This is a genomic window from Nostoc sp. C96 (assembly GCF_059384975.1).
In genome coordinates this window covers 6106543-6221885 of the sequence record NZ_CM182020.1, presented here as the reverse complement: position 1 = coordinate 6221885, position 115343 = coordinate 6106543, and the positions used below count along the sequence as shown (strand labels likewise).

The 115343-nt window shown below is 40.5% G+C and carries 97 protein-coding genes and 1 pseudogene (1 of these 98 running past the window's edge); 33 read left to right on the top strand and 65 right to left on the bottom strand.

What is annotated here, in order from left to right; translation table 11 throughout:
* Positions 1-139 precede the first annotated feature (139 nt).
* From AC504W_RS26490 to AC504W_RS26470, 5 genes are all read left to right on the top strand, one after another.
* A complete protein-coding gene (locus AC504W_RS26490) occupies positions 140-652 on the top strand; it encodes an outer membrane beta-barrel protein (RefSeq protein WP_103125203.1) in 513 nt (170 codons plus the stop codon).
* A gap of 621 nt (positions 653-1273) precedes the next feature.
* Positions 1274-2074, top strand: a complete 801-nt coding sequence (locus AC504W_RS26485) for an SDR family oxidoreductase (protein ID WP_494875193.1) — start codon at positions 1274-1276, stop codon at positions 2072-2074.
* 105 nt (positions 2075-2179) lie between these two features.
* Complete coding sequence (locus tag AC504W_RS26480; protein ID WP_494875192.1) at positions 2180-3094, top strand: TauD/TfdA dioxygenase family protein; 915 nt, start codon at positions 2180-2182, stop codon at positions 3092-3094.
* 262 nt (positions 3095-3356) lie between these two features.
* Positions 3357-3548: a thioredoxin domain-containing protein gene (locus tag AC504W_RS26475; RefSeq protein WP_494875191.1), complete on the top strand. Its 192-nt coding sequence runs from the start codon at positions 3357-3359 to the stop codon at positions 3546-3548.
* Positions 3512-3958 (top strand): glutathione S-transferase family protein, encoded by a 447-nt coding sequence (locus AC504W_RS26470; RefSeq protein ID WP_494875190.1) that lies wholly within the window; start codon positions 3512-3514, stop codon positions 3956-3958. Before AC504W_RS26475 ends, AC504W_RS26470 begins: the two co-directional genes overlap by 37 nt.
* Positions 3959-4152: 194 nt before the next feature.
* Here AC504W_RS26470 and AC504W_RS26465 read toward each other — a convergent pair whose 3' ends face one another.
* Positions 4153-4392 carry a GFA family protein gene (locus AC504W_RS26465; protein WP_494875188.1) on the bottom strand — a complete coding sequence of 80 codons (240 nt, stop codon included), beginning with the start codon at positions 4390-4392 and terminating at the stop codon, positions 4153-4155.
* A 448-nt stretch (positions 4393-4840) separates the two neighbouring features.
* Between AC504W_RS26465 and AC504W_RS26460 the strand changes: the two genes are divergently transcribed.
* From AC504W_RS26460 to AC504W_RS26450, 3 genes are all read left to right on the top strand, one after another.
* Positions 4841-5782 carry a DMT family transporter gene (locus AC504W_RS26460; protein WP_494875187.1) on the top strand — a complete coding sequence of 314 codons (942 nt, stop codon included), beginning with the start codon at positions 4841-4843 and terminating at the stop codon, positions 5780-5782.
* A 47-nt stretch (positions 5783-5829) separates the two neighbouring features.
* Positions 5830-6486 (top strand): HAD family hydrolase, encoded by a 657-nt coding sequence (locus AC504W_RS26455; protein WP_494875186.1) that lies wholly within the window; start codon positions 5830-5832, stop codon positions 6484-6486.
* Positions 6487-6726: 240 nt separating this feature from the next.
* Positions 6727-10254 carry a CHAT domain-containing protein gene (locus AC504W_RS26450; protein ID WP_494875185.1) on the top strand — a complete coding sequence of 1176 codons (3528 nt, stop codon included), beginning with the start codon at positions 6727-6729 and terminating at the stop codon, positions 10252-10254.
* A 16-nt stretch (positions 10255-10270) separates the two neighbouring features.
* On the opposite strand, the gene AC504W_RS26445 is transcribed toward AC504W_RS26450, so the two are convergent.
* The 3 genes from AC504W_RS26445 to AC504W_RS26435 all read right to left on the bottom strand — a co-directional run bounded on the left by AC504W_RS26445 (position 10271) and on the right by AC504W_RS26435 (position 13236).
* A complete protein-coding gene (locus AC504W_RS26445) occupies positions 10271-11032 on the bottom strand; it encodes a MinD/ParA family ATP-binding protein (RefSeq protein ID WP_494875184.1) in 762 nt (253 codons plus the stop codon).
* A gap of 195 nt (positions 11033-11227) precedes the next feature.
* Positions 11228-11524, bottom strand: coding sequence for an ArsR family transcriptional regulator (locus tag AC504W_RS26440; protein WP_494875183.1), 297 nt, complete (start codon positions 11522-11524; stop codon positions 11228-11230).
* A gap of 5 nt (positions 11525-11529) precedes the next feature.
* Positions 11530-13236 (bottom strand): CHASE2 domain-containing protein, encoded by a 1707-nt coding sequence (locus tag AC504W_RS26435; RefSeq protein WP_494875182.1) that lies wholly within the window; start codon positions 13234-13236, stop codon positions 11530-11532.
* Positions 13237-13611: 375 nt separating this feature from the next.
* On the opposite strand from AC504W_RS26435, the gene AC504W_RS26430 reads away from it, so the two are divergent.
* Both AC504W_RS26430 and AC504W_RS26425 read left to right on the top strand, forming a co-directional pair.
* Positions 13612-14430, top strand: a complete 819-nt coding sequence (locus tag AC504W_RS26430) for a DUF928 domain-containing protein (protein WP_494875181.1) — start codon at positions 13612-13614, stop codon at positions 14428-14430.
* 337 nt (positions 14431-14767) lie between these two features.
* Entirely contained in the window at positions 14768-17134 is a 2367-nt protein-coding gene (locus AC504W_RS26425) for a PhoX family protein (RefSeq protein ID WP_494875180.1), read from the top strand.
* A 95-nt stretch (positions 17135-17229) separates the two neighbouring features.
* Here the strand turns inward: AC504W_RS26425 and AC504W_RS26420 are convergent, their stop codons facing one another.
* Entirely contained in the window at positions 17230-17787 is a 558-nt protein-coding gene (locus AC504W_RS26420; protein WP_494875179.1) for a PEP-CTERM sorting domain-containing protein, read from the bottom strand.
* 138 nt (positions 17788-17925) lie between these two features.
* Positions 17926-19890, bottom strand: coding sequence for a sensor histidine kinase (locus AC504W_RS26415; RefSeq protein WP_494875178.1), 1965 nt, complete (start codon positions 19888-19890; stop codon positions 17926-17928).
* A 295-nt stretch (positions 19891-20185) separates the two neighbouring features.
* Between AC504W_RS26415 and AC504W_RS26410 the strand changes: the two are divergent.
* Positions 20186-20877: pseudogene (locus AC504W_RS26410) on the top strand (RibD family protein).
* A 76-nt stretch (positions 20878-20953) separates the two neighbouring features.
* A complete protein-coding gene (locus AC504W_RS26405) occupies positions 20954-22135 on the top strand; it encodes a GNAT family N-acetyltransferase (protein ID WP_494875176.1) in 1182 nt (393 codons plus the stop codon).
* A gap of 54 nt (positions 22136-22189) precedes the next feature.
* Here AC504W_RS26405 and AC504W_RS26400 read toward each other — a convergent pair whose 3' ends face one another.
* Both AC504W_RS26400 and queA read right to left on the bottom strand, forming a co-directional pair.
* Entirely contained in the window at positions 22190-23326 is a 1137-nt protein-coding gene (locus tag AC504W_RS26400) for a tetratricopeptide repeat protein (protein WP_494875175.1), read from the bottom strand.
* A gap of 109 nt (positions 23327-23435) precedes the next feature.
* Complete coding sequence (queA, locus tag AC504W_RS26395; RefSeq protein ID WP_494875174.1) at positions 23436-24602, bottom strand: tRNA preQ1(34) S-adenosylmethionine ribosyltransferase-isomerase QueA; 1167 nt, start codon at positions 24600-24602, stop codon at positions 23436-23438.
* A 221-nt stretch (positions 24603-24823) separates the two neighbouring features.
* Between queA and AC504W_RS26390 the strand changes: the two genes are divergently transcribed.
* The gene (locus AC504W_RS26390; RefSeq protein ID WP_096581419.1) at positions 24824-25213 is read left to right on the top strand and encodes a hypothetical protein; all 390 of its coding nucleotides are present in this window, start codon (positions 24824-24826) and stop codon (positions 25211-25213) included.
* Between the two features lie 96 nt (positions 25214-25309).
* On the opposite strand, the gene AC504W_RS26385 is transcribed toward AC504W_RS26390, so the two are convergent.
* Positions 25310-25792, bottom strand: a complete 483-nt coding sequence (locus AC504W_RS26385) for a YraN family protein (RefSeq protein WP_494875173.1) — start codon at positions 25790-25792, stop codon at positions 25310-25312.
* A gap of 14 nt (positions 25793-25806) precedes the next feature.
* Between AC504W_RS26385 and AC504W_RS26380 the strand changes: the two genes are divergently transcribed.
* The 3 genes from AC504W_RS26380 (at position 25807) to AC504W_RS26370 (ending at position 27876) form a co-directional block, all read left to right on the top strand.
* Positions 25807-26316 (top strand): pentapeptide repeat-containing protein, encoded by a 510-nt coding sequence (locus AC504W_RS26380; protein ID WP_494875172.1) that lies wholly within the window; start codon positions 25807-25809, stop codon positions 26314-26316.
* A 199-nt stretch (positions 26317-26515) separates the two neighbouring features.
* On the top strand, positions 26516-27493 hold the full coding sequence (locus AC504W_RS26375; protein ID WP_494875171.1) for a PstS family phosphate ABC transporter substrate-binding protein: 978 nt from the start codon (positions 26516-26518) through the stop codon (positions 27491-27493).
* Positions 27494-27510: 17 nt separating this feature from the next.
* Positions 27511-27876, top strand: coding sequence for a Lin0512 family protein (locus AC504W_RS26370; protein ID WP_494875170.1), 366 nt, complete (start codon positions 27511-27513; stop codon positions 27874-27876).
* On the opposite strand, the gene AC504W_RS26365 is transcribed toward AC504W_RS26370, so the two are convergent.
* Complete coding sequence (locus AC504W_RS26365; protein ID WP_494878777.1) at positions 27873-28142, bottom strand: hypothetical protein; 270 nt, start codon at positions 28140-28142, stop codon at positions 27873-27875. The two genes, AC504W_RS26370 and AC504W_RS26365, sit on opposite strands and share 4 nt — an antisense overlap.
* A gap of 345 nt (positions 28143-28487) precedes the next feature.
* On the opposite strand from AC504W_RS26365, the gene AC504W_RS26360 reads away from it, so the two are divergent.
* Complete coding sequence (locus tag AC504W_RS26360; RefSeq protein ID WP_494875169.1) at positions 28488-29294, top strand: prohibitin family protein; 807 nt, start codon at positions 28488-28490, stop codon at positions 29292-29294.
* A 57-nt stretch (positions 29295-29351) separates the two neighbouring features.
* Here the strand turns inward: AC504W_RS26360 and AC504W_RS26355 are convergent, their stop codons facing one another.
* On the bottom strand, positions 29352-29813 hold the full coding sequence (locus tag AC504W_RS26355) for a DUF7980 family protein (protein WP_494875168.1): 462 nt from the start codon (positions 29811-29813) through the stop codon (positions 29352-29354).
* Positions 29814-30116: 303 nt separating this feature from the next.
* On the opposite strand from AC504W_RS26355, the gene AC504W_RS26350 reads away from it, so the two are divergent.
* Positions 30117-30386 carry a hypothetical protein gene (locus AC504W_RS26350; protein WP_494875167.1) on the top strand — a complete coding sequence of 90 codons (270 nt, stop codon included), beginning with the start codon at positions 30117-30119 and terminating at the stop codon, positions 30384-30386.
* Positions 30387-30537: 151 nt separating this feature from the next.
* On the opposite strand, the gene AC504W_RS26345 is transcribed toward AC504W_RS26350, so the two are convergent.
* The 4 genes from AC504W_RS26345 to AC504W_RS26330 form a co-directional block, all read right to left on the bottom strand.
* Positions 30538-31077 (bottom strand): DUF1634 domain-containing protein, encoded by a 540-nt coding sequence (locus AC504W_RS26345; protein ID WP_494875166.1) that lies wholly within the window; start codon positions 31075-31077, stop codon positions 30538-30540.
* Position 31078: 1 nt separating this feature from the next.
* Complete coding sequence (locus AC504W_RS26340; protein WP_062296536.1) at positions 31079-31915, bottom strand: sulfite exporter TauE/SafE family protein; 837 nt, start codon at positions 31913-31915, stop codon at positions 31079-31081.
* 73 nt (positions 31916-31988) lie between these two features.
* Positions 31989-32624 carry a cadmium resistance transporter gene (locus tag AC504W_RS26335; RefSeq protein WP_494875165.1) on the bottom strand — a complete coding sequence of 212 codons (636 nt, stop codon included), beginning with the start codon at positions 32622-32624 and terminating at the stop codon, positions 31989-31991.
* 48 nt (positions 32625-32672) lie between these two features.
* Positions 32673-34130 (bottom strand): APC family permease, encoded by a 1458-nt coding sequence (locus AC504W_RS26330; protein WP_494875164.1) that lies wholly within the window; start codon positions 34128-34130, stop codon positions 32673-32675.
* A gap of 619 nt (positions 34131-34749) precedes the next feature.
* On the opposite strand from AC504W_RS26330, the gene AC504W_RS26325 reads away from it, so the two are divergent.
* Positions 34750-35403 (top strand): hypothetical protein, encoded by a 654-nt coding sequence (locus AC504W_RS26325; protein WP_494875163.1) that lies wholly within the window; start codon positions 34750-34752, stop codon positions 35401-35403.
* A gap of 199 nt (positions 35404-35602) precedes the next feature.
* On the opposite strand, the gene AC504W_RS26320 is transcribed toward AC504W_RS26325, so the two are convergent.
* The gene (locus AC504W_RS26320) at positions 35603-36355 is read right to left on the bottom strand and encodes a phosphatase PAP2 family protein (RefSeq protein ID WP_494875162.1); all 753 of its coding nucleotides are present in this window, start codon (positions 36353-36355) and stop codon (positions 35603-35605) included.
* A gap of 192 nt (positions 36356-36547) precedes the next feature.
* A complete protein-coding gene (hisD, locus tag AC504W_RS26315) occupies positions 36548-37837 on the bottom strand; it encodes a histidinol dehydrogenase (protein ID WP_494875161.1) in 1290 nt (429 codons plus the stop codon).
* Between the two features lie 130 nt (positions 37838-37967).
* On the opposite strand from hisD, the gene AC504W_RS26310 reads away from it, so the two are divergent.
* Positions 37968-38246 carry a hypothetical protein gene (locus AC504W_RS26310; RefSeq protein WP_494878775.1) on the top strand — a complete coding sequence of 93 codons (279 nt, stop codon included), beginning with the start codon at positions 37968-37970 and terminating at the stop codon, positions 38244-38246.
* Between the two features lie 32 nt (positions 38247-38278).
* Here AC504W_RS26310 and AC504W_RS26305 read toward each other — a convergent pair whose 3' ends face one another.
* From AC504W_RS26305 to AC504W_RS26280, 6 genes are all read right to left on the bottom strand, one after another.
* Positions 38279-40177, bottom strand: a complete 1899-nt coding sequence (locus tag AC504W_RS26305; protein WP_494875160.1) for a DUF3370 family protein — start codon at positions 40175-40177, stop codon at positions 38279-38281.
* Positions 40178-40336: 159 nt separating this feature from the next.
* The gene (locus AC504W_RS26300; RefSeq protein WP_494875159.1) at positions 40337-40654 is read right to left on the bottom strand and encodes a hypothetical protein; all 318 of its coding nucleotides are present in this window, start codon (positions 40652-40654) and stop codon (positions 40337-40339) included.
* 167 nt (positions 40655-40821) lie between these two features.
* Positions 40822-41067 carry a hypothetical protein gene (locus tag AC504W_RS26295; protein ID WP_494875158.1) on the bottom strand — a complete coding sequence of 82 codons (246 nt, stop codon included), beginning with the start codon at positions 41065-41067 and terminating at the stop codon, positions 40822-40824.
* Positions 41068-41138: 71 nt separating this feature from the next.
* Positions 41139-41609 (bottom strand): response regulator, encoded by a 471-nt coding sequence (locus tag AC504W_RS26290; protein WP_494875157.1) that lies wholly within the window; start codon positions 41607-41609, stop codon positions 41139-41141.
* Positions 41602-42114: a response regulator gene (locus AC504W_RS26285; protein WP_494875156.1), complete on the bottom strand. Its 513-nt coding sequence runs from the start codon at positions 42112-42114 to the stop codon at positions 41602-41604. The genes AC504W_RS26290 and AC504W_RS26285 overlap by 8 nt, the downstream gene beginning before the upstream one ends.
* Before the next feature lie 372 nt (positions 42115-42486).
* Positions 42487-44799 carry an NACHT domain-containing protein gene (locus AC504W_RS26280; RefSeq protein WP_494875155.1) on the bottom strand — a complete coding sequence of 771 codons (2313 nt, stop codon included), beginning with the start codon at positions 44797-44799 and terminating at the stop codon, positions 42487-42489.
* 316 nt (positions 44800-45115) lie between these two features.
* On the opposite strand from AC504W_RS26280, the gene AC504W_RS26275 reads away from it, so the two are divergent.
* A complete protein-coding gene (locus AC504W_RS26275) occupies positions 45116-45547 on the top strand; it encodes a DUF3775 domain-containing protein (protein ID WP_494875154.1) in 432 nt (143 codons plus the stop codon).
* Positions 45548-45567: 20 nt separating this feature from the next.
* On the opposite strand, the gene AC504W_RS26270 is transcribed toward AC504W_RS26275, so the two are convergent.
* Entirely contained in the window at positions 45568-46392 is an 825-nt protein-coding gene (locus tag AC504W_RS26270) for a M90 family metallopeptidase (RefSeq protein ID WP_494878773.1), read from the bottom strand.
* A gap of 100 nt (positions 46393-46492) precedes the next feature.
* On the opposite strand from AC504W_RS26270, the gene AC504W_RS26265 reads away from it, so the two are divergent.
* From AC504W_RS26265 to AC504W_RS26255, 3 genes are all read left to right on the top strand, one after another.
* Complete coding sequence (locus AC504W_RS26265) at positions 46493-47152, top strand: Uma2 family endonuclease (protein WP_494875153.1); 660 nt, start codon at positions 46493-46495, stop codon at positions 47150-47152.
* Positions 47153-47278: 126 nt separating this feature from the next.
* A complete protein-coding gene (ilvA, locus tag AC504W_RS26260; protein WP_494875152.1) occupies positions 47279-48790 on the top strand; it encodes a threonine ammonia-lyase, biosynthetic in 1512 nt (503 codons plus the stop codon).
* Between the two features lie 131 nt (positions 48791-48921).
* Positions 48922-49293: a hypothetical protein gene (locus tag AC504W_RS26255; RefSeq protein WP_494875151.1), complete on the top strand. Its 372-nt coding sequence runs from the start codon at positions 48922-48924 to the stop codon at positions 49291-49293.
* Between the two features lie 88 nt (positions 49294-49381).
* Here the strand turns inward: AC504W_RS26255 and egtD are convergent, their stop codons facing one another.
* The 27 genes from egtD to AC504W_RS26120 form a co-directional block, all read right to left on the bottom strand.
* Positions 49382-50419: an L-histidine N(alpha)-methyltransferase gene (gene egtD, locus AC504W_RS26250; protein WP_494875150.1), complete on the bottom strand. Its 1038-nt coding sequence runs from the start codon at positions 50417-50419 to the stop codon at positions 49382-49384.
* A 162-nt stretch (positions 50420-50581) separates the two neighbouring features.
* Positions 50582-51862, bottom strand: a complete 1281-nt coding sequence (gene egtB / locus AC504W_RS26245) for an ergothioneine biosynthesis protein EgtB (RefSeq protein ID WP_494875149.1) — start codon at positions 51860-51862, stop codon at positions 50582-50584.
* Positions 51834-52625, bottom strand: a complete 792-nt coding sequence (gene egtC, locus AC504W_RS26240) for an ergothioneine biosynthesis protein EgtC (RefSeq protein ID WP_096581364.1) — start codon at positions 52623-52625, stop codon at positions 51834-51836. Before egtC ends, egtB begins: the two co-directional genes overlap by 29 nt.
* A gap of 261 nt (positions 52626-52886) precedes the next feature.
* On the bottom strand, positions 52887-54008 hold the full coding sequence (locus AC504W_RS26235; protein ID WP_494875148.1) for a glycosyltransferase family 4 protein: 1122 nt from the start codon (positions 54006-54008) through the stop codon (positions 52887-52889).
* Positions 54005-55459 carry an O-antigen ligase domain-containing protein gene (locus AC504W_RS26230; RefSeq protein WP_494875147.1) on the bottom strand — a complete coding sequence of 485 codons (1455 nt, stop codon included), beginning with the start codon at positions 55457-55459 and terminating at the stop codon, positions 54005-54007. The genes AC504W_RS26235 and AC504W_RS26230 overlap by 4 nt, the downstream gene beginning before the upstream one ends.
* A 138-nt stretch (positions 55460-55597) precedes the next feature.
* Entirely contained in the window at positions 55598-56614 is a 1017-nt protein-coding gene (locus AC504W_RS26225; protein ID WP_494875146.1) for a glycosyltransferase family 2 protein, read from the bottom strand.
* Positions 56532-57734: a glycosyltransferase family 4 protein gene (locus AC504W_RS26220; RefSeq protein WP_494879478.1), complete on the bottom strand. Its 1203-nt coding sequence runs from the start codon at positions 57732-57734 to the stop codon at positions 56532-56534. The genes AC504W_RS26225 and AC504W_RS26220 overlap by 83 nt, the downstream gene beginning before the upstream one ends.
* Positions 57735-58727, bottom strand: a complete 993-nt coding sequence (locus AC504W_RS26215; protein ID WP_494875144.1) for a glycosyltransferase family 2 protein — start codon at positions 58725-58727, stop codon at positions 57735-57737.
* Positions 58718-59869, bottom strand: a complete 1152-nt coding sequence (locus AC504W_RS26210) for a glycosyltransferase family 4 protein (RefSeq protein ID WP_494875143.1) — start codon at positions 59867-59869, stop codon at positions 58718-58720. The genes AC504W_RS26215 and AC504W_RS26210 overlap by 10 nt, the downstream gene beginning before the upstream one ends.
* A gap of 1 nt (position 59870) precedes the next feature.
* Positions 59871-60728 (bottom strand): hypothetical protein, encoded by an 858-nt coding sequence (locus AC504W_RS26205; RefSeq protein WP_494875142.1) that lies wholly within the window; start codon positions 60726-60728, stop codon positions 59871-59873.
* 106 nt (positions 60729-60834) lie between these two features.
* A complete protein-coding gene (hepA, locus tag AC504W_RS26200; RefSeq protein WP_494875141.1) occupies positions 60835-62685 on the bottom strand; it encodes a heterocyst formation ABC transporter subunit HepA in 1851 nt (616 codons plus the stop codon).
* A gap of 158 nt (positions 62686-62843) precedes the next feature.
* On the bottom strand, positions 62844-63587 hold the full coding sequence (gene hepC, locus AC504W_RS26195) for a heterocyst development glycosyltransferase HepC (protein WP_494875140.1): 744 nt from the start codon (positions 63585-63587) through the stop codon (positions 62844-62846).
* Positions 63588-64247: 660 nt separating this feature from the next.
* The gene (locus AC504W_RS26190) at positions 64248-66476 is read right to left on the bottom strand and encodes a GumC family protein (protein WP_494875139.1); all 2229 of its coding nucleotides are present in this window, start codon (positions 66474-66476) and stop codon (positions 64248-64250) included.
* 57 nt (positions 66477-66533) lie between these two features.
* Positions 66534-67622 carry a glycosyltransferase gene (locus tag AC504W_RS26185; protein WP_494875138.1) on the bottom strand — a complete coding sequence of 363 codons (1089 nt, stop codon included), beginning with the start codon at positions 67620-67622 and terminating at the stop codon, positions 66534-66536.
* A 404-nt stretch (positions 67623-68026) separates the two neighbouring features.
* Complete coding sequence (locus AC504W_RS26180) at positions 68027-69340, bottom strand: NAD(P)H-dependent oxidoreductase (protein WP_494875137.1); 1314 nt, start codon at positions 69338-69340, stop codon at positions 68027-68029.
* Positions 69341-69407: 67 nt separating this feature from the next.
* The gene (rfbC, locus tag AC504W_RS26175) at positions 69408-69977 is read right to left on the bottom strand and encodes a dTDP-4-dehydrorhamnose 3,5-epimerase (RefSeq protein WP_494875136.1); all 570 of its coding nucleotides are present in this window, start codon (positions 69975-69977) and stop codon (positions 69408-69410) included.
* A 180-nt stretch (positions 69978-70157) separates the two neighbouring features.
* Entirely contained in the window at positions 70158-71018 is an 861-nt protein-coding gene (locus tag AC504W_RS26170) for a phytanoyl-CoA dioxygenase family protein (RefSeq protein WP_494875135.1), read from the bottom strand.
* Positions 71019-71095: 77 nt separating this feature from the next.
* Positions 71096-71929: a phytanoyl-CoA dioxygenase family protein gene (locus tag AC504W_RS26165; protein WP_494875134.1), complete on the bottom strand. Its 834-nt coding sequence runs from the start codon at positions 71927-71929 to the stop codon at positions 71096-71098.
* A 133-nt stretch (positions 71930-72062) separates the two neighbouring features.
* On the bottom strand, positions 72063-72221 hold the full coding sequence (locus AC504W_RS26160; protein ID WP_494875133.1) for a hypothetical protein: 159 nt from the start codon (positions 72219-72221) through the stop codon (positions 72063-72065).
* Between the two features lie 7 nt (positions 72222-72228).
* Positions 72229-73272: a glycosyltransferase family 2 protein gene (locus AC504W_RS26155; RefSeq protein ID WP_494875132.1), complete on the bottom strand. Its 1044-nt coding sequence runs from the start codon at positions 73270-73272 to the stop codon at positions 72229-72231.
* 28 nt (positions 73273-73300) lie between these two features.
* Positions 73301-74254, bottom strand: coding sequence for a glycosyltransferase family 2 protein (locus AC504W_RS26150; RefSeq protein WP_494875131.1), 954 nt, complete (start codon positions 74252-74254; stop codon positions 73301-73303).
* A gap of 97 nt (positions 74255-74351) precedes the next feature.
* Positions 74352-75380 carry an SDR family oxidoreductase gene (locus tag AC504W_RS26145; protein WP_494875130.1) on the bottom strand — a complete coding sequence of 343 codons (1029 nt, stop codon included), beginning with the start codon at positions 75378-75380 and terminating at the stop codon, positions 74352-74354.
* A gap of 158 nt (positions 75381-75538) precedes the next feature.
* Positions 75539-76753 (bottom strand): L-2-hydroxyglutarate oxidase, encoded by a 1215-nt coding sequence (lhgO, locus tag AC504W_RS26140; RefSeq protein WP_494878771.1) that lies wholly within the window; start codon positions 76751-76753, stop codon positions 75539-75541.
* A gap of 123 nt (positions 76754-76876) precedes the next feature.
* Complete coding sequence (gene rfbF / locus AC504W_RS26135) at positions 76877-77650, bottom strand: glucose-1-phosphate cytidylyltransferase (RefSeq protein ID WP_494875129.1); 774 nt, start codon at positions 77648-77650, stop codon at positions 76877-76879.
* Positions 77651-78095: 445 nt separating this feature from the next.
* On the bottom strand, positions 78096-80276 hold the full coding sequence (locus AC504W_RS26130; protein WP_494875128.1) for a tetratricopeptide repeat protein: 2181 nt from the start codon (positions 80274-80276) through the stop codon (positions 78096-78098).
* A 57-nt stretch (positions 80277-80333) separates the two neighbouring features.
* A complete protein-coding gene (locus AC504W_RS26125) occupies positions 80334-81116 on the bottom strand; it encodes a PP2C family serine/threonine-protein phosphatase (RefSeq protein ID WP_096581322.1) in 783 nt (260 codons plus the stop codon).
* Between the two features lie 74 nt (positions 81117-81190).
* Positions 81191-81865 carry a vWA domain-containing protein gene (locus AC504W_RS26120; RefSeq protein ID WP_096581320.1) on the bottom strand — a complete coding sequence of 225 codons (675 nt, stop codon included), beginning with the start codon at positions 81863-81865 and terminating at the stop codon, positions 81191-81193.
* Positions 81866-82774: 909 nt separating this feature from the next.
* On the opposite strand from AC504W_RS26120, the gene AC504W_RS26115 reads away from it, so the two are divergent.
* The 3 genes from AC504W_RS26115 to AC504W_RS26105 all read left to right on the top strand — a co-directional run bounded on the left by AC504W_RS26115 (position 82775) and on the right by AC504W_RS26105 (position 86508).
* The gene (locus AC504W_RS26115; protein WP_494875127.1) at positions 82775-84166 is read left to right on the top strand and encodes a response regulator; all 1392 of its coding nucleotides are present in this window, start codon (positions 82775-82777) and stop codon (positions 84164-84166) included.
* Between the two features lie 161 nt (positions 84167-84327).
* Complete coding sequence (locus AC504W_RS26110; protein WP_494875126.1) at positions 84328-85308, top strand: aldo/keto reductase; 981 nt, start codon at positions 84328-84330, stop codon at positions 85306-85308.
* A 168-nt stretch (positions 85309-85476) separates the two neighbouring features.
* On the top strand, positions 85477-86508 hold the full coding sequence (locus AC504W_RS26105; RefSeq protein ID WP_494875125.1) for an aldo/keto reductase: 1032 nt from the start codon (positions 85477-85479) through the stop codon (positions 86506-86508).
* A 68-nt stretch (positions 86509-86576) separates the two neighbouring features.
* Here AC504W_RS26105 and AC504W_RS26100 read toward each other — a convergent pair whose 3' ends face one another.
* From AC504W_RS26100 to AC504W_RS26090, 3 genes are all read right to left on the bottom strand, one after another.
* A complete protein-coding gene (locus AC504W_RS26100; protein WP_494875124.1) occupies positions 86577-88463 on the bottom strand; it encodes a DUF3352 domain-containing protein in 1887 nt (628 codons plus the stop codon).
* Between the two features lie 253 nt (positions 88464-88716).
* Complete coding sequence (gene thiO / locus AC504W_RS26095; RefSeq protein WP_494875123.1) at positions 88717-90672, bottom strand: glycine oxidase ThiO; 1956 nt, start codon at positions 90670-90672, stop codon at positions 88717-88719.
* 173 nt (positions 90673-90845) lie between these two features.
* Complete coding sequence (locus AC504W_RS26090) at positions 90846-91298, bottom strand: hypothetical protein (protein ID WP_494875122.1); 453 nt, start codon at positions 91296-91298, stop codon at positions 90846-90848.
* A 454-nt stretch (positions 91299-91752) separates the two neighbouring features.
* Between AC504W_RS26090 and cimA the strand changes: the two genes are divergently transcribed.
* From cimA to AC504W_RS26075, 3 genes are all read left to right on the top strand, one after another.
* On the top strand, positions 91753-93387 hold the full coding sequence (cimA, locus tag AC504W_RS26085) for a citramalate synthase (protein ID WP_494875121.1): 1635 nt from the start codon (positions 91753-91755) through the stop codon (positions 93385-93387).
* A gap of 84 nt (positions 93388-93471) precedes the next feature.
* A complete protein-coding gene (locus AC504W_RS26080) occupies positions 93472-94089 on the top strand; it encodes a Uma2 family endonuclease (RefSeq protein WP_494875120.1) in 618 nt (205 codons plus the stop codon).
* A gap of 435 nt (positions 94090-94524) precedes the next feature.
* A complete protein-coding gene (locus AC504W_RS26075; protein ID WP_494875119.1) occupies positions 94525-97212 on the top strand; it encodes a CHAT domain-containing tetratricopeptide repeat protein in 2688 nt (895 codons plus the stop codon).
* Positions 97213-97326: 114 nt separating this feature from the next.
* Here AC504W_RS26075 and AC504W_RS26070 read toward each other — a convergent pair whose 3' ends face one another.
* Positions 97327-97560, bottom strand: coding sequence for a hypothetical protein (locus AC504W_RS26070; RefSeq protein WP_015112190.1), 234 nt, complete (start codon positions 97558-97560; stop codon positions 97327-97329).
* Between the two features lie 161 nt (positions 97561-97721).
* Here AC504W_RS26070 and AC504W_RS26065 point away from each other — a divergent pair, with 161 nt between their 5' ends.
* Both AC504W_RS26065 and AC504W_RS26060 read left to right on the top strand, forming a co-directional pair.
* Positions 97722-99809, top strand: coding sequence for an NAD(P)/FAD-dependent oxidoreductase (locus tag AC504W_RS26065; protein ID WP_494875118.1), 2088 nt, complete (start codon positions 97722-97724; stop codon positions 99807-99809).
* A gap of 33 nt (positions 99810-99842) precedes the next feature.
* Positions 99843-100253, top strand: a complete 411-nt coding sequence (locus AC504W_RS26060; RefSeq protein WP_494875117.1) for a hypothetical protein — start codon at positions 99843-99845, stop codon at positions 100251-100253.
* A 117-nt stretch (positions 100254-100370) separates the two neighbouring features.
* Here the strand turns inward: AC504W_RS26060 and AC504W_RS26055 are convergent, their stop codons facing one another.
* From AC504W_RS26055 to AC504W_RS26040, 4 genes are all read right to left on the bottom strand, one after another.
* Positions 100371-101945 (bottom strand): hypothetical protein, encoded by a 1575-nt coding sequence (locus AC504W_RS26055; protein WP_494875116.1) that lies wholly within the window; start codon positions 101943-101945, stop codon positions 100371-100373.
* A gap of 403 nt (positions 101946-102348) precedes the next feature.
* Positions 102349-103842, bottom strand: a complete 1494-nt coding sequence (locus AC504W_RS26050) for a TolB-like translocation protein (protein WP_494875115.1) — start codon at positions 103840-103842, stop codon at positions 102349-102351.
* 66 nt (positions 103843-103908) lie between these two features.
* On the bottom strand, positions 103909-104670 hold the full coding sequence (locus AC504W_RS26045; protein ID WP_494875114.1) for a TIGR03943 family putative permease subunit: 762 nt from the start codon (positions 104668-104670) through the stop codon (positions 103909-103911).
* Between the two features lie 119 nt (positions 104671-104789).
* The gene (locus AC504W_RS26040) at positions 104790-105845 is read right to left on the bottom strand and encodes a permease (RefSeq protein WP_494875113.1); all 1056 of its coding nucleotides are present in this window, start codon (positions 105843-105845) and stop codon (positions 104790-104792) included.
* An 834-nt stretch (positions 105846-106679) separates the two neighbouring features.
* On the opposite strand from AC504W_RS26040, the gene AC504W_RS26035 reads away from it, so the two are divergent.
* A complete protein-coding gene (locus AC504W_RS26035) occupies positions 106680-108038 on the top strand; it encodes a sensor histidine kinase (protein ID WP_494875112.1) in 1359 nt (452 codons plus the stop codon).
* Between the two features lie 47 nt (positions 108039-108085).
* Here AC504W_RS26035 and AC504W_RS26030 read toward each other — a convergent pair whose 3' ends face one another.
* From AC504W_RS26030 to thiC, 6 genes are all read right to left on the bottom strand, one after another.
* Positions 108086-109444, bottom strand: a complete 1359-nt coding sequence (locus AC504W_RS26030; RefSeq protein WP_494875111.1) for a DUF2808 domain-containing protein — start codon at positions 109442-109444, stop codon at positions 108086-108088.
* A 254-nt stretch (positions 109445-109698) separates the two neighbouring features.
* The gene (locus AC504W_RS26025) at positions 109699-111192 is read right to left on the bottom strand and encodes a glycosyl hydrolase family 57 (protein ID WP_494875110.1); all 1494 of its coding nucleotides are present in this window, start codon (positions 111190-111192) and stop codon (positions 109699-109701) included.
* 78 nt (positions 111193-111270) lie between these two features.
* Entirely contained in the window at positions 111271-112146 is an 876-nt protein-coding gene (locus AC504W_RS26020; RefSeq protein WP_494875109.1) for an SDR family NAD(P)-dependent oxidoreductase, read from the bottom strand.
* Positions 112147-112934: 788 nt separating this feature from the next.
* Entirely contained in the window at positions 112935-113468 is a 534-nt protein-coding gene (locus tag AC504W_RS26015; RefSeq protein WP_494878770.1) for a ComEA family DNA-binding protein, read from the bottom strand.
* Between the two features lie 14 nt (positions 113469-113482).
* The gene (locus AC504W_RS26010; protein ID WP_494875108.1) at positions 113483-113857 is read right to left on the bottom strand and encodes an NINE protein; all 375 of its coding nucleotides are present in this window, start codon (positions 113855-113857) and stop codon (positions 113483-113485) included.
* Between the two features lie 399 nt (positions 113858-114256).
* Positions 114257-115343, bottom strand: partial view of a phosphomethylpyrimidine synthase gene (gene thiC, locus AC504W_RS26005; RefSeq protein WP_494875107.1) — the 3' portion only. The gene runs 287 nt beyond the window's last position; the window shows 1087 of its 1374 coding nt (coding positions 288-1374); its start codon lies off the right edge, out of view; it ends in the stop codon at positions 114257-114259.

The window sequence follows — 115343 nt, the reverse complement described above, 5'->3', positions numbered from 1 at the left end:
TGTTTCTCTAGTTCACCCAATTGGGTGAAGGACTTTTCACCCACTCGGCTACCTGAGTGCAGGAGGGTGAAACTGGTTAAAAAAGCGACTCTAGTAGTAGAGAGCATTGATTGCACTCAACTCTAGTGGAGAGAAACTTATGAAACTCAGAACTTTAACTACTTCTGCTCTTGTAGTTGCTTCTATTGTCTTCTCAGCTGGAATTGCTGCTGCTCAAACCACTGGTACTAACGGTAGCTATATCGGCGCAGGGATTGCAGCAGGTGCTACTAGTGGCGGACAAAGAAACGATGATGCTCAATTTGGTGGTAACGTACAAGGACGTTACGCCGTACCTAATGCGCCTGTATCACTGCGGGGAGCCGTTTTGTTTGGTGGTGATACAACGTCTCTAATGCCTATAGTGACTTACGATGCGCCCATTGCCAAAAACACTAACGTTTACTTGGGTGGTGGTTATTCGTTTTTGACTAATGAAGGTCACAACACCCCTTTAGGTAATCGCAATGCACCTGTAGTTACTTTGGGCGTAGAATCTGAAGTTAGCAAAAACATCATCGCCTATGGTGATGCTAAATGGGGCATTGATGCTTACAAAAACAGTGATGCTGATGCCGTTAGCTTCCAAGCAGGATTAGGCTATCGTTTTTAGATGTGGCTTTCTTTGGTTACTTTCCGTAGAACATAATCTCTAGATTCTGTTATCAAGCAGTTTCTCAACCAATCTAATTAAATGCCAAAACCAGGAATAGCGCGATCGCGTTATTTCTGGTTTTGTTTAAGTTTATGGTGTATTTTGCTTACCATTAATTAAAGGGATAGATGACATTCGCTTGTGGCGAAGCACCCATCCCTAGATAGCTGCCCAGATGACTAACCTGGAACCCTATAATTTGGTATCTTATCAACCTAGTATCAACTGCGAGATATTGATTGTCACTGGGATAGATACTGATATAGCAGATTTTTATGAAAACATTGTAAGCAATCCTGAATCTATCTTGAAAAGTTTGCTTAAGTCGGGTAAGCAATACCCACAATGCTGTTTCTGCAACATACTGGCTCAACTTTCCACAGAATCCCAAATTGTCTTAGGTCTTGCTTATTAGGTTGATATTATGATAATTTGCTCTATTACTACGGTGATTCTATCAAATTACCGTAGTTAGCAATTCAAGCCATCTTCAAAATCGACAATATCAGCGCTTAATTAGCGATTGTATGAGTTGTTGAAAATTTAGTGTTTCCCCATTTGATTGGAGCGTAAATTTTTATGAGCTTAGAGCTACACCTATCAGGGAAAACAGCGATAGTCACAGGTGGTAGTGCGGGGATTGGATTAGCCATTGCCAAAGCTCTCTATAGTGAAGGTGTGAATGTAGCGATCGCAGCACGTAACCCAGAAAGACTAGAGAATGCCGTCAGCACCATTCAATCTCTACCCACCCCTGGAGCGAAAGTAATTGCCATCAGGGCTGACCTCACTCAAGCAGAAAGTATAGATACAGTAGTCTCTACAACTTTGGCTCAGTTTGGTCAAATTGATATTTTGATTAATAACGCTGGTTCAGCCCGTGCTGGCTCATTCCTCGATTTGAGCGATGATGTATTCCTCGATGCTTGGAATTTAAAGTTATTAGGCTACATTCGCTTAGTTAAAGCCGTTGTCCCTCATCAAAAAAGTCGCCGTGATGGTCGCATTGTCAACATCATTGGCGGTGCAGGTAGAACACCCCGTCCAGGTTTCCTTCCCGGTGGAACAACTAACGCCGCTTTGCTCAACTTCACTCGTGGAATCTCGAAAGAATTAGCCCAACACAACATTCGGATTAATGCGATTTCTCCGGGTGCGACAGCAACCGAACGCGCAGAACGATTAGCAGAGCAAAATGCTCAAGCACAGGGAATTAGTGTAGAAAAAGCCAAAGCTGAAAGTTTGCAAACAATTCCTCTCGGCAGAATTGTACCGCCAGATGAAATTGCCGCGTTGACATTATTTTTAGTATCTGACCTAGCTGCTTCGATAACAGGCGCAGAAATTTTGGTTGATGGCGGCTCTACCCCTGGCGTTTAGCACGAATTTTCTATGAGATTCCGCCAACATTGGAATTTCCAGACAGACTAATGTCTGAGCAAAAGTTTTAACTTATTTACGAATTTCTTTGGAGTATAAAATCACATGAGTTCTCAATATTTTGATATCAAACCAGTTGCTGGACGCATCGGTGCAGAAATTCTCGGTGTTGACTTGAGTGCAAATCTCAGCGACGAGTTAATTAGCGATATTCGCCACACCCTCGTTCAACACAAAGTGATTTTCTTTCGTGGTCAAACACTTGATGCAAATGCACAGGTAGCTTTCGCTCGGCGGTTCGGTGACATTACCACAGCCCATCCCACAGTACCCTCTCTAGAAGGACACCCAGAAGTTCTTGACCTGGATTACAGCCGCACTTCCAACCGCGCCAATACCTGGCATACTGATGTTACTTTTGTTGATCGTCCGCCACTCGGTTCTATTCTGCGGGCGCTGGTGATTCCCTCAACTGGTGGTGATACAATTTGGGCAAACTCTGTGACTGCATATCAAGACTTACCAACTCCACTACGTGACCTCGCAGACCAACTTTGGGCTGTACATAGCAACGCCTATGACTATGCAGCGGCTGTAGTTGATTTACCAGCAGATGTTCTAGCGCATCGGGCTGTTTTTACTTCAACCGTATACGAAACTCTGCATCCAGTTGTACGTGTGCATCCCGAATCTGGGGAACGTGGATTATTTATTGGTGGTTTCGTGCGCCGTCTGCGTGGTTTATCACAGAATGAGTCTGACGAAATTATCAAATTATTGCAAGCATACGTCACTCGTCCCGAAAATACAGTACGTTGGCGTTGGCAAGTTGGTGATGTTGCCTTCTGGGACAACCGCGCTACACAACATTTTGCAGTGGCTGACTATGACAACCAACCCCGTCACGTTCAGCGAGTCACTATTGTTGGTGATACTCCAGTGGGTATTGACGGTAAGCAAAGTGAAGCCATTAAGGGAGATGCTTCGGTATACAATCGACGTGAACCAGTGGCAGTTTAAATTGTGCAGAATCTAGTTACTGCTAGATAATTTCATGTAGCTGGGCTATTAGTTGTTATAACTGTAGCCCAGCTTCAGCTTATGTAAACACATATCTTGCACCTAGCCCCGACGACTAAAGTCGCGGCTACAAAAACCAAGTCCGCCTACGCGGACTAACGTAAAATCAATGTTTCTGAACCCGTGTAGGCGGGTTTTGTCTATGTAGCCGCGACTTTAGTCGTTAGGTGCAAGATGTGAATAAAGGAAGTTGCATTAACTCATGAAACTCTTTTATACAGAAATATCTCAGTATGCCCGCATTGTGCGGGTGGCAATAATTGAACTAAATTTAACTGAACAAGTACAACTGCAACTAGTTACAGTACAGTACGCGATCGCCACAGTGAATGACTCAATTACAATCCGGCGAATAAAGTGCCAACATTGGTTACTAATGACGCATTTATTTTGAGTGAAACTCGCATCATTACTGCTTATCTTAATCACTTAAACCCTGACATCAAAATTGTTGCTGACTATTCTGATGGATTTTCACAGCACCTTGAAGGTATAACAACTGCATTTATCGATGGTATAAGTAACTGGATCAGAGAACGGAAATTTCGGACAGAAACTGAGCAATCACCCAAAATTATCGAATTAGAGCGATCGCGTACTTTCCGCATCTTAGAATACTTTGAGAAAGTTTCCGATCAACTCGACCAAACACCCAAGCTGGCTCACATTACCCTCGCATCTGCACTGGGGTTAGAAATTCGCCTATCGGAATGGCAATGGCGACAAAGTTATCCCAAACTTGCTCAGTGGTATGATGAATTCTCTCAACGTCCATCTATGCAAATGACGAAACCAAAATCTTAAAGATAATTTTCCAGAGATTAAATATGACGATTCCGGCTAAAACCAGGCAAATTAGCAGCAATGTAAGCCCAAGGTACGGCTGAATCAGTCCAGATTTGATGTACTGGTTTGACGAACATCGGATTGTCAAGACTTCCTGCTTTTATCCAGATAAACTGCGGCTTTGCTGGCGCTTTGGTAAACAGTGGCGAACCTCACTCTGGGCAAAATTCCCGAATGACCTTACCACCGCTATCTCCCATTTTTGTATAACTTTTCACTTTACCTGATATGATACGGAGCGAGGTAGATTGCCCACGTACCCCAACATTAAAAGCGCTACCTGTCGTCTTCCTACAATCTTGGCAATGGCAGTAATTTGCTGATTCTAGCTCTCCGTTGTACTCATATCGCACATAGCCGCAGAGACACCCTCCAATCACCCGTTCAGCCATGCTTTTTCTTTATTAACTGGGAAATAAATTATTTAATTACTCTAGGACTTACGCACTGTACAAAATAACTATCTTGTGCATTAACGTAAATACGTTGTTTCAGGCTCTTATCAATCACCTTTAATTGAGTGCGATCGCTAAAATCTCATTGAAAAATCTAGCTATTAGCCTTGAAAACTCCACCCGTTATTTTGGCTTTTCTGTCAATGCGTAAGTCCTATACTCTAATTATCAGTTTAGCATATAGTTTATACTCTAAGGACTTGAAATTTACCTATAGCCATGTAATACTGCTAAAGTCTCGGTCAATTGGTTAATGAATAGCTTTTAAAATAACAATTATTGTCATTATTAAAGGCGAATTATATTTGCATACATAAAACTATAAGCCAGAAAAAATAGTGGCTTTAACAATACAATCTGGTTGTCCATTCGGAACCTTTTTAGCGTGTTAGGCATCCTGACGGTTCTTTTATCCTCCTTTGTTTTGGCGTTTCATAACGTAACTGTGCGAGTTTTGTTTTCCGAACATCTCGTACTGGGTTTATTTTTACTCGGTGGATACGTTAAACCGGATTTACAGAATTCATTCTTGCTGATGTTCATGCGGATGCTGCTGGTGGTTCCACTCATGGCTTCTTTAGCATTCAAGTTATATCCATCGGCGCTGAAAGAATTGCAAGATGTGTTCAAGCATCATCGCACAGATGTAATCACACAAGCCTTGGGCTGTGGGGTGTTGATGTTTGTGTATATTGCCTTACTCTACATTGCCATCGGCTTGATTCCTACAGGAATTGCTATCACCCTATTCTTTTCTTATCCAGTGTTTACGGCGTTGCTGGCTTGGAAATTTTTTGGCGATCGCCCCACCTTTTTTCGTTGGCTAGTGATGGGTATTATTTTAGTAGGTAGTGTTCTAACTATTCCGCCATCTTCTACTAGCTATAGCAGTTCTGCTATTACTTTAGGGATTATTGCTAGTGTTGGTGCCGGAATTGTTTACGCTTTTTATTGTGTAATTGCCCAAAAATGTTTAGAAAAATTCCATCCAGTTCCCTTCACTTGGATTAGTTTTGCCACTACTTTGGTGCTTTCTGGTGTTAGCTTACTGTTCTGGCCAATTCCCAGTACTCAACTTGATTGGACACCAATGTGGATTGGTAGCATTTTTTCAGGTTTAGTCAGCTTTGCTGGACACACTTTAAATAATTTGGGAATTCGGATGATTAGTGCGACAAAGGCTTCTATTATCGGTGCAAGTAGTCCAGCATTGACGGCGTTAGTCGCCTGGGGAACAATTAGCGAAACTTTAAGCGTGATTCAAAGTGTGGGAATTGGTGTGGTGACATTAGGAATTGCATTGCTAAGTGTAGAGAGACGTAGTTAGTCAGAAAATCTGAATTTCTTAAGTAAGTATGATAACTGGTATAAGCTATGCCTGCTAACGCTATCCTGTTTGATTTAGATGGGACACTGACAGACCCTAAGCCGGGAATTACTCGCTGTATTCAGTATGCTCTGTCTGAACTCGGCCACACACCACCAGAGGCTGATGAATTGAATTGGTGTATTGGCCCGCCAATTAAAGACAGTTTTTCTCAGCTACTGAAGACTTCAGATGAGACGATGCTGGCAAAAGCAATTTCACTATACCGTAGTCGTTTTTCTACGATTGGCTTATTTGAAAATACTCTTTATCCGCAAGTTTTAGACACTCTTCAAGCTATTCGTTGTGCTGGTTATCAAACCTTTGTGGCAACTTCCAAGCCTTATATTTACACGACACGGATTATTGAACATTTTGGCTTATCACCGCTGTTTGATGGTGTTTATGGTAGTGAACTTGATGGAGTGCGGAGTGTCAAAGCTGATTTAATTCACTATATTTTACTGACAGAAAAGCTTTTACCTGAGACTGTGGTGATGGTAGGCGATCGCAAACACGACATAATCGGAGCCAAACACCATCATATTACTACAATTGGTGTGACCTATGGTTATGGAACTGAGCAAGAGTTACAAACCCACGGTGCAGATTTTATAGCTCATTCTCCAGATGAGATTGCCAAATTTCTGATACATTCATCCTAAATAAGTTGGGGAATTTCTCGTTTAAATAATTTGGGTTTTTATGGATTCAGAAGTAATTGAACAATTTTATATATAAAAATTCATTTTTTCTTAACTTTTTGAAGTTAACCAATTGGCAATATGCAAAATTTAATATTTATAAAGCTTTTAAACGCACACTAACTCATGTATACTTTAAACTATCAAAAAAGAAGTTTACATAGAGTTTTAATTCATAATAAGTATGTTAAAAGTTTTTTTTTGCATATTAAATTTAATAAAATCCCAAGCAAATTACCAATAATTTTTCAACAACATCAGCAAAAATATTTATCTCAAGTCAAAACATTAACAGCTATCAACATCATTTTAGGTTTATATTTAATACCTGCAAAAGTCCAAGCCCAAAACATCACCCCCGCCAATGATGGTACACGCACAACTGTTAACACTCAAGGTAACAATATTAATATTAGTGGTGGTAGTTTAAGTAGCGATAAGGCCAACCTTTTTCATAGTTTTAGCAAATTTGGACTAGATGCTAACCAAACAGCTAACTTTTTATCGCAACCATCCATTCAAAATATCTTAGGTAGAGTCACAGGTGGCGAAGCATCAATAATTAACGGCATCATTCGCGTTAGTGGCGGGAATTCTAACTTATACTTAATCAACCCCGCAGGCATTATCTTTGGTGCTAATTCTAGTTTAAATGTACCTGCATCATTCACCGCTACCACAGCCACACGCCTCGGTTTTGGTAGTAATAACTGGTTAAATGCGGTTGGGACAAACGACTACAGCCAACTTATCGGTACACCCAATAGTTTCGCTTTTGATAGCAGTGTCGCTAGTGCTATTTTCAATCAAGGTAATTTGGCAGTGCCATCAGGGAATAATTTAAGTTTATTTGGCGGCACAGTCATCAGTACAGGAACTTTGTCAGCGCCTGGTGGTAACGTCACAATTGCGGCTGTACCTGGCAGTAGTTTACTCAAATTGAGTATGGCGGGGAATCCTTTAAGTTTAGAAATTCAACCGCTGAATGCAACTAATAATAATTTGCCAGGGAATTCTTTACCAGCATTGTTGACTGGCGGTGGTGTTGGGAATGCTTCTGGTTTGCAGATTGAAAATGGTAAGGTAAAGTTAACTGGTTCTGGTTTGACTGTTAGCAATGGTGATGTTGTTATTACAAATAGCATTGTCGATCAAAAGACTGTAACTATTCAGGCAGCAGGTAATATCACAACTCAAAATATCATCACTGCTGATAGATTTACTGGTTTGGCAGGCGCAGTTAATTTAACAGCAGGCGGTAATATTACAACTAATAATATTGATACTTCAGCTTTCAGTCGTTTTGAAACTGCTACGGCAGGCGCAGTTAATTTAACAGCAGGCAGTAATATTACAACTAATAATATTGATACTTCAGCAGCTTTGATTTTAGGGACTGCTAATGCAGGTGCAGTCAATTTAATAGCTGATGGCAATATTGCTGTTGGCAGTATTAATACAAGTGCTAGGAGTATTGATGTTGAGCAAATTGAGTTTATCAATGCAAATTCTCCAAATCAAGCTGGTATTTTATTGAACAATACACCCCCATTCGCTCAAGGTGGTAATGTTAATCTTTTAGCCAATGGAACAGTTAGGGTATTAGGAGAAATTCTTGATAATGGTCAGCCTACAGGAAATTCAATTTTGACCAGCGCATTTACTCAACCTGGGGCTGTTACGATTCAGCATGATGGAGGTGTAAATAACGTTCCATTTGTTGTGGGTGATGCTAACTTGAATGGTACAGCAGCAGCTATTAATGTTAGCAAAATAAGTATTGTTGGTAATGAGACTGCTAGTGAAAAAATTATCCTAGACAGTGACAATTCTCAAATTTCTCCCACATCCCCAATTCACATTTTTCCTGTCATTCCACTAGGCGGACGAGCAGAAGGTACTCCTAGCTTAATTTCTATTAATTCTGTTAACACACCACCTACTTTAACAGACAATTATAGTGTAATTAATACACGCCAAAATCGACCTGTTACATTTACTTTTGGTTCATTAAATCTCAATACTAATGATATTAATAATGATGTCAGTCAAATAATTTTTAATGGGATATTGTCTGGTTCTGTAACTTTCCAAGATGGGACACCAGTTACGCCTGGAAATATTCTAAATCCAAATACCGTTTTAGTTTATACTCCCCAACGAGGTTCTGTAGGCCGAGTACCTGCTTTTACGATTAAAGCAAGTGATGGTGTTTCGGAATCTGCACCGCAATCAATCAATATTAATATAACGCGACAACCAATAATTATTCCTCCACCTAATCCTGAAACAGATAATCCCCAACCTAATCCCGAAACAAATAATCCTCCTCCTTTAGAGCCAAATAATCCTTTCAATCCCGCAACGAATAATCTGCTGAATGTAGACCTAACTAATGTGGTTGATTCTGAGACAGAAGAAAAGAAAACTGCTAGTATACCAATTTTAGAGAAAAATCAATCTTCTTTAGATGCAGGAATAGATAAGGATATATTTAAAATAGATGCAAGATTTACTAACCAGTTTGCGAGATATTTAGGTACAGGTACACCGCCAATTAAAGGTATTAAAGAAGCTAGTGAGATTTTAGTAAATATTGAAAATTCTACAGGAGTGAAACCTGCTTTAATTTATGTTTCTTTTATACCGAAAACACTCAAACGAGATGTTTTGCCAGAACAAAAACTCACACCTCAAGACGATGATGTTTTAGAGTTATTAGTAGTTACAGGTAAGGGTGAGCCGATTCGGAAAGTAGTTAATGTGACGCGATCGCAAGTCTTAGCTATGAGTAAACAGTTTACCAACAATGTCACTCAAGCAACTTTGTTAAACAGCTATATTACTCCTGCTACAAAATTATACAACTGGTTAATTGCACCCCTGAAATATAACCTGCAAGCAAGGCAAATTAATAATCTAGTTTTTATTGTAGATGCAGGTTTGCGAACCATGCCCATAGCCGCACTTTATGATGGTAAACAGTATCTAATTGAAAACTATAGTGTTGGTTTAATGCCAAGTCTGAGCCTGACAGATACTCAATATATTGATATTAAAAAATCTGAAGTTTTAGGGATGGGTGCATCGCAATTTATGAATCAAGACCCATTACCATCTGTACCTTCAGAATTGACTACTATCACTCAAAAGCTTTGGCCTGGTAGAGTTTTCTTAAATGAAGCCTTCACTTTAACAAATCTCAAAGCCCAACGACAGCAAAAAGCCTTCGGGATTGTTCATCTTGCTACTCATGGAGAATTTAACTCAGGTGCGCCGAATAACTCTTATATTCAATTGTGGGACACTCAACTGAGAATGGATCAAATCCGTCAACTCGGCTGGAATAACCCACCTGTAGAATTAGTGGTGCTGAGTGCTTGTCGTACAGCCTTGGGTAACGAAGATGCAGAATTAGGTTTTGCTGGCTTTGCGGTGCAAGCTGGGACAAAGTCTGCATTGGCGAGTTTATGGTATGTTTCCGATGAAGGTACTCTCGGATTGATGACTCAATTTTATGAAAAGTTGAAACAAGCGCCTATCAAAGCCGAAGCTTTGCGACGAGCGCAAGTCGCCATGCTCAAAGGCCAAGTGCGGATAGAAATGGGTAGGCTGAGAACTGCGCGTGGTGATGTAGCATTACCACCAGTCCTACTAGAACTTGGTGATAGAAAGTTAACTCATCCCTATTTTTGGGCAGCTTTTACCATGATTGGTAATCCTTGGTAATAGAGTTGAAAAATGTCTATTGGATAATCATTTTGGCTACCTTAGTCATAACTTGACTTAAGGGATGTTCTGGATGACGTAAACAAAATAAATCGCTACTAGCTAGTTGAATCAATTCTTCGGAAAGTGGTAAAACACCAGCGACAGGTGCGTTATATGTTTTTTCTACCTGTTGCTTGAGTGCATCAAAATCTAGGGCTGGGAGTGCTTTATTAATTAACAACAACATTTTTGGGACTTCTAGTTTGCGGGCTACTTCTACTGTGACGGCTGTGCCTTGAAAATCTTGGCGATCGGGGCGGAGAATCAGCACTAAAATATCAGAAATAGCAATTGAAAGTAAGGTTTCTTCGTTAAGTCCTGGATGGGTATCAATGAATAAATAATCTAATTTCAAAGCAACTAGTAGTTTTTGAAAGCCTTCATTGAGTAAATTAAAATCAAATCCTTCTCGCAGAACTTTGGTAATATCTCTAGCTTTAATACTCGAAGGGATGAGATAAATACGTCCCTTAGCTCCTACTGTTTGACTTAAAGTTGAGCTAACATCGTAGGCAGATTCTTCAATATTACAGCGTCCCCAAAGATAATCATTGAGGGAATATTTGATTTTCTGATCATCAAAACCAAACAAAACATGAATACCTGGAGATTGGATATCTGTATCAACAATCCCAACCCGATAACCATAACGTGCAACTATTCCTGCTAGGTTAGCGGTGGAATTTGATTTACCTGTACCGCCGCGAAATGAGTGGATAGATACAATTTTTGACATGATAAAAGTGATTTTCTTTTAGCGAATCGCCCAAACCCAGAGAGCGCAGAGTAATACTGTTTCACTTTAAGTTTGATACAAATAGACCGCAGGGAGCAGGGGGCAAGGGGAAAGAATGGAAAACCGATAAATTTGTATCATTTTTTTCGTGAAATGCTATGACATAGCAAAATACTGAGGATAAATCTATATAGTTTAGAGTTTATCCCATATATTCTGACTCAGCTTACTTTTCTTTTGGGTAGCAAAGCGGGGTTGATAACAAACTAATTGACTATCTTCTGATTCTTGAATGAATCCTTGGTTAATTAATATTTGTAGCTGTTGTTGTGCTAGTTCTTCTGTAATATTCAGATGACTTGCTACTTCTGATAGACTAACTTTTTGCTGGCGAGTTATCCAATTAACAAGTTGTCGTTGTTCGTCAGGTAAATCTATGATATCTAACTTACTATTTTGGAGTAATGATTCGGCAGGTTCTTGGTAATTCATGATGATTATTTATTTTCCTTCAATTTTTTACTACGACGTTGTAAATCTGCTAAGTATTCTAATTCGTCTGGTTCTTCAATTGTTGTTGGGGTTGTGGTTATTTCTAAGTTATTGTTTGAGGTTTGAGGAAGTAAAGTTTCCTGGGAGTTAAGTTTGTTGCGCCTATCGCGTACTTGTTGTAAGTAATCTATGTCTGTAGTTTCGATATTTGAGGGTTTATTAATGATTGTGTCAGGTAAAAGATTATGATTATCGAAATCATTCACAACAGGTGTAGTTGTAAGAGATAATTTGTCTTCATTCTCCCGAACCCGCAAATCTTTAGCCTTGTGCTGTAATTCTAAAAAGTAATCACTTTCGGTAATTGCCGCGACTTCTTGATTTTTTTTGTCTTCGTCAATATCAATATTAATTTTGAGGAAGCCTTTAACTGTTTTCACAATTGTAGCGGCATATCTATCTATTAAAACAACAGCAACAGCGCTACCTAAAAGGCTTAAAACTGGTGGTACTAAAGGTATCCAACCAGCATGGATAAATATGATATAGTTGGTTCCTAATAATATAGCGATCGCTACCCCTCCACCCAAGATCAACAGCCAAGGTTTACGAATGCGCCAAGCTAAAAATCCGCCGACTAGTGACCAAGCAAATACCCATAAGCCTTCTTGTAATTCATTCCAATACCAAAATAAAGGTCGTTTATTCAAAACTGCACTTAATATCTGACTAGCATTTTGGGCGTGAACTACTACTCCTGGCATTTTTTGACTATCCGCTGACCCTGCACTATAGGGTGTATAAAAAGTATCTTTGACAATTTGGGCAGTGTAGCCAATCATGACAATTTTGTCTTTAATCAACGCTGGGTCAACTTTATTTGCTAGAACATCACTGAGGGACACTTGTTTGACAGCATTTTTGCCAGAACGATAGTTAAGTAGTATTTGGTAGTCTGATGTATCGATGTTGTGGTATCCACCCGATTTTGGCGTTAAGCGTTTGAGAACGGTAGAACCAAACTTTAATTCCCCAGATTTTGTCAGTTCTGGTTCAATTCCTTGGGCGGCTAAATAACGCACCACCATTTGAAAGCTCAGAGATGGTAATTGGTTTTCGGGGTCGGCGATATTGCAGATATGTTCGCTAGGTTTTGGCAGTTTGGAGGCTTTAGGAATGGAAATAATCATCCCTTGACGGACTGTACCACCAGCATCTACGGGAAAATCTGCGACTCCAACTCTATCTTCGGGAATCCCTGGTGCGGCGGCGATACCGGGAGAATCGGCTTTACTCACGACGCAGACTGCGGCAATATTCTCGTTTGCTGATAATGTTTGCATTAAGTCTGTCCGACCTGCGGCTGTACCTTGTTTCACGTCCCGCAAAATATCAATCCCAATTACACGCGGTTCGTGTTCTTCGAGTTTTGTTAGTAACTGCGCCATTGTGCCGTCTTCAATGGGATATTCTTTGCGGGTTTGGATATCTGTATCATCCACACCAACGATTAAAAAACGATTGTCTACTCCTTCATCTGGACGCGATCGCATTAACCAATCAAATGCAGCTAACTCCATTCCCTGCAAACTACCCAGTTCTCGCAATCCTAAAATTAATCCGGCGATCGCTACACTGGTGACAACTACTGTCCCGCCAATGGTTAAAACCGTTTGACGGAAATTGCGATGTTGGGAATCTTGACCGAGCATTGGTGTTACCTCTTGATTGATTAGCTAAAGTGTAAATGTTAAAGAATAGCCCATTGCCTCAAAAAATTTTGGCTGTAATGAATTTCTTTTTTGTCAAAAAAATTTAGTTAATGTGCGTCCAAATTACCTGTTTTTCTTTAGTCTGTCATTGGCTATTTAATATTTCTAAATAAAATTGATTGATAAAAATCGATAGACTCACAGATGCCCGACTTCTTAAAGAAGTCAGGAATATGATTATTTAGAAGTGCTATAGTGATTTCACTGAGGCTATATTAATCCTAAATTCACTAAATTTAAGCAGAGAGATTCACAAAATGAAACTTTAAATACTATGAAATAGTCATTAATATAAACATACATATTGTTAAAAATATGCTCAAAAAAAACTTACTATTAATTACACTAGGTTTAACTCTCATTCCAGATTTACTTCTCAGTGGAATCCCCAGCATCGCAGCACCCACGAATAATGTTGCTCAATTCAGTCTTCCGCGTTCCACACCCAGATTATTTCCCCGTCGCCGTTCCCTATTAAAATTTAAAGTGCCAGGAATTCGTGGTTCTCGTAATCTGGAAGCAGGTGCAGCGCGGGGAAAATGCAGTCCACAAGATATTAGTGGAGTATTACCCCCCAAACCACCCAAGAGTGCAGCTAATCAAATTCCTGTAGAATTAACAGTTAGCGATCGCCCGACATTTTTTGTGAATGTTCCCCAAACCTCAGCCCAGCAAGCCGAATTTTTACTTAGGGATGAAGCCGGAGAAGAATTACTCGACAAAACTTTACCCGTAACAGCCAGCACTGGCATCATGAGCTATGGCTTACCAGGGGATTTTACGGGGTTAGAAGTGGGGAAGAAGTATCAATGGCGCTTTTCTCTATTGTGTGATTCCACCAATGGCGATCGCAGTGGCGATCCCATTGCTAGTGGCTGGATCGAACGAGTAGAACTAACACCAAATGTAGCGAATAAATTACAAACAGCAACACCTAAACAACGTGTACTCATCTATGCAGAAAATGGTTATTGGCATGATACTCTAAAAACTTTGGCTGATTTACGTGCAGCCCATCCCAATGATTTAACTGTAGTCCGAGATTGGGATGATATTTTGCGATCGGTAGGATTAGACACAATGTCTAAGCAGCCTTTAATTCCTCTCAATCCCACTACAGCTTCTAATCAATAATCAATATTTTCGGTTTTCTCACTGCGGTGAAAATCCCCGGCTTCTTGAATAAGTCGGGGATTTTTTTATGAGCAATATGAGAAATTATGCCTATAAAGACAGAGATAATTTTTCGTTAACCATAAGATAACCCAATAATAATTATTGTTAATTAAGTTAATCAAAATCTAGGGTATAGTGTGGAACTTTAAAAATAAAAATTAGGATTAACCTGCACTTTAACCTGGGGTTACTAAAGTTTGAAATTGGCAAAACTCACATAGTTTGAGTTATTTATTCAGCTTGAAAAAGAGTTGGTTACTAGTAAATTTCTCCTAATACAACAGAGGATAATTTGATGTCTACATTCAGTCGAAGACAACTTCTCATATTTTTTGGTGGTAGTGCAGGGGCTGCTGTATTGGGAGACAAACTTTTAACAGGTTTGTCTAGTGTCGCAGAGGCAACAACAACTCCACTAAATTTTACGCCAGTACGTTTACCTCATCCTTTACCGATTTATCAAACTCAAAGGAGTTTTTTACCAACAGGAATTGGACAAGGGCAGAATATTGCTCCATCTACAACTCCTAATTTGCCTAGCTATAACGTTATTGATGATGTTGTAGTACCACCAGAATATGAACGTTACGTGATTGTCAGTTGGGGCGATCGCGTGTTTCCCAACCCTGATGAATACTTTGGTTACAACTGCGATTACACTGGTTTCATTCCTCTCGGTAGAACCAATGATGAAGGCTTTTTGTGGGTTAATCATGAATATGTTGGTTTTCCCCTTTCTGATTTAGCACCAGAAGCACCTGTTGATGTTCAAGGGCTACCAACAACATTTCCACCAGTCATTGGTCGGTCTTTACCAGCAGCCAGAGGTGTGGAACTAGATGGAGAATTTCTATACAACGTAGGCGGCTCTATTATCCGCATTTCTCGCCGCAACTCTGCTAGACGTTATACCGTAGTTAGAGATCCGAGAAATCGCCGGATTCATGGTCTGTCTGGTTTGGGAATTAATCGCCAAAGAACCGATAGATATCAAAGCGTTACTAGTTGGGGAACTCTCAGCTATCAGCAAGGCGACCAAAATTATTTATATGGGACTGGCCCTGCTGCTACTCAAGTATTTGAAAGTGTAAATGCTGATGGACTGGGTAACAAAATTATTGGTACTGGGTTTAACTGTTCTGGTGGTACAAGTCCTTGGGGAACAATATTAACTGCGGAAGAAAACTTTCAAGGTGGTTCTGCCTTTTTTGTGGGAGTGACAGAAGCAGTCCTACCCAATGGTAGCCAAACAGGTTACACCCCTGAGACAATTGGCGAAAGGTTTGGTTTAGTTGGCGAAAAATATGGCTGGATGGTAGAAATTGATCCAGTGAATCCTGGTTTCCGTCCTCGGAAACATACTGCTTTGGGTCGTTTCCGCCATGAAAACATTACCATGCGTGCTGAAGCTGGTAGAAAATTAGTTGCTTACATGGGTGACGATAGACGCGGTGGACACACATGGAAGTTTGTCAGTGATGGGGTTGTTACTTCGCCAAACAGTAAAGCTAATAGTAATTTGTGGGAACAAGGTACTTTATATGTAGCTCGTTACAATCCAGATGGTACGGGTCAATGGATACCATTACGTTTAAACACCCCCACAAATCCCATCTCCCCTTCAATCATTTCGTCTGTTGAATTTGCAGCGCGTGGTTTAGCACAAAACAATGGTCGTTTACCACTACCCAGACGTAACGGGATAGCAGGACAAACTATCGATGGTGGCGGATTTAATTGCGATCGCACTAACGAAGCTACAGCTTTACCCCAATATCAAGGTAGAACACTAGCAGATTTCTATCCCACTCAAGGTGCAGTTCTCTGTGATGCTTTCTTAGCAGCAAACTTAGCTGGGGGAACTCCTACAGCCCGTCCAGAAGATTTGGAAATACATCCCATCAATAGAAGAGAAGTGTTCATCTCCTATACTGATGGTGCGCCTGGTAGTGATGGTTATCCTGACTCCCGCATTTTTCAAGTTGCTAAGTTAAGCGCTGATGTAAATGCTACTCAACAGTCAGGTGGACTTTACAAAATCATTGAAGACAGTGCTGATAGCACCGGACTCACCTTTAGATGGCAAAGATTTGCTCAAGGTGGCGAAGCTGGATCAGTAAATGGTGCTGGTTTTGCCAGTATAGACAACCTTGTATTTGACAATCAAGCCAATGTTTGGGGTGTAACGGATATGTCTACAGGTACCCATAACGGTTTCAACGTGGGTGCAGCTGGTAGTCCTATAACTATCAATCACACAAGTACTGGTAATATAGCCAATTTCACAGGTGTGTTTGGTAATAACTGGCTGTTCTTTATCCCCACCAGTGGGCCTGATGCTGGAAGAGTCTTTCCATTTGCTCAAGGGCCTGTGCGTTGTGAAATGACAGGGCCAACTTTTGTCGGCGAGACACTGATTATTTCCGTACAGCATCCCGGTGAAGATTCCCCAATTAATGATGGTACGATTCTCAGCCGCAGTATAGAAATGCTGGCTTTGGATGGTACACTATTTAACCAGACTCGTACGGTTCCTCGTGGTAGTAGCTGGCCTAGCAATATTTCCACTACTGATGGTGGTCAAAATCAACCCCAAGGTTTTCCTCGTCCATCTGTAATTGGCATCCAGCGCCGGAATCCGATTAGTGGCAGATTTGTTTAAAGATAATTCAGGCTTCGCTGTGAGTGTCAGTTGAAGGGAGTCGGGAGTGAGAATTGAGTAATAGGGTGGGTATGATCATATCCACCCTATTATTTTTATTGCATTACAGCTGCTTTTTTCTTACGATTTACCCAAAATCCAGTAACCGTGGCGATCGCTGTGCCAAAAAGTGCCAAGGGTTCTGGAACTCTAGTGTAAGTAACTGCACCTTGTTCCGTGGTCGATAACAAGTCAGCGCTCACAATACTATAAAATCTATTTCCAGTAGTTGATGGAGTATTGACATCACCAATGAAAAACTGATCTTCGACTAAGTAGCTGAGTCCTACAAAATTACCATTGTTAAAGCTAACTACAGGTGCAATTCCCGCGGGAAAATCAAAATCTTCAGCTTCTGTGTAGCGAGTACCTAAATAATCAAACACCACGGATTGTAATCCATTACTCACGTTTAGGTTTTCTGTCCCGACACCAGTTAAGTTAGTGTCATCATATCTAAAAGAACCAAAGTATTGACCAATGTTAGGGCCAGATGTCACATTCGCAGTGAAATTATAATTAAATACAGCAGCCTGTGTGGGCTTAACTTCAACCGTAGCTAAAGATAAGGCGATCGCAACAGTAGCAATGCCAAAGTTGTTAGTTAATTTCATCAGACTAAGCTCCAAAGCTCAAAGTAAATATTGTGGCAATATCACTTAAATAAACCTTGAACTTATCTTCAGAGGTTAAGAAAACTAAAACAACAGGTTAAGCAGGTTCTGAACAATATAAAAATCGAGATTTAATGCTCAACCTTTAAAGATTTTTTCTACTAATGGTAATTGATAATTATCTTCAGTGGAAGTTGCTTCGTGGGAGTTTAGCTCTGTGATTTTCTCTTCTTCAGAGGTAACTTTCCCATTTTCCCCATTCTCACTATCGATGATTGGCAAAGTAATCTTGACAGTTGTGCCTTGATTAAGACCAGCACTTTCTAGGGAAATGCTACCACCCATCAGTTCAATTAAGTTGCGAGAAATTGCCAATCCCAATCCTGTACCATCGAACTTACGTGTAGAACCACCATCTATTCGCACAAAGGGACGAAATAATTTGTGTTGTTGAGCAGGTTCAATACCTAAACCTGTGTCGGTTACAGAAACAATGACTTGAGAATTGTGATTGTAATTGTTAATTGTAGCGGCGATCGCAATACTGCCTTCATCGGTAAACTTAGTGGCATTACCAATAATATTAATTAATACTTGCCGTAGTTTAGCTGCATCTGCCTTGACTGGAATCGGCTCATCACCCAAGGTGATTTTTAACTGTAAGCCTTTTTGTTGCACAGTTACCGATTGGATATTAATTACCTCTAACAAAGTTTGTCGCAGATCCATTGGTATGGAAACAACTGAGAGTTTACCCGCTTCAATTTTAGAAATATCCAGTAAATCGTTAATAATGCCTAGTAAATGGATGGCGGTTTCGTCAGCGCGTTTGAGAAACTCTAGTTCCTCTTCGCGGTTATCGCACATATCTTCTCTCACTAGGCGCACACAATTAATAATGATATTTAGGGGGTTACGCAATTCATGAGAAGTTGTAGCCAAAAACTGACTTTTAATTTGGTTAGCAGTTTTGGCTTCTTTCCAAGCAATTTCTAATTCTTCCGCCCAGGCTTTGAGCCTTTCAAACATCTGATCAATTGCTTGTGCTAGTTGGTTAAATTCCCGAATTTTAAAGTTTTGCGGGACTGTTTGGGCTGCATGATGACTGTGAATATTCAGCACATAATCTCGCAATTCTTCCACAGGTGCTGCCAAGTAAGGAGCCAAATATAGCGATGCCAACAAAGTTGCACCAATTAAACCAACTGTCAATACAATTAAGATTAATTTAATTTCCTCTAAACCAAATAGTGCATTATCCACACTAGTCACAGCTAAAATAATCCATTGTTGTGGCTGTTGGGCAATGGGATTGCTAATCACGCTGTAACCAGCGACTAATTCTTTGCCTTCTTGAAACGATAAGTTGACAGAATTACTCTGCCCTGTGATGGCATTTTTAATAATGCTTTGCAATCGCTTGGCATCAGGGTATTCCTGAATATTGCTGTTGATTCTCTCTGGTATTGGGTGTGCGAGGATTGTGCCATCGTCAGCAATTACCAATGTGGAACCAGCCAGTGAGCCTGGATGATTTTTGGTGTGCTTGAATAGTGACGACTGCATACTGAAAACATACTTCAATTGCCCACTTTGACTGTATACAGGGGCAGATAGTACTATTTGGAGTTGATTTTCTGTATCTCTTTGGCCTGTTGTACCTGCTTTGGGCGGTAATATTGCCTTGATTTCCAGATTATCAGCCAAAAAAGGCAATTTGGGTTCTCTAATTACTTTGTCACCACAACTACTAGCAATGATGTCGCCGTTTTGCAGATTGCTTAATTGTACACACTCAATGTAGGTTGGTAGTTCTTTGACTACCTGATTGATAAAGTCTTGGACTTCAGCCTCTGAACCCGATCGCAGTATAGATGTTTGACTAGTAACTAATACACTGGTTTTGAGAGCAGCGATCGCATTAACTATCTTTTCACCTTTGAGAACTGCACTTTCTGTGAGATTTTGACGGGCAGTGTTCAGTAGGCTAGAACGGGCTTTATTTAAAGCGACAATTTCCCCCAGCAGTAACACTGGGACAAACAGTAGCAAAATTCTTGTTACTAAAATACGTCTAAATGACGATTGGCGGGACTTAGCCATCGGGTGTCTCACTTCATATCTGCAAACCACAACAGCAAACAATATGCAATTAGATTAGCTAAATGAGACATTTTGTGACGTTGGGAGAGTTTTATTAACAACCCCTAACAGTATCAAACAATGAAGGCATAAAAAGAAATATGTTATACCAAAACTCTTATGGGCGAGATGTAACTGCGACTTATGTTGCATAAAAATAAAGTGATGAAATTGGTAAACAGTAGCTTGCTGGGCGGAGATTTTTTACAATCAACACACTAGCAAGAAAAACACTTTAGACTATCAAACCAACCCAATGGCGCAACATCGTCCTCATACCACAGTGGTTTTGGCAATGAGTGCAGATGGCAAAATAGCAGATTTTAGGCGATCGCCTGCTCGATTTGGCTCCGGGGCTGATCAAGCGCACCTAGAAAAACAAATCGCTGCCTCTGATGCCGTTCTATTTGGTGCTGGCACTCTCCGTGCTTACGGTACGACACTTACCGTATCACATCCAACACTGCTGCAACATCGAATCAAAGAGGGTAAGATCCCCAACCGGTTTATATAGTCATTACACAATCTGCGGATTTTAATCCGGAAATCAAGTTTTTTAAACAACCTATCCCACGTTGGTTATTGACAACAACAGCAGGAGCAACTGTTTGGCAAGGACGCTCAGAATTTGAACAGATTTTAGTTTTTGAAACCTCAACAGGAACAATTGACACTACAGCTGCTTTGCAATATCTGGCATCTATACATATAACACGCCTAGTAGTCTTAGGTGGCGGTCAATTAGTAGCTTCTATGATTCACTCAGATTTAATAGACGAATTCTGGTTGACTATTTGCCCCTTGATTTTGGGTGGTACTACAGCACCCACGCCAGTTGAAGGACAAGGATTTTTCGCTAATTTGGCTCCTCGGCTCAAACTTTTGGCAGTTGAACAAGTTGAGCAAGAAGTCTTTTTACACTATCAGGTGCAACGAACATTAGACTAAATAAAGTAAAAAGTAAAAAGGTAAAAGTCAAAAAGCTTTTGCCTTTTTACTTCCAAGTCCCTAATCTTCTAAAAAGATGGTGGAACAACTTAAGCCGCGCTATTCTGTTGCTTGGATTAACAAAATCGCTGAAGTACCCCAAAACGCCTGGGATGCTTTAGCATTGCCCTTGAAGACTCCATTTTTAGAGTGGCAATGGTTAAAAAATCTGGAAACTTCTCACAGTGCGACAGATAAAACTGGCTGGTTGCCCAATCACTTAACCCTGTGGCGAGACAGAACCTTAATTGCTGCTGCACCTTTTTATTTAAAAGGACATAGTTACGGTGAATTTGTCTTTGATCATCAATGGGCAGAATTAAGCGATCGCATCGGTGTCCAATATTATCCCAAACTCTTGGGGATGGCTCCCTTTACACCGGCGGAAGGTTATCGTTTCTTAATTGCACCAGGAGAAGATGAAGATGAAATCACCGCCATGATGGTGCATGAAATTGACGCTTTCTGCACTAAACATCGAATTTCTGGCTGTCACTTTCTCTACGTTGATCCTGAATGGCGGCCTGTTTTAGAACGCAATGGGTTTAGTTCTTGGTTACACCACAGCTACATCTGGGAAAATCTCGGATTTAATACTTTTGATGACTATTTAGCAGTGTTCAACGCCAATCAGCGCCGGAATATTAAGCGGGAACGCAAAGCTGTAGAGAAGGTTGGTTTACGACTTCAACCACTGACAGGTGATGAAATTCCTAAATCTTTGTTTCCATTGATGTACCAATTTTACGCCGATACTTGTGATAAGTTTGGCTGGTGGGGGAGTAAATATTTAACCAAACAATTTTTTGAACAGCTACACGCCGATTATCGCCACCGAGTAGTATTTTTTGCCGCTTACAGCGAACAAGACGATCGCCATCCGGTGGGTATGTCTTTTTGCCTTTATAAAGACGATAGATTATATGGACGCTATTGGGGGAGTTTTCAAGAAATCGATTGCCTGCATTTTGATGCTTGCTATTACACACCAATAGAGTGGGCGATCGCTCATAATATCCAAATATTCGATCCTGGTGCGGGTGGAAGGCACAAAAAACGGCGTGGGTTCCCGGCTGCACCTAATTACAGCCTTCATCGCTTTTACAATCATCGTTTAGCGCAAATTTTACTTCCTTATATTAGAGAAGTGAATCAACTAGAACAGCAGGAAATTGAGCAAATTAATGCGGAAATGCCATTTAGTCAGAAAAAAATGTGAAGTATGAAGTGTGAAGTATGAAATATCAATTTCAACCTTCACACTTCACCATTGTTAATTAGTGGATTGCTCTAAAGATACAGGTACATCACTGGAATTACTTGGTGTTGTGCCTGGAGTTGCTGGAGTGGGTTGTTCTGTTGGTGTCGCTACATTCTCAGCAGGTGCAGGTTTTTTGCCAGCTTGACGCTGTTGTTGTTCTTGTAATTTCTGTTGAGCAATTTGCTGTGTAATTTGCTGCATTAATTGTTCAACTTTGGCAGTTTGTTCGGTGTTTCCTTGTGTACGGTAGTTATTCAGCGCATTTTTCAAGGCTGCATTCGCTTTCTTGAGTTCACCTTGATTGTATAAAGTGATGCCCAAATTATGGTATGCGGTGGCATCTTTAGAGTTTTGGCGAATTGCTTGCTTATAAACAGTAATTGCTTCGGTAGCCTGACCTTGAACTACCAGCAAACCAGCCATGTTATTGTAAGCGGCAGTATTTTTGGGATCTAGCTGGATAACTTGACGATAAGCTGCGATCGCTTCTTCTAATTTTCCTTGTTCTTGGAGGGCGATCGCTAAATTAAAAAATGCACTATCATTACTGCTATCAAGATTAGCCGCTTGCTGATATGCTGCGATCGCTTCTTGCGGTTGTCCTAGTTCTTGCAGTACTACACCTAAGTTATATTGCGCGGTTGCCATTTTCGGTTCAATGACTAAAGCTTGGCGGTAAGCTGTAACAGCCGCTTCTTTCTGACCTTGTCGTTGTAACGCTAACCCTAAGTTGTAATAAACTTCACTCTGATTCGGGTTGATTCTAATTGCTTCGCTATATTCTTGAACAGCTATATCTAAGCGATTTTGTCTTAATAGAATATTCCCTAAGTAATTCCGCGCCATGCCAATATTTGGGTCATGTTCTAATGCTTGACGAAATGCAGATTCTGCACCGTCTAAGTCTTTACGGTTATAGAGTGTCACTCCTTTTTGGTAATAAATAGCTGCATCTAAATCCTGAGAGATGACATTCTCTGCCAATACTCTGCTTGCTGGTAAATTTATTACGGATGGAGCAGCCAACACCAAAAACGCCGAGGCCGCTGAGATAATTGTTAAATGCGATTTCCGCCAATTGATCACTCGGTGAAACCCCAAGCTAGAAAAGCAGCAATACCACTGACGAAGTTGATGTTGTTTATACATAAATGGCCGCCTGTTTTTGTAGTGAGATCCTATAAGTCAGAGTACCCACTACAGCAGAGAAAATTAAAGGGGTAAGAGGTTAGCGGCTAAATGATAAAAGCTGAAAATTTCAAACTTTAAACTTTTCTCTCCCTTCTGGCAAAATCAGCATGGCATCACCAAAGGAGTAAAAACGATATCGAGAGGCGATCGCTTCTTGGTATATTTTCAATAATCTTGGTCTACCAATTAAAGCACTTACCAGCATTAGCAAACTTGAACGCGGCAGGTGAAAATTAGTAATTAACCCATCTACTACCCGCCATTGATAGCCAGGATAAATAAATAAGTTAGTTTTGCCGCAAAATGGTTGTAATTCTCCCGATTGCGCTGCACCTTCTAAAGAACGTACCACTGTTGTGCCGACAGCAATAATTCGACCGCCAGCGGCTTTAGTCGCACGGATTTGTTCTACTGTAGCCGTAGGAACTTCAATCCATTCTTCGTGCATTTCGTGGGTGGTGACATCTTCCACTTCCACAGGGCGAAATGTACCTACACCAACATGGAGTGTGACAAATGCTTGATGGATATTGCGATCGCGCAATTTTTCTAGTAATTCTGGAGTAAAGTGTAACCCAGCCGTTGGCGCTGCGATCGCACCTGGTTGTTCAGCATAGACTGTTTGATATTGTTCATCAGCCGCTGCTGTAGTGGTGATGTAGGGCGGTAAAGGAATCTCACCAAATTTATCTAACAGTTCTACCAAAGATTTTCCTGGTGGTACATCAAATTGCAATAACCGCCCGCCAGTCGCCGCATCAGTTTCTAAAACTGTAGCTGTAAGTTGGGGAGTAGAGGAATCATTTTCTAGTCCTTTACCAGAAAAGATAATTTGGGAACCTGATTTAAAACGCTTTCCTGGCTTAACCAAGGCTAACCAACAGTTATGCTGTCGTTCTTCTAACAGCAATACCTCAACTTCGGCTCCAGTAGATTTATTTCCATAAAGTCTGGCGGGGATAACTTTGGTATTATTCATCACCAACAAATCACCAGGACGCAGCAGTTCAGGTAAATCTCGGAAAATGTGGTGTAGTGGTGCCGAATCCCTACCTGTGGTGGCAGAATTGACGACTAATAACCGAGAACTATCTCTGGGAACTGCCGGATTTTGGGCAATCAGTTCTGGAGGGAGTACGTAATCATACCCAATTAATGAACAATCTAAGTTTACTTCTTCTACTCCTGTGGCAGTCACTTTATTAAAATTTCCTTGAGTTATTGCTGGCTCCATTGAAGGTTATGTTAAATTTTACGGGTTTATTTGATATTTTCTAGGGAAAACACAACTTCATTCATAGGGTTTTCCTAGGGGCATCATTAAGTAATACCTAATGATGAGTCATAAATATGGGTAAAACTCCCCATCGAAAGACGGGGGCTTCTACCCTACCGGGAAAGTGATCTATTGAGGATGATAGAAGTGTAGGATTGGCTTTGATCCCAAGCACCAACATGGAATATTTGTATTATCTGGCAAATGCCAGTCTAACATTGCGGGTCGTTCAACATCTGCACGCAACGCCCCAGTTACCAGTCTCGTTCGTTACCGTGATTCATCAAATTGATGGCTGGGTGGTTAGGATCAAACTTAAAGGTCAAGTCTCAGCGCAACAGGATGGAGACTTTCGGGCTTTCCTAAATGAATTAGGAATTTGCTACGAGCCACCGATGCGTGTGCAAATGGCACTTTGGAGTTTGGAAGCTGGTCAGTGTCCTGTAGACGTAATGCGTCGCTATCAAGTAGCGATAGTTTCTCATGGTAGCCCAGAAAGAGAAGAAATTGAAGCATTTCGCCAACAGTTTGTTCGTGGATTAGGTTACTGTCCTGAAACTTTAGCGTGAAACTATTGATGGTGAGGGCGACTGCAAAGAATTTGTAATTGCTGACAAAAATATTTAAGTTGTTGTCAATTATTATTCGCCCTCACTTTAATCTATTCAAGCATCAAAAGCTGCCGGGATATATTCTTGCAGATGAAATTTGTATCCCGCAACTGATGAACTAAATAAAGCATCTTGAACTGATTTGATCTGAGTTTGTAATTGAGATATTGGCTGATAACTCACAATAGCTACATCAAACCGACAAGGATAATCAGCTTTGTCGGGATATTGAGCTAAAAATATTTCGGCTGTACGCCATAGTTTTGCCTGTTTTTGCAGCGTGATAGCGTTTCTTCCGCCTGCATCCCAATTACCTGGACTGCGTGTTTTTACCTCGACAAAAGCGAGTGTAGAGTGCTGAGTAAGATATTCTTTCCCTTGTTCCCCTTGATATTGAGCAATAATATCAATCTCTCCCCAACGGCAAGAAAAGCGCCGATGTAGAATCAACCAACCGTTAGACTGTAACCATTGTGTAACTAAATCTTCACCTAGTTGACCAATATCGAGATAATGGGATGGAGGATGATTCGCCATTGGTTAAAAGTACGATGAATTCTAGGTTAAGCGATCGCATTTGGGCAAGCATACTCAGTGTATTGCTGTGGGCAGTCTTTAGCATCACAGCTAATTTTACTTATACGCCAACAGCTTTAGCACTCGAATACAACAAAGAAATATTAGTCGATGCTGATTTTTCTGGACGTGATTTAACAGATTCTAGCTTTACCAAAGCTAATCTCCGTCAAAGTAACTTTAGCAATAGTAACTTGCGTGGCGTGAGTTTCTTTGCTGCTAATTTGGAGTCGGCAAATCTACAGGGAACTGATTTGTCAAATGCTACTTTAGACTCAGCCCGTCTGATTAAAGCAGATTTGACTAATGCAGTTTTAGAAGGTGCGTTTGCAGCTAATACCAAATTTGATGGTGCAATTATTGACGGAGCAGATTTTACTGATGTTCTGCTACGCCCAGATGAACAAAAAAAGTTATGTAAGTTGGCGAAAGGTACTAATCCCACTACAGGAAGAGACACCCGTGATACTTTGTTTTGTCCTTAGTGCAAGGGAGAAATAACAATCATCATTTCCGCAGATGTCCAGATGTAATATTAATACGTCTGGACAAACCAAATTGGTAGATAATTGTTGGAAAAAACATCTAAGAGCAGTAATGATTTAAAGTTTTATCTTTTTAGTCTAATTTTGCTAAAAGAACTGAGAAAATAGGCACCAGAAGTGGTTCATAAATCATAAATTTATGTCTCAAAAAAATGAAACTGCCCTTCTTGTTTTGGCTTTGTTAATTACATCTGGGCTACTGGGAGTTGGTGCTTGGTGGTTTAATGGTCACTCGGCGTTACTCTTCAAGCAAACAAAAAATAACCAAAATACTTCTAATAATATTCAGACTTTTGCTGAAGTCAAAAACGTTCCTAGTGGCTTAATTAGTTATGGAGGAAGTACAGTCTGGGCTTCTATACGCAGAGACATAGACCCAATGATTCAATCTGTCTGGCCACAATTTCAGTTGCGCTATACTGACGCAGAAAGGCAAGCCCCAAGCTCGACAACAGGCATATCAATGTTGCTGAAAAGTCAATTGGATTTTGCTAATACTTCTCGACCCATTACTAATGATGAGTATGAAGAAGCTCAAAAAAAAGGGATTAAGTTAAAAGAAATTCCTGTAGCAATTGATGGATTAGCAATTATTGTTCATCCCAGTTTAAATATAGCTGGACTAACTGTTGATCAATATGACAAAATTTTTGCTGGGAAAATTACTAATTGGCAAGAAGTTGGTGGGAAAAATTTAAAAATTCAGCCCTATGGAAAAAAGGGTCGAGATGATGGTGAATATTCTAAGTTAACGGATACGACAACTGAGGCGGTAAGATTAGTGGCGGCTAACCCAGGCGGAGTTTACTGGTCATCAGCATCATTGTTGGTTCCACACTGCGGAGTCAAAACATTACCTATAGGTCGCACTCCCAATAAACTTGTTACGCCATACAAACTGCCTTTGGTACCAGCTTCAGAATGTCCGAAAAAACGTAATCAAGTCAATACAGATGCTTTCCGTAGTGGTGAATATCCTTTAATTCGGAGATTAGTTGTAGTTGTGAAAGAAAACGGGCAATTTGAACAACAAGCAGGTGAAGCTTATGCCAATTTACTGTTAACAAATCAAGGACAAGAGTTGATTCATAAAGCTGGATTTGTCAGAATACGCTAGATATTGAAGAGGTGGCTATGGTACGTAAACGCTTAGTAATTGAGATGGGGATGGGTGTAGATCAGCATGGACAAGAACCAACTGTAGCAGCTGCGAGAGCAGTCCGAAATGCGATCGCACATAATGCTTTACCGGGAGTTTGGGAAGTGGCTGGTTTGAATGACCCCAATGAGATGATTGTAGAAGTTCAAGTAGCAGTACCTTATCCCGAACAAGTGAGAACAGATGAGGTTCTTGCGGTACTACCTTTTGGACGCAAAACTATCACTGTTGAGTTTGGGGGAATGGTGGTTGAAGGAAGGGCGATTTCCTCGCTCAATGATAAAAACGATGAAATGTTAATTGCGATCGCTGCGGTGACAGTTCTGATCGAAACTGACTAAATTTGTTGTTCCGATTTCTGTATATCCTCAACCGCAGAAATTGAGGCGAGGGGTTGAGTGGACGCATCTAGCTGTGGTGTTTCTAGTGATGCAGCAATTGACGTGTCACTGAAGTAAGAACCTACAATTTTGTCATAATTAGAAGCAACTGCTAAAAACGCTCCCCCTAAAATATAAATTGGCAATGGTAGAGAAAATTCTTGTAACCAGTCAAAAAGTTCTGCCAAGGCGAATAGTAGCACAAAGCAAGCCAGCCAAATTTTCATTTTTCCATCCCCATAACCAAATAACTCTACTAGTTTACTAATAGGGTAGACAGATTGCATGATAGCTGATGTGGACTGAAACACATACCCCAGAATTCAGGCTTCGCCGTGAGCCTCAGCCGAACAAAGTCAGAATTCAGGAGAAAAATAGCCTCTCTACCTTTCCCTGATTGAAAATATGCCGTATTTATTGGGATTGCTGTTGGCGATCGCAGATATCCTGTAATATTTTTTAAGCTAGTACAACATAGCCTAAATCAAGCACCTATTATAAATTGCTGAAAAGCTGACTATACGGATTTCTTTATTTCAGCCTTTTAGTACTAGTGAATTTGACACACGACAATGAAAAACAATAAATCTTTTAATAATGCTGGTAAATTGACAGCACTTTTATGTTTAATTACTATTTTTCTCACCCCTTGCGTGATAGTTAACGCAGGGGAACGTGGCGTATTAATGAAGTTTGGCGAAGTGCAAGAGCAAATATTAGGCGAAGGACTTCATTTAATTATCCCGATAGTCAATACAGTAGAAAAGTTAAGTATCCGTGTGCAGAAACAGGAAATATCTACTGAAGCTGCGGCTAAAGATTTACAAGATGTTTTCACTGATGTGGCACTAAATTGGCATCTCATTCCAGAAGAAGTTAATATTATTTTTCAACAGATTGGTAATAAAGAAAATGTAATCACTCGAATCATTAACCCATCAGTTGAAGAAGTCATCAAATCTATTGTTTCTCAATATACGGCGGAAGAAATTATTACTAAAAGAGGAGCAGTCAAAATAGGGCTAGACACAGCGTTAACTACGCGTTTACGTAGTTATCATATTGCTGTGGATGATATTTCTTTAGTTCATGTTCATTTTTCTGAGCGCTTTGGTGAGGCGGTAGAAGCAAAGCAAATTGCGGAACAAGAAGCAAAAAGAGCCGAATTTCTGGCTTTGAAAGCAGTAAAAGAAGCTGAGGCGAAAGTTAATTTAGCCAAAGGCGAGGCTGAAACTTATAGATTACTACGTGATGGTTTAACAACAGAGTTACTCCAAAAACAAGCCATTGAAAGATGGAATGGTAAGTTACCCTTAGTCATTGGTAAAGAAAATCCTAAAATCTGGGATTTTAGTGAATTAATTAAAGCTTATAAATAAGAACTCAGGAGTTATCATTTAGAATCTGACTCCTGAGTTCTGCACTATAACCAACTATTAACTCTTGGCGAATAATACAGGAGCTTCCAGAATCTTCAACTGAATCAATAAAATAATGACGATAGTATAAATTGTTGAAGAAACTAAACCCGATAACAGTTCTTTTTTGAGATTACGTTCTTGAGAATCTTTTTGAAAGATATCCTTAGAACCATATTGCATCAACAAAATTCCCACAACATTAGAGAGCCAGTAACCTAAAATTGAACAAGGTATGAGCAATTTTGGGGAAAGTAAACTACATAAGTACCCAAAAAAGTAAGCAATGGGTAAATTGAACAAAAGGTCATTCCACCAACATAAAGGGGATAATAAATATCCCAAAACCAGCAAGAATCCACCTCGGAGCTTTTTGAAAATATTGTTTGGGGATTCGTGAGGAACAGTCTGTGGCGATCGCTCTGGGGCTGTATTTACTGCTAAACTCAACTCTTGACTAGCTTTTTGGGCGCTTTCCATAAATACACACTATTCCTGTCGGCTTAGTGTATTTTAAACGCAAACTAGACATAAAGTCTACCAAAATCTTAATATTTTTATAATTTTGCTGGGTAAGTTCGGTAATCAGCAGTTAATACACACTTACTATATGAGCAAGTGCGGAGAAAGGTGGAGGTATGGCGATCGCTTCCCCATCCACATCTTTAGGTAGAGGTATCCAGCCAATTAAATTCTAACTTTTGTCAGTATTTATAACAGCAACCTAAATTAATAATGACTATAATAAAGATATTTGGATAAGTAGTAATTGACTAAATTAAAATGGCAAATTTTACTTTATCAAATATTTTTTTAACCCTAGGTATTGTTTTTCTAGTGATTTCTGTCTTAGGGCAATCTAAATTAGGATTTATTGAAATTAACCCAGGCTGTTTTGGTAGAATATTAGCCTTAGTTATTGGGGTTGCTAGTTTAGCTTTTGTCTTTTTAGGCGGCAATTTTTCTGTAGAAACTATTGACTTAATTAGAAACTATTTGGCAAAGGCTATTCAGCAAAATATCCCCCAAATTAACGAACTGCTCAATTCTTAATCATAAAGAAATCAAGCAGATTTCGAGAGTAAGAGTATGATAGTTTTCTTCTGCTATAAGTTCTTTAGAAATTGTGGTGCAAGCATATAGTCTGCACCACAATCTTTCCATTTATTGGAATTTAGATTTATTACAAAATTAGTTGATTGGACTAAAAATAAGCTCCTACCAAACTATAAGTTAAACTAGCTAATACCAACAGAGTGACAACTATATAAGTTAATTCTCGCTTTATAGTAAAAGCCAACAAAGAAATAATTACACGTAAAATTGGAGTAGCGATTAATAGTAATAATCCTAATTGAATAATTCCGCGACGGCTACCAGATAAAACTGCATTGATTACACCATTTGGTGAGCGAAACTCTGATGGTTCACCGTGAAAAATTTGATATGTCGCAGGTTCTGAACCGTGGTTAATTAAATATAAAATGCCGCCTAACAAAACAACAGAACTAGCTATTAAGACACCATACTTTAAAAGATTGCTGAGTATATATTCTAATTGCTGTTCACTGGGGGTTTTGCTGGCTATATGACTGGCATTAATCTCACTACTATTGTGTTGTTCTTCTAATTGTTGAATATCAGAGTCTGGTTCTGCTGGTGGTAAGGTAATTGCTGCCACTTCAGTTTCTGGTGATGCTGATGAGTGCCAACGAAAACTAGAATTAACCTCATACTTATACATTTTACAGCCCCCCTATTAGACTGTTGTAGACCATTTTAAAAGCCATTACCACCAGCACAAGACTGAAAATAATTCGCAAAATTTGTGTTTTAGCACCTATGAGTACTTTTGCTCCTAAAAAAGCGCCAGGTAATACTCCTAACATTACCGGCATTGATAATCCCGGATCGATGTAACCCCTGGCTAAATAAACGCCGGCTGATGCGGCAGCGGTGACACCAATCATAAAATTGCTAGTAGTGGTTGAAACTTTAAACGGTATACGCATGGCTTGATCCATTGCTAGTACCTTGAATGCGCCTGAACCAATACCCAGTAATCCCGACAATATTCCAGCAACAAACATCACACTAAAACCTGCTGGTACTGAATGTACTTGGTAAGACATCAAGCCATCTGGAGTGGGATAAGTACCATTGAGGTGGAAATAATTTGCTAAGGGATCTGCGGGTTGATTTTGATCAATTTCAATTCTTGGGCGTTGTGAAAGATATGCAGAATATATTAAGACGATCGCCAAAACAATTGTTAGCATTTTTACTGAGACAAACACCGCAATCATCGCACCAATAATTGCCCCAATTGTGGTTGCAACTTCTAAAAACATTCCTAAGCGCAAGTTGGTGTAGCCTTTTTTGATATATGTTGAGGCTGCACCTAAAGAAGTAGCAATCACAGACACCAATGAAGCACCAACAGCGTAGCGAATATCTACGCCAAAGACTGAAGTTAATAGGGGAACAATGACAACTCCGCCACCTAAACCCGTCAACGCGCCAACAAAGCCAGCACTAAATGAGCCAAGCCAAACTAGTAGAGAAAATTCTAATATGTTCAAATCTCATACCTCTGTTGATATGTGGAAATCTTGAGATATTTTGCGAATGAATCTCCTGCCGATTGGGTTTTATTTAAGATAAATTTAATAACGTTAAGCTACCACTATCGATAACGATAAAAGCGCCTAATCCCATGAGAACAAAAGGCATAAAATTATTCCCATAACGAGTTAATAAGTTAGCGATCGCAGTTTGGTTAGTTAATTTATTAGCTAAGTAACACAAACATCCCACCAAGGTAAAAAACACAGCCAAAATTACTAACAAACTTTCCCAACTGGCGCTGGCGAACAAAGGCACATAAATACTAATGTTGTCAGTACCATTAGCAAACGTCACCGCAGCGACACTGTAAGTTTGTAAATTGAATAATTTGGCTAAAAGAGTGTCTGGTGATGTTTCTGTTTGGAGTTCAACGGCTGCTGATTCATCTTCTGTTTGATTCAACAAACACTTGATGCCAATAGCAATGGGAACTAAGCCAAATAATCCAATCCAAGGACGTGGTAGGATTAAGCCACCAAAAAAACCTGGCAGACTGGCCATTACCAGTGCGGTAAAACCAAGATACTGTCCGGCAATGATTTGCCAACGGCGAAACCTGGCGTTAATCTGGGAAAAAAATAGCGTTAATATCACTAAATCGTCGATATTTGTGGCGCTAAAGGCAAATGCCCCGGTACTAATTGTGGTAACTAACCCGTTCATATCAATTTAAATCAATTCAGAATTTTTGTAATTAAAAGATGCAAAAACTTAAGGAATTTTGCTGCGATCGCTAAATCGGGCATGAATTTCTTCAATTCCTCGGTGCATTCCTGCAACTAAATGGGGAGAACGTCTTCTTTTGACAATGAACCAGCCACTCGTAGCGACTATGTACATCAAAAATAAGTAGGGAAAAGCATCATAAGGTGCTTCAGGAACTGGGAAGAGGCTGCTACCAGGGATTCCAACACTACCCAAAACCGGAATCATCATGAAGCCAACGCCAAGAATAGAAAACACGATATCTCGGCGGCGCAGTTGGTTGATTTTATATAGATAAACAGGTGCGGCAATAGAAATCAAGATATAGACACTCAAGAACCCATAGCTACAAATAGCCCCCAAGTATCCCATACACTCGAATAATTTGATATTAAATAATGACATCCCCGCAGGTACGAGGAATGTCATCAAAGAACACATTGTGACTGCAACATGAGGTGTTTTATTAGCTGAGTGCGCCGTACCTAAAGATGAATGAAATAAACCATGACGCGCCATCAAAAAGAAGACTCTAGAGGCCGGGTTAATACTGCCTAAAATGCAAGCAAAGAAACTAAATAAAGCACCCAAACCTACTAATTCACCCAAGAAACCTACTCCCGCCTGTCGGGATAAAAAACCCAAAGGTTCTTCTGTGTTGGTAATAGATACGCCAGCACCGTTGAATCCCAACACTTCTATATAAGTTGTACAAATATAAAACAACCCAGCCAAAATCACACTACCCATTACCGATTTTGGGATGCTTCGCAGAGGATTTTTGGCTTCATCACCCAAAGATGTGGCACTTTCAAAGCCAGAGAACGCAAACATCACCAAAACCAGTCCTGTAGCTACGCTACCTGGAGTCGCACCAGTCAAAGTTAACTGGGACATATCCAACGCAAAACCTTTGTGCGCCCAGATAATTATGCACAACACAGCAATTAAAACAATTGATATACCTTCCATCCACAGCATAGCGACAGCAGAAAGTTGGATATCTTTATAAGCGGCATACCAAGAAATTCCTGCACCGATCGCCAGTAATGTAATACTTGAAGGATGAATGCCCAAATGCCCAATTAAAACACCACTAAAATTGGCAAAACCGCAAAGAACAGACATCCCAGTGAATAAATAAGCGAGTACTAAACTCCAGCCACAAACTACTCCGGCTGTCGCGCCTAAACCTTTGGTGATGTATGAATAAAGTGAACCTGGAGATGCTGTTCGACTAGCAAATTGATTGATATTAATACTGACAAATAATAGTCCAATTAAGCCAATCAAAAAACTGAGCCAGGTGCCGCTTCCGGAAAGTGCAACGATTAAGCCAATATTAGATGCGGGTATTGTTGTTGGTGCAATTACCGCAAAAGATTGCGCTAGAACTTCCGTAAAAGAAAGACATTCTGGCTTTAAACCATGAAGACTCTGATGAGAAGAAATTTCCTTGTTCATCTTGCAAGTTTTAGTTTGGCGAATGGCGCATAAACGATAGTTTTTATAACAAATTAGGAGAGAGTTTTTAGTTGAATTATACTAAGAAACAAGCCCTAAGTTTTACTTACAGATATCGATATATCTATCAATGGGCAGCGCCTATCGTTAGTTTTATTTCTCAAGATAGATTTAATACTACCCTATGTATTTTCTACAATCAAGTAGACAAAAAAATTAAATTTAATCATTTATTAATTTGAGCAAATCCCTGAATCTACATGGGTATATGAGAGATTTTGTATTTTAATTGCCGCAGAAATTCTCTTGCTGATTGTGCAGAAAAATACCCACAAACATCATCGGAATAAGTGCCATTTAGGGGCTGAAGTTATGAGGTTATGACATATCTAAAGAAAATATAAAGATAAATTAGGAAACAGTACCAAAACATGAGATTCTCAAAAATAGAATGATAAATTTGTCTAGTTGATATGCAGTAATTAGCCAGAAAAACAAGCTAATAAATTCAAAATTCAGTATTTCTCATCAAAAATTTAACTTTGATAGTTGATGAAAATATTGACAAGATGGTTGAGATAGTCATAAGCTGCAATTTTGTAAAAATGGGTACATAGATATGAAAAGATTTAAATACTTTTTGCTGACAGTTATATTATTTGTAAGTTTAGTATTCGCTCCACCTGCTTTAGCTGATCGCCCAAAAGTTAGCAAAAATCCTGATTATATAAATCTGACTAAAGAGCTAGATCAATTTCGTTCTGCCAAAGCCACACAAGAGCAATTAGAAGGTTACACACCAGAACAAATTGACCAAAAAATCAATGAATTAGAATTACAAAAATACGCTTTTGAGTCAGGAATTGACTGGGGACAATGCACCAATCAAACAGGAAAAACTATAGCTATCTACGGGCCAGAACCAAATTTAGATGATGATGAATATTCAAAAGGAGCAGCACTTTATTTTTTAGCTGATGGCGCAACAACTCAAGATAGATGGAATTGCAAAGGTATCTATCTACCCGCAGATGTAAATGCTGTAGCGTTAAATCCTGACCGTCCTGGACAAGAATTTGTGGGTGATGTTGTGCTGAAGGTTCCGAATGGAACAAACTTAGTTCTCAAGACAAATGCTGATACTGGGGCAATTGAATTTAATCAAGTTGGCGCTACAATTCTCCCAGCCAGTGATGTCAACTGGTTTATTCCCAAAGTGTCGCAGACAATTGTCGAAGCCCATATTGCAACTGCACCGACAAAAAAGGCGTAAATGGGGGAGTTGAGAGTAGTGAGTGGGATGTAAGGGTTTTGCAGACTTACACCTTATACCCTTACATCCCAGTCTGAAACCTTGATTTTTCGTCTCATTGTGTAAGTCTTGTATGTGACATTTACCCAAAATCTTTGATGGTGACTGGCACATTCTAGGATAGTAGTTTTTAGTAAGAGCGATCGCTTACCACAAAGATTCACTCATTAGCGGCTAACTTTTCTTGTTCTTCTGGGAGTAAAGTAGTTTCCGCCGCAGGCTGCACACCAGGGATGGGTACAGTTTTCACCAGATGGGGTTTAATAATCATACTCACGCCAGTTCCCCAAGCGATCGCCACCATCCAACCTGCGAGAATATCGCTAGGAAAATGAACACCCAAATAAAGGCGTGTCCAGGCAATAGTTAATACGTACAAACTCCCAACAATCCATACCATCCAGCGCCAAGAACTCTGCCAAGCTAAAATCAACAAGATGATAGCCAAGGTTGTACTTGTCATGGCATGACCGCTAGGAAACGAAAAATCTAACTCTGGCGCGAGAGACTTCCACAAATCTGGGCGTAGACGATGCCATAATTCCTTGGCTGTGCGGTTGATAAAGGCACTTCCCAAGGCGGTGATGAGCAGGTAAACTAGCGATCGCCAACGTTTTTGCCATACTAAGATGAGGGCAACTGTAGTTAAAATCGGTAACACAGTCCAAAACGAGCCTAACTTAGTCAGCACCACCGCCAGAGTATCTAACGGTGCATTAGCTGTAGAGTGAACCGCCAATAAAACTGGTACATCCCAAGGAAAGCCAGTTTGATATTGCCAAACTTGGGCAGCCAAAATTTGAAATATCTGCAATGGTAAATATACCCCAAGAAATAGGAGTAAAAGCGATCGCCCACGGGCAACTAGCAGATTTTTGATAAAAGAAACAGGTGTCCTTTTCTCTGCATCCATATCAACTTTTGTGTTTTGTTTGTAGGATAACCAAAGTTTTCAAGAGTATTGAGTAAAAAGCAAAATTAATTACACTCAGCGAGAAGTTGCGTGCGGAGAGAACTTGCGTGCGCGGGTTCCCCGCGTTGAGCAAAGTTCGGAGGGTTCCCCGCGTTGAGCAAACTTCGGTGACTCAGCACTCAGCACTCAGCACTATTCAGGTGATTGCAAACGTACAGCCACACTACCAGCATGGGCTGGTAAACCTTCCGCCTCAGCTAAAGTCACCGCAGCTTTACCAATTTCTTGCAACGCGGCTTGATTGCATTCTAAATAAGTAATGCGTTTGAGGAAATCGTACACACTCAAACCAGAAGCAAACCGCGCCGAACGGGAAGTTGGTAAGACATGGTTAGGGCCGCCCAAATAATCGCCAATAGCTTCTGGGGTGTAGCGTCCTAAAAATAAACTGCCGGCGCATTTAATTTGACTAGCTAGTAACTGCGGGTTATCTACACACAACTCGACATGCTCAGGAGCCAATTGATTCAGCAATGGTATACTTTCTGCCAAATCACTCAGTACAATAACTGCACCGTGATTTTGCCAACTAGCGCTCGCCACTTCTTGAGTAGACAGCTTGGTAAGAACATTTTCAACGGCGGTAATAACTTGCTGGGCGAAAACTTCCGAATCAGTAATTAAAATCGATTGAGCGCTGGGGTCATGTTCTGCTTGCGATAATAAATCCCAAGCTATCCACTCTGGGTTATTTTTATCGTCGGCTACCACCAAAATTTCCGAAGGCCCAGCGATGCTGTCAATACCCACAGTTCCGAATACCTGCCGTTTGGCTTCTGCAACATAAGCATTACCAGGGCCAACAACTTTATCTACAGGAGTCAGAGTTTTTGTCCCGTAGGCGAGGGCGGCTACTGCTTGCGCCCCACCAATACTATATATTTCTGTTACGCCAGCCACTTGTGCCGCCGCTAACACAGCCGGGTTAATTTCACCCCGCGGCATAGGTACTGTCATCACAATGCGTTCCACCCCGGCAATTTTAGCTGGTAAAGCATTCATCAACACCGAACTAGGATAGCTGGCGCGTCCACCAGGGACGTAAATACCAACTTGTGAGAGAGAAACCCAATTTAAACCGAGTTTTACCCCTGTTGCGTCGGTGTAGCCAATATCTTGGGGCAGTTGTTTTTGGTGAAAGCTACCAATGCGTTCTGCGGCTAATTCCAGGGCGACTCTCACATCACCGGGACATTTAGCTGCTTGGGTGGCGATAAAATCTGCACTCAGATGCAAAGATTCTGGGCTGAAATGGTCGAAACGGCTAGTATATTCCTTAACTGCGGCATCACCCCGCACTTTTACATCAGCCAGAATGCCGCGTACTGTACCACTAACATCAACCGTGGCTTCCCGGCGATTATTAACGAGTGCTTGGAACGCGGTGGAAAAATCTGTGTCAGTTGTTTTAAGTAGCTGCATGGACAATATCTTTGAAATCAGTGCAGGTTGGCAGTCAGGATATTAATTAGTGTAGAGTATGAGGCGATCGCCCGGTGGGGTTGCTTGTAAATACTACAATAATTGCAATAGCTAAAGTAGTGTAATTGTGATGCAATCTATTTTTTGGAGTGTAGAAGAAGTAGCCCTACGAGCTAAACAATTTTACGAAAACGGTATTCGTCAAAATGTTGAGCATGGCGATAATATCGGTAAAATGATTGTGATTGATGCCGAAACTGGTGAATATGGCATCGATCCAACGGGTGTAGAGTCAGCGTTAAAATTAAAACAGAAAAATCCGAATGCTAGATTGTTTACTATTCGGATTGGTTATGATGTTGCAGTAAGCTTTGGCGGTGCAATGGAGCGTACTTTAGTTGTGATTTAGATCGAGTATGAAGGTGGGCATTGTGGCAAAACTCACATCTGCGTTCTCACAGTTAAAACCTGTGGCGGGGTAGCATCAGGGGGATATAAAAAGTCTACTTGAATTTGCCGTTTAGTTCCCGCTGGCATCTGCAAAGTTATCAAAGCTTTTCCTAGTTGTCCCCGTCGCTGTACCAAATGAACATAGCGTGTTTGTTCTACTTTATTATCATCGGTGTAACGTAATCTCACCGTACCCCGAAAGAATATCTGTTCAACTTGGGGATTTAAAAACAGCAGTCTATCCCTACCACCCTCATCTTTTAATGGTGTTTCTATGGATACAGTTACAGTCTGAGTTTGGTTACTGAGATTGTGTAGTGGCAAAGTGAGATTGTATTCTACACCATAGTTACTGTGAGCAAAGTAGGCTGTATCGTTGTAGCGTTTCAGCATAGGCGCACTTTGAATTTGTCCGGTGCTGAGTGTAATTAAATGTACTGTTCCTATGGGATAAGAGAATGCTTTGCCTTGTTCGGGTATCGTCAAAAGAGACACATTGGAATTATCTGTAACTTTTGCTTGCCATTGTGTACCTTGAGACACACCCGCAACTCGACTAAAAACGGTTGGTTCTCTAGGAGGGTCGAGAGGTGTGGGGATGGGGTCACGCTTCCCTGCTAGACTACCTGTATCTAAAAGTGTTTGCCACTCGCTGACAGAAGGCGGAGCTTGACTATTCTTTGCTAAGTTTGCCAGATAAACTGGGCGATCGCTCACTAATCGCATCATTGTTGTTCGACCATTAGAACTAGGCGCTTGTACAGGAATGGGTAAGTTTGCGAGTATTTGCGTTTTCCCTGGTTCTATGACTAACTTGTCGGGAAAATTTGCTTGTCTGACACCCCGCAACACATCATTCATGGTTCTACTACCAGGGCCAGAGTAAACCGTACTTTGAGCATTATCCGCCACATCCGGCAAATCAATAAACGGTGCTTCTCTGGTTTGGTAACTAGCTGCTTGTAGTACCTGCAACGTGGCTGGTTCGTTTCCTGGGTTGTGAACAATTATCCCTTGATACACCGTGCGGTTTTGGGCTGGTGTTTCTGCCCTGACGATATGATGGGCAAATACATCAAACCTGCCTTGGAATAAGTAGTTTAAATGCGCTTCCTTGACTTGTTTACCATCGGGGGGGAAAGTTGAAAGTAAGATACCTTCGGTTGTGACTAATTCGGGACTGTTGCTGTTAAAGGTGGGAATAATATCGAGTTGTCCTGGTAAAGAACGCACTTCTTGGGGAGATACTTGGACACCTGCAATATATTCTGGGGGAACAGTGTAGATATTTAACGCCCGACACATCAAGGCTGCAACTTCGCCTCTGGTAACACTTTGCAGGGGTTTTAGCTGTTTAACATTGGGATAATTAACAACAATACTGTTAATTGTGGCAGATGCGATCGCATTCTGAGCGTAATTAGGAATTTGTTGAGCATCTGTAAAATACCGTTGTAATATCTGTGCTGGGTTAGGTTGAGAACTATAATTTTTTGCCCCCGCCACAACACCGATAATTTGCGCCCTCGGAATTGCTTGATTAGGTTGAAATACTCCACCCGGATAACCAGAAAAAAATCCTTTTTGATAAGCTGTAGAAATTGCTTTTGCTGCCCAATAATTAGCAGGTACATCTTTAAAATTAGTTGCACTGCGTTTAACTGAAGCATCAGGAAATGCGTTAAGCATAAGTACAGCCGCTTCTGCCCTGCTTACGGTAGAATTAGGGCGAAAACTACCATCAGGATAACCTGTGATTAGTTTCCGTTCTCCTAATTGTTGAACACAAGCTTCTCCCCAATAATTTTGGGTATCTATAAAAGCTAGTACACGAGAGTCTGAAAGACTTAAAACTAAGCCTGCTGCTATAGAAATCTTGCCCCAATTCATTTTTATAAAAATAGATAAACACCAATAAATTATCTATGTTTATCTGGGTGTATCTGTGGTTCGTTACGAAAAATTATTCTTCAATTTTGCCATCTGGAATTGACCTTAATCAAAACGATATAGGCTAAAGTGATAGATAAAAGCTAGTATTAGCTTTTATTACGTGGGAAGAACCAAGCGTCTGCCAAAAAGAATTGCTCCTACATTTGCGAACAGACAGATGCTTCCTAGTCCCAATAAAATGTATGTGGGAGCCATGACAACTCCAATCATAAACCAAGCAAATACATGGAGTATCATTAATAAAGCAAAGATACTTCCAATTGCAGCAATTTGCCCAATCTCAATAGCTGGACGAGATAAGAATCTTAAACCTATTGTCAACGCAGTGGCAATTATGTTGGCTGGAATGAGAAAGGCACAAATACTAATGCAGTAATTACTGGAAAATACCGTTAAAGTGTTGAAGTCTAACATGATTTTTATTAGGTTAAATTGCCAAATTTTAGATAAATATTTGTTCCCATATCCTCAAGGATAAAGGACTTTAAAATATTTGTTGCTTGATAGCTGAAACTATAAAAGCTTGAACCACCAACTTCTTGGTGGTTCACCGAAGATATTATTAACTATTAGTCAAGGACTTAACCAGGAAAGAAAGCCTGGATAATCAATGTTCTAGCAAACCCAGAGAGACCAAGAGCCAGCACAATAATAGTAAATAACAGGCTGATTCGAGGTTTAGAATCTAGTTTGTTATCTTCTCTACCACCTGTGAAGAATAAAGACCATGCTTGTGAAGGATTGATAGTCTTAAAGCTATTAAAGTCAGGTGTGAAAACAACAGAACCAAATAGCTCAGGGGATTGTAAGTTTAAATTATTTATCATGTAAACAAGTATAACAAAAATCTTGCGGAAATGCTAAGTCCATGATCAGGACGTATTCAGGTAGCGATCGCCTAATTTCCTGGTAATTCTTGACTAAATTTCAGCAGTTTTGTTGCTTCTGTTAGTAAATGCTGTATCTGTGAAGGTTTTTGGATATAAGTGTGAAACCCAGAAGCCAGCGCCTTTTTCTGTGCATTAGCTTCAGTATTGCCAGTATAAGCGATCGCTGGAATTTCACTTTTTTTGGGAGATGTAATTTTTCTGATTTGCTCTATTAACCAATAGCCATTTTCTCCTGGCATATTAATGTCACTAATTAAGAGGTCTAGTTTAAAATTTTTCACTAACTCTAATGCTTCTAAGGCATTAGAGGCCGTCATTACCTTCATTCCATAGATTTCAAATATATCGGTAATAGAAAGCCGCATATTTTCATCATCTTCCACTATCAGGATTGTTAATTCTTGCAGAATATCTAAGTCTTTTGTATCGTCGGTCAAATTTACATTTTCAAAGTTATGCGACCCATAGATTTTATTCATAATGTTCCTTGATTCCTGTTAATAAGCTATCTGCTACAGCCAGACCCTTAATAAAGGAGTGCTTGAGTTTATCAGCCAATAAATTATTTCTGCTAAGTGGTACTAGATGATCTATCATCACCAGTAATTTATCCAAGTCGATTGGTTTGAGTAAATATCCTTCAAACTCTATCTCTGGAATTTGCTCAATACTCCCATTGACACAGGTGGAAGTCACAATAATTGGAATATGATTCTTACTTAGGGATTCTATTTCCGTCAATCTATTCAGTAAAACATAGACATTTTCCCCTAAGAATCTTATTTCACAAATGATGATATGGGGAAAGAACCAAGTCAGGCTGTTTACCGCCTCTTTGATAGAGCCAGCTGTGACCACATTTGCACCAAAATATGAGAGAAAAATAGTAAGTAGGATTCTACTATCGATATCGTTATCTACAACGAGTATTTGCACACCTTTGAGTGTTCCAACCTGGGGAAGAGAATTAATAGTTGGATTCATAATAGAACCTACAATGAGGATTTCAAGTGCAAAATGGGACGGAAAAAACCGTAACTACAAAAGGGCTAAATCAGCAGATAGTCAAATCAAAATTAGTGTGAGTTTGACAAATCTTTCCCTAGCGTCTCTCCGATGCTGAGAGAGGCAGAAATATTCAGGGGTTACAACAAAAAATTAGGTTTCCAAACCTCTCCCTGTGGGGGAGAGGTTTGGAAAGAGTTTTTTCTATCCGTCGAACTCGCGTAAAAGTAGGAGAGAATTACTTTCTGCACCTATACTATGATTTGGTGTTGTTTGATTTTGTGAATTAGTTGATTAACTTCGACACAAAACTTATTTAGCCTCATTTTTGAGAAATTTAACGAAAAAAAACTATTGCCATTCCCTGTCTTCCAGTTCTTTTTGCGGCAACAATAAGGTAGCTTCAATTTCTTGCCTAATAGCAGCAGTTACTTCACAATTGCTATGCAGACAATCGAGTAGTAGTTGATTAGCATCGTAGTAGCGTTGTAATACTTGTACTTGCTCAGGGCTAAACTGCCACTGGTGATTAATATTGCGATAGTTCGTCACTATCTTTCTCAACTGTTCCGCCCAGGCCGCATAGCTAGTCTGCATCCACAGCCGAAACCGTGCTTGATTTTGATGAGAATTGGGCAATTGATCTGAAAGTTTTTGCAGGGATTTAGAGAGTCCAACATCAAGAACAATACCCAGAATGTTCGAGAGAGCATCTCCACAGGCGTGGAAGTGGGCAAAGTCCTGACTCTCCTCCATTGCACACTCTAGCAGCAGGTTATCTAAGGCTGCATCGAGAAACATCCCTTGGTCAAGGCTGCTGGCTAAGGCAAAGTGAGGTGCTACGCGGGGAGTCCGACTCAAGGCGAGGTAAAATGCTCGGACTGTCGCATCTTTTGGTTGGCTGGGAATAGTGCGAGATTTTTGGCTTGCCCAAGTTAAAAACTCTTGTATATAAGGGTCTTGGGCTACTAGGGCATCAATTTGCTGCTTCATTAACTGTACCAAAGAGTCCGCACTCCGCAGCATGGTAGCTGTCAACAAGAAGATTTCGCGCCAGTGTGGGTCAGTGATGTGACTAACTAATCCTCCCATTGCTTGCTCAAATGCCTGTAAATTATGGCTGGCAACAATTTTTCGCGCTGTAAAATATTCTTGAAACGCCAGATAGGAGAAGGAGAAAATTCCCCGCGCTCTTTCTGCTAGTAACCCATGTTGCGCCTCTATCGCCTTCAGCGCGGCTTCGCTTTCTATTTGCAGTTCATCTGCATCCATTGACACGTTAGTGAGATTTTGAATATAGTCACCAATGTATTGCTCAACGATGCGTTGCTCAAAAAAGTACTGACCCTGCTCAAATGTGGCTGCGGCAATTTGACTCAATAACTTGAACTTTTGCGGTAATAAGAATCCCCGGTAAACTTCATCCCGTTCCACACCTTTGGCTTCATCCCATTTACCCAATAGCAAATCTAAACCTTGCTTATAAAAATCAGTGCGCTTAGTGGGAAATTTTTCTTGACCGTGAAATACCCAGCAGGCAAGATGCAGAAATAAAGGTGTAACGACGAGTTGGCGGAATTGCCAGTTTTCATCTAAGTCTAGTTTCTGAATAAACTCAACGGACTGGGCTTGACCATCTTCAGTGTTGGTCTTGGTAAAAGCTACAAACCATTTTTGCGCGAAGGCTTGGATTTGTTCTGAGGTAAACGGGGCAATTTCAACATCGGTAAAGCCTCGGAGTCTCAGTCTTTGAGATGCTGTACGACAGGTAGCGACTAACTGATTTTTATGATATTTATCTGAAAAAGAGCGAATTTCGCTTAAGACAGCATTGCTCTGTTGGTTGAGAACTTCATCCATACCATCCAGCAACAATAATACTCTGCCTGCATTGAGTAAGGTTTCGATGACTGAGGTATCGGAAATACCAGATGTGAGGAACTCTTGGCGGATGTAATTTAATAGGCTGAACTCGTTCGTAACTTTAGACTCTTGGGCGAAATTTCTCAGTGTGATAAAGATTGGTACTTGATTAACCGCAAATGCGCCCTGGTTGCACTGAATGGCCAGATGTTGCAAAAAAGTAGTTTTACCTACCCCTGGTTTGCCGAGTACTCTTAGCTTAGAGTATGTTTCAACTGCCCGTTTACCCGGTATTTGTTTCTGAGATACTTCACCTAAGCCAACCCGGTCAAATTCTTTGGGATCAAGGTTTTGTAGTTCTGTAATTTCTAAATACTGAAAACTAGGAATGTCCTCCAGAATATTCACATCTATATATATGTCATCGATCGCCACAGGATGGCTAATATCCAATAACTGCAAAATACCACACTGGTCTTGAATTTTCTCGAAGCGCTGCGATCGCACTTGTTGCACTAGTGTATCAATATCCCAGACAGGGGGCTGGCGTAATTCTTCTCGGTCAAGAAATTCTGCTGGGGGATTAGTCGCAATCTCCCGCCAATTTAATTCCAGCACCGCGCAAATTTCTATAAAGGTATGACGCTCAACCGGACGACCGCTAAAAAATCGCCAAATCGGTTGTCTAGTCTTTATGTTAATTTCTCCAGCTAGGTTGTCTTGTGTCCACCCCTTGCGTACAAATGCTCTTTTAGCCTCTTGAATCCCCTTAAGTGATGCTTGGAGCGATCGCTTGACCATAGGACAAAAAACCTGCTCCCCAGATCCTGAATTTTAACTTTTATTAATATCTGCAATCTTATAGTTTTCTCTGTGATACTAACATTTTACTACTTGAAAGTTATACAAAATTCTAAAGAACCTCTCAAATTTTTGAATTTTTGTGACAAACTCAAACGTTATACATTATATTATACATTTCAAACTGTTGGTAAGACTTAAATTCAAACACTAAACTGTCATAATTAAGTATAAATTGAAGGATTAATTAGTTATTATGTTTTTGCATTAGGAAACTTTTATTTGTGATTTTTGAATTTAATCAATACATAGATATATGATATTTTTGCCAATAAATAAAATAGATAAGCTTCTAGAAATAGCTGAATTAGTTTATGGATCAAGAGGTTCTGGAAGAATAAAACCAGTTGAAACATTTTTAGATAAATTGTCTAATTATTTAGATGATTTCCACACCACTGGAAAATGTTCATTAATCATATTACACAAATATATTGAGGAATTTTCTGAGGAAGAAAAAGCAGAATTAATAGCCTTGATGTGGCTTGGTAGAAGTGTATCCAATGAACCACTACAAGACTTTACCAATTTAGTTAAACAAGTAAGAGAGCTTATCCCGCAGAATTATGCAACAACTTATATTATCCACAACAACTTTTTAGTCAAATACCTGCGTAATGGACTGCAAAAAATTAATATTTGCGCTGCTGCTGCATCCTATAAAATCGTCAGACTGAATATTGATTGACTAGCACAAGGATATCTTGATTAAATCCAATACTCAGGATTGACTTGATAGTATCTGTTTAATAATTCATAAAGCGCTGAATGCTTCTCTAACAATTGCTGTGGCTTTTCAAAAAAAGTCTCCGTCGCCACGGCAAAAAATTCGGCAGGATTAGTCGCACCATAACTATCAATGACAGTTTTGCTATCTTGTTGAAGATCATTACAGAGTTGTTGATATTCTGCTGTCATTACCTGCGCCCAAACAAGATAATCTGATTTATTGGGCAAAATCGGCACACCTTCAGCTTTACCATCTTCTTGGTCTAATTGATGAGCAAATTCATGCAGCACAACATTATGTCCATCATTCCAATTTTGAGTGTCTCGTTGCACCTGTTCCCAAGATAAAATTACTTGGTCTTTCACCCAAGATTCCCCTAGTCTGGCATCGCGTCTTTCTTCTACAACATAATCACTCACTGCCACAGTTTGATTGACAAAATAAGTGCTGGGATAAATCAAAATTGAACGCAATTTAGGAAAGTATGCGCCGCGTTCATTTAGTAGCAGTAAACAAGCAACAGCCGCAATCATAATTTTCATTTCTGCTGTGACTTGCAAGCCTTGACAGCCAATAAATTGTTTTTCTGCTAAAAAGACTTGAATATGTCCTTGCAGTCGTCGGCGTTCTTCGGGAGTTAGGCGTAAGTAAATCGGGAGATTATTCTCAATAACAGCACTCCAAAGGGGCGGAAAAGGACGCTTTTTAATGCGATTTCGCCGCTGTTTAGTCAAAATGGGACTGATAAAAATCGCGGTGACAATCAATCCCAGGATGAGAAAAATAATAATTGCTGCACCCATTGATTTTGTATGATGCTGTGCCACTGCTAGTTAGTATAGCGATCGCACCGCATCACCAGCCATTACACTAGACACATACCCAGATAACTTCATCCCCCCTATGTCTCTTGCTCAAGATTTCAACACTCGTCAAGACACACCAGAAGATGTTATCTTTCCCCCTGGTGACTTATATAGTGATGAGCCTCCGTTGGAAACTGAACTGCATCTACGACAGATCATCTTACTTTTGAAATGTCTGGAATGGTTGTGGCGGGACAAACAAGACTTTTACGCAGCCGCTAACCTAACAATTTACTACAGTCCTAACCAGCGCAAATCGGAAGACTTTCGCGGCCCAGATTTTTTTGTAGTGCTAGGAACTGAACGCCGAACAAGAAAAAGTTGGGTAGTTTGGCAAGAAGAGGGCAAGTATCCTAACATAATTGTCGAAGTTCTGTCGCCAAAAACTGCGGATACCGATAAAGGTTTAAAAAAACAGATTTATCAAGATACTTTTCGTACTCCTGATTATTTTTGGTTTGACCCAGAGAGTTTAGAATTTGCCGGGTATCATTTGTTAGATGGAGTGTATCAACCCTTAGAACCAAATCCTCAAGGGCATTTGTGGAGTCAACAGTTAAATTTATATTTAGGAATTCATCAAGGATTATTGCGATTTTTTACACCTTCAGGCAAATTAATTCCGACACCAGAAGAAGTTGCAGAACGTTTAGCTGCGAAATTACGAGAATTAAATATAGACCCAGACACAATTTAGTTGTTGTATCTCTACAACAACTATTTTCCAGCGAAAAGATCCGCGACTTCTCAAAGAAGTCAGGAATCTGAGTACACAAGTGCCGTAAAATTAACATCTATCTGGCATCTGCTACCCTTTGACACCATGCTCTGCGACTATCTAGTACAAATCCTGACCGCCCGTGTGTACGATGTTGCCCAAGAAAGCCCTCTGGAGTATGCCCCAAATCTTTCCAAGAGACTGAATAACAAGCTGCTATTAAAGCGAGAGGATATGCAGTCGGTGTTTTCTTTCAAGCTGCGGGGTGCATACAACAAAATGGCCAACTTACCGCCAGATTTGTTAGCACAGGGTGTCATTGCGGCTTCGGCGGGAAATCATGCTCAAGGTGTGGCTTTAGCTGCCAGCCGCTTAGGAACAACTGCTATTATCGTTATGCCTGTCACAACACCCCAAGTAAAAGTAGATGCAGTTAAAGCTAGGGGTGGACAAGTTGTTTTGCATGGTAATACCTACGATGACGCATACACTTATGCGCGACAATTAGAAGCAGAAAAAGGCTTAACCTTTATTCATCCTTTTGATGACCCTGATGTAATTGCTGGTCAGGGAACCATCGGTATGGAAATTTTGCGACAATATCAACAACCCATTCACGCAATTTTTGTGGCTATTGGTGGCGGTGGTTTGATTTCGGGAATTGGGGCTTATGTCAAACGGTTACGTCCAGAAATTAAAATTATTGGTGTGGAACCTGTTGATGCGGATGCCATGAACCAATCATTAAAAGCCGGGAAACGGGTGCGGTTATCGCAAGTTGGGTTGTTTGCGGATGGGGTAGCAGTGCGCGAAGTGGGGGAAGAAACCTTCCGCCTGTGCCAAGAATATGTAGATGAAATTATTTTGGTGGATACAGATGATACCTGTGCAGCAATTAAAGATGTCTTTGAAGATACCCGTTCTATTTTAGAACCTGCGGGGGCATTGGCGATCGCAGCTGCCAAAGCCTACGTCGAACGCGAACAAATTCAAGGACAAACCTTAGTTGCTGTGGCTTGCGGTGCAAATATGAATTTTGACCGCCTGCGGTTTGTCGCCGAACGCGCCGAGTTGGGTGAACGCCGGGAAGCCATATTTGCAGTCGCCATTCCCGAAGAACAAGGTAGTCTGCGGAAGTTTTGCGAATGTATCGGTCAACGCAACTTAACTGAGTTTAACTATCGCATTGCCGATGAAAAGGAAGCACATATTTTTGTTGGTGTGCAAATTCAAAACCGTGCTGACAAAGCCAAGATGCTAGAAACTTTTGAAACTTGCGGTTTTAAAACCATCGACTTAACCGATGATGAACTTACCAAATTACATTTACGCCACATGGTTGGTGGACACTCACACCTCGCCCACAATGAATTACTTTATCGGTTTGAGTTTCCTGAACGTCCTGGCGCGTTGATGAAGTTTGTCGGTTCCATGAGTCCCAACTGGAATATCAGTATGTTCCACTATCGCAACAACGGCGCAGACTATGGGCGCATTGTTGTGGGGATGCAGGTACCACCCCATGAAATGCAAGAATGGCAAGCCTTTCTCGATACCCTTGGTTATCAATATTGGGATGAAAGCCAGAATTTGGCATACAAACTATTTTTGGGATAGTACGACAAGGCAAAAGTAAAAAGGCAAAAGTAAGAAGGCAAAAGTAAGAAGTAGATTTCCCCGTAGCCTGTTTATCCCGATAAACGAAAGTTTCGCTAAGATCAGGGTGTTTACTTATTTGTGGTCAAGTTGTGGCTACTGTATCTTGTCCCCGTTGCCATCAAATTGTTGAGAGTCAGGCTATTACCTGTCCCTATTGTCGAACCACACTCAAAGCCTTCGGCCATCCCGGTATTCCCTTGCACCGTGCTAGTGGGGATGAGTATTTGTGTGATAGTTGCACCTATCACGCAGACGACACTTGCAACTTTCCCCAACGTCCCAACGCCAAAGAATGTACCCTTTATCAAAACATTGGCGAATACAAGTTACAGCAAGAACAGCAGCATCATAACAGCAGTTTTGGTACAACTTTTCAAGGTTGGTTAAAACGTAATCAAACTTGGCTATTATTATTTGGTTTATTACTCATTTGTTTAGTCATCGCTGTGGCGACATCTTAATAAAAGATGCTTATTAGCCCCCCTGTTTTTTAAGGGGGGTTGGGGGAATCTTCAAAAACTTAAAACGTTAACTGAACTGTATTAAGCGTTAGACAGATTGCAACTGACATAACAACAAACCAAACCATTGATTTGAGTCTGTCCAGGTTTTAATGGGAACTAAACCTTGTGTTTTGAGTTGTTGTTGAATACTTTCTAGGTTAAATTTGCGCGATATTTCCGTCAAAATAGTTTCGTCTGGGGCAAAATTAACGGTGAGGTTGAGAGATTTTAAGTGTACAGTTTGCGATCGCAAGCTTCGTAAGTGCATCTCAATTTGATGGGCAGTTTCATTATAAAACGCCCAGTGTTCAAACTGGGTTGTATCAAAATCGCCTTCAAATCTGCGATTTAAATGCTCCAGCATATTGATGTTAAACGCTGCTGTCACACCTTGGCGATCGTTGTAAGCTGGTTCCAAAATTTCTTTTGGTTTTTGTAAATCTACTCCTAGTAAGAAATATTCGCCTACTTGCAGAGCATTGGTAATTTGTAAAAAGAAAGCATCACACTCTTCGGGTTTGAGATTTCCCAAAGAACTACCAATAAACCCAATAATTCTACTCGGTGAATGTTTTGGCGGGAGTTGTGCTAAAGCCATTTCATAAGTTCCAGCCAGTGCGTAAACTAGCAATCCCGGATAATCTCTGAGTAACTTTCTCGCGCTATTTTCCAACATTCCAGCACTAACATCTATTGGCAAATAGCGCTGAAGATAACCTAACTTTTGGTAAGCATCCAGCAAAATTCGGGTTTTTGTAGAACTACCACTACCAAGTTCAACTAATTCGCAAGCACCTGTAAGCTTGGCAATTTCACCAGCACACTGTTCTAAAATTGCTGTTTCTGTGCGAGTGACGTAATATTCAGGCAACTCACAGATTTCTTCAAATAGATCAGATCCTTGGTCGTCATAAAAGTAATATGGGGGTAAGGATTTGGGGATTTGAGTTAATCCCTTCACTACATCACTCCCAGCAGTTGATGTAACTACTCGTGTTGCTTCTATCAAACGCTGTATTTGCAACCGTTCTTCAATGCTTTTGAGGGAAGTAACTTTGCTGGTGACAGCTTTAGATATTGTCATTTAACCTCCGCAGAGTTGCAGTAGTAGATTATTGGTCAGCACAAACTTTCTTCTAGCTAGTGAAACACACAGCCATAGCTGATAACATCACGCTTGAGCTAGATTACTCAAGGTTTAACACTAAATTTGCGTATTTACCACTAAAAACACCATAAGTTTTCGTTAATTAAAACTTGTAGCACAGCGGAACCCAGCAAAGATTTGACGTACGTTAGGATGATACCAATTACGAAAACTAGCACGTAATACCCACGGACGAGTTGCCCAACTACCACCTTTTAATACCCGGTGTTGGTTGTCAAAATAAACTTGAGAATAACCCACATAAGGGTAACTTTGGAAACCTTGGTATGGTGCAAACCAAGAATCTGTCCATTCCCAAACATTACCCAGAGTATCAAATAAGCCATATACGCTTTTGCTTTCAGGGTAAGCATTAACTGGGGTGGTCTGAGATATCAGGCGATCGCAATTACAATATTTAGGTGTGGGCATTTCTTCACCCCAAGGATAGGTGCGGCGACGTTTAGCTTGCGCGTCCCAACTAGCGGCTTTTTCCCATTCGGCTTCTGTAGGTAAACGCTTGCCAACAAACCGCGAGTATGCTTCAGCTTCGTACCAACTCACACCACAGACTGGATGATTATCATAACTGCGATCGCTATGCCAATAAAGTGGTTGTGTTACCTGTGCTGTTTGTAGCCATTGCCACCCCGCTTTCGACCACCATCCAGAATTTTCATAGCCTCCCGCCCTCATAAATTCCCGATACTGCCCGCAAGTCACTGGGTAACGGTCAATCCAATAAGTATCCAGATATACTCGATGACAAAGACTCTCATTATCCAACGCATCCAGAGAATTATTTCCCTGCTCAAACTCCCCAGCGGGAATCATCACCATTTGAGTACTGAGTGCTGAATAGTAAGAGGAAACGGGGCAGGGGGCAGGGGGCAAGGGAGAGAAGAATTTCCCCTCTGCACCCTTTGTTATTTTTGACAATTCCCACACATAGCTGAGAATTTCACAGTGTTGACTTTCGTGCTGAATTAAAAACCGCCAGAGACGTTCTTGCGGTTCAATATCAGCGACTTCTAAATATTGCAGCACTTTGTCTCGCACTGTCTGCAAGTAATCACCAATTTCCTCTAAATTGGGTAATTGGACACGTTCACATTTGGGTAAACCATCGGCTGCAAACAACTTACGGTATTGGGGAAATAAACACCTTAAACCTGCACTGTGTTCTAGCAACCATAACGACTCAGTGTAAGCAATATGTCCTAAGTGCCAGCCAACAGGACTAAAATCAGGATGATATTGATTACGAAATGTATTATCGTCTAAATCATCAATTAGCTTTAAAGTTTTTCTGCGGCAATCATTTAAAGCATAATAAATAAATTCTTTGGTGCTAGTAGATTTGCTCAATTTTGATATCACAGTCTTCTCCCACAGTGATGATGCTATTCTCTGGGCAAGGGTTCCAATTACCAGGAAATAAAGGTTCCGAAGCAATAATTACAGAGTTCGGAAAATTTAGATCATCTCGTATCCAGTACAAAGATGGATTTGGTGAACTAACAGAAAAACGCGAAGCTATCAAGCGTTTTCCATCACTTAAAACTATGTTTGCTAAAACCTTGATTTGATGACGTTTTGCTAACTCAGCAATGCCTAACAAAGTAGCGCGTAGTGCATATTCGGGGGGACGATGTTTGTTAATTTGACGCTGAGAAAGTAACAACGCAAATAAATGTTCAGAATCGGTACTTCCATAAATTTTGTCGTAAAAATCGGGTGTTAACGTGCTACGAATTCTGCGGTGTAATGTTTGCCGAAAATTTTCAATGAATCCGTTATGCAAGAATAGCCAATTTTCATGATTAAATGGCTGACAATTGGTAAAATCTACGGCTTGTCCTATTGTAGCGCTACGTACATAACCCAAAATACACTTTGATTCAACGTAACGACTGAGATGGGGTAAGTTAATATCATTCCAAATCGGCGATGTATTTTTATAGATGTAGGGAGCAGTATCTTTATGAGTATGATACCAACCCATGCCAAAACCATCTGCATTTACTACCCCAGAAGTCATTTCGCGGGGTTGGTAACTTTGAACAATCAAAGAATGTTCTGGTTTATACAGAAGATGTTCCAAAGATACAGGCGAACCAAGATAGGCAAGTAAACGGCACATGATAAAAGTATTTACTCCCAATTGCATTACAGAATAAGCTTGTTGGCTGAGAATTTCCTGAATTGTAAATGAGTTTGCCCTATACTCGCCTGCTCCACCCTGCAAGCCTCCTGATGCACTACAATTTTCTCAAGCTATATTATTCTCTGGTAATTAGTAACCTTAAAGACAAAATTATTTACCAAGAATTATGCGTGAAATAAAAGATCCCCGACTTCTTCAAGAAGTCGGGGATCTGAGCATCTCGATATTTAGCTATATTTACGAAACGCTAGGCATCAGAGAACGCAGAGTATTAATGAAATTTTGAGCATAATTCTGAGTAGAAAAATCTAGGGCGCGTTGGCGTGCAGCGAGGGCGACATTTTGGGCAAAATCTTGTTCATTTAGGTAGCGGAGAATTGCGATCGCCAATGCCTCTGGATCACCGTAAGGTGTTAATAAGCCGTTAATGCCATCGGTAATAATTTCGGTGGGGCCGCCAGCATCACCAGCAATTACAGGTTTACCCAACGCCATCGCTTCAATAATCACAATCCCAAATGGTTCTTTATCAGAAGCATGAACAAAAACATCCATTGCTTGCACCCATTCGGGAATGTTGCGTTGCAGTCCTGGCATAATGATTTTTTCTTGCAACCCTAAATTTGCTATCTCTGACTTGAGAAACTCTTCGTAGTCAGGTTCTAAATCGTGCTTACCACCAATCAATACACAATGAGCATCAGGATATTTCTGCAAAACTTTTGGCATTGCTTGTACAAGTACGTGCATTCCTTTCCAGCGTTGCAATCTTCCCACAATCCCAATTAGCGCCCCTTGTGATGGTAAACCTAACTTTTGGCGCGCTTGAGCAGGAGTCGGCAAAATAGAAGTATCAAAACGATCTAAAGCTACCCCCGGATATACCAAATGTACTGGTAGTCGAGGTGTAATTGTTGATTGTGCTGCTTGAATAGCTTTGGTAATAGTGATTACACCACGCGCTGGCATAAGATTAACTAAGCGTTTTAAAAAGTTCTTCCCATCGGGTGTTTCTTGTTGATACCACAGTGTCGGTTTACCTGCTATTAGTCCTGCCAATCCCCCAGTTAAGTGGGATAGCCACATCCAACTGATAATCACATCTACCCGTTCGCGTTTAGCTATGACTGCTATTTTGATAGCTGTGGCAACTAGACGGTGTAATTGGCGAACACGACCACCAGGCACAACTCGCGCATCAATGCCAAGCGATCGCACTTGTTTGACTAAAGAACCATCCTCGCCAAAGATTACCAACCACTCAATCCCACGATTTCGTCCTTGTTGCAACAGATCCCAGAAAGTCATTTCACTGCCGCCACGTTGTTCAGCCAATGGCATGAGAATCATCACTTTCATGTAGTTGACCTCTGTGGAAGTTGAGTTATGTTTTGAGATTTGTGGTATTTGTGTCCTGCCATAGCCATAGCTAAAAATCCCCAAAGAATCATACCGGCAATACTCAGCATCCCACTACCAATAACCAACTGGGCAGCAGCACTTAAACCAATGGCACGGGCTGTACTAATAAAACTATCAAAGCGTGCTTCTGTGTAATTAGCAACGCTGAAAAATATTAAGGTTAATCCACCTAAATAAAATATGGCTCCAAACCAGCCAAGGGTAAAAAACATATCTAAAATACCGCTGTCAATCACAAAAACTTCGATTTGACCAGTTTTTTCATTGACTTTCCAAGTATTTCCTAGGCCATTACCTAATAAATTAGAGAGAGCTAAACTGAGGTTTCTGTCGTAACTTCCCGATCTATCTTTAAAGCTACTATCTTCTTGAAGATTTGTAAAAGTTTCCAAACGAGCTGCCACAACATCAGAAATTGGCTCGATAGTGGTCAACGGTACAACACAAGCAGCTATGACTAAAATTAGGATGATTAGCCGCATTTGAATACGGGCTTTGACGGAACCCATAATCATAATTACTCCGAATAACCAGCCTCCCCAGTTAGTACGTGCTTGTGTCAGCAAAAACGACAAGTAACCAACAGCTGAAGCCGGAAAAATTAAGGGGCCTGAACTGGTAAATAATAACAACAGGCCTGCCTGCATCACTGCACCAAACGGGCCAACCGAATGCAATGTACTCCAAACACGCATTCCAAATGGTACAGGGTTGCCAGAACTCGTAAACAATTTTGATTCTATTAGCCAATATCTATCCCATTCAGGGGCAACGACAAATTGATATATGCCGTAAGCACCAGTTAGTAACACACACCAAAGAAATATACGCTGTAAATTCTGGCGATAGCTAGGATAATCTCGCCAGTTCATGAATAAGTGAAAAGCAAAAATGATCGGACTGAGCCAGTCTAGCAAGCCACGAGCTACGGGAATTGGGGTATTGTAAATTAAACCTACAAGAAAACCATAGGTTACACCGATAAAAGCCAAAATAAAAGGTAAACCTCCCTGACGATAAGTTTGAGGGAAGTGGCGTAAGAAGGTTGCAATTGTGACAAACACCACTAAATAAGGTGCGATCAAAATCTGGCGGGTGGGATCCCAGCCAACTCGGTAGTCAATTAAACGGGCAACTAAGGGTGTCAGGAACCACATCCACCAAGTAAAGCCAATGTATAAAATTGGATGACGTAGGTATAAAAATATCGCTACTAATAAGGCTGTCGCGGGATAAATTAGGCGTAACATTCCAGCCGCACCAGCAAAGTAGCAAGTTAAACTCAGCAATACAAAGCCGATAATTGCTATCCAACCTTGTAGCGATCGCTGTCGGGGTGAAAATGGAGTTTGTAAAAAGCTATTGAATAGTAAAGATTGAGAAATCATACTAATTTGTCATTTGTCATTGGTGAGCCAGTGCGTTGGGGAGACACTGCGGTGGGCGGCTTTGCCGACTTGTAGCAAGTGTCGTCGGGTTACCCGACTTGTTCGCGCAGCGTCTCCGATTAGGAGAAGCAACTGGCGTTAGCGCAGCGTTAGCGACGCAGGAGCGTCACCCGAAGGGTCAATAGTCATGAGTTCTTTTACTCCCCCTGCACCCCTGCACCCCTGCCCCCTGATCTCGGTTTGCCATGTCTGCCAACCTTGCCAGCGTCCGCGCCAGGAGGCGAATAATTTGCGGGTGGCAAGTCGGCCTTGATTGGGGGAAAATCTTAGCCATTGGATAAAGCCGAAACAATCTCTTGTGCCGACTAAGATTGCCCATACCAAGAAGATGAGGCGGCGCAATGGTGATAAATGTTCTAGTAAAACTAGGGTTTCGTTATGAACTAAGTTAATTTGAGCGATCGCATTAAAGTTGTTGCGTTGGTCTTCGTCAAATCGCTGGGCAGGATAATGATCAACTGCTATTTGGGGGTCATAAATCATCTGCCAACCAGCGCGTTTTAAGGTGAGGGTCAAGGCCATTTCAAAATGTACCTGTGCGCCTGTACCTCGCATTCTTTCGTCAAAACGTAATTTGGCGATCGCCTGGGTACGGAAACTCATGTTCACACCTTTGAGAACATCAACAAAGCGTGGTTCACCGACACCAAGGTGATGGTTGCCAATAATCCGCCCAAACCACTGCAATTCACCCACCACAGCACGAGAGTCGTTTTCAATTTTGTCACCGTGATGTATCCAATCACGCCCACCGACACCGCCAATTCTACTATCTGCGAGAAAGTGCGCGTTAATTCGCTCTAACCAATCAGGATGAGGTGCAGCATCATCATCTGTAATAGATAAAACATCTCCCTCAACTGCGGCGAGTCCAGCATTGAGGGCGGCTACTACTCCAGGGATAGCGACTGTGACTGTTTGTAACGGCAGATGATTGGCTGGAAAAGCTTGGAGAAATTGCCAAGTTTGGGTATCTGTATCGCGGACAACGACGATTACTTGATCGACTGGTTTAGTTTGCGCTTGCAGTGCCGAAAGGCAACGAGATAGATCTAGAGGACGGCGATAAGTGGGGATGAGAACTGTGTTCTTCATGCTTTTGTAACTCCTCAAATAGATCCATATAGGTTTGAGCCATAGTTGACCAACTGTATTGTTCGGCGACGGCGCGGGCGGCTTGATCCATTTGTTGCATCAAGGTGCGATCGCCTACTAAAGATGACAACGCAGCGGCTAAGGCCTCAACATCGTCTGAATCTGGTAAAACAATCCCACATTCCGGCGTAACTAACTCTGCACCCCCGGTGGCTGTGGCTGTAATCACAGGTAATCCAGAGGCGAGGGCTTCTAACAAGACCAAGGTGCAAGCTTCATAACGGGAGGGGAACACAAACAAATCAACTGACCGCATAATTTCCGGGATATCACGGCGATAGCCGAGAAAATGTACCCGTTCGCTAATTCCTAAATCAGCCGCTAACTGGGGAAAGGGGCTACCATCGGTACTCCCGACAACAGCTAGGTGCAAATTAGGAACTTGCACCAAGGCCTGTAAAACGCTATCTAAATTCTTCCGTGGTGTACGGATATCTCCGGCAAATAATCCTAAATTTACGTCCTCTGGTAAACCTAATTTTTGGCGAGAGGTGACACCAGGCTGAAATTCTTGCAAATCTACACCGTTAACAATTACCCGAATGAGATCGCGCGGTACGCCAATATTCGTTAATTCTTGGGCAACTTTCTCAGAGACGGCAACAACAACCTGAGCGCGTTGAAAAGCTTGTTTTTCCCAACGGGCATTTAAAGCGGTGTACAACCACTGGTAAAAACCATAAACATCGCGGCGAATGCGGGAAATATGCACAGGCGATCGCAACCAAGAACTGTGGACAAAATGTACAGCATTCACATTGGCAGCAATTTTTGTAATTGCACCGTTGATTTTTAATAAATCGATTTCAGCGCGATTTTTTTGCAACCAAGCAGACGTTTTCTGAGCAAAGATAAAATTACGAATAAACTCACTAGGATAACCATCAACAGAAATTGGCACCCAGGTAACTTGACTATTTTGCTCAATTTCTGGCGCAACTTCACTTGCTAATAATATTAAGTGATGACCACGGCGAATTGCTTCTTGAGTAACTTCATAGTTGACTCTACCTTGACCATCACCTTTTTTTATTTTGTGGGTAACAATGCAAAGTTTCATTTATTTTAATACTCCCAGCAATTGATTAGCTAATGGTGGTGGAGTAAAACCGAGTACCAATGCTACTAGAGTTCTCAAATTCAATTTTTGTTTTCTGATTGCTTGCCATAAATAAGGACGGGCTGCTTTTATTTGCTTATTCCGCAGTAAACCAATCCCTAAAGTTGTATGGGCATCTAACCATTTACTATGAAAATAATCATGAAATTCTTGCAGTCGGCTATCTTCCATAAAGATTTTGTAGCAAAATATTTCGCTTTGGGCTTTGCGAATTTTCGCTGCGGCATTTTTACTCCCACTGAGCATAGTGTCAGTTTGATCATGGGCGCGATAGCGCGTTAATCTTTCGGGATAATAGTAAGCACTATAACCAGAAATAGAGCAGAGGTAAGTTAAATATAAATCCCACATTCCCCCTACTGCTTGGGGAATGCTATCCCAGTTAATTATATGATTACGAATTAAACAAGATGCAGCAGTGGGAATACTTTTATCAATTAAACCGATTTTGGTAAAGTCTTTATGGATACCTGATGCTAGGATATCTCGCTTAAAACCACGGGTATTTTCTTCAGTGCCTACATAATTAATGTTGCCATTGCCATCAATGATATATTGATCAGAAAAAGCCAAAACTAACTTTTGATTAGCTGCTAAAATTGGTACGAGTTTGGCTAAGAAATCTTCATTCCACATATCATCATCGTGGAGACTAGCAACATATTTGCCCCGTGCCATTTTAAAAGCATTCATTTGATTAGACAACATCCCAATATTTTCTGGATGTCGCCAAAATCTAATGCGTGCATCGTTAAAAGATTCGATAATTGGTTGAGGATTTACATCACTACAATTATCGGAAACAATAATTTCAATATTTTGATAAGTTTGGTGAACGGCGCTGGCGATCGCCTGTTTGAGATACTCTGGGCGATTGTAAGTGGGAATAATTACACTAACCAGAGGTTCTTGTAAATTATTATTTATTGACATAAATTTAAGTTGTTAGTTCTAGCATAAAATTCAGCGATAGTTTGGGCATAAATTTCTGTCAACCGCTGAACATGAACATCAATCGTAAATTCTGCTTGATACCAAGCTTGACCTTTTTCACCCATTAATCTAGCTTTGGCATAATTTGTGGCTAATTCATTAATTGCAGCAGCTAACTGTGCAACATGATTAGGCGAAACTAAAATCCCGGTTTTGTTATCTTGTAGGTGTTCGGGAATTCCGCCGACAGCACTAGCAATAACAGGTCGATAACGTGCGTAAGCTTCTAAGGTGACAAAACCCGCAGGTTCAGGCCAAAGACTGGGAAAAATCACCGCCAAGCATTGTTGATAAAGGGTTTCTAATTGTTCGGTGTTACACCAACCATGCCAAATAATGCGATCGCTTAAACCCAAATCATCAGCTAATTTTTCCATATTGGCCTTATCCCAACCATCACCAGCAATATCTAAATGGATATGTTGCTCAGTTTTGGCTAAGGCTTTGAGTAGCCATTCTAAACCTTTGTCAGGAACAATCCGACCAGCAAACAAAATTCGCTGATTTTGATAAATTGTCCGAGTCAAAGGTTCTGTCGCAACTTTGGGTAATTGCACACCACAACGCAGCGTTATAACTCGTTCTGGTGATATCCCCGCCTGGATAATTTGCTGACGCACATATTCACTGTTAGCAATTACGGGAATTTTGAGTTTTTTCAGGTTATTCAGCGGATTGTAAGCATTCCACCAATTACCCAGAATTTTTTTGGGTCGCCGACTACCACAACCATCAACCAGATGACCCCACACACAACCAAGAGGATTCATCACGCGATCGCAAATTTTGTCTCGGTCTGCTAAATATTTTGTCCCACTCGGACAATAACTACAGTGATTATGCAAGGTAAAAATGGCCGGACATTCTTCGCGTAAATCTGCTAAAAATTCTGGGTCGTGAATATGCAGTAATTTGAACTGCTTTTGATCCACTGTCTGAATAGAATCCAGAGGGCGATCGCTAACTTCAATAATTCGAGCATTTACTAAAGAAGCTACATAAGTTTCAATTCCTCCTCCACCATTTATATTAGTGTTAGTACAGTGATGAATCATTTCTGTATTGGTTACGTTTTTGCTCATTTTATAAACCGACATTAAACCAAAATTTGTGTCTGACATCGTTCACATAATGTCTTAAGGCAATATGTTTAGCAGCATAACGGTCAGGATAAACAAATTGATCATCTACGTTGATAATATATTTATCTCCCGCCAATGGTTTAGCATCGTCATTGTGCATAGCTAAATGCACTACAGTTTGGTCTGTATAAAAGATAGGTGAATCGACAAATTTTTCTACTCTTTCTAGCGGCTTGTACCAATCTAGTTGTTTTTTGAGAATAAAAAAGCCTGCATTTACCGGATTGAGTTTGTCAGTAGCTTCTAAAAGAATGCGCTCATCTAAAGAAGGTTTACAATCAGGTAAATACCAAGTAGAACTATCCTCAGATGCACATAATTTAATTAAATCCGTCGCCCCAGGAAAAAACAAAATATCAGCATCGGTGTAAATTGTTGGCTCTGTAATATCGAGTGACATCAATGCAGCTAATCTTCTCCACATAGCCATTGTGGGGCGATGGGGATGATTCAAGGCATAGTCAAAAATATAATGAGGGATTTGTGGATTAGCTAGATCTTTCCAATCAACAACATCTACAAAAGGGTGAATCTGGCATAATATATTCCGAGAATTTATTGTATAGCTACCATCAGAGATGATGGTAAATTTATTGGGAATGCCAACATGACGAATAAATGAGCGAATGCTGGCAACTTGTACAGGTAAATCTCGTTCACAAGAAAAAGAATAAACGTTAATATCAGCCTTGCGAGATTGTTTAATAGGGAACTTGCTAATTTTAGCAACTAATTTTGTATATAAATTGCTGATAAATTGCCCTTGAGTTCTGGCGGCATGGTAGCCAATATTTACCATTTAATTTACCTCAAAAATATAGAAAAATTATTAACTGGAAATGAGTAATATTAGAAAAGCATGAAGTATAATATTTCATACTTTACACTTCATACTTCACACTTTATTACCCCGCTTGACCCATTTCGTATTGAGTCTTGTGATATTCCCAAAGCTTACCTTTTAGCTCTAGGAGTTCTTGATATTTACCTTGTTCAACGATGCGTCCTTGTTCTAAAACAACGACTTTATCAGCATTGGCAATAGTAGAAAGACGGTGAGCGATCGCAATTACTGTTCGACCTACCGATAGTTTTTCTAGAGATTCTTGAATCAAACGTTCGGTGACAGAATCTAAGGCGCTGGTGGCTTCATCTAAAATTAAAATTTCTGGGTCACGTAACAAAGCCCGTGCGATCGCAATTCGTTGGCGTTGCCCTCCAGATAATCTTACGCCTCTATCTCCTAATTTGGTATCAAAGCCTTCTGGCATTTCTTCAATAAATTCTAGAGCATTTGCTAACCGCGCCGCTTCTCGAACGTCTGCTGCTGTGGCTCCTGTTGTCCCGTAAGCAATATTTTGCCAAACAGAAGTATTGAAAATAAATGTGTCTTGACTGACTACTGCAATTTTATGTCGTAATGAAGTGATATCAAATTTTGGGATATCAACCCCATCAATCATCACATGACCTTCTGTCGGATCATAAAATCTCGGAATTAAATCAATTAAGGTACTTTTACCTGCGCCAGTAGCTCCTACTAGTGCTGTTGTTTTGGCTTTTTCAATACTCAGAGTGACGTTATTGAGGACTAAATGATTAGGGTCATAACCAAAATCTACAGAAACAATATCAATAGAATGTTTTAACCCAGAAAATTGGATTTTGCCATTATGTAAGTAGGTTTTATCATCAGTCCTAACTAAATCTTTAATGTTGTCTGCTGCACCGACAAGTGTACTAAGATGCGCTCGCGTACCATTAATATCTTGAATAATCGGTACAACTCGAAACAGCACAAAGAAAAATGTGAGTAATGATGCAACTTGGAGTGTGCCATTCACCACAAAAACTGTAAAGGCAAAAATAATCATCCCGATGAGAATTGTACTAGCTATACTTTCAGCTAGAGGTCTCACTAGCGCCCAAATTAAGATAACTTTTTTGGAAGTATGAACTACATTATCACTAGCTTGGTAAAAACGTTGTCGCTCAAAGTTGTGTGTGCCAAATGCTTGTACTGTACGAATTCCGTTAATAAATTCTATGGCGGTGGAAGTAAAGTGACCATTAGCAATAGATGTACTAAAACTGGTTTCTCTAGCGCGAGCATTGAGCGTAGATAACCCTACACCTGCTAATGTAAATAGTAATAAAGAAGCAATCGAAAGCTGCCACGATAACAAAAACATAGAGATAAAGTAGACAGTGGCAGTTATAGTTCTGGTCATTAAAAATGCAGCGCCACTAAACCACTGTTTAATGCGCTCAATTTCTGTGGTAATTGTATTGATCAGTTCTCCAGAACGAGTTTGAGCAAAGTAACTTAGAGGCAAGCTTTGTAACTGTTCAAAAATTTGTTTGCGTAGGCGATCGGCTAAATGTAGTTGAGTGGTTTCTGTATATACCTGTGCTAAATAATTAAACCCAGCCCGTATCCAAGTACTTAACAAAATTAACAGAGATATCCGATATAGCCTATTAATTGCCGAAGTATTGGCGGCTAAAATCCAAATATCAAACCACTCAACACCAGTTTGAATAGGTTTAGCATTGGGATTAGTTAAATTTTGCAAAAACGAAAGCAAAAAACCAATACTAAAACCTTCAAATGTAGCTGCTAAGAAGGAAAATACTAAAGCAAATATAGCAACTTTGCGGAAATGTTTAAATTCTCGCAATATTAGATAGTTTTCTTGCCAGAATTTACTAGCCTTAAATAAATTGTTTAATTGTTGTTTTAGTTTAACAAGCATGAGTTTTTGAACAAATATTTCCTAATTCCTACAGGTTGCTATAGATGCTCTGTGATTTTTTAGCTCTAGCTTAAGTGCGGCAAATGAAGTCATCAATTACCGCACTGCTGGGAAAGATTTTGAGCTAAATAGAGAAGATATCGGTCAATAATTAGTAATTATGAATTATTAATTATTAAGTTGGATTCTGCCTGGACTGACCACGAATTTGTAATGACAGGTAATTGATTAAGTTGCATTTGTGCTTCTGTACTCAATCGGACTGCTGTTTCTAAAGTCCAACACCGAGACCGCATAAAACTCATATCACCCCGCAGTATATTGAATAATTGTGGTAGATTTTCGAGACCATATTGACGCATCCAACGACCTAATGGTGTGACGCTGCGCTTGCTTTTAGTGGAGAATTTAATCGCTTGAAAGAGCTTACCGCGTTCGCCTACATACCACTCACCAGAAAATAAAGATTCAGGTGAGTTAATTTGCATCAAGACAAGCAATACCACTATGACTGGAGTTAGTAATAGCAGCATAACTAAAGCTGCAATCCAATCAATGATTCGCAGGAACCATCCCCAAGGTTGGCTATTTTGTTTAAACAGTAAATTTTCTGAAGATCCGTAAAGAAACATGGGTTTATGAGCTTCTTTACAAGCATCCGCCCAAAACTTTACCCAATGCTCACCAATTTTAGGGTCTACACTGACCAAATTAACCGGGGAATGTTTTAAGCAATCTATTAATAATTGCTGGTTTGTTAAAGCTGGTAAATATGGCTGTTGCAGTTTATCGGGCGACTTGACTAACAACTGACCGCGCCGCCATTGTAGTGTGCAGTATGAGGTGCTTTGCGGAGTTTCACTATAAGTAGTCTGTAGAGTACGAACTAATGAGCTAGTCATGTGTCTTTGGATTAGTACGATAGTAAATTGCTGATCTCGAAGATGATTCATGCCAAAGACTTTGATCTGAATCTTGTATTGCTATAAAACTTCGTAGATGACTGATAAGAAAAATATGCTTCAAGTATTCATCTTGCAGAATTTTAGGGTTCTGAAGATGGCGAAACTACAAAGATAATAACTAGGTAGATAGCAATCAATATTGGGGGAAATTTTGCAGGTAAACTCGCTATTTTCTAGGTAGCAAATATATTGGATAGATGTAGAGATAAATCATCCAATTAATCTTTTGCTCCATGCTGGATAAGTTTGAGGGATTTGGTCTACCTTGGTTGTTAATTTATTGAGTCGAAGAAAACTAGTCCACTTTTGTCTTTTAGCTGCTTGGAAGGAGCTTTAATCTCTAGGATATAAGAGTCTGTAGAAATGACTATATACTGAACTTGATTCTTTATTTAGTCTTTAAAATCATGCGACTTAATTATCATAATTATAAAGTTGATATAAATATACTTAATTTTTACTCAGTAATTAAGATTTAAATTTAACAGTTAAAATGTTTAATCAAGACATTTCTCCAGGCATAAATATGCAAAAAAAATATGTGCGATCGCCTCCATCAAAAGAGCGATCGCACATATCTAGAATGTATCGTTTTGACTATTTTTCTACTGCTTGTTTCAAAGCCAAACGATATTCTTTGGGATACTGGACAAAACTACTGTCAGAGCTAGAAACGCCATTAGCGACAACCCCAATCAGATTTAACTTACTCAACATTCCTGTAGCTTGAGCAAGTTGGTTGCGAGTCACAACACCCATACTGGCTACCAACACCACACTCCGACAAGAGGATGCTGTCAACATTGCATCTACCAATCCTAAGACTGGTGGAGCATCTATCAGTACCAAATCATAATTCTCTTCAAAGGTTCTCATCAGTTGGATCATTCGGGGAGAACTCAACAAATGAGCCGGATCGGTAGGTTTTGGCCCCGCCGTCAAAATATCGATGTAGGCTGAACCTAAAGATTGAATGCCAATCTGATTTGGTAATGTTACTTCACTACTGAGCAAAGTTGATAGTCCTTGTTCATTGGGCAGATTTAGCTGTTCGTGCAAACTGGGATCGCGTAAGTTAGCATCAATCAGTAGTACTCGTTTGTGTAACCGCGCTGCACTCATCGCCAAACCTAACGCCATACCTGATTTAGCTTCATCAGGTAACGCCGAAGTAATCATCAAAGACTTTAAGCTAGATACAGTATTGAGAAGTTCAATATTTTTGTAAATTAAATCTAGTGATTCCCAACGTGGTGGCGACTGTAGCACCTGAATTGTCCAAGGTGCAGATGTTTCTGGCTTACCAAAAGGCAACTTGATAATTGAATCTCTGGCTTTGGCTGGGGGTAGTTTGGGCGTTGTTCCCAACAAAGGTAAAGCTACTTGCTTCTCTAACTCAGCAGTTGTATGAACAGCATCATCAGATGCTTCGCGTAAGAAAGCAGCAATACCGCCCAACATTAACCCCACAACAGCACCTAATAAGAGATTTTGTTGCAGGTTGGGGCCTAACTGCACACCATTGTGGGGTTCTTCCACAACTTCCCAATTAAATCCACCTTTAGCTAGTTCTTGACGCAATTGTTGTTCGGCTCTTAACAGTTGCTCTAATCTTTCTCGGCTAAATTGTAGCTGTGGTTGGATGCGATTGTAATAAGCCAATAAAGGTGGGAAGCGTTTAATTTCAAACCGCAGTTGAGTTTCTTTTTGCGCCAAAGTTTGATCGCGGGCGCTTAATGCAACTATAGTTGTTTGAGTTTCTACTAATGAACTAGCAAGGTTCAAATCAATTTGGCCAAACTGTCCTTGCTCTAACAGTGAATCTCTAGAACCAACTACACTAGATGACTTTGTACCTAAAGTCCTGCCTACTTCTTGTTCTAATAAAGCTTTTTGACTAGTCAATTGTTCCTGCAATTTCTGCACATTGGGAGTTTCATCCGTGAAGCGCAAGCGTTCTTGAGCTAGTGCAAGTTCCGTTTTTTGGATTTCGTTGAGCAAGCCTTGATAGCGAGTAGACTGACTCAACCGAGAAGCCACTAGAGCATTTTGGGGAGAACGGTTAAGTTGTTCTTCTAAAGATTTTTGTCGGGCGATCGCCTCTTGATATTGAGCGCGAGTTGTACGGCGTTCTTGCTCAACATTATTCAAAGCATCTTCTAAAGCTTTGGCTTGAGCTACAGGATCGATTAAATTCTGGTTGCGGCGGAATCTTTGTAGGTTGGACTCAGCCGCATTTACCTCTTCACTAGCCTTACTCAACTGCTCCCGAATAATTTGCAGACCTTTTTGCAGACGCGCGTCTTGCTGTTGTTTGTTGTATTCTACATAAACTTCCCGAACAGCTGTCAACACTTTTTGTGTCTTTACGGGATCTTGAGCAGTGTATTCTACTTGGAAAATTTTTGTGGCGATATTATCTTCTTTGGATTTTAATTGGTTTAACGCTAAAGCGCCTTTAACCTCACCTACAGTAATATCTGGGTATTCTCGACGCAGCTTATCAACTGCTTTTTGAATTAGTCCTGAACTCTGCATAAGATTTAGCTGGGTAGCTGTATCTATCTCTACATTAGATTCAGTAAATTGATTTTCTACTCCGCCTGTTTCTTTTTTACCTTGATAGTTAGGCTCTACCAGCAATTGCATTGAGCTTTTATAAGTAGGCTTTGTCTTAGCAGTCATAATTGCTGCCATAGCAATTGAAGCCACAAATACTGCCACAAACCAAGGAAACCTGCGAATAAAAACTGCTAATAGTTGTCCATAACCCGGTTCCGTGTCAGCAATTGTATTTACACTGGGATTAAGACTAGTTTGAACCACTTTTATTATCCTTCTCTGTGAGACGCTACACGAACAACTAACAAGCCAGATAAATAATTAATGAGTTATACAAGTTTGATCAATAAGTTGCTCAACCTTCTGGAAAAATACTGGTTCTGAAAAATTGTTCACTGCATGATTACGAATATTTTCATAATTCCAAGTGATGCGTCCGGACTCTAGTAATGCAGCTTGTAGAGAGTCTGGTGTTTGTCTTTTAAAAAATACTCCTGTAGTACCGTTAATTTGGGTATCTAAAACGCCACCAGCACCATAGGCAATTACTGGCGTACCACTAGCGTTGGCTTCTACAGGGACTAATCCATAGTCTTCTAAGGCTGCAACAATCACCGATTTAGCTTTAGAAAATAAGTCTTTACGTTGGCGATCGCTCACATGACCTAAAAATTCAATATTATCTAATGCCTTGGCTTTTAAACGTGCTTGTTCCGGGCCATCACCTGAGATTAATAACCGCCATCCCAACCAATTAAAAGCTTCGACGATTATATCTAGTCGCTTATAACTGATCATCCGTGCAGATGCCAAAAAATAATCATCTTTGGTATCTGAATAAACAAAGTTACTGGTATCAATTGGATAGTTAACTACAATTGCTGGTTTGCCATAAATCTGTTGAATTCTTTTAGCGACAACGCTGGAATTAGCAATGTAAAGGTCAGGTTCCTGAGCATATTTCAGGTCTACATTCCGCATCAACTGAAAAATTTGTTCAATTAATGGCGCAAAATATCTATAATCTCCATATTCTCGCAAATATGTTTCTGTATCCCACAAAAAACGGGTGACATTATGACAAAAACAAACATGGCGAGCATCAGACCGTTTGCGTACAGCTTTCGCAAAGCTAGTGCTACTGCTGATAATTAAATCGTAGTCTTGCAAATCCAAAGCTCGAAAAGCAGGAAAGTAAAAAGGTGCCATCATTCTAAAATATTTAGCTGCACCCGGAATTTTTTGTAAAAAAGTTGTGTTGACTATCCTCTCACCTAAATCAATGGTTTTTTGTGGATCGTATAAAGAAGTAAAAACATCTGCTTCGGGGTAGCGCTTACATAATAATTCAAATACGCGCTCTGCCCCTCCACGCTGAGTTAAATAATCATGGACGAGAGCAATTTTCATAGATTTTATTCAATCTGCTACTAAATTTTGTCAGATAAATATTTTAGTCAATTACCGCTAAAACTTTCGTGTTTAGCACTATAAAGTTTTAGAATTAAGTTGTTAGTTAATTAGAATACTTTTTGGCAATATTTATATTATTTTTTATCTTGATTAAGTTATTTATAATAGTGAAATCTGTCAAGAAATCATTGTTCGATAAAAATATTTCTTTAGACATAGAATAAATTTTAATTTGTAAAAATTGAGAGGCTCAAATCCCCGACTTCTCTAAGAAGTCGGGGATCTAATTGTTCACAAATGATTCAATTTAATATATAAAGGCTCAGACCCCCAAATCATTTAATAATTTGGGGATCTCTTTATCTAACAATGATTGATGCTAGTGATAGCAAAACCAACTCTTACCCAACAGATGCCAGAATTTTTTCGGAAGCAAAATAAGCATTTTGTTCAGCGCGGAGTTGGTCACAAAGTCTACCTTCCGGTAACTCTACATCGTCGTAAGTCAGCACTTGGTCACGAGGAATATCTCGTTTTAAACGACAACCTTCAGCTAAACCCATTGGTAATAGTTTTTGAGCTTGAACAACGGGAGAATTTTCACATTGACCGTAGGTCATATAGTAACCAATACCATCAAGTGTTTCTCCGGCTTGCAAATCGATTTTGGCAGTTGTGACTACATCTACGAATGGTTTACCAATAGGAGCCATCACAGCATCACGGAAGAGGACAGCACGAGCCACAGATAGGGGAACTTCAAAATGGCAGAGGTGATAAGGAGTATAGAAGCTATAGAGAGGCCCTTCACCTAATTTATAGAGGTTGAGGTAGTGGCGTTGTTTGGGGTCATCATGAGTGGCGAAGACAAATACACCAGGGCCGGGTTTAGCACCAACTACATAATCAACAATTCCGCCTAATTCTTTGAGTTGGTCAATATCATACATATTGGTCATTTCATCAACATGACCTGCGAAGTCATAACCGAGCATTCCGCGCTTGGCGACTTGCATTCCGGTGGCGTTAGCGACGATCGCCTGCTCGAAGGAAATTTTGCTACCATCAGCAAAGCTTGTTACCATGTGGGCTTTTTGTCCCCAACGTTTAGCAAAGCCTTCTTGGGTTGTGGGATTGCGATAGGGGTCTTGTAGCCCTTTGATGTTACCGCACAGTAATGGTGTCAGACCGATGCTTTTGACAAAGCGGTAAAGATTCATCTCTACCCCTGGCTGGTCGCCATCGCAAGCGCTGAGGATCACACCAGCTTTGTCAGCGTAGACTTTGAGGATAGAACCGACAGTACCATCGAGTTCAGCATTCATCATAATGACATGTTTGCGATGAGCGATCGCTTCCATGACAACATGAGCGCCAAATTCCACTGCGCCAGTCACTTCAATAATTGCTTCAATGCTTTCTGATTGGCAGATTAACTTGGCATCTTCAGTGATAGCATATTTACCGCTGGCGATCGCATCTTCTAAATCGCTAACAGTGTTAACAACTTGAATATCTTCAATCCCAGCTTCTGTATAAGCTCGTTTAGCTCCATCAATACTCCGGTTGAAGATAGCTACCAACTCCATTCCTGGTACTGAATTAATGATTTGGTTAGCAATACCTCGCCCCATAAAGCCAGCACCAATCATGCCTACTTTGATGGGATTCCCAGCAGATGCACGAGCTTTTAAAGCATTATCAATAATAATCATAAAATTCCTCTGATTGCTATTTTTAGATATTAAACAGACACATTATCAGTGGTTAATAAACCACCAACTATACACTTACCGTTACTGTTTCTGTATCTCCTACAGGTATCATGCTCAACAAAGGCCAATTTAAATCTTTTTCAGAAATTTCTGTGACTTCTAAAGGCCATTCAATGTTAAAAAATGGATCATCATAGCGCAGACCACGTTCATATCCTGGTGTATAAAACTCACCAACTTGATAGATTACTTCCGCATCATCGGTGAGAGCTTGATAGCCGTGGGCAAACATTTCTGGCACATACAAAGCTCGGCGATTATCTGCGGTTAGTTCAACACCAATATGAGATAAAAATGTCGGAGAATCAGGACGCATATCAATAATTACGTCATAAATTGCCCCTTTAGTACAGCGAACTAACTTTGTTTCAGCTGCGGGTTTGATTTGATAGTGCATTCCCCGCAGAGTGCCTTTTTTGTAGTTATAAGATAAGTTACATTGAGCTACTGTTGGCTTTAAACCGTGGGCTTCAAACTCTTGAGCGCAGAAATAGCGGGCAAAAAAACCACGGTGATCGCTTCTTTCTTCTAGGTTAATAATGTAAGCATCTTGGAGATTTGTAGCGGTGAAAATCATGAATTACCTCAATATTAATGTTTAATTGTGTCAGAACTCAGGAGCTATAAATCAGTACTCAAAATACTTAAAAAATCAGGAAAAATTCATAAATTTAAGTATCAATTATCCTGGATGAATTGTAAAATCTGACCCTTCGACAATCTCAGGTATCACTTCTAACTTCCGAGTTCTGAATTCTTACTTACTTTGTTGAACCAAAGTTTTTTCAACTTCAGATACAGTCACTTCAGCTTTGGGATGAGTATCATCCCAAAATTGTGTACACAGTTCTGGTCTTTCGGGAGGATTAGCTGTATAGCAAAGGAACAGGGTTGAGCGTGTTTCGCTGCGTACAGTTCCATGATGTAAGGTATTTTTAGTATCTACAAAAATGACTGTACCTGCTGGCCCTGGACAAGATTTCCAAGCTGATTGAGGTATGATTTTTTTGACAATTTCATTATCAATCCCCATATAGCTTGACTTGAAAAGATGGTAATAAAGTCGCCAATATTTCAGACTAAATAAAGGTGTTAAAGAACGGGGAATGTATTGAAAAGGCCCGGTTTTTTCTTCTACATTATGCAGACAAACGAAGATTTTGATCAAGCGGCGGTCTTCAGCATCACTATGCCATAACAAGGTGCCGAATTGATGATCACTAAGGAAATCTTGGCGTAAATGTACACCATGAAAAGTAATGGGAACCCCAATATAATTTTCAATAATACTTAGCAGTCTTTTCTGGGTTGCCCAATTATAAAATTCTGGCAAACCCGTAACTGTGGTAATGTGCGGCCACTTTTCTGCTAAATGTTCATTGTTGGGATTTCGTATGCGAGATAATTGATAATTAGCAGCTTTGAGTAGTTCAGCACTAAAATCTAAACCTAAATCTGCCAAGGTTGTCGCATAAACACCATCTCGTTTGAGAGTCTCGACGATTATGCGATCGCGGGATTCTAATGCTGGTAAATTTTTAGTATGTTGCCAACGTTTGAGGTGAAAAACTAAGTCGGAGAATAGGGAAAATATTTTGTATTTAATTGTTTTTAGCATGGGTTTATGATGTCGAACATTGTAAGTCGAAAGTTAGGAATTTATTTCCTCAATTACTAAAGTGATATTACGTAACATTAAGCAATTTCTTGCAGCATCTCTGGCTTGGGAAAAGTGTCATCCCAATATTGAGTGCAAAGTTCTGGTCGTTTGGGTGAGTTCGTTGTATAAACAAAAAATAGTGCTGACCTTGCTTCGACGCGGATAGTACCGTGATGTAAAGCAGTTCTGGGATCTGCAATCAAAACTGTACCGGCTTTCCCTGTACAAGATTTCCAAGCTGATTGGGGAATAATTTTTTCTACTTGTTCATCATTAATTCCTAAGTAACCAGACTGACGTAACTTGTGGTCAATTCTATAGGAATTTAAATGAGGAAAAGATGTGAAATTTAAGGGAATATACTCAAATGGCCCGTGCTTTTTCTCAACATCATGGAGATAAATAATTACCTTAACCATTTTGCGGTCTTCGGAATCTTTATGCCATAATAATGTGCCGAATTGGTGTGAATTGGGAAAGTCTTTGCGTAAATGTACACCGTGAAAAGTAACAGATAAACCTAAATAATTTTCAATTATCTTTAATAGTCTGTTATTACTTCCCCATTGATAAAATTCTGGTAAATTTGTGACTGTATAAATTTGTGGTAGTCTCTCATTCAAATGAGAGTTATGGACATCTGACATTCTGCTTAATTGTTGATCAGCAGCTTGTAACATTTCTTGAGTGGATGGTAAGCCTAAATCGGCGAGTGTGGTTACATAAGCTCCTTCTCGTTTTAATGTTTCGACAATTTTGCGATCGCCTGTTTCTAGCGGAGGCAAATTAGGGGCATACTGCCAGAGTTTTATTCTATAAGCCAACTCTGAGTTTAGTGTTGCCATTTTGCCTTTAAGTATGTTTAGCATGGCAGGAATACCTTAATTAAGAGGCTGTGATTATCTAAAGAGAATTCAGGAGTTTGAATTTTACTAAATTTTATATTCTGACTTCTGAATTCTTATTCAAGAGCAAAAAATTATGAGTTAGTTGAGTAAATTCTTACCTAACTTCTTCAAGTACTTCTGGTTTGAGAGTATCAACAATTGTGCGATCGCCTGGTTCTAGTGCTGGTAACTTAGGAGCATACTGCCAGAGTTTGATTCTATAAGCTAACTCTGAGTTTAATGCTTCCATCTTATCTTTAAGTTTATTCAGCATAGTAAGATTATTTTGTTTTAATAATTGATTTTAGGTGCGATCGCCTGTTATTTGTGGTTCGTATTTCTTGCGGTGTTGGTTCGTTAGCTTCGGCAAGTTTTAAGTCTTTTAAGGCCATTACATCAAAAGCAGAAAGACTCACTAACGCCACAAATGGAATCGCTACCTTAATAGCAGATACAGGCCATCTTCTTAAAGCACCTAAGAAAACTTTTAAATTAACTTCCTTGCCATTTTGTAATAGCATCCGTCGACAAAATTGCTTAGAATATCCAGATTCTTCTAATTTCAAAATTACTTCAGGAATGTGTTTATACTGCATTAACAGAGCAGATTTTGGCTCTTTCTGCCAATAACTCACACCCACAATACATTCTAAATAAGTCTCTTTGGTGACAATTATTTTGCCGTGTGCAGCACAATAACCCGCTAAATATGCTAACGATATCCAGTTACTCGCCGCATCTGGCCAATTTTGCAAGGCGCGTTTGATTAAATCGCTGCGGTAAACACTAGCGGTAAGAAAAATAACTGCGCCAACACTTTTAGCAAAGCAATGTTCAAATATGGCTTGACTATTTCCACAGCCATCTTCTGCATCAGCATCAAACCAGCGGTTCCCAACAATTGTTGGCGGATGTACTGGTTCACCAGTAATTTTATTACGTCCAGAAAAGTTGAGAAATAATAAGCCTAAATCTTCATTATGTTGGAGCTTATTGATAATGTAAGGAATAGTTCTATCTTGAATTGGATCATCATCGCCAATTGTCCAAACATATTTAGTTGTAGCAGAACTTAGGCAATACATAATATTTCTCATTACGCCTAAGTTTTCAGAATTTCTATTAGACCTAAAAGTGATATTACTCAGTTTTGCCTGCCATTTCTGAATCACAGCTTGAGTATGATCTGTAGAACAGTTATCTGAAACTAAAATTTCACAATCAGACTCAAAGCCTTGAATGGCATTTGCTAACCAGGTCAACTGTTTGTTAAGTAATTCAGCCCGATTATAAGTAGGTATGGCAATTGTTAGTAATTTATTCATAGATTTAGGAATAATTTTACGTTTTGCTTTATAAACTCGATTTGATTGCTTTGGGTAATAAAAGCGATTTACGTGTGGATGTGAGTACTAAAGCTAGGTAAGAAATAATAATATTCATTGCTAACCTTGGCCACCTTCTTAAAGCTCCTAAGAAAATTATCCAGTCACTTTTGGTGATGATATTCTGCAAAATCATTTTTAAACAAAATGGTTGAGAATATCCAATTTCTAGAAGCTTGGCATAAACTTCTGGGATATAAATATATCTCATCATGATTGACCATTTGGGATCTTGCTCTAAATAACTAGCGTGCATTGTACATTCTAAATAATTATTTTTAGTGACAATTACGCTGCCATGAATAGCACAAAATCCTGTCCAATATGCTTGAGATGCTAAATTTTTACAAGCAGATGGCCACTGTTGTAAAGCTCGTTTGACTAATGCAGTTTTATAAACTGTTGCTGTCATAAAAATTACGCCACCGAAGCTTTCTTTTAAGTAACGTTGTAATGCGGCTTTACCATCAGCTAGTGGCTCATCACTATCACTATTAAACCAACGTTCTACAGTGATTTGGTTGGTTAATTTATCTCGTCCATAGCAGTTAAGAAAGATTAGCGCGGTTTCAGGATGTTGGTGAATTGTTTTGAGCAAAAAAGCTAGAGCATTATCCTGTATTGGATCATCATCGCCAACTGTCCAAACATATTTACTCTTAGCAGCTTGAATACAGGCAGCAATATTAGGCATTAAACCTATATTCTCTTGATTTCTCTGAGATTTAAATGTTGTTTTACTAAAGATAGGCTGCCATTTTTTAATGATTTCTTGAGTGTTATCTGTGGAACAATTATCAGAAATTATAATTTCACATTCAGCTTCAAATCCTTGAATAGCTTTTGCTAACCAAGAAAGTTGTTGTTCTAAAAGTGCAGCACGATTATAAGTAGGAATAGCAATTGTAAGTAATTTATTCATTTTTTGAAAAAATGGATTACTGATGATGTTTACTGGTACTATTCAGATACCCGACTTCTTTAAGAAGTCGGGTATCTAACTTGTCTAATATCGGGACTTACTTTTTCTTCCAGAAGAAATCTTTGTCGATTTGTTCAGTACGGATGAGATACTCTAGCTGCTTTAAGCGAGTAAAACCTCTAAATAAGAAAGTGTCTTCAGTCATATCAATTTGACTGAATAAATTAAACAATTGTTGTGCGCCTAGTTGAGCATTCCAATCACATTTGAAACCAGGTAAAATGCTGTTTATTTTCTCGAATGATACGCGATAACTGCGGTTATCTGCGCCATTTTGCCCAAAGCTTAATTTACAGCCGGGGAAAGTATCAGCGATAATTTCGGCAATTTCTTTAACTCGATAGTTATTACTGGTATCGCCAACATTAAAGACTTGATTGTGTACGATGTCACGCGGTGCTTCTAAAGCGCAAACAATGGCTTTACAAATATCTAGTGCATGAACTAATGGCCGCCAAGGTGTACCATCACTGATCATTTTGATTTCTTTGCTTGTCCAAGCTAACCCAGCGAGGTTGTTCAATACGATATCAAATCGCATTCTGGGGGAAGCACCAAAGGCTGTAGCATTCCGCATGAATGTAGGTGAAAAATCATCATCCGCAAGGGGTGTAACATCTCGTTCTACGAGAGTTTTACATTCGGCGTAAGCGGTTTGAGGATTTACAGGAGATTGTTCTGTCACATCGCCTTCGGTGGCGACACCATAAACACTACACGAAGACATATAGACGAAGCGTCGCACGCCCATTGTTTTGGCTAAGTTAGCGAGGCGTACAGAGCCTAAATGATTGATTTCGTAGGTGATATTTGGTGCTAATTGTCCTGTGGGGTCGTTGGAAAGTTCCGCCATGTGAACGATCGCTTCTACACCTTCTAAATCTTCGGGGGTGATGTGGCGGATATCTTTGTTGAGGGTTTTGGCTGTAATTTCTGTACCGTTGTATAGCCAACCAACTTTATAAAAGCCTGTATCAACGCCAATAACTTCATGTCCACGTTCAATTAACAGAGGAGGCAATAAAGAACCTAGGTAGCCTTCTGTTCCGGTGACTAATATTTTCATTGTGGGGAATTCCTATAAAATTGCTTCCAAAAAATTCAGAATTCTGAATTTGGGGTTGATTATTTTTGTGGGGTGTGTTTTTCGGGTAGACAAAATGCCCACCCGACAAGAGATTTAAGAGATGATATTGTCTTTACACCTCTCCCTACTCCCAATACTTAGCTAATAACTACAGTTTCAAGATGGGACTGCTGGGGAACTTGAGAGGCGATCGCTTTGCCAATTTCTAAAGAAGATGTGGCTGCTGGTGAGGGTGCATTGCAGACATGGATGGAGTTTTGACCAGAAATGATCAAAAAGTCATCTACTAGTTTGCCGTCATCCATTAAAGCTTGGGCGCGAACTCCCGCATGGGTGGGAACTAAATCTTCGGCTTGGACTTCGGGAATTAATTTTTGCAAACTTTTGACAAATGCTGCTTTGCTAAAGGAACGAATGATTTCTTGAATACCTTCATCAGCATGTTTAGCTGCGAGTTTCCAGAAACCGGGATAAGTCATCACCTCGGCAAAATCTCTCAAGTCGAAGTCGGTTTTTTTGTAACCTTCTCGCTTGAGGCTGAGAACAGCGTTCGGTCCAGCATGGACTGTACCATCAATCATTTTGGTAAAGTGAACGCCGAGGAAAGGGAAATCGGGGTTAGGCACTGGATAAATCAGGGTTTTCACCAAATAGCGTTTTTCGGGGGTGAGTTCGTAATATTCGCCCCGGAAAGGTACGATTTTGGCTTTGGGTTCTACTCCACCTAACTTAGCAATGCGATCGCTATGCAATCCGGCACAATTGATGATAAATTTCGTTTCAAAGTTGCCTTGATTGGTTTCTAGTACTTGATTTTTCCCACTGGCAGCGATTTTCAATACTTTGGTATTGAGCCGTAAATCTCCACCTTGCTGTTGAATTAATTGGGCGTATTTTAAACAAACTTGCTTGTAATTAACAATACCAGTTGAAAATACTCGAATGCCAGCTACACAACTAACATGAGGTTCAATTTCTTTTACTTCTTCTGGGCTAATTTTCTGGACTGTTAGATTATTTTCTAAGCCGCGTTTGTAGAGATTTTCTAAGCGTGGTATTTCTTGTTCATCGGTAGCAACAATGACTTTGCCGCAGATTTCATGGTCAATTCCATGCTCTTGGCAGAATTCCACCATTGAGCGACTACCATCACGGCAAAATTTAGCTTTAAAACTCCCTGGTTTGTAATAAATGCCAGAGTGAATTACACCACTATTATTGCCGGTTTGGTGAAATGCCCAGTTGCTTTCTTTTTCTAATACTAGAATGCGTGCTTGTGGATAGCGTTTACCCAAGGACATCGCTGTTGATAAGCCTACTATTCCACCGCCGACAATAGCAAAATCGTACATTGGTATTACTGCACTTAAATCAATTGTGAATATGTCAATGGTCAATGGTCAATGGTCATTTGTCAAAAGGTGAAATTTCAGAATTTAGACTTCATACTTCACACTTCAGACTGCATACTTTCCTTACCATACTTGCCAAGGAGCTTTACCACTTTGCCATAGTTCTTCGAGATAATTTTTATCGCGTAAGGTATCCATTGGTTGCCAAAAACCATTGTGTCTAAAAGCGGAAAGCTGTTCCATGTCAGCCAGCTTTTCTAATGGTTCTTTCTCCCAAACTGTGGTGTCATCCGCTATTAAATCAATAACTTCTGGTTCTAGAATAAAATAACCACCATTGACCCAAGCACCATCACCGTCACGTTTTTCCCGGAAGCTAGTAATTTTAGTTTGCTCTTGCTCTAAGGAAATAGCACCAAAACGTCCTGCTGGTTGTACGGCTGTGAGTGTGGCTAATGTCTTTTGCTGTTGGTGAAATTTAATTAGTTCGGTGATATTTACATTACTAACGCCATCACCATAAGTAAAGCAGAAAGTATCGTTTCCTACATGTTCAACAACTCGTTTTAAGCGTCCCCCAGTCATGGTTTTATCACCTGTATTCACTAAGGTGACACGCCAAGGTTCTGCATAGCCAGAATGCACATTCATTTGGTTAAAACGCATGTCAAAAGTTACATCTGACATGTATAAAAAGTAGTTGGCAAAATACTCTTTAATGACGTAACCTTTGTAACCACAACAAATAATGAAATCATTAATACCGTGGGCAGAATAAGTTTTCATGATGTGCCAAAGAATTGGCTTACCACCAATTTCAACCATCGGCTTGGGCTTGATACTGGTTTCTTCACTGAGGCGTGTACCAAGTCCACCAGCCAAAATCACCGCTTTCATGTAATTACCTCGGAGATTTGTAGGGAATTATTATTTAGAATTGCTTGAGATGAAGAGGATGCACTTGGTTTGAGAAAAATCGTTTCGCTCTGTTTTTCTCCGTCAATAATCTAACTATAATTTTTGCTACTTGTATGAAGTAAAAGTAAATTAAAATCTTTTATGTGTGAAAGGTTTATGAATAATTTTTACACGTAAAATATTATCACTTAAATAAATATAAATGTTACCAAATAAATTATCAGGATGATATTTTATAACCCTGATATTACTGATGTTTAATTATAGTAATACAATGACTTGTTACTAATTTAGTAGTAACAAAATTTACTTATACAAAGATTATTTCGTGAATATCCAGAGACTCAGATACCCGACTTCTTCAAGAAGTCGGGTATCTAATTGTTAAATAATCAAGAGATACTGATTGACTATTGACAACTCTCTAATTTGTTCCGACATTATCCCAAGTAGTAGAACTTTGCAGTAAAGCATTACATTGACTTTCGATGATGACGCACATACTGCTAAGTGCTTGCTGGTAGTTTTCTGTATCTTCTTGTTCTAAGGCGAGTTTGGCGGCTAATTGTAAATCTTCGACGGCTGCGTGGTTATTTTTTGCTGCTTCTTTACCGCCGTATTGGGCGATTTCATAGCGTACCATACCGCGTTTGAGATAGACTTTTGCCAATTTTTCGTTCAGTTGTAATGCTTGGTCAAAGTCGGCGATCGCTTTTTGGTATTGTTGAGCGTAGTCAGTACTATATTGAGCCATTTGATAATATACCGAACCTCGCTGAAAATAGGCTTCGGCTTTGGAGGCGTTGAGTTTAATCGCTTCTGAGAAATCTCCTATAGCTTCTTGGAACTCTTTGAGGGATTCACCACTATACTTAGCTATCTGCGCCCGGACAATACCTCTTCTGATATAAGCTTCGGCTTCTTTAATATTGAGGCGGATGGCATTATTAAAATCTGCGATCGCTAAATGATATTCTCGATCTGGATCATTACTATACTCAGCCAGCATATAGCGAGCGTTACCGCGATTAACTAAGGCTTTGACTTCCTGCGGATTAATTTGCAAAGCCTTGGAATAGTCTGCTAATGCCCCTTCGTAATCTTTGAGATTGTAACGAGCATTACCTCGGTTGATAAAAGATTTGGCGTATTTTGGTTCTTCTTGGATGGCTTTCGTAAAGCTGTCGACTGCTTGCTTGTAGTCGCGCACTTGGTAGGCAGCGTGGCCTTGTTTATAATAATCGGCAAACTGAAGAGCTTGATGACTAGGTTTAGAATTTGCCATCAAAGTCTGTTGAGTGTAGGCATTCTGCGACACAAATGGACGGGTGAATTTCACCATCACATCTAAATAACCCAACATCCCCAAACCCAGACAACCCAAAACTATGGGGTAAAGTTTTGATAGCTTGCGCCGCTGATAAGGAAAATAGCTTGGTTGATTGTTTGGTTGCCAAGAATTTGCACGGGCAAATGACATGGCAGGCTGTGGTATGCGTGCAGGCTGATTATAACGCCTTGTGGGAATGGTACGTGGTCTAAGATGTTCTTTATTTTCAATCGCCCGCTGTGATGGAAAAGGATCACGTCCGCCTAAGCGCAAAGAACGCTCACACCAAGGGCAGCTGTGCAGGTGATTGCTGTAGCGATGCTGGGGATTGGTGGTGCAAGTAATCAGGGCATCTTCGGCTTCTGTGAGGGCAGATAGCCAAGTTTGGGCATTTGGACGTAACTGGGGATTTTTGTGTCCGGCTTCAAAACACTGGACAAATAATTCCTGCAAGCTAGGATGTAGCATTTCCCAAGGGGGTGCAATGGGAGTTGGCAGGTAAGGAACTTGACGGTGTTGGCTGTAGGTGAAATGTCCGGCGGCGATGCGGACTTCGTAAGCTGGGGGTTCGGCAGTACCTTGAAAAATCCCCGAAAAAGGATGTGTACCTTCCATTAATAATTGGAAGATGATCACTGCCAAGCCAAACACATCGTGAGTAATTGCGCGATCGTGTTGGGCAAAGACTTTATTTTGCAATTCTGGTGGAGTAAACTCAGCTTTACCCACTCCACATCGGTAAACAAGATTGTTTTTTAAATCTGGCACTTGGAAAGAGTCAGTATCTACCAAACTCACCAGTGCAGTGTCGCTGACTAAGATGTTGGACTCGTTGACATCACCCACGCAATAACCACTACTGTGGAGAGCCGCAAAAGCTGCCGCTAAATTCCGCGCTGTGCGAACTAAATATTGATAGTTAAATAACGGGCAGTGTTGGCGACGGGTTCTAGGGTTGTAAAAATCGATGATTGGTCGCATTCCCCGAATTCGAGGCATGATGAAACCAATAATGCTTTTGCTCCCATCTACCGTTTTGATTAGCTCTTGTGGCCAAGCAATGGAAATATGCCCCAAGTTAGCTGTGGGGTTTTCTGGTGGGTTAGCCAGCATCGCTTGCAGTTTTTTAGCGTGATTGGCAGTGGGTTTGTGATAAACCTTAGCCACTAATTCACCATCGGATGGCACTGCATAAATACAGGCTTCACCACCTCGTCCTAAGCTAACGCTGAGGTTGATAATTTCTGGCTGGGGAAGACAACGTAGTACCTTCATGTTTAAGTCACAGTTAACGGGGGTTATATAAAAAGACCGAACTTGCAGAATCCTTGTTTATGTGCGGTTGAAGGCAGCAATAATTAGTGTTAAATCATCATCGGTACGTTGTGTAATCCGATCCGAACCTAAAAACCTCACCAGTTGCTCTTTAGCTAATGTTTTATCCTCAGCGTTTTCGATAAAGTCAAACAAAGGAAAAAAGAAGGGTTTGTGAGGTTCGCCAACAACCATGTTTAAAGCCAGCATTTGTAGTCCATCGGTGAGGATACCAACATTGACTATTTCTTCACGCCATAATCTCATTTGTGCTGTATCTATAGCATCCAAGGAAGTCAAGAAAGTCGTTTCGTTGATATATTCTCCGTTATTGGGTATAGTTAGCGCAATTAAATTTCCTTGACGATTCTTGGCGACTGCCATACCGTCGCCGATTTGGGCTGCTGCTACCATTTCTGGTGTGGCGATGGTGATTATTAAGGTAGTTGCCAAATCTTGAGGCTGTTGATTACAGGCTGCGGCTTCTGTTTCTACTGCTTTTTTGGCAGCCAGCAAGGCATCACTTAACAAAGATTGCACAACCAAATCATCAGCTAAAAAAGCGCGCGAGACTTCTTTAATAGATAAATGTTCTACAGCTGCTTCGGTGGCTACCATTGCGCCAATTTTCCCCTGACTGGCAGAACCTGCGCCATCGGCTGCTGCGGCAACTAATATATTGTCTGGCAATAACTGCCAGTTGTGAGCATCCTGACACAGCTGCTTGTTTCTGATGTGGCTGGTACCACATACAGATGCGGCGACTACCCGCCAATGATCAATCTGTTTTGATGTGTTCATAGATTCTTTGTCTGGGCTGGCTGTGTAAGTATTAAATCGCGATCGCCTCCGGCGGGGCTTCGCCCATCGCGCGATTAAATGGAACCCCAGCCAATTGGCGGTAGTGCTACTTGTTCATCTACTTGGGAGTGGGAAACAGCAGCCATACTCGCTGACAGCCACATAAACATTTCCACAAAGTTAAGTCCTCGCAGTTTGAGTGGTGTCCGCACAGCTAACTGATTTAGGGTTGTCATGTTGGCATTTTCCACACCAACTGAGAAAAAGGCTACGCGCTTATTGGCTTCGTCGCCTTGAACTCGCTGTGCGGCTTGGGCTACTAGATGCTCTTGTTCACCTTGAGGTTCGCCATCGGTAATCATGAATACCCACGGACGATAATAGGCAATGCCATTAGCACGATACAAGGATTTGCGCTCTTGTACCATGTCTAAAGCTTTATGAATTCCTGCGCCCATACTGGTGAGTCCTTGGGCTGTCAAAATTGGGGGGTTAAATAGATCCGCTGTCACAAAGTCTTGAATGACATTTACTTGGCTATCAAAAGTAACAATTGCTACTTCTACGCGTCGCGCTGCTAAGGAATTTTTGACTAATTCATCTTTCAAACTCAGCAAACCTTGATTTAATGCTTCGATGGCTTCACCTTGCATTGAGCCAGATGTATCTAGTAATAATACGCAAGGACAACGGGGTTCGGGGTTTTCCGCAAATTCTACTACTTCATCCAGGGTTAATGTATCTTGCATAACTTTTTGTGTTATGTTATAGTCCAAAGCTTTATTTTCCTTTGTTCAAAGTATATAGTTAAGTTTCCGGAGCCTAAAAGGGAATAACTAAATTTTTGGCGATCGCCTGCTGAGTCTTCATATAACTATTAAACAAATACTTTTCCCTAAATTCTCTACACATTTAATAAAGTTTTCATCAAGTTCCGTCTGAGAGACCAAAAATTTACGAGGAGTTCATATTTCCTGCATTCACGGAACGACAAAGTCTTATATAGGGCAAGTGACAGAGTATAATAAACATCAAAATTTGTCTAGATAAAAGTTTAAAGATTTCGTGTGGAATATATCATTTTTGTGCCAAACAAAAGTGTTAATTCATCCAAGTTCATCATTCAGAAAACATTTAAACTCCCTTTTCGCCATCATACTGAGTTGCACAAGTAAAATTTTTATTGTTTTTTCATTTTCTTCAGTATTTCTGAGAAATGAATTATCTATCTTTTGAGGGATGTATTTCTCTAATCTTGAATCTAGGTTGGTTGAGGAACTTTATATCAAAATAAAACTTGATATTTTTGCTTTGGCAGTTTCTTAAGTTATTTCTGTAGTTGATACTCCTGAAAGAATTTTGTGTGTAGATATTGGCGCAGCTACAGCTTGGATTGTTGACTGAGTAAAAATACTAACTTCAGCGCTTATACTCAGACATAGTAATGAAACTTATGTTATGGGTATTGCCTTTCTATCTGAATAGCGCATCAAGTTCAGTGAGTAATAGCGCTGATTTCCATAACCTTGAATATAGATTTATATTCTTCTTCGAGAAAATAAGTTTCTTGGAGACATATTAAAACTAATAAAGTAAAACATAAATAAGCATCCAAATTTACATAAATTCTGTATAATTCTCTAAAACAATTTTTTAAAATGCCTAATTTCGGTACATTTACAGTGTTACGTCCTTATAGTTTATTAAAACAACTATCTAATGGTATTGACACTACTTGTTTACAAGCCTTTAGTAACTTAGTTACTTGGTTGATTTATGTAGAACAGGGAGCCATAACTTATGCGACAAACTCTGTTGAACCTTTTGATAGGCTAGAACGTCATCTGCGCCGCCTCAATTTGCTCAATAGCGCAACTCGCGTACAATTACGTATGACTTTTGAGCAAGAGTTGTTAAATTATGACATTGCTGATAGCAGTGATTTATCAACTCAACCTGCTGATTACCAAGCAATTCATTGGCTAGTCAACGAAGGTTATCTGGATAATGCACAAGCTACAATCTTGATTCAAGAACTGGTTAAAGAAGTTATTGAATCATTTTTGTTAGTGAAAACAGGTACTTATGCTTTAAGTGATGCAACCCAAACACTGACAAAAATTTGTCGGCTGGATGTGGAAAAAACTCTGGAAATTTGCCAAATTCGCATACAAAATTGGCAGTCTTTCACTCCCCAAATTTCTTCACCTTACCAGCGTCCTTACCTGTTAATTAACAGTAAATTACCCAGCAAGAATTTCCCAAAACTACCGCCAGAATTAACTAATTGGATGAAAGGTTTTAGCCTGCGTCATCTGGCTGTAATTATGAATCAAGATGAAATGCAACTGATTCAACATTTATACCCTCACATTGTGCAAGGTGGGGTAATTATGCACGAACCAGATCCACCATTTGATCAGTTACCTAAGTATAAGCCAGAAGCCACAACATCTTCTCGATATACAACAGCGTTACTCAACAAACAATTCATTGATACGGTAGTAGAACCCAGTAACCGTAGTGCTGAATCGGAGACGGCTCTGGCTGTAGAAGATTTTCCACTTGTAGTGCGATCGCCACAAACATCTGCACTGTCAAGTCAAAATCTTCAGGAATTAACAATACTAAATACCATAAATTCTGCACCTGAAAGAGTAACGACTAATACCGTAACTATCAAAAAGACTTATAAAATCATTTCTGTTGATGATAGCCCAACAATTCTCAAAGAAATTAGTCGGTTTTTGGAAAGCGAGAATTTTTCTGTAGTGACAATTGATGATCCACTTAAAGCGGTTATGTCGATTATTCGCCATAAACCAGACTTAATTTTGTTAGACCTCAACATGGCTGGGATTGATGGCTACGAATTATGCAAAATCATTCGGAACAATTCTTTCTTTAAACACACTCCGATTATTTTTGTCACAGGTAATAAAGGACTTGTTGATAAAGTCAAAGCCCGATTAGTCGGAGCCTCTGGTTATTTAACTAAACCATTTACCCGTGCTGAATTACTAAAACTTGTGTTTATGCACTTGGCTTGAAAGGAGGCAGGGGGCAGGGGGCAGGGGGCAGGGAGTAGGGGCAGGGAGCAGGGGGCAGGGGGCAGGAAAAGATGTTTACTCAACTTAGCACTCAGCACTCAGGATGAAATTAAAGGCCGATGTATGCGGATAATACAGATGGTGCGTGATTGACAATCAAAATGCAAATCAGTCGAGAACTATCCCTACCAACTATGGGTTGCGGAACTTGGGCGTGGGGAAACCAACTCTTGTGGGGATACAGCGAAAGTATGGACGACCAGTTGCAAGCCGTGTTTAACTTGTGCGTGAGTAATGGCGTGACCTTATTTGACACAGGTGATTCTTACGGTACTGGCCGATTGAATGGGCGTAGTGAATTACTTTTAGGAAAATTTTCCCAAGCATATCAGGGTTTAAATCAGGAAAACATTTGCATTGCGACAAAACTGGCTGCTTACCCTTGGCGATGGACACGCCAGTCCATGATTAAAGCTTGTCAGTCTTCTGCCAAGCGCTTGGGTAAAAATGTCGATTTAGTGCAGATGCACTGGTCTACAGCTAATTATGCACCTTGGCAAGAAAAAGGTTTATTGAATGGTTTAGCTGACCTTTACGAACAAGGTTTAGTTAAAGGTGTTGGTTTATCGAATTATGGGCCGCAACGGTTGAAAATAGTGCATCAACGATTTGCGGAACGAGGTGTACCGATTTCTACCTTACAAGTCCAGTATTCTTTGCTGTCTACTTATCCGGTGACGCAACTAGGATTAAAAGATGTTTGTGATGAATTGGGTATTAAATTAATTGCTTACAGCCCTTTGGCTTTGGGGATATTAACAGGTAAATACTCAGAAACAGGGAGATTTCCTAGAGGTATTCGTGGGTTGTTATTTAGACAGTTATTACCAGGAGTGCGATCGCTGTTAACATCTTTAAAAGAAATAGCTCAATCTCGCAATAAAACTATGTCACAGGTAGCCATTAACTGGTGTATCTGTAAAGGGACTATTCCCATCCCCGGAGCAAAATCCCTCGCCCAAGCACAAGAAAATATTGGCGCTTTAGGTTGGAAACTCAACGCAGCAGAAATAGCAGAGTTGGATAAAGCCGCCGAGAGTACAGATAAAGTCATGGTACAAAATATTTTTCAGACTAAATAAAGCTAAAAATAGTCTTTAGCACTCTCTTCCAGTCCCTACTTTCTATTCCCAACAAGTGACTTAATATACCTCTTCATCAATACTCTTCTCTTTCAACAGTTAGATGTAGCCGACTTTCGCCAGTGCAAAGCTATGAGGATGTCATAGTTTGATTTTAAGGATTCACTTGTGGAGATTAGCAGACGAGATTTACTGAAGATAGCTTCTGCTTCAGGTTTAGGAACAGTCGGACTAGCAGCTTCAACCGGACTTTCTAAACAAGCTTTAGCCCAAAATCAGCCGAATCAGACCAAAACAGGCGAAATGATCTATCGACAATTAGGACGCACTGGGGAAAGAGTATCGGTAATTGGTTTGGGTGGACACCACATTGGTAGACCAAAAGATGAGGAAGAAGGAATTCGGCTGATCCGTACAGCTGTTGATCGCGGTATCAACTTTATGGATAATAGCTGGGACTATCACAACGGTGGGAGTGAAATCCGTATGGGTAAAGCACTCCGGGATGGTTATCGGCAAAAAGTTTTTCTCATGACCAAAATTGATGGTCGTACAAAAGAAGCTGCGGCCAAGCAAATTAATGATTCTTTAAAAAGATTACAGAGCGATCGCATAGACTTATTGCAACATCATGAAATCATCCGTATGGAAGACCCAGACCGGATTTTTGCCCCTGGCGGCGCAATGGAGGCGGTTCTAGAAGCCCAAAAAGCTGGCAAAATTCGCTACATCGGCTTTACTGGCCACAAAGACCCCTTAGTTCACCTGAGAATGCTTGATGTTGCTGCTCAAAACAACTTTCGTTTTGATACAGTACAAATGCCATTAAATGTCATGGACGCTCATTTTCGCAGTTTTGAACGCCAAGTTTTGCCCAGACTAGTTAAAGATGGAATTGGTGTATTGGGGATGAAATCAATGGGTGATCAAAACATTCTCAAAAGTAACACCGTTAAACCTATTGAATGCCTACACTATGCGATGAATCTACCAACATCAACAGTGATTACAGGCATTGAAAGTATGAAAATTCTAGACCAAGCTTTTGAAGCAGCTAGAACATTCCAACCCATGAATCAAGCACAAGTCCAAGAACTGCTAAATCGGACTCGTCAAGCTGCTGCGAAAGGTCAATATGAACTATTTAAAACTACTAGTCAATTTGACAGTACAGCACTTAATCCTGAGTGGTTGGGTTGATTCATCAAAAAATTCAGAAGGCAGAATTCAGATTTTGAAATCTCTAACCTTCTGCCTCTGATAATTAATTACTCTTTAATTGTGGTACTAATCGGCTTTCTACTAGGAGCCAATACCATTAAAACATCGAATTGTTCTTTATCTGATGTGGTAGCACTTGTAGCACTAATACTGTAGACTGAGCCAATAATTGGTTTCCAAGGTCTGAAACTTTGATCATCAAAGAAACTGGGTAAAAATCCATAAATCCATGACAAAGTAGACCCCCCATTTAAATAAAAATATCCATAGTTAGGACGGGGTAAAGAATTAGTCGCAGTTTTAAAATTATAAGTTGAAGGTAACGGAATATAAGGCTGTGGTACTAAATCTTGTATTGCGCCAAATCCTGTTGTAATTACAACAGTTTTTTCGTCTACCCAATTATAAGCCAACAAACTTTGTGAAGCTTCTCCGCCTACATCCCAACTCGTGATGTTTTGACCTTTAATATTGTGAGTCTTCACTACAACTTCTCCTGTTGAGAAAGATGTAATAAATTCATTTAACTTCTTCAGAGTAGTTTCAGCAGCGGCTCGATTGTTAGTTTCTAAAGCCATACCTATCCCTAAATTCAAGTTAGGAACTGAGCCTAATAATCCTCCCTTAGAAGGAAACATAAAGAAGGCATAATCACCATTCATCCAATTGAGAATGTCTTTTTCTAAATCGAGTTTAGTACTATTAAAAACAAAACTCCGCAGTTGGGTGAGATATTCTTTGAGTTGTGGCTTTGTACTCAAAGCTTCGGTTAAAACTAGCCATTTCTGATTTAGATTGCGACCAGTGGCAGCAGAGTAGGTGGCTGCTGGCAATCTTGATACTATCGCTTCTGGTTGTTCCGTTTGAAACTCATCTTTTTCTGATTTAGGAGTTTGGCGATAGGCTGTAGCTTGAAAACGCAATCCTTCTGGTTCTACTGTTAAAAAACCATTGACACTACCCAAGTTTTTCAATTCATCAAGGTTAATCGCATCAGCACTAAGAACAGGAAAAGGCAGGCTTGGATCTTTGCTAATATCGTTAATTAAAGGCACAAAAGTTGCCAAATTTTCATACATTGAAAACAAAGATTTAGCATACTGAGGATTTTTGATTGTGTCTTGGAATTGGGCATTTTGAGCGAGATTATTCTCTCCTTGAGCAGCATCAATAATTTGCTCAATGGGTTTAGCCGTAATCCCGGTGACAATGTAACCTGGTAAAGTAGCGATCGCAATTCCTCTTGGTCTTGTTTTTAACCAATCTGGATTACCTAAAATCGGCGGTATAGCCGCTAAGTTTGATTTTTTCTGAGAACGAGCCTGCTTGAGTTGTGATTTGTGTTGAATCTTAGGTGTATTTGCAGGTTCTGGGGGTGATTCTGGTAATTTGGGTGCTGAATTTGATTCAGGTAATTCTGGTGTTTCCGGCGTGGGTGTTGATTTTGGTTGTTCTGGAGGTTGTACTTCTACAATCGTAATGCCTTTATACTCCGTGACCTTTACCCGTTTTGGATCACCATTTTTAAGTAAGTCTAAAAAAGGCTGGATGCGTGACTCATCCTTGATAGGAGCCAGCATCACAAAATTATTATCTATGGTTGCGGCTGTACCTTCAACCTTGGGCAAAAAAGCAAATGCGACTTGATCACCTAGCAAAGACTCAATCTCGCGGACATAGCTAAGTTTAAAAGAAGGCGGTAAATATTTAGAGGCTGCGGTAAAGGCTCTTTCAAATAAATAAAAACGATTTAAGGCTGTCCAAGCATCTACTTTGGTATTGACTAAGCCTACCAATGGTGTATCTGCTGGTAAAATGTTAGCGATCGCTGGGGTAGTAGATGCAGTAGATGCCGCAGGCTCGCTAGTCTCAGCCGCAGGAGAAACAACTGCTAAAGCCGATAATAGCGATACTGTAATAATCGGTGATACCATTTTGAATTTTAGATTTTAGATTTTAGAATTGAAACCTAGCAACTAAATGTATAAAGCATAAAATGCTATTTTGCAGGTTTCTTTTTTATATTTTTATTAATAGTAAATAAATGAATTTTCAAAAAAATTAAAATTAAGTCTTAAAAAATAATCAGTTTTAACAATTAGTAGCCAATAGTCAATAGTCCAAAATTCAGCTTTTCTTGGACTATTGACAGTCTCAACTCAAAATCTCTGACACAGGCTTAAATTCTTAAGTATTGATTGTCCCAGTCAAAGGGGAACTAGGACTAGCATAAGATTTGATGGGCATTCTGCCAGCTAAGTATGCCAAACGACCAGCGACAGTTGCCAAATTCATCGCATACGCCATTGCTGGGGCATTTTGAGCTAGGGCGATCGCACTATTAATCAATAAGGCATCTGCACCTAGTTCCATTGCTTGAGACGCTTCTGAGGGTGAACCAATACCTGCATCCACCACAACCGGTATATGAGCGTTTTCAATAATGATTTGGATATTGGCTGTGGTTTTTAGCCCTTGTCCTGAACCAATAGGTGATGCTAAAGGCATAACTGTTGCACAGCCAGCTTCTTCTAAACGTTTGGCTAACATCGGGTCAGCATTAATATACGGTAATACGGCAAACCCCTCTTTTACCAGTTGTTCAGCAGCTTGCAGCGTTCCAATTGGATCTGGTAGTAAATATTTTGCATCGGGTATGACTTCTAATTTCACAAAATTATTATCTTCCTGCCCCAACAATTTCGCCATCTCTCTACCCAAACGGGCAACGCGAATTGATTCTTCGGCGGTTTGACAACCAGCAGTATTCGGCAACATCCAAATTTTTGACCAATCGAGTGCTTCTGCTAAACCTTCATGTCCGGGGGTTTTAGTTTGGACTCGCCGGACTGCGACGGTGACAATTTGACAACCACTAGTAATAATGCTTTGCTGCATTTCTGCAATACTACGATACTTGCCTGTTCCCGTCATCAAGCGGGATTGGAAGGTTTTACCTGCTATTACAAGTGGGGAGTCTGGGAGTGGGGAATTAGGTAGTGGTGATAAAACTGAGCGATCGCCGTTGGTAAAATTAGCAGAGTGAGTGAGCATAGGGGCGGTAGATGGCTGGGTATGAAAACGAGAATAATGGAAATGGGCAAGTATTGGATCAGATTTGTGTTCGCAGATTAAATCAGCAATTAACGCTGCTGTCACAGGCGCTAGTAAAATGCCATTACGATAATGACCTGTAGCCAAAGTTAAGTTTTCACAATGGCTAGTGCCGAGAATTGGTAATTCATCTGGGGTTGCAGGCCGAAAACCCCACCAAAATTCTTGAATGGAATAATCTTTTAATTGTGGATATAGGCGAATAGCTTGCTGAAGCAAAGATTGAATACCCGCTGGGGTGTTGTTGGGAGTAAAACCCACATCTTCGCTAGTCGCACCCAAAATAATCGAACGATTCCGCCTGGGTATGATGTAAATATTTTCCCCAAATAAAACTCGCCTCAGGGGCAATTCCGGCACAAAATCAGGTAATCGGACACTCAGCATTTGCCCTTTGCGGGGAGTCACAGGCAAAGGTAACAATTCACTGAACCAAGCACCAGCTGCCAAAACATAGTGACTGGCGCAAATTAAGCCTTGATTGGTTTGTACGCCTATAACTTGCCCTTGCTGTTGGATTAATCCTTCAACGGTGACGTTTTCTTTAATTTCAATGCCGAGAGATTTAACAGCTGTCCACAGTGCTTGGGCTAATGCCCGATTATCAACTTGGGCATCTTCCGGATACCACCAGCCACCGACGACATCATTTCCCAATCCTGGCTGATATTGATGAATGGCAGTTTGATCTAACCAATAAGCAGGCGATTCACAAGCCGTAGGAGACTCTGGTTTTTGATAAACAGGCGCAAGGATACCACAAGCCCAGTAACCAGTATTTATGCCAGTTAAATCTTCTAGTTTGCGTGTCCATTCTGGATATAAGGCACGCGATCGCCTGCATAATTTACCCATGATCTCATCTTGGATAATTTCGGCATCTGGTGCCAACATCCCCGCAGCAGCATGAGTAGCAGCAGCTTGGAAATCACGACAAAGCACGGTGACATTTGTCCCGCGCAATTTGAGTTCGACGGCGATCGCCAAGCCAATAACACCGCCACCAATAATTAAAACATCGCTAGTCATTAGTCATTAGTCATTGGTTATTAGCCATTGATCATTAGTACACAACTAAATAACTTATAACTAATAACCTGTAACCAATGACTAGTTTTGACTAAGTAAAGAGTGCTGAGTTGAGAGTGCTGAGTAAAAAATTACTCCCCCTGCTCCCTGCTCCCTGCCCCCTGCCTCTTTCCCTACCACAAAGCCCGAATCGGTTCTCTTGTAGATTCGTTATCACTGGTGGTTGTATCAGTTGATTGTACTTCTCTGGTAGTTGTTGTATCTATATTGTCAGGAGATGAAAATGATTCGCTGGGAGTTGTATTTTGAGCAACGCTGGTTCGACGTTCAGTTGTGTTTGCATTCAGGTTTTCTTGCCTAACACTTCTGCTGCCTCTAGCTTCTGTGGGAGCATTATCTTCTTGAGGAGTGCTGGCTCTGTCTTCACTTAAGCCACGACTACCTCTACTGGGGGCAGTGCTATTAACATTAATATTAGCTGGGAGAACGCGTGATGTTTTGCCACCGGGAGCATTATTGCTGGCAGTTTGTTGCCCTCCACCCATTGGAAAGTTGATGCCTAGCAATGTACCCAATAAAATTGCCAAGCCTCCACCCATCAGAATAAGCGGTGTCCATCTACCCATATTGTTTTTCTCCTTTGTAACCTAACCTTTTGATTTCCTTTCCTATTCGATAGCCCTGATCCAATAATCCGTAAAATCCTCTGCTTGAGGGGCTAAACGCAGGTCTATTGTAGGAGAATGGGAAGGAAGCGATCGCTGCCTTTGTGACGCTAATTCACGGCCAATACATCACTTTATCGATCACACTCATACCATCACTACTAACTGACTGTTCTTTGCTTTAGCACCGCCGTTTTAGAGGTCAATACCATTTTGCAACAAAATTTTTCGTAATTTAAACCCCAAATTTTCCCGATACGCCTTAATCTAACTAAACACGGCATTGAACGCAGCGGCAGACAAACGTATTTTTCGTACTTTGAGTTAGTACTTTGGGCATATTTAAGTTACCAAATCGGCGTTTTGTTGTATATTGGCACATTTCCTCTACAGTTGTCTCGCATGATCTTGTCTTATGACCACAAATTCTTCTCCTCAAATTTGGCTTTATGACACCACGCTACGGGATGGCACTCAATGCGAAGGGCTATCGGTGTCTATTGAAGACAAGCTACGCATTGCCAAGAGACTCGACCAATTAGGAATTCCCTTCATTGAAGGCGGTTGGCCTGGTGCCAATCCGAAGGATGTTCAATTTTTCTGGCAACTTCAAGAAGATCCGCTTAAACAATCAGAAATTGTGGCATTTTGTTCTACGCGTCGTCCTCATACTGTGGCTGCTGCTGAACCAATGTTGCAAGCAATTTTAACTGCGGGTTCTCGCTGGGTGACAATTTTTGGCAAATCTTGGGATTTACACGTTACCGAAAGTCTCAAGACAACTTTAGAAGAAAATTTGGCTATGATCCGCGATACTATTGAGTATTTTCGCTCACATGGGAGACGCGTGATTTACGATGCCGAACATTGGTTTGATGGCTACAAACACAACAGAGATTATGCTTTACAGACATTAGAGGCCGCGATCGCATCTGGGGCTGAATGGCTCGTTTTATGTGATACAAATGGCGGAACATTGCCTCACGAAGTTAGCGAAAGTGTGCAAACAGTCATTTGTCAAAAACTAATGACAAAGGACGGAGGACAAAGGACAATTCCGCAAATTGGCATTCATACTCATAATGATTGTGATATGGCAGTGGCAAATGCCCTAGCCGCTGTCATGGCTGGGGCAACAATGGTACAAGGAACAATAAATGGATATGGTGAACGCTGCGGCAATGCCAACCTTTGTTCTTTAATCCCCAACTTACAACTAAAGATGGGTTATAGCTGTATCGGAGAACACCAGCTTACTCAACTAACAGAAGCGAGTCGCTTTGTTAGTGAAGTAGTAAATCTTGCCCCAGATGAACACGCACCTTTTGTCGGACGTTCGGCTTTTGCTCACAAAGGCGGGGTACATGTCTCCGCAGTTGAACGTAATCCCCTGACTTATGAACATATTCAGCCAAAACAAGTCGGGAATCGACGGCGGATAGTCATTTCCGAACAATCGGGACTAAGTAATGTATTAGCCAAAGCCCGCACTTTTGGGATTGAATTAGATAAGCAAACACCAGAAGCACGGCAAATTCTCCAACGCCTCAAACAATTAGAAAGTCAAGGCTATCAATTTGAAGCCGCAGAAGCTAGTTTTGCGCTGTTGATGTATGAAGCTTTAGGCGCTCGACAAGAATTTTTTGAAGTCAAAGGTTTTCAAGTACACTGTGACCTAGTAGAAGGTAAAGAAGCGAGTAGTGCTTTAGCCACAGTGAAAGTTGCAGTCAACGGTCAGAATATTTTAGAAGCGGCAGAAGGTAACGGCCCCGTTGCAGCTTTAGATACAGCCTTACGCAAAGCTTTAGTCAACTTTTATCCCCAACTTGCCAGCTTTGAGTTGACCGACTACAAAGTGCGGATTCTTGATGGACACGCTGGAACAGCAGCCAAAACCAGAGCATTGGTAGAGTCAGGAAATGGCTATCAACGCTGGACAACTATCGGCGTTTCGACCAATATTTTGGCAGCTTCCTATCAAGCTGTAGTTGAGGGATTGGAATATGGTTTGTTATTGCACTCCCAAGCCGAAGCAGCATTGAAGGTTTAATGCTATTGGTGAGAGTAGTCAGATACCTGACTTCTTCAAGAAGTCAGGTATCTCGTACCTCAATACTCAATATTCAGCACTCAGATGACTCAACCCTTACGTAAATTAGTTACATTTGATGAATTTATCGCTTGGTATCCAGAAAACCCGCAGCGACGCTATGAATTGCATGACGGAGTAATTGTTGAAATGCCTCCACCAACTGGCGACCATGAAGAGCTTATTGGTTTTTTGATGCTAGAAATATCTTCTGAAATTAGGCGATTAAAACTTGCCTATTTCCTTCCGAAAACAGCGTTTATCAAACCATTAGAAGGCGAATCAGCTTACTCACCAGATTTGCTGATATTGAATCAGCCTAATTTATTGAATGAGCCTCTGTGGAAAAAAGCATCAACTGTTAGCCAAGCAGAATCAATTCCCTTAGTAATTGAGGTAGTAAGTACGAACTGGCGAGATGATTATTTAAAAAAAGCCGCTGACTATGAAGCCGTAGGTATCCCCGAATACTGGATTGTCGATTATGCGGCTTTAGGTGGTAGGCGCTTTATTGGGAATCCCAAACAACCTACTATCTCGGTTTACTCGTTAGTTGATGGGGAATACCAAGTTCAGCAATTCCGAAATCATGAGCGTATCATCTCACAAACTTTCTCAGACCTCAATTTGACTGTCGAACAAATTTTTCAAAGCGTTGGCTAATCTTGGCTTTTTAAGTTCTAAACGACAACATTCTTGTTTCAAGCGAGAACTTTTGAGTTCGGAAGGTAAAGTTTCTAGCTTTTTACTCGAATGTTTGAGTTCAAAGGTTGACAGTTCGAGTTTGGAAGGCGAAGTTTCCTGCTTTTTACTCGAATGTTCGAGTTCCGAGATTGACAGTTCGAGTTCCAAAGGTGAAGTTTCGAGATTTTTGCTCAAATGTTGAAGTTTAGAAGCTGAAAGGTGAGGCTTTGAGGTGGAAGTGTCAGGAAATTTTCTGCGTTGGGTGTTGCGGGATATTGATCTATCTCACGCTAAGGCGCTAAGGCGCAAAGAATAAGATGGGAGTTGTTGAATTTTTTGACAACTGCTTTGCGAAAATTGCTGAGTCCGGCATGATCTATTTCATAGCCAAACCAAAAAGCTTGTAATTTGAGTGTGAAAAATTTATTGGGCGCAATTCATGCTGCGGGTATTTTTTTAGTACCTTGGACAGTAGCAGGTGCGATGACAACAGAGTTAATGTTGAGTATGCCGGTTAAAACTATAGCGCAACAGCAACCCTCCGCATATTCAACAGAGCAACAAGCAGCGTTAAGAGAAGCTTTAAAACTTGATGAACAGGCACTCAAATTATATCAAGAAGGAAAATATTCTACTGGCATTCCTTTAGCAAAACGCTCACTGGCTATCTATGAGATGGTGCTGGGAAAAGAAAATCTCGATGTAGCCACTAGCTTAAATAATTTAGCAGCACTGTATCGCGCGCAGGGAAATTATCAACAGGCAGAACCGCTGTATGTTCGTTCTCTAGCAATTTTAGAGAAAGTGCTGGGAAAAGAAAATCCCCATGTTGCTACTAGCTTAAATAATTTAGCTTTACTGTATCAGTTCCAAGGAAATTATCAACAGGCGGAACCGCTGTATGTTCGTTCTCTAGCAATTCTTGAGAAAACGCTGGGTAAAGAACATTCTCATGTCGCTTCTAGTTTGAATAATTTAGCAGAACTTTATCGCCTACAGGGAAATTATCAACAGGCGGAACCACTGTATCTCCGTTCCCTGGCTATTTATGAGAAGGTACTGGGTAAAGAACATCCCCATATCGCCATCAGTTTGAATAATTTGGCTAACATGTATGAGTCACAGGGGAAATATCAACAAGCAGAACCTTTGTATCTCCGTGCTTTGGCTATTTATGAAAAGATACTGGGTAAAGAACATCCTTATGTCGCTACTAGCTTAAATAATTTAGCTTTACTTTATCGTGTACAAGGAAATTATCAACAGGCAGAACCTTTGTATCTCCGCGCTCTGGCTATTACAGAGAAGGTACTGTCGAATGTTCATCCTAATACTGCCACTAGGTTGAGTAATTTGGCAGGACTGTACCAAGCAAAGGGTGATATTACTCGTGCTATCGATTTCTTACACCGTGGCTTAGAAATTGAAAGACAAAATCTCAATCTAATTTTTGCCGTCGGCTCTGGACAAAGAAAACAGAGCTACATTGAGACTTTTTTAGGGACAACCTATGCTACTGTCTCTCTGTCCCTGCAAGAAGCTCGCAATCAAAAAACAGCAGCATCTCTAGCTTTAACGACGGTACTCCGCCGCAAAGGGCTGGTGTTAGATGCTGTTGCTGATAGCATCCAAATACTACGCGCCCAACTTGAAAAAAATCCCGAAAATCAAAAATTATTTGCTCAATGGCTGCAAATACAACAGCAACTCTCAGCATTAGTATTCTCTGATTCAGGACAACAAACTGCTAACCTGAAAACTCAACTTGAGCAACTGGAAGCACAAAAAGAAAAGTTAGAAGCAGCTATTAGTGCTAAAAGTGACGCGTTCCGCCAGCAAACTCAACCAATAGAGTTAGCAGCCATTCAGGCAAAAATACCCCAAGATGCAGCTTTGGTGGAAATTGTCCAGTATCAACCATACAATGTCAAAGCCAAGACAGATGCTCAAAAGTGGGGTAAACCGCGTTATGCTGTGGCGGTGTTACGTTCCTCTGGTGAACCCAAGTGGCTTGATTTAGGTGAAGCTTCAGAAATTGATTCTTTAGCCATTGATTTTCGTGCAGCCTTAGCCACCGGAAGAACATTCAACAAACTTGCCCGTACTTTAGATGAGAAATTAATCGCACCCATCCGTCCTTTATTGGGTAATACACGGCATCTTTTAATTTCTCCTGATGGGCAATTAACATTAATTCCCTTTGAAGCGCTCAAGGATGAGCAAGATAAATTCCTAATTCAGAGTTATGCTTTTTCTTACCTCACCAGTGGACGGGATTTATTACGTTTTGGGTCAAATAATAACAATGCTTCTGTGCCTGTGGTGTTGGCAGATATTGACTACAACAATCAAAGACAAACAATAGCATCTGCTACAAGTACTGGTGTGCGTGGTTCTCAAAATCGCCGTTCTGGTGATTTGACAAACCTAGAATTTGGCTCATTACCTGCTACTAAAGATGAAGCCGCAGCTATTAAAAAAGTTTTACCTAATGCCAAATTACTTTTAGGTAAAGATGCGACAGAAAAGGCAGTTAAACAACTACAAAGTCCGAGTATTTTACATTTAGCTACTCACGGTTTCTTCATTGCTGATGTTGAACAAAATCTCAACGCATCACCAGATTTAGAATCAACACCACGCCAACCGAAGATTTTACAAGTTGAAAATCCTTTGTTGCGTTCTGGGTTGGCTTTGGCTGGGTTTAATAAACGCAAACAAGTCACAAATAATAATGATGATGGTGTTTTGACAGCATTGGAAGTCGCTGGTTTAGATTTACGTTCTAATCAATTAGTTGTATTGTCAGCTTGTGACACTGGTAAGGGAGATGTGAAAGTTGGTGATGGTGTTTATGGTTTGCGTCGTGCTTTGGTAATTGCTGGTTCGCAAAGTCAGGTTTTAAGTTTGTGGCAGGTAGATGATGCGGCGACTAAGGATTTGATGGTGAAGTATTACCAGAATTTGCAGGCTCTTAAGGGAAGACATGAGGCTTTGCGTGCTGCACAGTTAGATTTGCTCAACAGTAACAAGTATGAGCATCCGCAATATTGGGCGGCGTTTGTTCCTTCTGGTAATTGGACACCTTTAGGTAGCAAGTAGGCAAAAAATAGTGGACTTTAAATCAAAACAGTTCAGTTAACAGCAAAGTATCCTTATAAGGAGTGAGTAAAAGATTCTATTCCTTCTGCCTCCTGCCTCCTGCCTCCTGCCTCCTCAAGTAAAACTTTCCCAGGCTTGAGCCAGCAATTGACTCAGCCAACGTCGCTGCTGCCGATCTAACAATTGATCATCTTCGAGGATTTGGGCTGTTAGGTCTTCCAAAGATTTACCTTGAGAACGGACAATTTTAATTACTCCGGCGATCGCTGAAGCTACAAGTTCTTCATCAATGGGCTTTTGTTGTAACGCAAGAATGTCTTGAGGGCTATCTGGAATGGGATAATTCATGGCGTGGGTTTACAAAGTTACAAAATGAGAAAAAAAATTTGACAAATTATTAAAAGTTCTTTACAGAATCTTTATTTGAGTAATAGGGCGGAGTGTACAAGAATTTTTGCCATTAATAAATCTGTCGAAATGAGTATTTTAAGCGGAGATGTCAAGGAAACATGAAAGAAGTCCTCTATTTAGAAGTACCAATTCCAGATACAGCAGCGGTGCGTCAATGGCTACAAGTGGATTTTCAACCAGGAATTGGCATAAAATCACTGACTCCAGACGGCTTCTGCCTGAAATTACCTACAGACTATACAGCATCTGAGCAGACTATTTCCGAAAAATTACCGACAGAAATTTCAATTTTTGTGTGGTCTGTCCAGAGAACTACTTATTTAAAGGTCTTCCGTTGGGCAGATCAGCCTTTCCCTCAAGAGAAGGAGATTTTGCTACGTCTCAAGACAGAAATCAGACAACGCTTTCCCCATCAGTACCCCCAGCCACCAGCAATTGATTTATCCCAACAATCAATTTTTGAGGCGTTAGCAACCGATTACCCACTCACAGTTAAATATTTCCAGAAAATGCCTAATGGTGAATACGACCTCACACGCGCCTATTGGTGGGAACAACGCTGGCGCGAAGGTGTGCGTCATCCCCAAGAACCGCGTCAGGTAGTTTTTTCCAATCCCAAATCTCAAATCCCAAATCCCAAATTAGATTACGATTTGATTTACATCGGTGGCGCATTAGGGGCAGTCCACGCGGCAGTGATGGCTAAACTGGGATATAAAGTATTGTTGGTGGAACGTTTACCTTTTGGTAAGATGAACCGCGAATGGAATATTTCGCGTGATGAATTACAAAGCTTACTCAATCTGGGTTTGGTAACATCCAGCGAGTTAGAAAGCATTATTGTTAGGGAATATAAAGACGGATTTAACAAATTTTTTGATGGGAATAATCCGCCGAAATTGCGATCGCCTATTCTTCACACTCCCACAGTCTTAAATATTGCCCTTGACTCAGAAAAATGGCTGGGTATGTGCGGACAAAAGCTGCGGGCGGCGGGTGGTGATATCTGGGACGAAACCGAATTTATGCGTGCGGATATTGATAATTCACAAGTTGTGATTACAGTTAAGCATTTACCCACCCAGAAAGAAAAGCAAGTAACTGGGCGGTTATTAGTCGATGCAATGGGAACCGCTTCTCCTATTGCATGGCAATTAAATGGTGGTCGGGCTTTTGATAGTGTTTGTCCCACAGTGGGTGCAGTTGTTGATGGTGGATTTGAGCCACAAGTTTGGGATTCTCAGTATGGTGATGTGCTTTACAGTCACGGTGATATTTCGCGGGGGAGACAATTGATTTGGGAATTGTTTCCCGGCGCGGGTGAGGAACTCACAATTTATTTATTTCACTACCACGAAGTCCACCCAGATAATCCCGGTTCTCTGTTGGAGATGTACGAAGATTTTTTCACCATTTTGCCAGAGTATCGCCGCTGCGATATGGATAAACTGGTGTGGAAAAAGCCGACATTTGGATATATACCGGGGCATTTTAGTGTGAGTAGTAGCGATCGCCAAGTTGCTGTTGATAGATTAATTGCGATCGGTGATGCTGCATCTCTCCAATCTCCTCTTGTGTTTACAGGTTTTGGTTCCTTGGTGCGTAACTTAGAACGCTTAACAAATTTGTTAGATACCGCACTCCAGCATGACTTATTAAGTTTCCGTCACTTAAACCAAATTAGGGCTTATCAAAGCAATGTTTCAGTAACTTGGCTGTTTTCTAAAGGGATGATGGTTCCAACAGGGAAATTCCTTCCTCCCCAGCGCATTAACTCAATGCTGAATACTTTCTTTGGGCTATTAGCTAGTGAACCGCCAGAGGTTGCAGATAATTTCATCAAAGATAGATGCGATTGGTTCACCTTCAACCGCCTAGCACTGAAAGCCGCCCGCAAAAACCCCGCCTTATTATTGTGGATTTGGGAACTGGCTGGCCCTAGAGATTTATTCAGATGGCTGGGTAGTTATTTTAACTTTAGTAGCAACGCCCTAGTAAAAATATTGCTGAGTTCTTGGTTCCCCAGCTTTCTCACCCGAATTCAACCTTGGTTAGAACCCCGCAATCCAGGATTGTGGTTACAATTATTGGCCCTTCGCTACGTAATTACTACAGGTAAACCGCGAGCGCTCAATCAAACATCCACAGTCAACACAGAAGCAGTAATACCAATTCGTAATTCGTAAGTTAAAAAGAGTAATTCCGGCTTGGAGTTGAGAATGTCTCAAATTTCCTACAACGCTTTAGCTCTCATAGCACCTGATTGTGATATGACACTTCCAAATGCTGAGGTAAAATTTGTCAAGTTTTTTAATCGTGATCCTACTAAGCCATCAATGAGTGTTTCACGGGGTGACAACCGTCTGAAATTAACTTTTGATGACTGGTCGCTGTACATTTATTTAGATACGGAACCATCTGTTTTACAAGAATCACAGGAAATGGCAAATCACTTTGGTCAAAATCACCCAGACAAAGCAATTATCGCTACCTGTAATTCCCGACTAGAAATTAGTTCTGATGCAGATGAGAATATGGATCATTTCAATGATTATGTCTTGTCAATTGAACAGTTAAGTAAGATTCCTGGGATATTTTTACTTGACATGGCAAGTCTAGAATTTGTTTAGCCTCAAAAAAAATATGTTGAGTTGTGCGATCGCATAACTCAACATAATATCTTAACTGTCATGACGTTAAGGCGTCGATAAACAATCAAACTGAGACACCACAAGACCTTTCACCTTCTAAGTTTGGCTATTGGGGCGAAAATTTGGTAATTCTACTGATGCCAAAGATTTACGTCCCTTGGGTGGACGCTGGGGATAAACAACTGGTGACGGTGATTGAGGATCATTGCTATAGTCACCAGTTGTTTCTTGAGACAAATCTGTTTCTGGCAATTCCTCAGTATTTTCTGGTGTAGTTTCTAACCAGAAATTTTCTGGCTCTTCCGTTGTCTTTTTGGTCAACGGCACAGTAAAAGAAATGGGTAAATTATTTTCTGGTAAAATTGTTGACTCTTCAATTACTGAACTAGGTACAGTAATTGGCGCATTATTTTCTGTTGATAATGCTTCTAATTGCTGCTCTAGGGTAGTTTCTGATTGTGCTTCATTTGTTTCCCAAGTCTCCCATAAAGGTTTTTCGCCTTGATTACTGGTGACATTGGTTTCACTAGTCACAGGTGAAGTTCCCGCTTGGGAAGCAAAAAACATTTGGATGAGACTATCTATTTGCTCATCTAATTTGGCTGAAGACTCTACTGATGAAACCGTTTCTGATGTGATTGGCTCATCTTCTATTTCTGCGAAAGTATCCGGTTCTGTTGGTGCGGGTGTTTCTTCTTGAGTCGGCCAATTCCAAGGAGATGAAGGTTGGGGAGCCAGGTTATTATGGCTGGATGCAGGCGGTACTGAAGATTCACCCCAAGAATGAGCTACATTTTCGGCAGGAGATTCTGGTTCGGCTGACCAAGGTCTAATTGGCTGTACGTTAGGAAATAGCGATCGCGCTTTTCTAGAAAATCTACTTTGCTTACTAGTACTATTAGCAGTATTATTTCCTGTCTCCTCTGAGGAGTCGTCGTTGACAGCTGGTGGTTCTAGACATTTTTCTAAAGCTGCCTTAAATTGTAGCGTTTGGCGCTGTTGGCGCATCAGCCGAGTACGCAACTCTCGACAAGTAGTTTCTGACTGCAACACTTGTTGAGACTGTTCATGATAATTAGTTTGCAATAACGCACATTCTCGTTCTAACTGAGCAAGACGTTGCTGGCTAATTTGTAGCTGTGCTTTATAAGTTTCGATCAGAGTTTCTTGACGTTGAACAGTTTGTGTGGTGGTGTCTAACTGTTGAAAGAGGGACTGAATTTGTTCTTGAGCCGCAATCAGTTCTTGAGCTTGTTGGTTGAGCATTGATTCAGTGACACTGGAGCGCCTTTTCTGCCACTGCAAAGCTTTTTCCGACTCTGCTAAGTCATCTTTGAGATGTTCGACCTGTTCGTACAGTTCATTGTTAGCTGCACGTAGTTCTTCATTTAACACCAGCAGTTTCTGAAATTCATCATCAATTACTGCTTGTTTTCCACTATCTGGTTCTGCCACCCATTCTTTTTGGGTAACATTTTCCGTAGATTGAGGATTTGGCAACTCTTGTTGTTTTTCTTCTGCTGGTTTGAGGAGTGGCAATTGCCTGATAGCCAGATTTTCAGAAGGCACAACCGCATAAAAAGGACAGCTTGTCGGCTCTGGTTGTGGCGAATTAGCAGAATTGAGAGATTCCATCACAGCCCTGTTGTTTGAGGTGTCAGCTTCATTCATCACTCTTGACCCACCCACCTAAAGATACTCAGCAGTGCAACATTAAGCATTGCTCATCAACTTTGTTCACTCGGCGTTAGATTTAGTAACTAAGTTGAATTTTTCCCAAGCATGAGTCACTAGTCATGAGCTAGTGTTCCCATTTTGCATCTAGAACTGATGACGTTATAACATTATGACCTGATAAACCGTCAACCTGAGACTGGATGAGGGTTTATACCCGAAATGTTGGATGTACGGACTTCAGCATAGATGTGTAACAAAGGTGATATCTGAGTTGGGTTCGGTCAACAATTATTTGGTAGTAACAGCTGCCTGGCAAAAATTCAGGCGCTAGATAAATATCTGCGCTGTATATAATTTACCAAACACCTTGCTTTTAAGGGAACAGGGGTGTGAGACATCACGGCAACCACCGGGGATGAAAGCCAATTAACGGGAGCTTTTCTGGCTTGATGGTGGTCACGGCTGCATCAGCAATGGGTAATAATGGCATTAACCACAAACTGCTAGTTGCGATCGCTTCACCGTCATCTGTTTTTAAATTACTTGCCGGTGTTTGCACGTTTTCTGGTTGAGCAACTACTTGGTCAAATAATAAACCCAAACCATCAGGCGACAAGCTCATTTCTACGTTCCGCTGATCAACTGGTAAAACTAGCAGCGGTTTTTGTTGTCCAGTTGTCAGATTGATGGCGACTAAATAAGGTTGCTCTACATATTCTGCTTGGGTGATTAACTGTGTTAGCAAGCAATAGAGGGTGGGTGAAGCCGGATCAAATTGGCAATTGATAATTGAGCCTGTAGTTTTTAACAAAGGTTTTTGGATACCTTGGTTAGTGACTAAAAATAAATCTCGTGTGTAATCGGTATTGAATTTGACCATTGCCGCTTGAGAGCCATCTTTAGAGAAAGCTTGTACTAGACCAAATTGCGGCAAAAAGTCTAGGGGTTTACTCGCATCGGCTTGTAGTGGCAATATCGCCGCGCCTTGACCTTGGGCAACAGCAACGGCTTTACTATCAGGAGTAATCATAAAATCTCCCCCTGGTTGGCTTTGTAAGCGTTGGGGAGTAGGTTTTTTGCCTGATTTATCCCAGGTGGTGGGCATATACCACAACCCAAAGTCACCGGGATTATTTTTATTACCACGTTGGACGACGATAGTTTGTCCGTCTGGTGATAAGTCAAATTTTAGGTTTTGATAATCTTTATTATCTAAAATTAAGTCAACTTTAGCGGCTGCTTCTGGTTTTTGGTCAGACTTGTCGGCAATTCCTGTAGTGACTGTGTACAACTGGGCGGAGAGTAAATCTTCGTTGCTGGTAGTACGAGCCGAAAATAAGATTTTTTCCCCATCTGGAAATGCTTTAAAGTCCATCACTGTGATGTCTTTGGGGGTAAGTACCTTTTTTTGCTCTTGGGTTAAGTTGTAAAGAATTAACTGCCCTTGTTCTTCGGGGTTAGCTCCTATATAAATAATGACGCGATCGCGGGTACGAAAATTACCAACAAAAGGCTGTATAACTTTAGATTTACTTTCTTTCTGGGCAAATTTATCTTTTGCTTGTTGTAGCTGTACTTTATAGTTTGTGCCGTAAGGGGCTGGTGTTAATAATGTATAAACCACCCGTCTACCTGCCCAACTAAATTTTCCTGCTAAGGGCGGCTCAATTTTTAAGTTATCCTCAACGCTTTTTGTATCCATTGGACGGCTAAAGGTGAGGCTAAAAGCAATATCTTCTGAACCAATTTGCTGATTTTGCCAAGTAAAGTTGCGGACACGGGGGGAAACAACATCACCTTGTAAGATGATAAAACCAATCAACAAACTCAGCAGCAGCATCAAGGCGATCGCTACACGGTCTAATGGTTGGATAAGGGTTTTACTAGTCATTGGTAATTAGTCAATGGTCAATGGTCATTAGTCAATGGTCATTAGCAAAGGACAAATGACAAATCACTAATAACTATAGGGATTTTGAGGTTGGGGAATCTTTTTGACGGAGTTAGCCACAATGGTAAGTTGGCGTTTCCCGCTGAGATTGTCTGTCGCCATTTGTCCTTCAACTTCTAACCAGGTATCGGGGGCGTACTGTTCTTGACTGGCGGGCAATTTCACGGGTAATCCTACAGGGTAAGCATCCGCAGCACAGCATGAAAGAACAAATTTGGCTAAAAACACATATTCTTTACTTAAATCTGGGGGATGGATGACAAAGCCTTGGACTTTAGCTTTCTGCCCTGTGTATGCGTCTGGTTCAGGATAAACATTGAGTGTCCGTACCCAGTCCACTAGCGATCGCTCTTCGGGGCGAATTGAAGCCCGAAAGGCTTGGGGTTTGATACGTGAGGTGCCAAGTAAATCACTAACACCACGATTAAGTGCTTTGTCGCTGGCAAAAACTTGCGGTGTAAAGATGAAACCTAAAATTGCCGCCGTTAACAATAAAGCACCACCCCAACCGGGCGGAAACAAAGTTATATGTTGGACATTTGGTACAATATCGCGGCGACGACGTTGCCAAAGTTCTTGCATTTTGAATATACCGACAATAATCAAGCCAATACCAGCCACTACCACTAAACCAAAGTAATTCGGATGAATTAACAAGTTCAGCTTGCCAGTCAGCCAGTATTTCAACATCAAAATTCCCCAAGCTGTAATTGCTAAAACATCCAGCCAAGGTAGTAATAGATTAAAGCGTTGAATTTTAGTTGCCATTCGTCATTTATCCTTTGTCCTTTGTCATTAGTTATTAGACATATCTGTCTTTTAACTCAGCACGCTGCTCAACTCCCGCTATCCCTAACAGCACTCAGTACTCAGCACTCAGCACTTTGTTAAAGAACATGCAGGTTAATAAACAGTGTGAACAAGAATGTCAATTGCCCCGCTAAGGCAAAGAGGTAAAAAATCGTCCTAGGCTTGAAAATAGATAACATTAACCCAACGCTTTTAATGTCAATCATTGGCCCAAAGACCAGAAATGCCAACAAAGAACCGCTACTAAATGCTGAGGCAAAAGATAGGGCAAAAAAGGAGTCAACTGTTGAACAAATAGAAACAACTGCTGCCAGAATTAACATCACAATGATGGAACTGACAGGGCCAGCACCAAGGCTGAGGATTAAATCACGGGGTGCAAAAACTTGAATGGCAGCTGCGATCGCACTACCAATCACCATCACTCCTCCCAGTTCCCGTAATTCTTGAATACTGTTATCCATCAACAAGCGTAGTTTCGCCGCCAGTGGTTTATTTGGGCTGGCGAGGGGGTCATCTGCTGGTGATATACTCCCATCCATGCGTGTGGGTGTACCTGCTTTCCCACCCAAAATATATGTCCCAGATTGCAACAAATTTGGTGTGGTTGGTTCTTGGGGAATTTGGTAACGTTTCCCCCGCCGTTGCGGCTCCACTTTGGCTGGGGGATTAAACTTCATATAACGGGCGATCGCAGGCTGGAGTATGGGATGCAAGTCCTTTTGAAAACTGAAGACAAAGCCAACAATTGTGGCAATCAATAGAGAAAATACTACCCGTAAAACTACTATTTCTGGCTGATCGCGAAACGCCGTCCAAGTTGCCCAAATCACAATGGGATTAATGGTTGGCGCAGCTAGTAAAAAACCAATTGCTACAGGTGTGGGTACGCCCTGAATCAGCAAACGCCGCGCTACCGGCACATTGCCACACTCACACACCGGAAATAAAAAACCAACCATACTGCCAACTAAAGCGCCCAACAGCGGATTTTTGGGCATTTTTTCGACTAATTTGCGCTCATCAACAAAAAATAGCAGCAAACTAGAGAATAAAACCCCTAGGAGCAAAAACGGCATCGCTTCGACTAGCAGACTCAGAAATATCGTGAAACCATTGCTCAGTTGATTCATGGGTGTCGCAGTCAAAAGCGGTTTAAAGTTTTGAAGTTATGTCTAGTCATTCTATCGAAATGGTGATCAAAATCATGTACGGGTAATTAAACATCATTGACACAACCAGAACATGTTTAATTCGTAGTCTTGCTTAAGCGCTAACTAGCGCCCATTAGTTCTTAGTATAGTCATTTTACATGAGTGCATTTACTGATGATTGCGATTTTGAAGATTGTCTGATTTCCGAAATAGTTCCGAATTATCGGTGGATGGGTATAGGACTAGGTGACGTTTAATTACCTAATGTTTATACTTACTGTAAATTAGCTGATTTTTGTGTTATCTTCCACGCATTTTCATCAAGGATTTACAGAGTTTAAACATTTGGGGATCACGCTTAGTTACTGATATCCGTGTTTTAACTTACTTTTGGTAAATTAAAGATCAGTCGTGGTTGATTTCTACTACAGAAAATAGCAAACGGCAATACCAATTTGGAATATTTTTAGTAAACATTATGTATGACGCTAATTCTCAAAAAGACTCCAAGTATTTTCACGGCTACTACTGCCTAAAATCTGGCAAATTATCATTTTTGTTATTATTAGTTAATATTTTGATGAATTAAGTTGTTTAAATTATTCATCTGTTAATAAAATAAAGATTCAAGTCGAACTGTACACATAAAAATAGCGTGTGAGGTTGTCAATTTGCCATTTATCAACCTTTTCTGTCTGTTTAACTTGCACCATATAGTAATATTTAGTGCTAAAGAGTTACTCAGTCAAATTTAAAATATCAGCATTTTATTTATTAATTACTCTTTAAAACTTATATATATCAGGGTTGCCAGTGTCACCAGAATTCACTTCTTTAATCTCACCACCAGTTTTATCTATTGCCAGTAATCACTACCTCAGTTTAGAGTCAAATCTCCAAGAACTACCGATGTACAACTTTGGTGTAGATATGAGTTGTACATGTATTGAAGTAGCCAATTATTTGGAACAATACCCACAATTACCAGGAGTAGTGTTGATAGAAAGAGGAAAATTCTTGGGAATGATTTCTCGCCGCAGAATACTAGAATTTTTCATTCGCCCATTCGGACAAGAGTTATTTGCTAAAGCTAATTTACGCGAGCTTTACAGCTATGCACGCACAGAAATTTTACTGTTGCCAGAGACGACAACAATCTTAACAGCAATGCAGCATACACTCAAGCGATCGCCTGAACTTTTTGCTGAACCTGTTGTTGTGCAAACAGAGACAAATACTTACAAATTATTAGATATTCATGATTTGAATCTAGCTGCTTGGCAAATTCGAGGAATTGAAACTCAGGTACGCTACGAACGTAGCCAAGCACAAATGATTCAAAATGATAAAATGGCACGCTTAGGGCGGTTAGTTGATGGCGTAGCTCATGAAATTTTAGACCCTGTAGGATTTATTTGGGGAAATTTAACGTACATCTCTAAATATAGTCAAGATTTACTGAAGTTAATAGCAGCTTACGCTGAAGATTTCCCCCAGAGTTCCGCTGCTATTAATTATCTTAAAGACGAAATTGAATTTGATTTTTTAGAAGAAGATTTAGGTAAAGCTTTGACAAGCGCCCACACTGGTGCAGAAAGATTAAAAAAACTCGTCACCAGTTTACAAAATTTCTGTCATATTGATGAAATTTATCCCAAACCAGTAGATATTAATGCTTGTATAGATGGGATTATCCTTCTCCTGAAGAGTCGTTTAAAAGGAGAGATTGAGATTGTGAAAAAATATGGTAAGATTCCCCCTGTTTCTTGTTTTATGGGGCAATTACACCAAGTATTAATGAATATTTTTAGTCAAACGGTGGATGGTTTATTAGATGAAGCAGTGAGACAGCAATTTCAACAAGAAAGTTGTAATAATAGCAACCAACCTCAAATTGTCATTACTACAGCCGTTATTTCACAAACAGCAAACCAACCAAATGCGCCAGATTCTCGTTGGGTTTGCATTAGCATTGTTGACAATAGTCCAGGGATGTCGGAAGAATCTCAAAAACAAATTTTGGATTCTTTTTCTACCGAGAAACGGGCTGATATCGAAACTAGTTTAGGTGTTAGTTACCGAATTATTACAGCGAGACATGGTGGTAAATTAGATTTCCGTTCTCAAGTAGGTGTGGGGTCAGAATTTAAAATACTTTTGCCTTTAGTATAAAGTATAGATGTTAGTAATACCGAGAAAAAAACCTAGAAGATTATTAATTACAAATTAGTATTAGATGTGCTGATAAAATGAAATTTACCAAAACCTAGAAATTGCCCACTGGATGTTTCACCCATTGGAAATGCTGTAACACCGAAGACATAAACACCATTTCTTTGAGGATTTTGCAGAGCTTTTAAACCAATGGTAACTTCACTACCAGGAGATACAGGAGGATCAAAAGTAAACGATACAGTTTGGGTTCTTTCGTCGCTGCTAATATCTTTTAATTCTAGTTTTTCTCCTTTTTGCGAACGCGTCCCTTTAAAAGCGACACTCTCGTTGAGATTAAAGCGAATATATTCTGCACTTTCAGGCTGGTTAATTGTAATTTGTTGCAATGTGCTTCCAGCATTTTCTGGTAAGTGAACTGTAAAGTAATAGGTGGCTCCCAAGGTTTTAATTCGACTATAACTAATCGTTACCTCAACTAAACTCGGCGGTTGGATAAAAGCTATTTTTCCTTGTGAATTTGCTGGAGTCAAAGGAGATGGTTGAGGTGTAGAAGGTTTCAAATTATCTCTTTTAATATCATTTGTCAGATTGAAAGCAAAAGAACCAACCAAAGACGAAGATTCCCAAGGCGTTTGTTTACCATCAGTTGTTTGGAGTACATCAGCCCGCACTTGTTTAAACATTTGCTCAACATCTAGGCTGGGAGTCTTGATATTACGCAACAAAGCTGTAGTGTAGGGGCTGTTGCGCCCATCTCCATCTAAGGCAACTTTTCCGGGTGCAGTAGCATAAGCAATGAGTGTACCTTTAACAGCTTGTACTGGTGTAGCTAAACCGCGTTGTAGAGAACGCCATTCACGAGAGAAGGGATTATTTCGACAGGCATCTAAAATAATAAAGTTAGCATCGTTAGCCGCATCTTCCATGACGTTTAGTACTTTACCCATCGCCATCGCTTCGTAACGTACATCTTGTTCTCTTTCCAGCCGCGCATTTATAGGTATTAAATAATTTTCTCCGTCTACTTGTAGTCCGTGTCCTGCATAGTAAAAGAGTCCCACTCCTCCCTGACGCAAACGGCGATTAAAGCTTTCAAGTGCTTCTTCCATTTGTCGCAAATCTGCATCTTTGAGGAGTATGACATCAAATCCCAATTGCTGTAAGGAGTTAGCAATATCTGTAGCATCGTTGACAGGATTAGCTAATGTGTCTGCTAATTTGTAATTGGAATTGCCAATAATCAGTGCAGTACGGTGTTGACGTTGATTAGGGATAGAATTTTGGGCAATAGCTTTGGCTGCGATCGCTGCATTTATCCTGATCCTGGCGTGAGCTAAACTAAACGTTAATGGAAACACTAGTGCCACAGTTCCTAACAATAGTTGCCATTTTTGCCACAACATTTTGTTACTCTCGCTGAGTTTTTATATAAAAATTTAAATTTGATTATCTAAACTAAATTTAAATTTATTTTACTCCTAACCCACCGTGAGATTACATAAATATTTTTAAATAAAGCGTAAAGAACGTATAAACAAGAAGTAGCTTCCCGGTGCCTAGGTGTTTCCCAAGAGTAGAGTAGGATGTAAGAGAAGAAAATAAATTCACAAGAAAGCTTGTAGGGTGAATATTATCATGTCCACCCTACTGTTGTAGTTTATAAATTTGCTTGCAATAAAGTCTCCCCACGTTGATAAATTTCTCTGGCATAGTCTGTCCAAGTACCTTGTCCCCAATAACGAAAACAGCTAGTTTGCAGCAAGAAATTATATAGTAATGTCTGGCGGTATTGAGATTGTTTTGTAATCGTTTCAGATTCACCATTTAGCAGTGATTTATTTACTTTTTCATGAAATAAACTGCTAAGTTGGTTCATTGGAGACAACACATTTTCATATCCTTTTACCCAACTAATATGATTTGTCCATGAAGCCCCATCTACATGGAAGTTAGGATTAATTTGTTTTAATTCTTTGATGGCATTTTCTACAGCTTCCGGGTGACAATTATCGGGTGCAACTCTCTGCCAAATTTGATTTTGTCCTACCGGTTGACAAGCCGGATAATCTTGTGGGTTGCAACCTGCTGCTTCAATTAATTCTAAATATTCTGTACCGCACACACCGACAACGCCGGATTTACCACCGCCATGATTAACCATATCCCACCAAGCTTGTTTGAAAGCACTGGGAAATTCATTCATCATTACGCCGCCATTTTCACCATCACCAATTTGACTAACAATTGGTGGAATTAAGACATTTCCTACTTGTTGTTTGGAGAGGGTTTTCGCTTCGTAGTATGGTTGCATTTGAGCAACTAATTTTGTATCAGAACCTTGAGTTTTAATTAAAGCGGTGATGCTAATTGTTTCGCCTTGGGAATTACGTGCTATTAAGCGGTTTGGTAGATGTTTGTAACTTAAAGATTCGCCATTAATTGTTTCTACAGAATGTTCTTGGACTAGTAACCAGCGATAACCGCATTCTTTGAGTGATTTAATAAATTCAAATAGAGTATCGGGGTGATTTGGTAGGTGCATTTCTGGTGGCGAAAAACCTTTGACTCGCGCCAATGCTTCCCAGCCAAAAATAGCTGCAAAATGTTGTTGCCAAGCAATAATATGTAATTTAATATCAGGTATTGGTGTGGAAGGAACAACCGCATGACTCCACATTGTTCCCAACCATTCAACGTAAGGTTGATAAGTAGGATCGCAAGTAATTCGTTTGAGGTTGTCGAGGATATCGTTGCGTCCCATCTGACGCAATCCCCACAACAAATTGCCAGAGTAATCTAACATGATGCGGGGATTGCAACCTTGACTGACGAGTTCGGGAATAAAATCACCCATCCGGCTATAGCAATAAGCAAAAGGCGCAGCGTTGTGGTTATCGCCTTCGTTAGGATGTTCAAACATATATTGCAGATTGCTGATCAGTTCGCCGTTGTATCCTGCGGGGATAGTTGGCTGGTGCATGTGTAAGGCGATCGCAAATACTGCATTAACATCCTCTAACTTGATATTAGTTGCGGGTAAAAAAACGGGTTCGTTGTGATTGACTACAGCAAGCACCTCATTTTCCCAGCCAGAAATATTTGGTAAGCCATCAATAATTTCTGGTGGGACAGTTGTAGGGAAGGAAAGCATAAAGTATGAGGAATAAAACTTTTCATCCCTCATACTGTATCTTTATTGTTGCAGTAGGCGATCGCGTCCCAGAATCTCTTAAGACTTACGTGCAGATGCTAAGGGAGTCACGTTTCTTGATAGCAAAACATCACAGAAACGATTAATTCTGCTCAATAAGCTTGGTCTTTCTTCAAACTGCTGCTTTTTTGGTGGTGCGGCGATTTTTAAAATCAACTCCAGCAACCAAGGGGCGAGGCGTTGACACCACACAGCTAAATGACTTTGCCATCCTACTAAAATTTCTGGTGCATCATTGTGCAATCCAACTATCAATGCTTGCGCTACTTGTTGCGGTGTCATCGGGATCACCCAACGGAATAGTTGCAAGTCGCGCACCATATCTGTGTCGGTGAGAGAAGGTAATAAGGCTTTGACTTGAATATTGTACTCGGCTAGTTCCTGACGCAAGGCTTGGGTAAATCCTAAGATGGCAAACTTGGTGGCTGAATATGTTGCCATCGTCGGTGCAGCGACTTTCCCCATTAAACTAGAGACATTGACAATTGTCCCTTGTCTTTGACTAGCCATCCGTCGCGCTATCAAACTAGTTAGGGTATACATTCCCAACAAATTCACCGAGAGTTCTTCTTGCACTTGAAAAAGTTTAGAACGCAAGAATGAAGTTTGATATGCAACTCCTGCACAGTTAACGAGTAGATGAATTGGGCCATGATTGCGCCATAGTTGCGCTACAGCAATATTTACTTCAGTGGCGCGGGTTAAATCTAGTGTCATGATGACAGCTTCTGTTCCCAGCGCTTCGATTTCTTGGGCGACTTGAGTTAACTTTTGGCGATCGCGCGCTATTAAAATTAGCTTTTTCATTCCTTGTTGCGCCAGCGCTAGGGCGATCGCTTTACCAATACCACGAGAAGCCCCTGTTATCAGAGCAACATTACCTTGAATCTTCATCAGTTTCATCTCCAGAATTTAAGTCTTAGTCCGCGTTTTTGGCTTGCAGATAGACGCAATTACAGCTACTCGTTTCTCGCGGGTAAGACAAATCATCGATTATTGTTGAATTTCAGAGGAAAACTCAGCTGTTAGCAACTCAGATATTTGTGTGTCAATCTGCATTGCGGAAATCCTCTCTCTACCTTCCAAATGGCAAATCAATACTTTACGCTATTGGCTGACATAGATATGGCTCATAGTTATTACCTCTTTTAGATTCAGAGCATTGATCAGCAGCGCGCTAAACACACGTTAACAACAAAATCAAGTAGTAGCAATATTTTTTAATAAGAATTTCTTAACACTTTGTAACCAAGGGAATATATATATAAAATATTTTGGGAAATAAGTTTTTATGAATACCTCTAGACAAATGTCATCATTTTTTGACAATTGATTGGAGACTATATAAATTCAAAAAAATTTATGCCATAAATTCAAAAAAATTTATGCCCAATTTTCAGCAAGATAGAGAAAGCTGAGATTAATTGCTAGACATAACAAAGACATAAAAAAGTCAGCTACTCCAGAAGCAGAAATGTGTCTGAAAGTCCCTAATTGTAGGTGTTCGATGATTAATTTTTATTTAAATCTAACTGAAGATTGCTATAAAGCTGACACCATCGCCTGATTGAATAAGTCAGGGATCAATGATTTAAGATCAGGGATCTTTTAATTAATAAATAATTTGATAAATCTGTGTATATTTACTAAATATAAGATGAGAAATGGCAACCAGCTATTAATTAAAATCGCAGAAAATACATTAACTGAGCGATCGCCTCGGCAGACAACTGCAATCTTTGCTGAAAATCAGCTAAATTCCGGTATAGTCCATTGACTTGGCGATTTTCTACAACCGCTTGAGCCAAAGATAAATCAAAAAATGGTGTTTGCGCCAACATCTCGACTGTAGCAGTGTTGGGGTTAACTAAATTGGTCGAATGAACCAGAGATTCATTGTCATAGTAAACAAAATGCAGCAGTGGTTCTAATGGCTTGAGTCGCTGCACAGGTAAACTCAAAGCGGCTGCAATATCTTCGATACAATAAAATTTAACCCCAGAACGGGAAAGTTCCACAAGCGATCGCGCCTGGTGAATCGACAAACCCGGTAAGCGTAACCAATCATCTACCGTCGCTTGATTCACATCAATCCGAATACCCAATTGCGCCGCTATTTGAATTTCTTCGCCAGATTGCAACCGATAGTAAGGATCATTGAGCAGTTTGGCGCGGAGTTTTTGTAACTTGAAGTTTAAAGGTAGCCAGTTTTGCATCATCTTTACTTGTATCAAGAAATTTGGTCGAGCAGCTGGCGGCGCTTTTGCTCAAATTCATATTCAGAAATCAAACCATCTTGGCGGAGTGTATCTAACTCACGCAAAGCTTTGGCGATGCTTTCTACCTGATTACTCGTTTGTTGAGAAAATTTGACAGGTGACTTACCCTGATTAAAATTTCGGTCAAAAGCTTCTTCATCTTGGGCTAAATACCAGACACCTTCAATAGCACTAGCCACCTTGGGAATTGGTGTCCAAGAAAGCAGAACATACAAAATTCCCCACACCGGCTGTCCCAAATAAAACTTGTGTAATCCAGAAACGGTGAGCGTACCAGAAAAAGCTAATATAGCAGCAATACTGCGGCTTTTGCGTTTTGTTAACATACTTATTATAAATTTACCACTATCACAGTTAGGTCAATCAAACAGCGATCGTAGCAAAATACCTAACTAAATTCAGCATCATATTAGTCTGGTGAGAATAGCCAAAATTAAACTTATCCTGATGCTATATTAAAATATCTTCTGAAAGGTTGATCTGTATAGATGTTGAGGGTGACATCACAGCTGTATTTCAACACTGAAGTGTAATTTTATAAAAAAGCGATCGCCTTTCTGGGATATTTAGAAAATGCGATCGCTCCATCTGTTTATTAATTTGCCAAACTATCGATACTGACATAACTAGTTAGCTTTTGAACGCAGAGGTTTGTGGAGGTAAACGCAGAGTCACGCAAAGTTTTCTCAGCGATACTTTGCGTTTACCTCTGTGTGCCTTTGCGTTTAAACTTGAGTTACCTTTTCTTTCGCCAAGAACTTCTCTAGTTCTGTCAGCGCATCAGCATCAACCTTAGTTTGCATAGGACAGAACTTCGGCCCGCACATTGAACAAAATTCAGCCGTTTTGTAGATGTCTGCGGGTAAAGTTTCGTCGTGATATTCCTTCGCTCTTTCTGGGTCGAGGGATAATTCAAACTGACGGTTCCAGTCGAAGTTGTAACGAGCGCGGGAGAGTTCGTCGTCTCTGTCTCTTGCACCTGGGCGATGTCTAGCAATATCGGCGGCGTGGGCTGCTATTTTGTAAGCAATCAACCCATTGCGAACATCTTCAGCGTTAGGTAGTCCTAAGTGTTCTTTGGGTGTAACATAGCATAACATTGCTGTCCCATACCAACCAGCCATTGCTGCACCAATAGCAGAAGTAATGTGGTCATAGCCAGGAGCAATATCTGTTACCAACGGCCCCAACACATAGAAAGGTGCTTCGGAACACTCTTCCATTTGCTTGCGGACGTTAAATTCAATTTGATCCATTGGGACGTGTCCAGGCCCTTCTACCATTACCTGTACATTGTGTTCCCAAGCTTTGCGAGTTAACTGTCCGAGGGTTTTTAATTCTGCCAATTGTGCAGCATCAGAAGCATCATGGGTACAGCCAGGACGCAGGGAATCACCTAAGCTGAAGGAAACATCATATTTCTTGAAAATTTCAATGATGTCTTGGAAGTGGGTGTAAAGCGGGTTTTGTTTATGGTGATGCAGCATCCACCGTGCCAAAATGCCACCACCACGAGACACAATCCCAGTAATGCGGCTTCTGACGAGGGGTAAATGTTCCATCAAAATGCCAGCGTGGATGGTTTGATAGTCTACCCCTTGCTGGGCGTGTTTTTCGATGATGTGGAGAAAGTCATCAGCGGTAAGGTTTTCGATTGTGCCGTGGACGCTTTCTAATGCTTGGTAAACTGGCACTGTACCAATAGGAACAGGTGAGGCGTTAATAATAGCGGTGCGAATTTCATCTAAGTTACCGCCACCTGTGGACAAGTCCATCACAGTATCAGCGCCATATTTCACCGCGAGTTTCAAT

Coding starts and splice junctions, on each gene's coding strand:
- AC504W_RS26070 (WP_015112190.1), bottom strand. CDS start 97,560: ATGAATTATCCCATTCCAGATAGCCCTCAAGACATTCTTGCGTTACAA.
- thiO (WP_494875123.1), bottom strand. CDS start 90,672: ATGACTAGCGATGTTTTAATTATTGGTGGCGGTGTTATTGGCTTGGCG.
- AC504W_RS26125 (WP_096581322.1), bottom strand. CDS start 81,116: ATGAACACATCAAAACAGATTGATCATTGGCGGGTAGTCGCCGCATCT.
- AC504W_RS26080 (WP_494875120.1), top strand. CDS start 93,472: ATGACTCAACCCTTACGTAAATTAGTTACATTTGATGAATTTATCGCT.
- AC504W_RS26275 (WP_494875154.1), top strand. CDS start 45,116: ATGATATTTTTGCCAATAAATAAAATAGATAAGCTTCTAGAAATAGCT.
- AC504W_RS26060 (WP_494875117.1), top strand. CDS start 99,843: ATGTCTCAAATTTCCTACAACGCTTTAGCTCTCATAGCACCTGATTGT.
- AC504W_RS26370 (WP_494875170.1), top strand. CDS start 27,511: ATGGTACGTAAACGCTTAGTAATTGAGATGGGGATGGGTGTAGATCAG.
- AC504W_RS26165 (WP_494875134.1), bottom strand. CDS start 71,929: ATGCTAAACATACTTAAAGGCAAAATGGCAACACTAAACTCAGAGTTG.
- AC504W_RS26310 (WP_494878775.1), top strand. CDS start 37,968: ATGCAATCTATTTTTTGGAGTGTAGAAGAAGTAGCCCTACGAGCTAAA.
- AC504W_RS26025 (WP_494875110.1), bottom strand. CDS start 111,192: ATGCTTTCCTTCCCTACAACTGTCCCACCAGAAATTATTGATGGCTTA.
- cimA (WP_494875121.1), top strand. CDS start 91,753: ATGACCACAAATTCTTCTCCTCAAATTTGGCTTTATGACACCACGCTA.
- AC504W_RS26010 (WP_494875108.1), bottom strand. CDS start 113,857: ATGTTAACAAAACGCAAAAGCCGCAGTATTGCTGCTATATTAGCTTTT.
- AC504W_RS26390 (WP_096581419.1), top strand. CDS start 24,824: ATGGAATATTTGTATTATCTGGCAAATGCCAGTCTAACATTGCGGGTC.
- AC504W_RS26345 (WP_494875166.1), bottom strand. CDS start 31,077: ATGTATAAGTATGAGGTTAATTCTAGTTTTCGTTGGCACTCATCAGCA.
- AC504W_RS26065 (WP_494875118.1), top strand. CDS start 97,722: ATGAAAGAAGTCCTCTATTTAGAAGTACCAATTCCAGATACAGCAGCG.
- AC504W_RS26015 (WP_494878770.1), bottom strand. CDS start 113,468: ATGCAAAACTGGCTACCTTTAAACTTCAAGTTACAAAAACTCCGCGCC.
- AC504W_RS26285 (WP_494875156.1), bottom strand. CDS start 42,114: ATGAATCCAACTATTAATTCTCTTCCCCAGGTTGGAACACTCAAAGGT.
- AC504W_RS26210 (WP_494875143.1), bottom strand. CDS start 59,869: ATGAGCAAAAACGTAACCAATACAGAAATGATTCATCACTGTACTAAC.
- AC504W_RS26350 (WP_494875167.1), top strand. CDS start 30,117: ATGGCAAATTTTACTTTATCAAATATTTTTTTAACCCTAGGTATTGTT.
- AC504W_RS26330 (WP_494875164.1), bottom strand. CDS start 34,130: ATGAACAAGGAAATTTCTTCTCATCAGAGTCTTCATGGTTTAAAGCCA.
- queA (WP_494875174.1), bottom strand. CDS start 24,602: ATGGAGCCAGCAATAACTCAAGGAAATTTTAATAAAGTGACTGCCACA.
- egtC (WP_096581364.1), bottom strand. CDS start 52,625: ATGTGCCGTTTACTTGCCTATCTTGGTTCGCCTGTATCTTTGGAACAT.
- AC504W_RS26115 (WP_494875127.1), top strand. CDS start 82,775: ATGCCTAATTTCGGTACATTTACAGTGTTACGTCCTTATAGTTTATTA.
- AC504W_RS26225 (WP_494875146.1), bottom strand. CDS start 56,614: ATGAAGAACACAGTTCTCATCCCCACTTATCGCCGTCCTCTAGATCTA.
- AC504W_RS26110 (WP_494875126.1), top strand. CDS start 84,328: ATGCAAATCAGTCGAGAACTATCCCTACCAACTATGGGTTGCGGAACT.
- AC504W_RS26300 (WP_494875159.1), bottom strand. CDS start 40,654: ATGTTAGACTTCAACACTTTAACGGTATTTTCCAGTAATTACTGCATT.
- AC504W_RS26155 (WP_494875132.1), bottom strand. CDS start 73,272: ATGAATAAATTACTAACAATTGCCATACCTACTTATAATCGGGCTGAA.
- AC504W_RS26130 (WP_494875128.1), bottom strand. CDS start 80,276: ATGAAGGTACTACGTTGTCTTCCCCAGCCAGAAATTATCAACCTCAGC.
- AC504W_RS26160 (WP_494875133.1), bottom strand. CDS start 72,221: ATGCTGAATAAACTTAAAGATAAGATGGAAGCATTAAACTCAGAGTTA.
- AC504W_RS26180 (WP_494875137.1), bottom strand. CDS start 69,340: ATGATTATTATTGATAATGCTTTAAAAGCTCGTGCATCTGCTGGGAAT.
- AC504W_RS26385 (WP_494875173.1), bottom strand. CDS start 25,792: ATGGCGAATCATCCTCCATCCCATTATCTCGATATTGGTCAACTAGGT.
- AC504W_RS26360 (WP_494875169.1), top strand. CDS start 28,488: ATGAAAAACAATAAATCTTTTAATAATGCTGGTAAATTGACAGCACTT.
- AC504W_RS26430 (WP_494875181.1), top strand. CDS start 13,612: ATGCTCAAAAAAAACTTACTATTAATTACACTAGGTTTAACTCTCATT.
- AC504W_RS26440 (WP_494875183.1), bottom strand. CDS start 11,524: ATGAATTACCAAGAACCTGCCGAATCATTACTCCAAAATAGTAAGTTA.
- AC504W_RS26400 (WP_494875175.1), bottom strand. CDS start 23,326: ATGTATAAACAACATCAACTTCGTCAGTGGTATTGCTGCTTTTCTAGC.
- AC504W_RS26090 (WP_494875122.1), bottom strand. CDS start 91,298: ATGGGTAGATGGACACCGCTTATTCTGATGGGTGGAGGCTTGGCAATT.
- AC504W_RS26380 (WP_494875172.1), top strand. CDS start 25,807: ATGAATTCTAGGTTAAGCGATCGCATTTGGGCAAGCATACTCAGTGTA.
- AC504W_RS26220 (WP_494879478.1), bottom strand. CDS start 57,734: ATGAAACTTTGCATTGTTACCCACAAAATAAAAAAAGGTGATGGTCAA.
- AC504W_RS26480 (WP_494875192.1), top strand. CDS start 2,180: ATGAGTTCTCAATATTTTGATATCAAACCAGTTGCTGGACGCATCGGT.
- AC504W_RS26290 (WP_494875157.1), bottom strand. CDS start 41,609: ATGAATAAAATCTATGGGTCGCATAACTTTGAAAATGTAAATTTGACC.
- AC504W_RS26305 (WP_494875160.1), bottom strand. CDS start 40,177: ATGAATTGGGGCAAGATTTCTATAGCAGCAGGCTTAGTTTTAAGTCTT.
- hepA (WP_494875141.1), bottom strand. CDS start 62,685: ATGCTTGTTAAACTAAAACAACAATTAAACAATTTATTTAAGGCTAGT.
- AC504W_RS26365 (WP_494878777.1), bottom strand. CDS start 28,142: ATGAAAATTTGGCTGGCTTGCTTTGTGCTACTATTCGCCTTGGCAGAA.
- AC504W_RS26280 (WP_494875155.1), bottom strand. CDS start 44,799: ATGGTCAAGCGATCGCTCCAAGCATCACTTAAGGGGATTCAAGAGGCT.
- AC504W_RS26420 (WP_494875179.1), bottom strand. CDS start 17,787: ATGAAATTAACTAACAACTTTGGCATTGCTACTGTTGCGATCGCCTTA.
- AC504W_RS26145 (WP_494875130.1), bottom strand. CDS start 75,380: ATGAAAATATTAGTCACCGGAACAGAAGGCTACCTAGGTTCTTTATTG.
- AC504W_RS26490 (WP_103125203.1), top strand. CDS start 140: ATGAAACTCAGAACTTTAACTACTTCTGCTCTTGTAGTTGCTTCTATT.
- AC504W_RS26435 (WP_494875182.1), bottom strand. CDS start 13,236: ATGCTCGGTCAAGATTCCCAACATCGCAATTTCCGTCAAACGGTTTTA.
- AC504W_RS26020 (WP_494875109.1), bottom strand. CDS start 112,146: ATGAAGATTCAAGGTAATGTTGCTCTGATAACAGGGGCTTCTCGTGGT.
- AC504W_RS26355 (WP_494875168.1), bottom strand. CDS start 29,813: ATGGAAAGCGCCCAAAAAGCTAGTCAAGAGTTGAGTTTAGCAGTAAAT.
- AC504W_RS26045 (WP_494875114.1), bottom strand. CDS start 104,670: ATGGCAACTAAAATTCAACGCTTTAATCTATTACTACCTTGGCTGGAT.
- AC504W_RS26050 (WP_494875115.1), bottom strand. CDS start 103,842: ATGACTAGTAAAACCCTTATCCAACCATTAGACCGTGTAGCGATCGCC.
- AC504W_RS26030 (WP_494875111.1), bottom strand. CDS start 109,444: ATGTTGTGGCAAAAATGGCAACTATTGTTAGGAACTGTGGCACTAGTG.
- hepC (WP_494875140.1), bottom strand. CDS start 63,587: ATGACTAGCTCATTAGTTCGTACTCTACAGACTACTTATAGTGAAACT.
- AC504W_RS26475 (WP_494875191.1), top strand. CDS start 3,357: ATGAAACTCTTTTATACAGAAATATCTCAGTATGCCCGCATTGTGCGG.
- AC504W_RS26335 (WP_494875165.1), bottom strand. CDS start 32,624: ATGAACGGGTTAGTTACCACAATTAGTACCGGGGCATTTGCCTTTAGC.
- AC504W_RS26100 (WP_494875124.1), bottom strand. CDS start 88,463: ATGGTATCACCGATTATTACAGTATCGCTATTATCGGCTTTAGCAGTT.
- AC504W_RS26185 (WP_494875138.1), bottom strand. CDS start 67,622: ATGAAAATTGCTCTCGTCCATGATTATTTAACTCAGCGTGGAGGGGCA.
- AC504W_RS26455 (WP_494875186.1), top strand. CDS start 5,830: ATGCCTGCTAACGCTATCCTGTTTGATTTAGATGGGACACTGACAGAC.
- AC504W_RS26150 (WP_494875131.1), bottom strand. CDS start 74,254: ATGAATAAATTACTTACAATTGCTATTCCTACTTATAATCGTGCTGCA.
- AC504W_RS26485 (WP_494875193.1), top strand. CDS start 1,274: ATGAGCTTAGAGCTACACCTATCAGGGAAAACAGCGATAGTCACAGGT.
- egtD (WP_494875150.1), bottom strand. CDS start 50,419: ATGACAATATCTAAAGCTGTCACCAGCAAAGTTACTTCCCTCAAAAGC.
- AC504W_RS26325 (WP_494875163.1), top strand. CDS start 34,750: ATGAAAAGATTTAAATACTTTTTGCTGACAGTTATATTATTTGTAAGT.
- AC504W_RS26230 (WP_494875147.1), bottom strand. CDS start 55,459: ATGATTTCTCAATCTTTACTATTCAATAGCTTTTTACAAACTCCATTT.
- AC504W_RS26205 (WP_494875142.1), bottom strand. CDS start 60,728: ATGGTAAATATTGGCTACCATGCCGCCAGAACTCAAGGGCAATTTATC.
- AC504W_RS26055 (WP_494875116.1), bottom strand. CDS start 101,945: ATGAATGAAGCTGACACCTCAAACAACAGGGCTGTGATGGAATCTCTC.
- AC504W_RS26445 (WP_494875184.1), bottom strand. CDS start 11,032: ATGTCAAAAATTGTATCTATCCACTCATTTCGCGGCGGTACAGGTAAA.
- hisD (WP_494875161.1), bottom strand. CDS start 37,837: ATGCAGCTACTTAAAACAACTGACACAGATTTTTCCACCGCGTTCCAA.
- lhgO (WP_494878771.1), bottom strand. CDS start 76,753: ATGTACGATTTTGCTATTGTCGGCGGTGGAATAGTAGGCTTATCAACA.
- AC504W_RS26040 (WP_494875113.1), bottom strand. CDS start 105,845: ATGAATCAACTGAGCAATGGTTTCACGATATTTCTGAGTCTGCTAGTC.
- AC504W_RS26265 (WP_494875153.1), top strand. CDS start 46,493: ATGTCTCTTGCTCAAGATTTCAACACTCGTCAAGACACACCAGAAGAT.
- AC504W_RS26425 (WP_494875180.1), top strand. CDS start 14,768: ATGTCTACATTCAGTCGAAGACAACTTCTCATATTTTTTGGTGGTAGT.
- AC504W_RS26170 (WP_494875135.1), bottom strand. CDS start 71,018: ATGCTAAAAACAATTAAATACAAAATATTTTCCCTATTCTCCGACTTA.
- AC504W_RS26215 (WP_494875144.1), bottom strand. CDS start 58,727: ATGTCAATAAATAATAATTTACAAGAACCTCTGGTTAGTGTAATTATT.
- ilvA (WP_494875152.1), top strand. CDS start 47,279: ATGCTCTGCGACTATCTAGTACAAATCCTGACCGCCCGTGTGTACGAT.
- AC504W_RS26320 (WP_494875162.1), bottom strand. CDS start 36,355: ATGGATGCAGAGAAAAGGACACCTGTTTCTTTTATCAAAAATCTGCTA.
- AC504W_RS26295 (WP_494875158.1), bottom strand. CDS start 41,067: ATGATAAATAATTTAAACTTACAATCCCCTGAGCTATTTGGTTCTGTT.
- AC504W_RS26465 (WP_494875188.1), bottom strand. CDS start 4,392: ATGGCTGAACGGGTGATTGGAGGGTGTCTCTGCGGCTATGTGCGATAT.
- AC504W_RS26405 (WP_494875176.1), top strand. CDS start 20,954: ATGGTGGAACAACTTAAGCCGCGCTATTCTGTTGCTTGGATTAACAAA.
- rfbF (WP_494875129.1), bottom strand. CDS start 77,650: ATGAAAGCGGTGATTTTGGCTGGTGGACTTGGTACACGCCTCAGTGAA.
- AC504W_RS26375 (WP_494875171.1), top strand. CDS start 26,516: ATGTCTCAAAAAAATGAAACTGCCCTTCTTGTTTTGGCTTTGTTAATT.
- AC504W_RS26415 (WP_494875178.1), bottom strand. CDS start 19,890: ATGGCTAAGTCCCGCCAATCGTCATTTAGACGTATTTTAGTAACAAGA.
- rfbC (WP_494875136.1), bottom strand. CDS start 69,977: ATGATTTTCACCGCTACAAATCTCCAAGATGCTTACATTATTAACCTA.
- AC504W_RS26120 (WP_096581320.1), bottom strand. CDS start 81,865: ATGCAAGATACATTAACCCTGGATGAAGTAGTAGAATTTGCGGAAAAC.
- AC504W_RS26270 (WP_494878773.1), bottom strand. CDS start 46,392: ATGGGTGCAGCAATTATTATTTTTCTCATCCTGGGATTGATTGTCACC.
- AC504W_RS26235 (WP_494875148.1), bottom strand. CDS start 54,008: ATGAAAGTGATGATTCTCATGCCATTGGCTGAACAACGTGGCGGCAGT.